Here is an 89,430-nt window from a genome sequence, read left to right on the forward strand (position 1 = left end):
CGACACCACGAGCACGGGGTTTGTTGTGCATATTTGGCATTGACTTTAAGCACGCTGTTGAGTTCTCAAGCTTCGGGCGCACACCACACGGACACTCACGTTTCCGTTTGGGGCAACTCGACTTACTTTAGTGAGGTCCGGATCCTCTTGTCAAAACGAGCTCTCCGAGTTTCACTGGCCTTGCTTTTGCTCTCCCGGTTGCTTTTCTTCGCTCCCCAGGCAGCCCGCGTAACCTTAGTGATCCTCAGACTGCGGTGTCAACTCGGCAGGTGAGCGTGGCGCCCGCGCTGCTCCGGTACCTGATCCGTCGCGTTCTCGGAGCCCGGTTCGCCCGTCCGTCAGGATGGTTCCATGACCGGAATCGTCGTGATGGCCGACTACCAGGCAGACCCCGTCTGGGCAGCTGACGAGCAGGGCCGGCCCGGGCCGATGCTCGACCTGGACGGACTGCCCGCCTCGGATCGGCTCAAGGCCGACCTGCGCGCCTGGGCCGCCCGGTACGACGGCCTCACGGCGACGGACTACGCCTGGCCCGACCCTGACCAGGAGCAGGCCTGGATCAGGGCCGGCCGCGGTCTGGCCGAGCGGCTCGCCCGGGAGTTAGGTCCGCAGTTCCGGGTGCACTATCGCGCCTGACCTCCTCCCCGGTACGGACTCGGCCAGCCCGAACCGGGCGTGGACCGGACGCAGGAACCGGGGCAGCCACCAGTTCGCGCGGCCGGCCAGCCGCATCGAGGCGGGCAGCAGGACCGCGCGGAGCAGGGTGGCGTCGACAATGATCGCGACCGCGGTGCCGACCCCGATCAACTGCAGGTAGCTCACCTCCGCGGTGGCGTAGAGCAGGAAGGTCAGGGCGAGGATCGCGGCGGCGGTACTGACCAGCGGACCGCTGCGCTGCAGGCCGACCAGGACGGATCGCCGGGTGTCCCCGGTGCGGTCGTACTCCTCCCGGATCCGGGCGATCAGGAACACCTCGTAGTCCATCGACAGCCCGTAGACGATGCAGAACATCAGGATCGGGAAGGTCAGGTTCACGTCGCCGGTCGGGGTGAAGCCGAGCAGCCCGGCCAGCGCGCCCTGTTGGAATCCGATCACGATCACGCCGGCCATCACAGCCAGGCTGAGCAGGTTGAGCACGGTCGCCTTGACCGGGATCAGCAGGCTGCCCGACATCAGGAACAAGATCACGAACGTGACGGCGACGATCAAACCGGCCAGCGGCGGCACCCACTGCGCCAGCACGCTCTCGAAGTCCGCGAGCTCGGCCGGGAAGCCGCCGACCAGCACCGGAGCCGGCGGCGGTACGTCCCGGACGGCCGCGACCAGGTCGGACGAGGAGTCCTCCAGCGCACGGTGCGCCGGGATCGCCGAGATCCAGGCCGAACCCGCGCCGGCATAGCGACGGGCGTCGGGGCCGGGACCGGCGATCTGCTCGCCGCCCGCGTAGCTCCCGGTGGCGGCGTTGACCCGGACGATGCCGTCGACCCGGGACAGGTCCCTGGCGTAGCCGTCGATCACCGCGGCCCGGCCCGGCCCCACGGCGAGCGTCGGCAGTACCACGGCCAGGGCGTCCTGCGGCTCGGCGTTGAACTCGGCCCGCAGCGTGTCGTACGCCGAGCGGGCCGACGAGACCTCGGCCGGCAGGATCCGGTCGTCCGGCGGGCCGGGCCGGAACCCGAGGGCTGGGGCCGCGAGCAGCCCGACCAGGGCCAGCGCCGCGAGACCGTACGGGATCGGGCGCCGCATCACCCGCTCCCCGGTCCGGTACCAGAAGCCGCGCTCGACCGGCCGGGCCCGGGTGCTCCGGCGGGCGAACCGCGGGCCGAAGACGATCATGGTCGCCGGGAGGATGACCAGGGTGCCGATCAGGGCGCTGGCCACCACCAGCACCCCGGCGTACCCGAACGAGCGCAGGAACGCGTACGGGAAGAGCATCAGCACCGCGACCGAGGCGGCCACGGTCAACCCGCTGAACAGCACGGTGCGGCCGGCCGACCGGACAGTGTCGATCACGGCAGTCCGGACCTCGGCTCCGCCGGCCAGCTCCTCACGGAACCGGGCGATCAGGAACAGGCTGTAGTCGACGCCGAGGGCCAGGCCCATCACCAGCGTGATGTTCGCCGCGAACGTGGAGACCTCGGTGATCATGGCCAGGCCACGCAGCGCGGCCAGCGTGCCGATGATCGAGAACAGGCCGACGGCCAGCGTCGCCACGGCCGGCACCACCCGGCGCAAGACGATGATCATCAGCACCAGCAGCAACGGCACGATGATCAACTCGGCGCGCAGGAAGTCCGCCCGCGCCTGATCGCCGATCTGGGCCGAGATCGCCTCGCCACCGGCGACCTCGACGCCGATCTCGGACCCCTGCCGGGTGAACCCGGGGATGATCACCTCGGTCAGTTGCTGCCGGGCCTCGGTCGGGTCGCCGTCCAGCCAGGCCAGGATCACGGCCCGGCCGCCGTCCTCGCTGCGCAGGGTCGGATCGCCTCCGGTGGACCAGTAGGACCAGACGTCCCGGATCCCCGGCACCGCGCCGAGCTCGGCGGCGACGTCACTCGCGGCGACGGCCACCCCAGGGTCGTCGATCGTGCCGTCGCGGGCGGTCACCAGCAGCACCAGGTTCGCGCTGTTGGTGGCGAACTCCCCGGTCAGGACCTCCTGGGCCCGCACCGCTTCGGTCCCCGGCGCCTCCCACAGGGACAGGGTCATCGCGCCGAGCGCCCCGGCGGCGGCCCAGCCGAGCAGCACCGTCGCCGCCAGCGCAGCGGCCAGGGTCAGCCGGGCTCGCCCGGCGACCAGGCCGGCCCAGCGCGCGAGGACTCCGGGCCCGGCGGCACCGGGCGGAGCGAGGGACGGGGGGATCGGCGTGGCCATGGTTCCTCCGCGGCATCGAGTCGTAACATGAGCAAGTGCTCGCATTGCAGAATACGAGCAACTACTCGCATTTTCTAGATGGAGGTCATGGCATGCCCGACGGCGCACGACCGGAGCGCCGGCGCCAGGAGCGCGGCGTGCGCCGGATTGAGCAACTGCTGGACGCCGCCGCGGGACTGTTCGCCGAGATCGGGTACGACAGTGCGACCACCAACAAGATCGCGGCGCGGGCCGGCGTCTCCCCCGGCACCCTCTATCAGTTCTTCTCCAGTAAGGAGGACATCGCGCAGGCGCTGGCCGACCGCTACGTACCGGAGCTGGAGCGGGCCCACCGCGACGCCACCGCGGGCGACCTCGATGCCCTCGGCCCGGCCGAACTGGTCGACCGGATCGTCGATCCGATCGTCGCGATGAACGTCGGCAACCCCGGCATGAAGGACCTGATCGGGCGGTCCGAGCTGCCGGAGCACATCATCGCCCCGGCCCGCCGGGTCCAGGCTGCCGTCGCCGGCCGGGTCGCCGACGTGATCGGCCGCCAGCGTCCCGAACTCGACGATGCGACCAGGCAGCGGTACGCGACGACCGTGCTCCGGCTCTTCGCCACCTTCGTGCCGCTCGCCGTGTCCGCCGACGCCGGCGACCGGGATCTGGTGATCGCGGAGTTCAAGACCGTGCTCCGCGGCTATCTGACCGAGGTGCTCACCGTCGCCGACTGATCGACGTATGGGCCATCACGATTCGTCGCGGGCCGATCCGGTCCGCTCCGGCCCGCCGCTCGGTACGTTCTCGAAGACGCTGCGGGCCGGCGGACCGGCTCGCCCGACCGGACGGAGACCCGATGGACGAGCTTCGCCCCGTGCCGCCGAACGCACCCGCGGGGCACTGGACCCATCCCGAGGACGCGCCGTTACCGGGCTGCTCACTCGCGGCCGCCGTGCGCAGGTTCTTCACCCGCTACGCGAGGTTCTCCGGGCGGGCCAGCCGCAGCGAGTACTGGTGGATCACGCTGATCCTCGTCGTGATCACGATCGCCGCCCAGCTGATCGCCGAACGCGGCAACGGGGACTCGATCCCCACCCGGGTCGCCCTCGGGGTCCTGCTCGAGTTGATCGCCCTCGGGGCCATCGTCGTGATGATCATGTGTGCGCAGCGCGGCCGGCGGGAGGGCGCTCGCTTCGACCGGCCGGCCACCCGTGGGTCGGGCGGCGTCTTCACGCCGCTGCCCGGACCCTGGCACCGCTGAAGTTGATCAAGCCCGGCGCCGGCGCGGTGTTTACCACCTCACGTCTCGGGTAAGGCAGTCCCGAGAGGTGAGAACATGGCGCAGCAGCAGTTTCCAGCACAGCAACAGGACCCGCCCGGGCTGACCGAAGCGATGGAGCCCCGGCCGGATCACGGCGAGGAGAGCTACGTCGGCCACGACCGGTTGGCCGGGTGCTCGGCGTTGATCACCGGCGGTGACTCCGGCATCGGCCGGGCGGTCGCGCTCGCGTACGCCCGGGAGGGCGCCGACGTCGCGTTCACCTATCTGCCCGAGGAGCAGACCGACGCCGAGGCGACCACCGAGTTGATCACGGCGGCCGGTCGGCGGGCCGTGCCGATCGCGGCCGACCTGCGTGACCGGACCACCTGCGACCACGTCGTCGGCGTCGCCGTGGAGCGGCTCGGCAAGCTGGACATCCTGGTCAACAACGCCGGGTTCCAGCAGGCCCGGGCCGGCGAAGGCATCGAGGCGGTCGACGACGAACGACTGGACCGGGTGATCAAGACCAACCTGTACGCACTGTTCTGGATCACCCGGGCTGCCGTACCGGAGCTCAGGCGACACCGCGGCTGCGTGATCAACAACTCCTCGATCCAGGCGTACGAGCCGTCGACGACACTGGTCGACTACGCGGCGACCAAGGCCGCGATCAACAACGCGACCGTCAATCTGGCCGCGGAACTCGGCCCGGACGGCATCCGGGTCAACGCGGTCGCCCCGGGCCCGATCTGGACCCCGCTGCAACCGGCCACCCAACTGCCCGAGAAGGTCGAGAACTTCGGCGCCGACACCCCGCTCGGCCGGGCCGGACAGCCTTCCGAGGTAGCGCCGGCCTTCGTCTTCCTGGCCTCGCCCAAGGACGCCGGCTACGTGTCGGGCACGGTCCTCGGCGTCACCGGCGGAAAGCCGGTGTTCTGATCATGGCCGAGGAGACCGTCGGCGACTTCCTGCTGGCCCGGCTGCGCGCCTGGGGCGTCGAGAAGGTGTTCGGCTATCCCGGCGACGGCATCAACGGGATCCTGGCCGCCTGGGGGCGGGCGGACAACCGGCCCCAGTTCGTGCAGTCCCGGCACGAGGAGATGAGTGCGTTCCAGGCCGTCGGCTACGCGAAGTTCACCGGCCGGGTGGGCGTCTGCACCGCGACCTCCGGGCCCGGCGCGATCCACCTGCTGAACGGGCTCTACGACGCCAAACTCGATCATGTCCCGGTGGTCGCGATCGTCGGCCAGACCGCCCGGTCGGCGATGGGCGGCTCGTACCAGCAGGAGACGGATCTGGTCAGCCTCTTCAAGGACGTGGCCGGCGACTACCTGCAGTTGATCATGGTCCCGGAGCAGTTGCCGAACGTGATCGACCGGGCGATCCGGGTCGCGCTGAGCCGGCGTGCCCCGACCGCGGTGATCATTCCGGGCGACGTCCAGGAGCTGGAGTACACCCCGCCCTCGCACGCGTTCAAGATGGTGCCGTCCAGCCTCGGCGTCGACTGGCCGGCGACCCAGCCCGACGACGCCGCGGTACGGCGAGCCGCCGACGTCCTGAACGCCGGCAGCCGGGTGGCGATCCTGGCCGGCAGTGGGGCCCGCGGGGCGCGGGCCGAACTCCGACAGGTCGCCGACGTGCTCGGAGCCGGAGTCGCGAAAGCCCTGCTGGGCAAGGACGTCCTGTCCGACGAGCTGCCGTACGTGACGGGCTCGATCGGGCTGCTGGGCACCCGGCCGAGCTACGACCTGATGCAGGACTGCGACACCCTGCTGACCGTCGGGTCGAGCTTCCCGTACAGCCAGTTCCTGCCCGAGTACGGGAAGGCGCGCGGCGTCCAGATCGACATCGATCCGGGCCTGATCGGGATGCGCTACCCGTACGAGGTGAACCTGGTCGGCGACGCCGCCGGCACCCTGCGCGCCCTGCTGCCCCTGCTGAAGGTCAAGACGGACCGGTCCTGGCGCGAGGAGATCGAGGCCGGCGTGAGCCGCTGGCAGGAGGTGCTGCGCGACGAGGCGATGGTGCCGGCCGAGCCGGTCAATCCGATGCGGCTGTTCACCGAACTCAACCCACGGCTGCCGGAGAACGTGATCATCACCGCCGACTCCGGCTCGGCGGCGAACTGGTACGCCCGCCACCTGCGCTTCACCGACAGCACCCGCGGTTCGCTGTCCGGGACGCTGGCGACGATGGGTCCCGGTGTCCCGTACGCGATCGGTGCGAAGTTCGGGCTGCCGGACCGGCCGGTGATCGCCTTCGTCGGTGACGGAGCGATGCAGATGAACGGGCTGGCCGAGCTGCTGACGATCAAGCACTACTGGGATCAGTGGCAGGATCCGCGCCTGGTGGTCGCCGTCCTGCACAACAACGACCTGAACCAGGTCACCTGGGAGTTGCGCGCGATGGGCGGCGCACCGAAGTTCGCCGCGTCGCAGACGCTGCCCGACTTCTCCTACGCAGGCTTCGCCGAGAGTCTGGGCTTCGAGGCGATCGCCGTCGACGACCCGGACACCCTCGGCACCGCCTGGGATCGGGTGCTGGCGGCCGACCGGCCGGCCCTGCTCGATGTCCGGGTCGATCCGGACATCCCGCCGATCCCGCCGCACACGACGCTGGACCAGGCCCTGCGGACGGCCGAGTCGCTGGTCAAGGGCGACGAGGATCGCTGGGGCATCCTGCGCAAGGGACTCCGGACCAAACTCCAGGAAGTCCTTCCCCACGGCGACTCCTGACGCCGCCGACTCTCCGGATCCGCCGAGCAAGCCCTACGATGTGGGAACGGTGTCAGATCCGGAGAGGGGTGGGGCATGGCCACGGAGGCTTCGGAAACCGAGCCGACGTCCGGCCGGACCGGCGGCCGCGGACGACGCGCGACGATCACCGACGTCGCCGCAGCCGCCGGGGCGTCGCGCTCCACCACGTCACGCGCGCTGTCCGGCCAGGGCTACGTCTCGCCCGAGGTCCGGGACCGGGTGCAGCGGGCGGCGCGCAGCCTCGGCTACGTCCCGGACGCCCTGGCCCGCGGACTGAAGCGGCGCAGCAGCACCTCGATCGGCGTCCTGGTGTCCGACCTGAGCAACGTCTTCTACGCCCAGCTGGCGGCCGGGGCCTCGCGGCGGGCCAAGGAACTGGGCTTCACCACGCTGCTGGCCGACACCCAGGTCCAGGCCAAGGAGGAACTGGCCGCCGCGCAGGCCTTCCTCGAGCTCCGGGTGGCCGGCGTGGTGGTCACCCCGGTGTCGGCGCGGATCAGCGGGTGGCTGGTCGATCATGAGATCCCGACGGTGGAACTGGACCGGTCGTTCGGCCGCGCCGGGGTGGACAGCGTGGCGGTGGACAACTTCCGGGCCTCCGAGGCCGCGACGGCGCACCTGGTCGGGCTCGGTCACCGGCGGATCGCCCTGTTGATCGACGAGACCGACTGGACCACCGGCCGCCGCCGCTACGAGGGGTACCGCAGCGCCCTGCAGGCGGCCGGGCTGAAGCCGAACGATGCCGACGTGGTCGCCTCGGGCTGGGACGCCACGGCCGCGAGCGAGGCGACCCGGGCCCTGCTCCGGCGCCGGCGGCCGCCGACCGCGATCTTCGCCGCGAACAACCTGCTCGCCGAGGGAGCCTGGCGGGCCGTCCACGAGGCCGGCCTGCGGGTGCCGCGCGACCTCTCCCTGATCGGCTTCGACGACGCGCCGTGGATGACCCTGGTCCAGCCGGCGGTGAGCACCGTGGCGCAGAACGCGATCGCGCTCGGCGAGGCCGCGGTGAGCCGGGTGGTGGACCGGATCGGCCGGCCCACCGAGCCGCGGCAGGAGGTCGTGCTCGGCGCCGAGCTACAGCTGCGCGGCAGCACCGCCCGGGCTCCTCGTTGATCATTCCTTGACACCGCCGGAAGGCCTCGGGTTGACTGGTCATTCCGTGGGAACGATCCCAGACGATCGTTCCGAGTCCGGTACGGATCGGCGAGCCCGGGGCCGCCGAGGAGGAGCCGACCCGCATGACCGAACGACCGCCGCTGTCCAACGCACCCTCCGGGGACCAGCCGCGGGACCGGCCGCCGACTCCGCAGCCGCTGGCCACGCCGGACCGGACGCTGCACCTGATCGGCAACTCCCATCTGGACCCGGTCTGGCTGTGGCCGTGGCAGGAGGGCTATCAGGAGGCCCGGGCCACGTTCTGGTCGGCGATCCACCGGATGGAGGAGTTCCCCGACTTCGTCTACACCTGTGATCAGATCGTGCTGCTGCACTGGGTCCGCGAGGTCGACCCGGTGCTGTTCGCCAAGATCACGGAGCGGGTCGCCGAGGGCCGCTGGGTCAATGTCGGCGGCTGGTGGGTCGAGCCGGACTGCAACATGCCGATGGGCGAGTCGTTCGTCCGCCAGGGCCTGTACGGGCAGCGCTTCCTGATCGAGCACTTCGGCCGGCCGGCCACGGTCGGGATGAACGTCGACCCGTTCGGCCACACCGCCTCGCTGCCAGCGATCCTGCGCGGCCAGGGGATGTCGGCGTACACCTTCCTGAGGCCGGGCCCGCACGAGGCGGACCTCTTCGACACCCCGTTCTGGTGGACCGCACCGGACGGCTCGACCGTGCTCGCCTGCCGGATCCCGTACGAGTACTGCTCGCCGCCCGGCGACGTGGCCGGCCAGGCGGAGAAGGCGCTCGGCCAGGTCGACCGCGGCTTCGACCCGCTGCTGGTCTTCTACGGCGTCGGCAACCACGGCGGCGGACCGACCCGGGCCAACATCTCCTCGATCGAGCGCTACCACCGGATGGGCACCTTCGGGAGGCTGGTGATGAGTTCCCCCGACCGTTACTTCGACGAGGTCCGGGCCCGGCTCGCGGCGGAGCCGGAGCTGGAACTTCCGGTCCGGCAGGGCGACCTGCAGCACCACGCGGCGGGCTGCTACTCCGCGCACAGCGGGATCAAGCAGTGGCAGCGACGGGCCCAGCACGCGGTGTTGACCGCGGAACGCTGGGCGATCGCCGGCGACCTGCTGGGCCGGTCCGGCAACCCCGCGCTGGCCGATCCCCGGGACGACCTGACCCGGGCCTGGCAGCAGGTGCTGTTCAACCAGTTCCACGACGTCCTGCCCGGGTCGGCGATCGAGTCGGCCTACGACGACGCCCGGGACCAGCTCGGCGAGGCCGTCGCGATCTCGAAGCGGATCATCACCCGGGTGCAGAACGCGCTGGCCCGCCAGGTCGACGTACCCCTGATCGAGGGCACCCAGCCGGTGTTGATCTTCAACCCGCACCCCTGGCCGGTGCGGACCCTGGTGGAGATCAACTACGGGGTTCAGCCGCTCGGCGTGCATGTCGTCGACGACGCGGACCGGACCGTACCGTCCCAGCGGGTGCAGTCGGTCTCCACCACCAGCGACCGGTCCCGCGGCGCCGTCGTGTTCCGTGCCGACCTGCCCGCCTTCGGGTACGCGCTGCACACGCTGCGGCCCGGGCCGGAGAATCCCGCCTTCGATCCCGTACGGCTTCGCGAGCCGGACGGCTCCACCGGCTGGGTGATCGAGAACGCCCGGCTCAGGGCCGAGGTCGACCCCGCGACGGGCTGGCTCAGTTCCCTGCTGGACAAGGAATCCGGGCTCGATCCGGTGGCCGGCGCGACCGGTCCGCACCTGCAGGTGTGCGAGGACCCGACCGACACCTGGGGCCACCGGGTGGTCTCCTACGCCTGGCCGGGCGCCGAGCCGGCGGTGACCGCGATCAGGGTCCGGGAGGACGGGCCGGTCCGGGCCCGGCTCCGGGTCGAGCGAGTGTTCGACCGGTCGGTGATCATCGAGGAGTTCGTGCTGGGTCACGACGATGACCAACTCCGGGTCGAGGTCGAGATCGACTGGCGCCAGCAGGCCCAGCTGATGAAGCTGCGGGTGCCGGTGGCCCTGACCGATCCGCGACCGCGCTACGAGATCCCGTTCGCCACCCTGGAACGGGAGCTGAACGCCGCTGAGGAACCGGCCCAGAGCTGGGTCGACCTGACCGGCCGGCTGGGCCGCGGCCGGAACGCCCAGGCGGCCGGCCTGACGGTGATCAACAACGCCAAGCACGGCTACGACGCCTCCCCCGCCGACGGCGAGATCTCCGCGAGCGTCGGCATCACCGCGGTCCGCAGCGCCGTCTTCTCCTGGCACGACCCGCGCCTGATCGGCGAGGACGAGATCCACCGCTACCAGGACCAGGGCGTGCAGCGGTTCAGCCTCACGCTGGTCCCGCATGCCGGCGACTGGCGTACGGTCGCGGCCACCCGCCGGGCGGCGGAACTCGGCCAGCCGGTCCGGGCCATGCTGGAGAGCTTCCACACCGGTCCCCTGCCGCGCCGGCTGAGCCTGGCCGACGACGCCGCCGGGCCGGTCATGATCACCGCGATCAAGGGCACCGAGGACGACGGCGAGGACGGCCCGGACCTGATCGTCCGGGCGGTGGAGACCACCGGCGAGCGGGCCGAGGCGACCCTGCGGCTGCCGGTCGCCGGCCGCGCGATCAAGGCCGCCTTCGCCCCGTACCAGCTGCGGACCTTCCGGGTGCCGCGGTCGACCCGGCGCCGGGTCACCGAGGTCGACCTGATCGAGCGACCGCTGGACGAACCCGGGCCGTTCGAGGCGTCCCGGCATCCCGCCCCGCCGGCGTTCACCGACGAGGGCCTGACCATGGCCCCGGACCGCGCCGGGACCGACGAGCGGCCGGCCGCCCAGGCGCAGGCACCCGGGATGATCAAACGCGCCACCTGAACCGGCGCGGCGCCGGCCTCAGTCGTTCGCGACGCGGTAGCGCAGGTGCAGCACGTCGGCGCCCTCCGTCGCCCGGACCAACTGCAGCCTGCGCAGCCGGTGCGGCTGATCGTCGAACAGCCGACGGCCGCGGCCCAGCACGATCGGGACCAGATGGATGGCCAGCTCGTCGATCAGGCCGGCGTCCAGCAGCGCCTGGGCGGCCGAGCCGCCGTGCACCATGACGTTGCGGTCGCCGGCGGCCTGCCGGGCCTGGCCGACCGCCGCCTCGAGGTCGGTGACGTAGCGGGCGTGGCCCGGCGCCGGCTGGTCGGGCAGCTTGCGGGTGAGGACGAAGACCGGCACGCCGTCGTGATGATCACCGCCCCAGCCACCGGCCAGGTCGAAGGTTCGCCGGCCGGTGATCACGGCTCCGGTCCGCATCATCTCGTCGAACACCTCGGCGTTCGCGCCGGCTCCCGGGCGGTGCGACCCCGGGCTGATCCCGCCCTCGCTGAGCCAGCCGTGTAACGGCGCGCCGTTGACGCCGAGTCCCTGGCCGGGACGGTCGTCGTGGCCGGAGATCAGGCCGTCCAACGACATGGACATGTACAGAACCACACTGCTCATCGGGACTCCTCGGGTCGGCTGTCGAGTCCGGACCTCTGCCGCACTCTTGCCTTCCGTACGGAGCCGTACCGGCCCTTTCGACACTTTCGCCAGAAGGTCCTCCGACCGCTGATGCCTTCCGTGCCCTGAGCCTGTCGAAGGGCCTTGGTGCGGGCACCCTTCGACCGGCTCAGGGATCGTTGCGCCTAGTCAGCGCTGCGGACGTCCTTCCCCTGCTCGGCGAACGCCTTGAAGTCCTCCATGTGCTGTTGCGACTGGCGGTGGAAGGAGCGAGGCATGAGGAGGCCCACCAGCCGCATCAGCAGGCCGCTGAACCGGAACTCGCTCTCGCTCCGCCAGAGCGTCGTCTCCGGGCCGGTCCAGGTGAGCGAGTCGCGCACGCCGTTCCACATACCGTCGCCGACGAGCTCCCGTTCGAAGCGGACGACGGTCCCGCGGGGGATCTCGGTCAGGTCCGCCGGCTCCCGGTGGGTGATCGTCTCGGTGCACTCCATGGTCCGCTGCCCCGCCTCCAGTACGACCCGCGACGTGGTGCCGAGCTGCCCGTGCTCACCCTGCAGCGGCTCGTGCAGGACCAGGCCCCGCAGCCAGCTCGGCAGGTGTTGCGGGTCGGCCAGCAGCTGCGCCACCCGCTGCTGGGGCAGGGCGATCTCGATCGAGTTCGTGTACTTCATCGGCCTTCCTTCCGGGTCAGGACAGGTAGAACGTGGTGGTGGCCGCCACCGCGGCCGCGACGTGGTCCGGTTCTCCGCCCGCGGCCAGGTGTGCCTCGCCCCAGGCCGCGGCGCTGCGCCGGACCACCTCGCGACCTTCCGGAGACCTGGCGATCTCTTCGTGGCCAGCGATCTCACCGCCGGCCAGCAGCCGAGCCAGGCCGAGCAGGGCCAGGTCCCAGCCGACGCCGCCGGCACCGGGCCCGTAGACCGGGAACAGCGGTTCCTCGAGAACGGCCGAGTGGACCAGCGTGAACTCGGTGTCGCCGGCCGGGCCCGGGACCAACCGCGCCTCGACCTCACTCGTACCGGGCCAGGCGTCGCCGTCCGGCCCGTAGAGCCAGGACACCGTGAGCAGCCGTGGCGGCTCGCAGCGGAGGATCTCGCCGTGCTCGCCGCTCTCCAGGGCGAACGCCCCGCCGAGCCGCAGCTCCCCCGTGACCGGTGTCAACCAGCGCTGCAGTCGCTCGGGGTTGGTGACGGCGTCCCAGACCTCCGCGGGCGATGCCTCGTAGCGGCGCCGGATCTCGATCGTGTACGCCTCGCCGGCCGGCACCCTGCCCTGGCCCAGGGCCCGGTGCGCGGCGGCCAGTTCGTCCAGGAGGTCCTTCACGTCAAGCTCCCTTCGCCGACCCGTCGGGCCGGTGTTCAGCGGCCGGGGTCCGAGCCGCCCGCCGACCCCGGGCCAGCTCGGTTCCCAGCGCGTCGAGGCGGTGTTCCCACAGCCGGCGGAACCGGCCCAACCAGGCGTCGACCTCGCTCAGCGGGGCAGGCTCGACGGCATAGAACCGGCGCGCGCCCTCGGCCCGCACCGAGGCGAACCCGCTGTCGCGCAGCACCCGCAGATGCTGGGAGACGGCCGGTTGGGAAAGCCTGAACTCGGCCCGGATCACCTCCGTGATCGCGCCGGAGGTCTGCTCGCCGTCGGCGAGCAGCTCCAGAATGCGCCGGCGCACCGGTTCACCGAGGATGTCGAACGCGTGCACGAAGCACATCGTACCAGCCTGGACTTATATAAGCCGAAGCTGGCATGCAGCGCGGTCCGGGCTCAGCCCTTCAGGCCGGTCGACGCGATGCCCTGGATGAAGTACTTCTGGGCGAACGCGAAGATGATCAAGAGCGGCAGCGTCACCACCAGCGAGGCGACCATGACGAACTGGTAGTCGCCGTGCCCGCCGGCGGTCGGCGAGTACTTCGTCATCGCGTACGCGATGCCCAGCGGCACGGTGAAGTCCTCGATCCGGCCGAAGTTGAGGTAGATCAACGGGCCGGTGAAGTTCTGCCAGGAGGCCTGGAACTCGAACAGGAAGACGATCAAGGCCGACGGCAGCGCCAGCGGGAACGCGATCCGGCGGAAGAGGCCGAAGTAGCTGCAGCCGTCCACCCGGGCCGCCTCGAACAGGTCCCGCGGCAACGACAGGTAGAACTGCCGCATCAGGAAGATGTAGAAGGCCGACCCGAACAGGGTCGCGCCCCACAGCGGAACGTTGCTGCCGAGGAAGCCCAGGTACTTCCAGATCAGGTAGTTCGGGATCAGGGTGACCGCGCCGGGCAGCATCATCGAGGCGAGCAGCAGCCGGAACAGGAAGGTCCGGCCCGGGAACCGGAAGTACGCGAACCCGAACGCGATCAAGGAACTGGACAGGGTGACCAGCGTCGCGGCCAGCCCAGCGATGATGATCGAGTTCAGCACCCAGTTGATCAGCGGCAGTTCCTGCCAGACCTGGACGTAGTTGCCCCACACCACCGTGTCCGGGATCAGCTTGTTGTCGAACACCTCGCCGCGCGGCTTCAGGCTGGCCGCGACCAGCCAGGCGAACGGGTAGAGGAACGCGCAGGCGAAGCCGATCATGAGCACCCAGCGGACGACCTGCCCGATCACCCGCCGCGGAGGCGCCGTCACCGCCGCTCACCGCCTTCGTAGTAGACCAGCTTGTCGCCGATCTTGATCTGCACCGCGGTGATCCCCAGGATGATCACGAACAGCAGCCAGGCCATCGCCGCCGCCAGCCCGAAGTTGAACTGCTGGAACGCCGCCTGGTAGAGATACACGCCGAAGAACAGGGCGGCGTCCGGGGCGTTGCTGTTGCCGTCGCGGTAGAACAGCAGATACGCCTGGTCGAAGATCTGCAACGAGGCGATCGTGTTGACGATCACCAGGAAGAACAGCGTCGGCGAGATCAACGGCAGCGTGATCCGCCAGAACTGGCTCCACTTCGAGGCGCCGTCCGTCTCGGCCGCCTCGTACAGCTCGCGCGGGACGTTCTGCAGCGCCGCGAGCAAGATCACCATCGAGCCGGCGACACTCCACAGGCCCATGATCACGATCGACGGCTTGACCCAGGCCGGGTCGACCAGCCACTGCGGGCCGGGGATCCCGAACAGGCCGAGGAACCAGTTGATCGCGCCGGTGTTGCCGTTGAGCAGCAGCAGGAAGACCGAGGCCGTCGCCACCGCCGGCGTCATCTTGGGCAGGTAGTAGATCACCCGGAAGAAGCCGGCGCCGCGGGTCGCGCCCTGCAGCAGCAGGGCCAGCACCAGGGCCAGCGCCAGCTCGAGCGGGACGGCGAGAATCGCGTACACGAAGGTGTTGGAGAGCGACGTCAGCACCTTCGGGTCGTCGACCAGCAACCGGTAGTTGTCGAGCCCGACCGGGATGATCACGTCGGTGGACAGGTCGTAGTCGGTGAACGACAGCCCGAAGCTGTACGTCATCGAGATCACCGTGAACAACCCGAACCCGACGATCCACGGCAGGATGAACAGATAACCGGCCAGGGCCTCCCGCTTGTTGTACGGCTCCTTCACCCGCGCTGCCATCGGTCCCCTTCCTCGGCGGCGGACGGCTACTTCGTGGCCTGTTCCCAGGCCCGCAGCGAGGATGCCTGTGCGTCGGCCAGGGCCTGTTCCGGAGCCTTCTCACCGGTCAGCGCAACGGTGACGGCGTTGGTGAGGTCCTGCTGCACGGTCTGCCCGACCGGCGACGAGCCGCTGGTCCGCGGGTTGGCCAGCACCGCGTAGTAGGTCTCGATGACCTGGTCGAACTCGGCGTTGCCGGTCGGCTTCACGTACTTGTCCTTGATCTGCTGATCGGCGACGGGCGAGCCGGTCATCAGCCCCGTGAACAGCTTCTTGTTCTTCTCGACGGTCTCGATCCGGGCGTCCGCGGCCGCCATCCAGGCCTCGCTCGAGGTCGCCTTGATCGCCCAGGCGCAGGCGGCCGACGGATTCTTGCCGGACTTCGGGATCGCGAACGAGGTGCCGCCGGCCATGGCGATCGGGGTAGCGCCGGCGTCCTTGATCGGTACGGCCTCCAGTGACACCTTGTCCTTGGTGTCGGCCAGCACGTTCGGGTACCACTGCGCCCAGGTCTGGACCGCCACCTGATCCTTCACGTACTGGTTGCCGGCGCCGAAGACGTCCATCGAATCCTTGAAGCTCTTCACCTTCGCGTAGCCGCCCTGGGCATCCATCAACTGCTTCATCCAGGTCAGCGCCTTGACGTTCTCCGGACGGTCCAGCGTCGGCTTGCCCTGCTCGTCGAAGGCGGCACCACCGAAGACCGTGAACCACATGGCCGAGGAGCCCGGCAGGTCGGCGTCGAAGCCGATCACGGTCGGCTTGCCGTCCTTCTCCTGGTACAGCTTCTTCGCGGTGGCGACGATCTCGTCGGGCTTGGACGTGTCCAGGCCGGCCGCGGCGACGCCGGCCTTGTCCAGCACCCGCTTGTTGGCCAGCAGGGCGTTGGCCTGGAAGAACTGCGGGACGCCGTAGATCTTGCCGTCATAGCTGACGTCGTCGATCACCGACGGGTAGTACTGCTCGCGCGGCTTGACGCCGAACGCCTCGTAACACTGGTCCAGCGGAATGATCAACTCCTTGCTGGCCAGGGTGGCGATGATCGCCCGGTCGGTCTGGATCAGGTCCGGCGTCTGTCCGGATGCGGCCTGGGCGGCGAACTTCTGCGGATCGAAATTGGTCTTGTCCATGGTGACCGTGACGCCGCTCAGCTGAGCCGCCGCGTAGTCGGCCCGCGACTGGCCCACCTCGTCGGCGGGATTGAATCCGCTGGTCCGCAGCGCGCCCGACACGTCCGTGCTGAACGGGTTGGCCGAGGCGCTGCCGGACGGCTCACGGGACCCGATGGACGGGCCGTTGCACGCAGCCACGCCCAGGGTCAGCACCGCCGCGGCGACGATCCACCGCACTCTTGTTCGGGTCATCTTCGACCTTCCTCCCCACGCGCCGGGATTCCGATCCCGACTTCGAGCAGATCTGCAACCGATCCCACATGACGGGTCGCCCGCCGGCTCCTGCACCGATCGGCGGTACGTCCTCGAATCCGCCGCATCCGTCGATCGTGAAGCGCCGCGCGGATCGCATGGTCCCGTGGCCAGTGAGCCTAAGACTCTGGGAACGATTTCACAATCCCCCACCGTGAACGGGCTCTCAAGCGTTACCCGGGTTGCCGGTTCGAGGCACTGGGTACTCCTCTGGGCATGACTTCAGCGCTGGCCCTCGTCTGCAGCCTCAAGCCGACGCCCGCCCCCTCGAGCAGCGACCTGATGGCAGGCCAGCTGTTGCAGCAACTGGCCGAGCACGGCGTCACCGGGGACCGGATCCGCGTCGTCGATCATGACGTTCGCCCCGGGGTCCGGCAGAACGAGGGTGACGGCGACGCCTGGCCGCGGATCCGCGCGTCGATCATCGCCACCGACATCCTGATCATCACGACCCCGACCTGGCTCGGCCATCCGTCCAGCGTCGCCCAGCGGGTGCTGGAGCGGCTCGACGCGGAACTCTCCGAGACCGACGCCGCCGGCCGGCCGTCCATGGTCGGCAAGGTCGCGCTGGTCGGCGCGGTCGGCAACGAGGACGGGGCGCACAAGATCATCGCGGACCTGTTCCAGGCGCTCAACGACATCGGCTTCACCGTCGCCGCACAGGGCAGCACCTACTGGAACGGCGAGGCGATGCAGACCGTGGACTACAACGATCTCGAAGCCACGCCGGAGGCGGTCGCCAGCACCACCGCGAACGCGGCCCGCAACGCTGCTCGGCTGGCCCGGCTGCTCGCCGATCACCCGTACCCGCCGTACCGGTGATCGGACAGCTCAGCGGCCGGCGCCGACCCGGTGCAGCCCCTCGGCGAACTCCTCGATGATCTTGCTGCAGAAGGCGGGCAGGTCGCCCGGGTCGCGACTGGTCACCAGGCCCCGGTCGGTGACCACCTCGCGATCGACCACCTCCGCGCCGGCGTTGCGCAGGTCGGTCCGGATGCTCGGGTAGCCGGTGACGGTCCGGCCGGCCAGCACGCCCGCCTCGACCAGCGTCCACGGTCCGTGACAGATCGCACCGATCGGCTTGCCGGCCTCGGCGAACTCCCGGACGAAGTCCACCGCGTGCGGATCGGTCCGCAGCCGGTCCGGGTTGATCGTCCCGCCGGGCAGGATCAGCGCATCGAAGTCCGCGGCAGCGACGTTGACCACCGCGGCCTCCACCGGGAACCGGTCGCCCTGGTCCAGGTCGCCGTGCACCGCCTGGATCTCGTCGTCCTTGATCGACACCAGGGTCGCGATCGCCCCGGCGTTCTCGACGGCCGTGCGGGGCTCCTCGTACTCGACCTGTTCCATCCCGTCGGTGGCCAGGATCGCGATCTTGCGGTCGCGCAGTTCGTCGGTCACGGTCTTCTCCTCCTTCGGCTCGGTCCCGGACAGGTACCCGGGGCGAGCGCCGGCCAATCGGCGTCGTTTGGGTCCCGGGCCCAGGGGGTACGGGACGTGGACAGTCGTGATCTTGGAGGAGTTCCGATGCTCGCTGTTCGAGAACTGATGACACCCGAGGCCCGCTGTGTCGGCGAGGCTGAACCGCTGGCGGAGGCCGCGCGGCTGATGCGCGACCTCGGCGTCGGTTCGCTGCCGATCTGCGGCACCGACAACCGCCTCAAGGGCATGGTGACGGACCGCGACATCGTGGTGCGCTGCGTGGCCGAGGGGACCGACCCGGCCGCGATGAAGGCCGGCGACCTGGCTCGCGGCGTACCGGTCACGGTGGATGCGGATGCACCGGCCGAGGAGGCCCTGCGTGCGATGGCGCAGCACCTGGTCCGCCGACTTCCGGTGCTCTCCGGCCATGACCTGGTCGGGATGGTGTCCCAGGCCGACGTCGCCCGGGCGCTGCCGCCCGAGTTGGTCGGGCGTTGCCTCGCGGACGTCTCCACCACGCGGGAACCTGACACGGCACAGGCCTGATCCTCGGGATCGCCTGGTGATCCGGGCCGGGATGCGGGAAGATGCCCACACCGCATCCGGTCCGGTGCTGCATGCCCGGAACCGTCCGCGGTCGACATACTCATCAAGGAGGGCAGGTTGGCCGACGGCGAGTTGCACCAGGCGCTGGATCATGAGGCGCTGGGCCTGCTGACGGGCATGCACGAGGCCGCGTCGGTCGAGGAGACCGTCGAGGCGGTCGCCGACTTCGCCAAGTACGCCCTCGGCGCCAGCACCGCGGCGATCCTGCTCGGCCAGAACGCGAAGCGGCTCGAGGTGGCGGCGGCCACCGAGGACAGCGAGGCGCTGGTCCGGCTGGCGGTCACCGACACCGGCCCGATCATCGACGCGTTCGAGTCGCCGGCCGCCGTCGTGGTCGGCGACATCACCGTCCAGCGCCGCTGGCCGGACTGGCCGCCCCAGTTCGATCATGGGCTGCGCAGCCTGCTGTTGGTCCGGCTCCGGATCGGTCAGCGGCCCGCCGGCATGCTGCTGGCCGGGCACCCCGAGCCCGGCGCCTTCGACACCGACGACGCGGCGGTCGCGCACATCGTGGCCCGGCACGCATCGATCGCGGTCGCGGGCAGCCGGCAGCAGGCGACGCTGGCCGAGGCGGTCGACGCCCGGAAGCTGGTCGGCCAGGCGATGGGCATCCTGATGGAGCGGTACGGCATCGACGCCGACCGGGCGTTCGCCGTGCTGCGCCGCTACTCGCAGGACTCCAACACCAAGCTCCGCCAGATCGCGATCCAGCTGATCGAGACGCGCGCGCTGCCCGGACTGGATCCGCCCGAGCATCGCTGACGGCCGCCGGGGGTCGGTTGCGACGGCTGTTGGCTCAACCGCCGCAACCTCGGCCGGCCGAAACACCCGGGGCTCCCGCCGGCCTACATCTCTGTTACCCACTCGGCGCCGCCGAACCCGTGCCGTACGGTCCTGGCTCGAGAACGATCTTGATACAGCCGTCGTCCTTCCGCTGGAACAGTTCGTAACCCGCCGGAGCCTCGTCGAGCGGCAGCCGGTGGGTGACCAGCGCGGAGAGGCTGAGCGGATCGGCCGGATCCTCGGCCAGCGGCATCAGCTCGTCGATCCAGCGCCGCACGTTGCACTGCCCCATCCGGACCTGGAGCTGCTTGTCGAACAGTTCCCGCATCGGCAACGGATCGATCTCGCCGCCGTAGACCCCGGCCAGCGAGAGCGTGCCGCCCCGGCGTACCGCGCGGACGGCGAGCCGGAGCGCGGCGGTGCGGTCCAGTCCCACCCGGTCCAGCAGCGGTTCCGCGAGCCGGCCCGGCAGCAGCCCGAGCGCGTCGTGCGCCGCCTTGACGACCGGAGAGCCGTGCGCCTCCATCCCGACGGCGTCGATCACCGCATCCGGCCCGCGGCCGTCGGTCCGGTCCCTCAGGTCGTCCAGCACGCCCTTGGTCAGGTCGAGGGTCGCCACGCCGTGCCGGTCGGCGACCACCCGCCGCTCCGGCACCGGGTCCACGCCGAACACCTCGAGCCCGCGATAACGGGCGATCCGGGTGATCAACTGGCCCACCGGGCCGAGCCCGAGCACCGCGACCGAACCGCCGCGGTCGACGCCGGCGTACTCCACGGCCTGCCAGGCGGTCGGCAGGATGTCGGAGAGGAACAGATAATGATCATCGGGTGCGCTGCCGTCGATCCGGATCGGCCCGTAGTCGGCGTACGGGACCCGCAGCCGTTCGGCCTGGCCGCCCGGCACGGAGCCGTACAGCTTCGAGTAGCCGAACAGGGCGGCGCCGCAGCCGTGCTCGCGGACCTGGGTGGTCTCGCACTGCGACTGCAGGCCCTGCCGGCACATCCAGCAGCTTCCGCAGGCGATCGTGAACGGCACCACGACCCGGTCCCCCACCTCGAGTTTCGTGACGGCCGTACCGACCTCCTCGACGACCCCCATCGGCTCGTGACCGAGGATGTCGCCGGGCGTCAGATACGGCCCGAGAACCTCGTACAGGTGCAGATCCGAGCCGCAGATGCCGGACGCCGTGACGGAGATGATCACGTCCCACGGATCCTTGAGTACGGGATCCGGCACCTCCTCGACTGTGATCGTCCGCCGGCCCTGCCAGGTCACGGCTCGCATGACGGCACTCCCTTTCCTCGTGGGTCGTCGACACCGGCGACGTACCCGATCGGGCCGCCGCCCAAGCGGTTTGACGAGGCGCGCCACCGGGTAGTGCAGGCGAGGAGGAGCGCTCAACGGAAGGAGCCACCATGGCCGTCTGCGACACCTGCGGCAACGACTACCCGTTCACCTTCACGGTGATCACCAGCGATTCCGGTACGCACACGTTCGACAGCTTCGAGTGCGCGATCGAACGGGTGGCGCCGCGCTGCGGGCACTGCGGCTGCCGGATCGTCGGGCACGGCATCCAGGCCGGCGGCACGATGTTCTGCTGCGCCCACTGCGCCAGGGAGTCCGGCGTCGCCGGGGTCAGCGACAACACCGAGGCTGCGCTGGCCTGACCCCGGTTTGGCCGGGCCTCCGTCGGGTACCTAGGGGCACCGGCTGGTCCGGCGCCGCATCGCCCGGGCGCCCGGACCACCCGTCCGCATTGCACGCGGTGTCCGCCTGCGCGGCCCGCCGCAAGGAGCCCGGCCCTCCAGCGACGTCGTTGGAGGGCCGGTCTTTGTCCGGTTTGTCGCCGGCGAGGGCGGGGTATTCCATGATCATGAACAGACCGAAGACCGAATCCGACGTGCCGCTGTCGCAGGACGCACAGCGGCGACGGAACAAGCCGCTGCGGCGTTGGGGCGCGGTGTACGTGTTGATCATCCTGTTCCTGGGCTCCTGGGTGGGCCAGTTCCTCATGCAGCTGAGCGAGTTCAGCAGCGTCCAGGCCCAGCACGGGCAGCCGTTCACGTGGGCCGAGTACTGGCCCAACTTCCTCGCCAGCACGTTCGAGAACTGGCAGAGCGAATGGCTGCAGCTGGTGTTCCAGGCGATCCTGCTGCTCGGCGCCAAGCATCTGATCTTCAAGGTCGACGCCGAGGACATGGAGCGGCTGGAGGCGAAGGTCGACCTGATCAACGACCGGCTGGAGAAGCACGGCCAGGACTGAGCAGGAACGGGTGGCCACGGACCGTGCCCGTGGCCACCCGCCCGCAGGGTGGGACTACCGATCGGTCATGCGATCTCTGGCCTTCTCGGCGGCATCCTTCAACTGCTCGCCGGCCTGTTGGGCCTTCGACTTGACCTGCTCGTCCCGGCCTTCGTTCTCGAGATCCCGATCGTCGGTTGCGTCCCCGGCCGCCTCCTTGATCTTGCCGGCGACCTCATCGGCCTTCTCTCTGGCCTTGTCCGCGAAGCTCATCGAACCCTCCTTCGTGTCGGTTCTCTTGAACTCCTCCCGTACCCGGTCCTGATCAGGACGAAACGGGCCGGTCGGGGTCCGGCCAGGCCGCCAGGTCCACCGCCAGGCCATAGTGGTCGCTGGCGGTGGTCGGGCCGCGGTCGAAGCAGCGGTCGGCGCGGTCTATGGCGAGAGTGGGCCCGTGCCGGTCGCAGCGGACCAGGACGTGGTCGATCCCGCGGAACGGCCAGTCCGGGTCGACCGACCACGGGTTCTCCGGCGGATAGGTCGCCAGGGGCTCGCCCGGCCGGTACGACTCCCAGGCACTGCGGTAGCAGACGCTGGTCCGGTCGATGACATGCCGGCCGGTCCAGAACCGGAGGCAGTCCGAGTCGGCGTCCCCGTCGAGATCGCCGGCGACCAGGACGTGCCCGGGCGCCTCGCGGACCAGCCGCTCCAACTCGCGGGCGACCAGCACCGTCTGCAGGGTGCGCTCGTACTCGTGGTCGAGCTGGTAGTCCGGGAAGTGATTGGCGACCCAGAGCCGGCCGATCGGCGGCGCGGCCAGGATCTCGGTGATCAGGCAGGTGCAGGCGAAGTCGTGGGTACGGTCGGTCAGGTGCAGGTCCAGCTCCAGCACCCGACCGACCGGCCACCGGCTCGCGGTGGTGATCCCCTGCCCGTCCGGTTCCCGCTCCCGCTGCTGGACGAGGTGATAGCCCGGCCCCAGCATCGCCGCCGCCTGGTCGACGTCCGGGCCGAGCATCGTCTCCTGGAGTGTGATCACATCCGGGTCGAGACCGGCGAAGCCGGACCGGAAGATCTCCAGCCGGCGCGGCCAGTCACCCCGGATGCCCCAGGTGTTCAGGGTGACCAGCCGCAGTCGTCCCGACTCGGTCCGGGTCGGCATCGGCTCAGCCGGCTTCGGCGGTCAGCGCCATGGCGGTGCTCCTAGGGCCTGGGCAGTTGTTCCTTCACTTCGTCCTTGCTCATCGAGCCCGCGCCCTCGACGCCGAGGTTCTGTGCCTTCTGGACCAGTTCCTCCCGGGTCTCCCCGCCCGGCTGGTCGCCGAGATGGGCGGCCCGGGCCTCGCTGAAGGCCTGGCCCAGTTCCGCGCGGCGGGCATCGGACAGTCGTTCCCGCATGCCCGGCAGCACCGTCGCCTCCTCTTCCTCGACGTGATGGGTGACGCCCTCGATCAACTCCTCCAGCTTCGCGTCGAACTCCGCGCCGGCGGGATCCAGCTCGGCCAGCTCGCCGAGCAGTGCATCGGCCTGCTCGTGTTCCTCCTGGCTGTGCGCGACCTCCTCGGTCTCCCCCGCCTCGTCGCGGGCCACCGGGTAGACCTCCGATTCCTCGGCCCGGCTGTGCGCGATCAGCAGCGACGCCAGTTGCGGCATCAACAGCGGCCGGTCCGCCGGCCGGGTCCGCAGTGCCTCGAAAAGACGCTCCACCTCGCGGTGGTCGTTCATGATCAACTCGACGACGTCCTCGTCCGGCATGACCGGCTCCTCTCGTGATGACTGGCCTCGCAGTACCCGGCCGGCGACCGCCCGAAACGCCGGCTCAGGTGCGGCTGACGTCCAGCAGCCGGTGCGCGAACCACTCGTTCAGACTGGGCCGGCGTCCCGCGAGCTCGACCGTGATCGCGCGCTCGCGGTCGGCGAGTTCGACCAGGCGCGGGTTGACGGCGGCGCAGCCGGACTCCGGCTGGTCGTAGAGCCGGGTGGCCAGGATCTGCTTCTCGATCCGGTTCAGTTCGAGCAGCAGCTCACGTACCGAGCACTTCCGTAGTTCTGTTCTCATGATCGACTCCCTACCGTGCGGCCTCGGACCTCCTGAGATACCCAGTCCCCGCGGTCGCCAGACAGGAATCCCCGCCGCGGATTGCCGGTACGTCTTCGTGGGTAGTTATCCGGCATGCCGGAACGGATCCTGGTGCTCGACGCGGAAGGCGAGATCGAGGCGAAGCACGATCTCGACGAACTCTCCACGGCCCTCGACAGGGCCAAGACGTGCAAGGGGTTCGCCTGGATCGATCTGACCGACCCGGACCGGGAGACGCTCGACCGGCTCCGTGAGCCGCTGCAGCTGCATCCGCTGGCCGTCCAGGACGCACTGTCGGGGCGGCAGCAGCCGAAGGTGCAGCGCTACGAGCACCACCTGTTCGTCGTCGTCTGGGATCTGGTGCCCGACCACGGGATGCTCGCGGTGAGCCAGGTTTTCCTGTTCCTCGCCGGGCACTGGCTGCTCACCGTCCAGCACACCAATGGGCACGACGCGGCGGACCTCGAGGCGGTTCTCGGTGACCGGCGGCACGACGTGGGCGCCGGGCCGGCTGCCGCGGCGTACACGATCATGGCCGACATCACCACTCGCTACACCCATGCCACCGCCGACATCGAGACCGCACTGGAACGGATCGAGGACGACGTCTTCGACGCCGACACCCGGGAGGACGTGCACGAGATCTACCGGGTCCGGCAGAACATCGGCCATGTCGACCGCGCGGTGTCCGGCCTCACCGCCGCACTGGAGGGCGGCCGGGATCACCTGTCCGACCTCGCGGTCGACCGGGAGCGGCTGGAGCCGTACCTGGAGCATCTGATCGACGGGCTGGCCGGCACCGCGGCGATGGCCGATGATCACTCGCGGTCCATCGATGCGGTGATCTCCAGCCACGAGAGCAACGTCGCCACCCGGCAGAACAAGGACATGCGCACCATCTCGGCGCTCGCCGCGCTGTTCGCGATCCCGACCCTGATCGCCGGCCTCTACGGGATGAACTTCCAGAACCTGCCGCTGGTCCAGTCGGACTTCGGCTGGGCCGTCATCGCCGTCGTGATCATCGTCGCCGACGTCAGCTGCTATCTGATCTTCAAGCGCCGCCGCTGGATCTGAGTACGGTTTGGCGGGCGCCGCGGCCGGATACCTGAGGGTTCTCGACCACCCGATGACCCGAGGAGGTCACCATGAGGTGCGGCTATTTCCTGTCCACCGAGGAGCACACCCCGGACCAGTTGATCGAGCAGGCCCGGCTCGCCGAGCAGGCCGGCTTCGACGGGCTCTGGATCAGTGATCATTTCCACCCCTGGAACGACGCCCAGGGGCAGAGCCCGTTCGTCTGGTCACTGATCGGCGCGATCAGCCAGGTCTGCGACCTCCCGGTGACGACGGCGGTCACCTGCCCGACGGTACGGATCCATCCGGTGATCATCGCGCAGGCCGCGGCGACCAGCGCGGTGATGCTGAACGGCCGGTTCCGGCTCGGCGTCGGGTCCGGCGAGGCGCTCAACGAGCACGTGCTCGGTGACGTCTGGCCCACCGTCGACGTACGGCTGGAGATGCTGGCCGAGGCGGTCCACGTGATCCGGCGGCTCTGGACCGAGGAGTTCGTCTCGCACCGGGGCCGTCACTACACCGTCGACACCGCCCGGATCTACACGCGTCCGGACCAGCCGCCGCCGATCTACGTGTCCGCGTTCGGGCCGGAGGCCACCGACGTCGCCGCCGAGATCGGCGACGGCTTCGCCACCACGTCACCGGACCGGGAACTGCTGGACCGCTTCAAGGAACGCAGCGGCGGCAAGCCCACCCAGGCGGGACTGAAGGTCTGCTTCGCCTCGACCGAGGACGAGGGCGCCGACATCGCCCACCGGCTCTGGGCGAACGCGGGCCTGCCCGGCGAACTGGCCCAGGTGCTGCCGTCGCCGCGGCATTTCGAGCAGGCGTCCACGCTGGTCACGAAGGAATCGACCCGGAGCTCGGTCCCCTGCGGCCCGGACCCGGCAGCACACCTGGCGGCGATCAAGGAATACCGGGAGGCCGGCGTCGACGAGCTGTACGTGTCGAACATGGGACCGCACTACCGGGCCATGATCGACTTCTATCGGGACGAGGTGCTGCCGCAGGTGCGCGCCGCCTGATCTGCCGCCGGCGTAATCGGCTCGGCCGCGGACGCGGCGTGGATTACCTTGCGGGGATGGACGAACTGAGCGGTGCCGAACTGACGGCGCAACTGCTGGAACTCGGCGTGCAGCCCGGCGGCGTACTGCTGGTGCACACCTCCTTCCGGGCGGTCCGGCCGGTGCAAGGTGGCCCGGCCGGGCTGATCGCCGCCCTGCGATCGGCTCTCGGACCGGAGGGCACGCTGGTGATGCCGTCCTGGACCGGCAGCGACGACGAACCGTTCGATCCGGCGTCGACGCCGGCCGATGCCGATCTCGGTGTGGTGGCCGAGACGTTCCGGCGCCAGCCCGGCGTGCGGCGCAGTGATCATCCGATGGCCTTCGCTGCGGCCGGGCCGGCGGCGGAGTTGATCACGGCCGATCCGCTGCCGTTGCCGCCGCACCTCCCGGCGAGCCCCGTCGGCCGGGTGTACGACCTCGACGGCCAGGTGCTGCTGCTGGGCGTCGACCACACGGCGAACACGACGCTCCACCTGGCCGAGTTGATCGCCGAGGTGCCGTACCGGCTGCCGAAGTCGTGCACCGTTCTCCGCGACGGCGTGCCGGTGCGCGTCCCGTACCTGGAGAATGATCATTGCTGCCAGCGGTTCGCGCTGGTCGCCGACTGGCTCGCCGGCCGCGCCGCCGTCGGCCCGGTCGGCCGGGCCCGGGCGACGCTGGTCCGCTCCCGGGACATCGTGGACGCTGTCGTACCTCGGCTGCGGGAGGATCCGCTGCTGTTCCTGCACGGGCCGGATGATCACTGCGCCGAGTGCGACGCCGCCCGGGCCAGCGCCGGGCCGGGGTGAGTCGGCGAAACTCCGTGGACGGGCCGACCCGCGGCGCCTACGGTGATCGGCCATGGGACTTCGCATCGGCGCAACGGTCATCGACGCTCACGACCCCGGACCGGTGGCCCGGTTCTGGGCCGAGGCACTCGGCTGGGTGATCAGCCACGACGAGGATCCGGAGTGGGTGGTCGAGCCGGCGGCCGGCACCCGGGAGGACTGTGTCGTCCCGGATCTGTTGATCATCAAGGTGCCTGAGCCGAAGACGATCAAGAACCGGCTCCATTTCGATCTTCGTCCTGAGGACCAGGCGGTCGAGGTCGCCCGGCTCGAGGCCCTGGGCGCGACGCGGGTCGACGTGGGCCAGGGTGATCAGCCGTGGGTGGTGATGGCCGATCCCGAGGGCAACGAGTTCTGCGTCCAGCCTGCGCATCCGCCGCAGCTCCGGACCGCCTGGCTGGCGGCCTACGAGGCGTACCAGCGGGTCGGGGCCGGACCCGCGTCGAACAGCTAGGCCTCCTGGTCGCCCTGCGACTTCCGGGCCGCGACCCGGCGCAGCGACGCGCTGGCCTCCGAGGTCGCCATGCTGCGGACCTTGGCTCTGATCGCCTCCCCGTTGCGCGCCGAGGTGGCCCGGACCGCGAACTTGCGGACGCCGGCCTGCGGATCGTCGAGCAGCCGGGCCAGGATGTCGTCGGCGTCCGGCACCGGCAGCGCGGCGGCGCAGGTCGCCGCGGCGACCCTGACCTCCATCCGCGGGCTCTCCGCGGCCGAAGCCACCGCCGCCCGGGCTGCACCGGACTCGATCCGGCTCAGCGCGTGCACGGCGCGCGCGGCCAGCCAGTCCTCCGGCTCCTCCTCGACCATCCGGGCCAGCGTGTCGACCTCGGCCGGGCCGATCCCCTCGTACATGCCTTCGCGGGCCTCGATCGAGCTGAGCTGCTCGCGCAGCTCGGCGAGTGACTTCGCCATCATGGCCTCCTTTCGCCGACCGTCAGCCGAACGGGATCGGGCGGGTGTAGTCGCTGGAGCGCATCGTGCTGCCCTCGCCGGACGAGACGTCCGGCGGCACGTTCGTCCAGCCAACGTTCGGCCACATCAGGTCGTCCGAACTGGCCGACGGCCCGCTGACGTGCCGGAGCCCGAGCACATGGCCGACCTCGTGGGCGGTGAGCCAGCGCGCGCTCACGTTGTCGACGATGGCCGCTCCCGGCTGGTCGTCGGGATGGGTGGCGCAGCCCAGCAGATTGCCGGAACCGCCCACCAGGGTGTCCACCACGTAGACCACCAGATCGGTGTCGCGGGCGTTGTTGCGGTGCGCGAAGAGATCGTCGTGCTCGTCCGTCGGCTGGCCGAGGAAGCACCCGCCCACGTCGAGCGCCAGCAGCGGGTCCAGGTCGTCGTCCCCGCTCAGGTCCTCGGTGGTGCCGCGCCGTACGTCGATCCGGGAGCGGGCGAACAGGCGCTGCATCTCCTCGAACTGGGTGTCGAGGTAGCTCCGCATCGTCGCGTCGACCGGCAACAGCGACTTGAAATGGACGACGGCGAGTTCACGATTCCAGCCCCACACCGACAGGGGACGCGGATAGCCCGGGTCGACGGTGCCGGGACCGACGTCACCGCGGGTCACCCGGATATAGCGATCGCCCTTGAAGAAGTAGCATTTCGACCCCGAGTACAGCGCGGCGTCGATGCCGTCCGCGCCGAAGCCGTCCGGCCAATTCCACCCGACGGAGATGCGGCGCGGGTAACCGGAGTCGACGGTCCCGGCGCCGACGTCGCCCCGGGTCACCCGGATATAGCGATCATCCTTGAAGAAATAGCACTTCGACCCCGAATACAGCGCGGCATCGATGCCGTCCGCACCGAATCCGCCCGGCCAGCCCCACGTCCCGATGCCACGCGGATAGCCGGGGTCGACGGTCCCGGGACCGACGTCGCCCCGGGTCACCCGGATATAGCGATCATCCTTGAAGAAGTAGCATTTCGACCCCGAATACAGCGCGGCGTCGATACCGTCCGCGCCGAAACCGCCCGGCCAGCCCCACCCCGTGGAAATACGGCGCGGATAACCGGAATCGACGACCCCCGGTCCGACGTCACCCCGCGTGACCCGGAGGTAGCGATCGTCCTTGAAGAAGTAACACTTGGACCCCGAGAACAATGCGGCGTCAATGGCCATCTCGATCCCCCCAGATCGGCTCCTGCACGATCGAAGAAGGGCGCACGTCTGCACCGGCTGCTCGATCGCGGCCGCACCTCGTCGTACGGCCAGGAAACGGATCCCACGACGCGTGTGAAGGCGCCGGAAGGGACGAAAGTCACCGGGGGCGATCGGACCCGGCCGGGCAGCCGTGCTCCCTCGGCCGGGTCGCTCGGATCACGGAGATCAGAGCCGATCGAGGAGGCCCTCCATCGTGGTGATCTCCTGCTGCTGGGTGCTGATGATCGTCTTCGCGAGCGCGATCGCCTCGGCGTTCTTGCCCTTCTCGACCTCGGCTTGCGCCATCGTGACGGCGCCCCGGTGATGTTTGATCATGGCCTCGAGGAACTGCCGCTGCGCCGGACCGGCCTCGGTCTCGTCGCGCAGCTCCCGCATCTCCTCCGGAGTCATCATGCCGCCGCCGTCGTCGCCGTGATCCATCTGGCTGTGATCGGGCGGGGTGCCCCAGTCCACCAGCCACCGCTTCATGGTGTCGATCTCCGGTTGCTGAGCAGCCCGGATCTGTTCGGCAAGGGCCTTCACCTCGGGATCGAGGCTCTGCTTGGCGAGCAGTGTGTCGCTCATCCAGACCGCCTGCTCGTGGTGCGGGATCATCATCGCCGCGAACGCCACGTCGTCCCGGTTGGCCGGCTTCTCGGCCGACGCCGAGGGCGAGCCGGAGGCGGCTGTCGGCGGCATCGAGTGGCCGGCCATCGGGTCCGTACCGCTGCTGCCGCAGGCGGTTCCGCCGATCACGATCATTCCTGCCGCGGCGGTGAGCCCGATCCGCCGCCAGGGCGCGCGGATGCTTCGAAAGTTGGGATTCATCGATCGTCCTGTTCAAGGGTGAGGCCGCGCGGCGCAGCCGTTCCAGCCGGCCACGCAGCAAGTCCGCTCCGGACGGTGACGGGCCGAGACAGCGTCCCCGACGGCTGGAGCGTTGGTGCCGGATCGGGTCGTCGAGGCTGACGGCCGGTCGCCGTCAGGTCCGGCTGATCGCGAGTTCGACGTGGGTCAACGCGGTACGGAAATCGCGCGTCAGGGGTTCCAGGAAGGGGGCGCGCCGCCAGTCGGGCGGCGGAGCGGGCCAGGAACTCCCGCGGGCCGGCCGGACGATCCCCCAGAGCAGCCCGAACACCATGACGAGCAGACAGGAGCCGAGCATCATGACCTGGTCGCCGCAGTCACCGCACCCGAACTCGTCCATCGTCGGTTGGGTCAGCGCCGACGTGGCCGGCTCATGCAGCGCGTGCGCCGCGGACGCCACCTCGCCGTGCCCGGACGGCTCCGGAGTGGCGAGCCGATGGTCCGCCGACAGCAGATGCATGCCGACCACACCGGCCACGACCAGGCCGAACAGCACAGCCAGCACCAGCCGCGTGCGGTACGCGAGCGGGCGGGTCCTCGGCTGGTCCGGCATCGGGACCCATCATGCCGCGTCGCCGCCGAACCGCGCAGCCGCACCCGTAGGGCGTTCACGGTCGCCGACGTTTGCACCAACCCGAGTCGACGGCGTCTCCGGGATGCAGGTCAGCCGGTCTCGGAGGTCCAGCGGAGCAGCGCCGCCGCCTCGTCGCCGTCGGCCAGGACCGACCGGAGGGCACCCGGCGGCAGCAGTACCACGTCGGCGTCGCTCAGCGCGGCAGCCCGCAGCAGGGCGCCGCGGGCCTCCGTCTCGCCCAGGACCCGGGCGCCGTAGGTCTCGCCGTTTGGTGGCGCAACCCAGGGCTCCGCGTCGAGCACCGCCAGGTGCTCCTCGGCCGGCTCGTCGGTCAGCACCACGACATCGGCCTGGGCCCGCTGCAGGGCCGCCGCGACCGGCCCGATCCCGGTGACGCCGCCCCGCCGCTGACGCCCTTCGGTCTCGCTCAACTGCTCCAGCACCGCCTGTTCGGCGCGGCCGTACAGTTCGGCGATCAGTTCGTCCAGCCTCTCCCGCAATGCCTCGTCGTCCTCACTACCGTCCGGAATGGTGTCGATCCGGGTGGCCAGGTCGGCCGCGGCGGGTGGCAGCTGGGTGATCAAGGACTGCGCCGCGTGCGCGTCGCCGATCACCGCGATCAGTCGGGCACCGTCGAGCCGGCGGGCCTCCTCGACGGCCTCGGCCAGCGCACCCGCGTTCCGGCGCCAGATCTCCTCCGTGCGGTGCTGGTAGTGGCCCTGCGACCGGCCGCCGCGCGGATTCTTGGTGAGGTTCTCCCGGGATCCGGTGACCGTGACCGGCTCCGGCCGCTGCCCGTGTGCGCTGTGCCGCCGTACCTCGCCGCCGTCGCGGCCCGCCAGCACGACCAGGTACGGGAAGCGATGTTGATCATGACGCAGCAGCGGCAGGACCTCGGGCACCGGGCCGACGGTCGCGAAGCCGGCTCCCGCCTCGCTGCCGACCAGCAGCTCGTCCAGGCGTACCTCGCCGGACTCGGCCAGCAGCAGCCGGGCCGCCGGGCCGCTCTCGCCGGCGGCCGGCCGGACGGCGTCGACGATCGCGGTCAGATCGGCCTCGTCGGCGCCCTGCCCGCGCAACGCGTCGGCAAGGTGGTCCGGGATGACGTCCTGGGCGTGCCGGCTGTCCACCGTGCCCGTACCGGCGTCGTAGTGGACCGAGCACCAGGGCCCGCTCCGGCGAAAGAGGTCGGCCCACAGCTGGGCCGGGTAGGCGGCAGGTGCCGTCACGATGATCCCTCCTCAGGTGGAGTGACGTCGCCGCAGGTTCATGATCACGTCCGGCCGACGACGCCTGGCGGTCGTGGACCCTGTCTGGTACCCGGAGCTTGGTCGGCTCAGACATCCGGCTCCGGCGTTTCAAGCCGCCGGGGCTCCGCGGGTGTTGTTGCCGCCGCCTCGGCGACGCTCGACCACCCTGGTGTCACCGTGCACGATCACCTTCGCCGGTTGGCATGCGGCAGCGCGGTCCATCGCCGCCTCGAGGGCAGGACGCTTGGTGTGGAACACCTCCAGCACCTCGCCGTCCCGCACGATCTCCCAGCGACCGGACCTGGGCACGACGTGAAACTCGGTCTGCGCCATCGCACACCTCGCCTTCGAAAGCCGAGTGGCTCCGACGCGTCCAGCAAGGCCACGGGGACGGGAACCTGGCCGTGAACGCGTCGAAGCACCCGACCGAGGAACGCCCTGCGTCCCTCGCCATGGACGTACCCGCCCGGGCGGTGCGGAAACACCCTCGGCGCGATCGCGGTGTTCGAGCTAGCCGCGGGGCGGGAACGGGTCGTCCTGATAGGTGAACTCGTCCTGGATCCGCCCGTCCTCGCCGTGCACGACCACCTGGGACGGCTTGGCCCGGCCGGCCGCCTCGCGAGCCAGCTCGATCGCCTTCTCCTTGGTGTCGCTGGTCGCGACCCCGACCTCGTCCTTCTCGACGTGCCAATGCCCGCGGCGCGGCACGACATGCAGCACTGTGCGCTCCATCATCGATCTACCTCCTCGATCAGAACTGTCGACGGTGACGTACCCACTTCGGAGCGGCCGAGATGATCATGGTCCGAGTCGGCCGGCTCGGGTTGATCACCGTCGGTGCCGGGTACGTACACCTCCTGGAACGAAAGACCGCAAGAGGGAGTGAGCATGGTGAACACCGAGAACTGGGAGGCCTGGAGCTTCCGGGCCATGGCCGGCGAGACCGGCCTGCAGGCCGAGAACCTGGTCGGCTTCGAGGTCGAGGCGACCGACGGCGGCATCGGGAAGATCGTCAACGGCGCGACCGACGAGGGCAGCAGCTGGATCGTGGTCGACACCGGACCGTGGATCTTCGGCCGCCAGGTCGTCCTGCCGGCCGGCACCATCGACCGGGTCGACGCCGACAACGAGAAGGTCTACCTCGACCTCACCAAGGACCAGGTCAAGGATTCCCCGCCGCCGAGCGAGGAGACCGCCACGCCGGATCACGAGTACCGCGGGATCCTCGGCACCTACTACGGCGGCATCTACGGCCCGCGCGGCCGCGGATTCTGAGACCTGGCACGACGACGAAAGGACGATGATCATGGCAACCGGCGAGACCGGCTTCGACGACGTCACGTTCGACCTGATCTCCGTGCAGTACCACGCCCTGAAGGCGGGGCACGACTACGGCCAGTACGTCCGCGACGCCAAGAACGCCGGCCAGGACGAGATCGCCGCGTTCTTCGAGCAGGTCATGGCCGAGGACTCCGCCCGGGCCCAGCGCTGCCACGAGTTCCTGGCCCGGTTCGGCGGCACCGACAACACCAAGCCGCGGCAGGACGATCCGGTCGCCCTGGCCGGCAACACCGCCGCCACCGAGTAGCCTCGCCGACCCGCCGGCCGCCTCTCCGGCGGCCGGCGCCAGGAGGGGCAGAAGTCGCCGCCGCAAGGGAGCGGCTCCTGCGACTACGAGGAAACCTCGGCCGGCTGTGCCGTCCTGCCCCGCGACGCCGCTCTCATGATCATCGCCCTGGTGGTCGGCGCGGTCGGTATCGTCCTGACGACCCTCGGTGCTGCGCTGCGACGGGATCGGCGTCCCGTACTGCCGGAAAGTTGATCTTCACGGCCGGCCGCAGCGAAGACCCGTCGGGTCGGCCGACGGATACCGGATCCTGCCGAGTCAGAGGTGCAGGCGTTTGACGAGCTCGTGACGAACCTCCGGACCGCTGACGATCTGCAGGGCCACCAGCGTGACGAGGCTGAGCGATCCGCAGATCGCCGACGGCACCGGGTTGTGCACCCATCCGAACGCGAGGAACCCGAGCGGAGCCAACCCGAGCAGCACCGTCAACCCGCTGTAGAGGATGTGGTCGCCGACCTCGATGCGCATCACCCGGACCGTGATCAGCAGGGCAACGACCGAGCAGGCGCACATGATCGGCACCGCGTACGTCAGCGACCACCCGTACCACCCGGTGAGATAGTCCCAGTACACGCAGGCCAGCCCGACCAGGGTGACCAGGTAGACGGTGCCCTTGGCGACGTTGCGGCGCTTCCGTACCGCCATCAACACCACCAGCCACATGGTGCTCACGCCCAGCCACACCGAGCGCAGGACCCCGAGGTCGCCGAACTCCCGATGGAACAGCAGCTGAGCGCCGAACGAGGCCGCGATCACCGCGATCGAGGTGAGGAACAGGGCCCGGAGCACCCGGCGGCGTGAGAACGTGAGCGGCACCGCCGGCAGCGGACTCCGTCCCGCCTTCCCGGCGACGGGGCCCGAGCACAGCGGGCAACGACTCCAGTCGCCTTCGATGTCCAGGGCGCAGCCCATGCACCGCCTCACCGTTGCGCCTCCGCGGATTCGACCTCGGCGAGCTCGGCCTCGGTCACGCGCGCCGCCGCGACGGTCACCTCGACCCCTACGGCGGTCAACCGACGGGCGAACGCCCGGACATGGCCGGTCTCGACGAACGGCGAGGTGAAGCTCACCGTGAGCAGACCGGCGTGGGAGACGACGCAGATCTGTGGGCGGACGGCGGACACGTGGAACAGCATCCGCCCGACGTGGGCACCCGCCGGCTCCGGCAGGCTGACCCGACCCAGATTCGAAACCGCGACGGTCAGGCCGCGATTGCTGCCCCGGTTGATCATTCCCAAGATCACGTCCTTGAGCGGACGCGGCACCACCCTCAGCACCGGCATCCGCTCGAACCGCAGGAACCGGCGCACCTTACGATCCAGCGACTCCGCCGTGACCTTCCGGCGGAACTGTTGATCAAGCTCGCGACAGACCGAGCCGAGATCAGCGGCGCCCTCGCCGTACGTGTGCTCCACCCGGACCGTCGCGAAGAAGTTCCGCGGCGACGCCGAGGGAAAGAACTGGCGCAGGTTCACCGGAACGGAGGCCGCCAGCGTGCGCGCACCCGATCCACCCGAGGCTGCGCGGACGGACTCGAAGAGCAAACCGGTCAGGTACATGGTGAGCGACACGCCCTCCAGCCGGGCCAGGTCCAGCACCTGCCGCGCCGGCATCGTGAGTTCCACCAGTCGCGGCCGACCGTCGGGCGTACGGGTTCCCCGGACCCGATGGACCCTCCGGCGCACGGGCCCGGTCGGGTCAGGTTCACCGCCGGGCACGGGCCGGGTCTTGTTCGCCGGCCGGCGACGGCGGAAGTAGTGACTGAAGCTGTCGGGAACCAGCGACCGCTGGCCGACGGTCGCGGAACCGGACACGACCGCGCCGAACTCGCTCGGTTCGCCAGGCCCGTCGGGGTCCTCGACCGACCGCTCGGCGGGGTACCGCAACCCGACGTAGGACGTGATCAGATCGGACAGGAACCAGAGCGCTCCGATGCCATCGGACAGCACATGGAACACCTCGAGGATGATCCGCTGATCATGGTGCAGCACGCGGAACAACAGGTTGCGCCGGTCCACTCGATAGATCGGCGCGCAGGTGTACTGGTGGTCGGCGGTGACCAACGGGCGCAGGTCGCTGTCCTGCAGGTAGTACCAGAACACGCCGGGTCGCAGCACGGCGTGGTAGAGCCGGTAGTGGTCGTACGTCGCATCGAGCGCCGCCTGCAACAGGCGCGGATCCACCACATGATCAAGTTCCGCGCTGAGCCGGAACACCTTCGGATCGGCATGGCTGCGAGCCGCGAGAAAGATGTTGGACGCATTGTCGAGCCGTACCCAAGCCCGGCGGCGGGGTACGAAGCCACCCGCCGCCCCCGAACCCTCGCCGAACGGCAGCACGGGAACCATCATGGCGCGAACTCCCACGTGGCTGCGGGCGCGCCCTCGCTCCGGGCAGGTCCACGATGATCAATCTCGTTGACAGACAGGGCGGGGCGACGCAGGCTGGCTGCTGTGCAGCCGAGCGAAGCCGCGCTGAACTGGAGCACTGAGGCCATCGGTCCCGGCGCGAGGATCCTCACCGTGCAAGGGATGCACGACGGCTTCGGGCCCTGGCTGCTTCGCGTCGAGTGCGACGGTACCGTGCACGAGGTCGTGCTCCGCGCCGTCCGGCAGCGCGGCTCGATCGGCCCGCAGCCGATCGCCACCGGGGCCGCTGCGTTGCGGCTCGCCGAGGAGGCAGGGCTCTCGGCGCCGCGTCTGATCGCCGCTGACCTGGGCGGCGCGGCGACCGGAGCGTCGGCCACCCTCGAGACGTGCCTGCCCGGCACGAGTCGGCTGCCCACGTCGGTCTCCCCGGCACAGCTTCGATCCCTCGGCGCGGCCGTCGCGAAGGTGCACGCGGTCCCGCTGACGCCCAGGCCTCCCGAGTTGCCGTACCGGCGCTGGACCATGTCGCCCAGCGATCCGGCAGGTGACCGTCGTTGGGCGGCGCTCTACGAGATCAGCGCGGACGACGACAAGGAAGCGGTGCTCCGCGCCTGGTGTGAGGCCACAGGTGGGTCGATCGAGCGAGCGAGGCGGGTGGTCCGGGCTCCACGTTCGACGCCACTCCTCCACCTCGCGGACGAGCGGATTCGTGATCATGGCGTCCCTGCCGAGCCAACGGTCTTCGTCCACGGTGATGTCTGGTGGGGCAACACGCGCTGGGACGGCGACCACTGCTTCGCGCTGATCGACTGGAAGGACGCGGGCGCCGGCAGTCCCGGTGTCGATCTTGGCAACCTGCGGCTGCAGATGGCGATCACCTTCGGCGTCGACACCATCGACCACGTCCTGGAAGGCTGGCAGCAGGAGGCCGGGCGGCCCGCGGTCAACCTTGCCTATTGGGACGCCATCGCCGCGCTCAGGACTCCCGCCGTGTTCGAGGGCTATCCCGGCTTCGAGGCGGGTGAACCCGTCGGGCCGTCGACCATCGCCGAACGTCGCGACACCTTTCTGCGAGGAGCCATCGACCGGCTTTGACGGGCGACCGGGCGTCAGGATCGGGTGGTACGGAGATGGATCCGCTCACCGTGGCGGCCGAAGAGGCTGAGCACCTCCACGTCGCCGCGGCCGGCCGCCCCGAACCAGTGCGGGACCTGGCAGTCGAACTCGGCCGCCTCCCCCGCTGCCATGATGAAGTCCTGATCATCGAGCCGCACCCGCAGTCGACCGCGCAGCACGTACAGCCACTCGTAGCCGGCATGGGTCCGCAGGTGCGGCTGTGCGTCGTGCGCCGGGATGATCATCTTGTACGCACGCGGCTCACCCTGCTGCCGGGACAACGGGACCAGCACCCGGCCGTCGCGGGTGGTCGGCTGTTGCGGCACCCGCGGATCGAGGATCCTGGGCGCCGCCACGATCTCGTCCAGCCGCACGCCCAGGGCGGCGGTGATCGGCAGCAGCAGTTCCAGGCTCGGTCTGCGCTGCGCTGACTCCAGCCGGGACAGGGTGCTGGTCGAGATCCCGGTGACACGCGCGAGATCGGCCAGGCTGAGACCCTTCCGCTGACGGGCTCGGCGCAGCCGGGGAGCGATCTGGGCGATCGCTCCGCTGACGCTTGGTTGGTCGTCCATCCGGCCAGTCAAATCAGGTCGTCCCGGGAACAGCAAGGTTTGTTGCTGAAACCGGCAGCGGGTGCGGACGCTGGGCCCATGGTCAACATCACGGCCGAGCAGTCTCGGCACACGTCCCAGCGGTTGCCCGCCGGCGTCTACCTGCTGGGGTTCAGCCTCTTCGCCATGGGCAGCGCGGAGTTCCTGCTGGCGGGAGTGCTGCCGCAGGTCGCCGCCGACCTCGACATCCCGCTGGCCTCGGCCGGCTTCCTGATCACCGCGTTCGCCCTCGGGGTCGTACTCGGCGGCCCGCCGTTCGCCGTGCTGAGCCTGCGCTGGCCTCGCCGAACCGCGCTGATCGCGACCCAGGCCGTCTTCGCGGCCAGCGTCGCCATCGGCCTGCTCGGTGACTTCCTGGTCCTGTTGATCATGAGGGCGGTGGCCGGGATCGCGTACGCGGGGTTCTTCGCGGTGGCGGCGGTGACCGCGATCAACCTGGCGCCGCCGGACCGGAACGCCCGCGCCTCCGGGGTGGTGGTCAGCGGACTCAGCCTGGCCATGGTGGCGGGCGGCCCGGCGGGCACGCTGCTCAGCCATTTCACCGAGTGGCGCGGCGGCTTCTGGGCCGTGGTGGTGCTCACGATCGTCGGCGCCGTCGGGTGCCTCGTCGGCATCCCGGCCGCCACCCGACGACCCGGCGGGACCGCGGTTCCGAGTGTGGCGCGGGAGCTGGCCACGCTACGCCGGCCGGCGCTCTGGGTGATCTTCGCGATCACGATCCTGACCACGGCGGCGTACATGATCAGCTTCAATTACCTCGCCGCGCTGCTGGCCGAGGTCACCGCACTGCCCGAGGTCTGGATCCCCGCGGTACTTGCGCTCTTCGGCATCGGCGCGTTCGTCGGCCTGTCGATCGGCGGCCGGGTCTCCGACCGCCGGCCGCACCTCGCCCTGCTGACCGGCACCGTGGCGATCATGGTCCTGTCGGTGGCGCTGGCGGTCACGATCCGGCAGGCGGCGGTGGTCGTGCCGGTGGTCTTCGTGATCGGCATCGCGGCGTTCGTGATCAACCCCGCGATCTACGGCCGGGTGTTCGCGATCGCGGCCGACGCCCCGACCCTCGCCGGGTCGACCACCGTTTCCGCCTTCCAGCTGGGGATCAGCCTGACCCCGGTTCTCGCCGCAGCAGCCCTGACCCGGGGCATCCCGCTGATCTCGGTGGCGATCATCGGGGCCGCCCTGGCCGCCGTCGCCGTACCGCTGATCATCATCGACCGGGCCCGGCTGCACGGTCACCGGCGTTGACGGCACCGCTCCCCCCGTCCAGGAAGGTGGCCATCGGTGCGCCCGTGTGCGGGGAGGTCTCGATGACGGCCTCGACCCCGTACACGGAGCGAACGAGCTCCGAGGTCAGCACTCCGGCGGGCCGGCCGGCCGCGGCGATCCGGGCGGCATTCACGATCACGACCTGATCGCAGTAGCGGGCGGCCAGGTTGAGATCGTGCAGAGCGGTCACGACGGTGAGGTCGAGCGAGTGAAGCAGAGCCAGTACGTCGAGCTGGTAGCGGATGTCCAGGTGATTGGTCGGTTCGTCCAACAAGATCACCTCCGGCTGCTGGGCCAGCGCGCGGGCGAGTTGGGCGCGCTGACGTTCGCCGCCGGAGAGCGTCAGCCAGGAACGCGACCGGTAGCGGCGCATCCCGGTCAGTTCGAGTGCACGCGCGATGGCCGCCTGATCTTGGTCGTCCAGCGTCGAGAAGGTACTGCGGTGCGGGGTGCGCCCCAGTGCCACGGTCTCGTCCACGGTGAGGTCGGCGTGCACCTCGGGTGACTGCTCGACGATCGCCAGCCGCCGGGCGACCGCGCGCCGACGCATCGTGTGGATCGGCTCGCCACCGAGCAGCACCGTACCGGTGTCCGGCCGCCGCAGTCCGGCGAGGATGCGCAACAGTGAGGTCTTGCCCGCGCCGTTCGGGCCGAGCACGCCGAGGACCTCCCCGGAATGCGCCTGCAGCGAGACGCCGTCGAGGATGCGCGTCCGGTCGACCGTCCACCCGATCCCCTGCGCCGCCAGGGTCGTCATGACCGGGCCGCCTTGCGCAGGACGATCGCGAACATCGGTGCGCCGAGCAGCGCCGTGATCACGCCGACCGGGATCTCGTGCGGCGCGAAGGCCGAGCGGGCGAAGGTGTCGACCCAGATCAGGAAGATCGCGCCGCCCAGGCCGGACAGGGGCAGGAGCAGGCGGTGCGCCGGCCCGGCCAGCAGGCGGACGATGTGGGGGACGAGCAGGCCGATGAAGCCGATCGCACCAGACGCGGCAACGGCCGCCGCGGTGATCAGCGCGGTGAGGATCATCAGGGTCACGCGAGCCCGGGTCACGTTGATGCCCAGCGAGGAGGCGGTGTCCCAGCCGAAGGTGAAGGCGTCCAGCGCCGCGGCGAAGAACAGGCAGCCGACGGCGCCCAGCAGAATGATCGCGGCGGCGACCAGCAACGGCGCCCACCGCGCTCCGCCGAGGGATCCGAGCAGCCAGTACGTGAACCCGCGGGTGGAGTCGGCATCGCCGTCGAGCATCAGGACCAGCGAGGTCACGGCGGAGAAGAACTGGGAGACGAGTACGCCGGTGAGGACCACGCGGGCCGGGTTCGAGACACGTCCCCCGCCGATCAGCGCGAGGACGATCACGAAGGCGAGCAGCGCGCCGGCGAAGGCTCCGGTCGAGAGGCTCACCGCTCCGGAGCCGAGCCCGGCGATCATGATCAACACTGCTCCGGTGGAGGCTCCGGACGACACGCCGAGCAGGTACGGCTCGGCGAGCGGGTTGCGGGTGATCGACTGCAGTACGGCCCCGGAGATCGAGAGGCCCAATCCGACGACAGCCGCCAGCAGGACCCGCGGGAGCCGGGACTCCCAGATCAGCGCATCGACCAGCACCGGTGCCGGCGGGACCGGAGCCAGGGAGCCCAGGCCGACGTGACGCAGGATGATCCCGAGGACGTCGAGGGGGCCGATGTCCGCCGTACCGATGAACGTCGCGACCATGATCGACAACCCGAGGCCGACGACGAAGACACCGACCAGCGCGGTGCGCAACCCGCGCGGCCGACGGACACCGGGCCGAACGTTGTCCGGTTCGGACCCGCGGGTCGCGAGGCCACCTGGTGGCGCCGGCCCGTCTGCGGGCGCCACGTCGCCCTCGGGATCGCTGAGCCTGATCACCATCGGGCGAACACGACGACGTCGTCGTAGTGACGCCAGACGACGCCGACTTCGGCGAACCCGGACGTTCGGAGTGCCTGCAGGTGGAACTCGAGCGGCGCATGCGGCGGCGGTGGCCGGTCGGCGAACCGCCGCTCGCGCTCGGCGTGGTGCCGGCCCAATGCCGGAACAGCGACCGCCTCCGCCCACCACTGCTCCCAGGTCCGCACCCCTCGCGCATGAGCCTCGCCCTGAGTACGCTCGTCGTCGGCCGCGGCCGCCCGGGTGAGGAACGGTTGCGCACGCGGGTCGTAGCGCAGATGATCGGCGTTCATGATCATGCCGCCGTCGGGCAGCAGGGCGCCGAGGGATCCGTACAGCTGGACGAGCTGCGCCGGCTCCAGCCAATGCAGGGCGGTCGAGGAGACGGCGACCTGCACCGGGCCGGCGGGCAGACCGGCGGCCCAGTCGGGCGCAGCGAGATCGGTATCGACAGCCGTGAAGCGTGAGCCGTGTTGATCACTCAGCCGAGCCTGGGCCAGCGCGAGCAGCAACGGGTCGTAGTCGATGCCGATCACCCGGGCCGCGGTGAACCGGTCGAGCACCCGCTGCGAGAGGCTGCCGGGACCGCAGCCCAGGTCGACCACGGTCAGGCCCGCGCCCTCCGCGTCGAGATCGGCCGACTCCTCGCACAACCGGGCGATCCCGTCGAGCATGATCGCGAACCGCTGCTCGCGCAGGGTGACATAGGCCGCTTGTTGATCTTCCCAGGAGTGGATCAGTCGTTCCAGCTCGCCGGTGTCGCTCGCGCTCATCGCAGGACTCCCAGATCGACCAGCCCCTGCGCAACGGTCGGAACCGCTTCCACGCTGCGGATCGAGGTGTCCATGTATTGGCCGGGCACGATGATGAACCGCTCGTGGACGACGGCGTCCATGGTCTTGGTCAAGGGATCGCTCTTGAGAAAGTCGATCTTCTCCTGCGCGGTGTCGCCCGGGTAGCCCCTGGTCAGATCGGCGATCACGATCACGTCGGGGTCGCGGGCGGCGATCTCGTCCCAGCTGACCTCTGGCCACTTGTTCGCCGCATCGCTGAACGCGTTCTTGGCACCGACCAGCTCGGTCACCGTCTGTGGCAGCCCGCCGGGCCCGGCCACCGAAGGTGTCGCCGCCGACGCCGCCGTCGAGTAGAACCAGACCAGGGTCGGGCTCCCCTGGTGCTGCTCGGCGATCTTGATGCCCCGGTCGACGACGGCCTGCTGCTCGGTGACCAGTCTCCGGCCGGCTCCGGGGACGTCGAAGATCTTCGCGATCGCTTCCATCTCGTCGAAGAGCATCTGGAACGTCGCGCCGCCCTTGACGGCCTCGTGGTACGTACAGTCGAACTCACTGAGGTAGGTCGGCACGCCGAGCCGGTGCAGCTCCGCCCGGTCGCCGGCGTTCTCGGTGGTGAGGAACGAAGCGAACGAGGAGTAGACGAAGTCGGGCTGGGCCGCCAGCAACGTCTCGTGCTTGAGGATCCCGTCCGTGAGCAACGGGATGCCGCGGTAGGTCTCGGCGATGTCGTCGGGCACCGGGTCCGTCTCGTACGAGGTCCCGGCCAGGCGATCGGCGAGGCCGAGGCCGATCATGATCTCCGTCGCCGACTGGTTCAGCGACACCGCGCGGCCCGGCGCACGTTCGATCGTCGCCTCGACCCCACAACTCTCCACGGTGAGTGGATACGTGGTCGCGCCCTCTCCCACGGCGGCCCCGCCGGCGCCGCCGCCACCCGAGGTCCCACCCGGAGCACACCCTGCCACGGTGGCTGCCAGCACCACCGCCATAATAACGACAACGGTTTTCATTTGCACTTGGCCGATGCTATCAGCCCGGTCACCCCCCGAACCTGGGCCCGGCGACTCACGAGACGCCGAGCACGAGCCGGTCAGGCGTTGAAGACGACGTCGGAGCGGTCGCGCTTCTCGTACAGCTCCCAATACAGCGGCGCGATCTGCTCCGCCGTGGCCGTCGGACTACCCTCCGGGCCACCCCCGCCGATCCAGACGTTGATCGCCACATGGGCGGCAAGGACGCCACTGCCGGCCAACTCCTTGTTCAAGTTGATCACCCAGTTGCGCAGCGCCGCCTGGGCCGCGTTGACGTTGCCGAACATCGGCAGCGGGTCCACGGCACCGCCACCGCCGGTGAAGAGCAGAGTCCCGGCGCCGGCCTCACGCATGGCGGGCAACACCGCCCGGGTCGCCGCGACCGCACCGTAGAAGCCGTACTCGATCATGGGCTGCAGGTTGTCGACCGTGACCTCGGACGGAGCGACCATGGTGAGGCCGGGCACCGGTGAGTGCGGGGCGGGCGAGTACTCCAGGACGTCGATGCCGCCGAAGCGAGCCTTCACCGTGTCCAGGGCATCGGCCAGCGAGGCGTGATCAAGGAGGTCGGCCGGGAACGCGGCAGCCGTGATCCCCTCCTGGCCGAGCTGATCACCCAGGGCCTCCAGCTTCTCCTTGGTGCGGGCGATCAGGGCGACGTCGAACCCGCGACGGCCGAACGTGCGGGCGATGGCCAGCCCCAGGCCGGGACCGGCCCCGACGATGGCGAGTGTGGGCATCGTGAACTCTCCTTCATGGTGACGAGGATCAATTCCTACTTTTTGTTCGTAGCACCATGATGAGTCAGTATTGAAGGCGTTACAAAAGGCACACGGATGTGCGCAACGGAGAGGAACGGGCGCCATGCAGGACAGCGCGAAGGTCGCAATGGCGGCCTCGATCGGGCCGTGCGCGAGCATCCCCGCCGACCAGATGGACTTCATCCGCCACGTGCTCGACCGGGTCGGCGACAAGTGGAGCATGTTGATCATCGCCGTCCTGGAGAGCGGCCCGCTCCGCTACACGGACCTGCAGCACCAGATCCCGGGCATCTCCCAACGCATGCTCACCCACACCCTCCGCCAGCTCGCCGACGACGGCTTGATCACCCGCACCGCCTACGCCGAGGTCCCACCCCGCGTCGAGTACGAGCTCGCCCCACTCGCCCGCGGCCTGATCGACATCGTCAAGCAATTGATCGGCTGGGCCGCCGACCACCACGACGAGATCCGCGCCAACCGCTCCGATCCGGGAACACGGCGTACTCGCTGATCACCGAGGAACTGCTTCCCTGGCCAGCCAAAAGTTCTCGACTGGGAACCCGACCGGAATTTTCCCGTATACTGTACAGAGTTAGCACCCGTAGGCGTGAGGACGAAGTCATGACCGGCGAGATCGCCATTCCCCTGCTGCCCTGCCGCTCCATCGACGAGGTCGAGGACTTCTACCGGATGCTCGGCTTCGAGCGCACCTACCGGCAGACCAAGCTCTACCCGTGTGTCGGCCTGCGGCGCGACGACCTCCAGCTGCAGTTCTTCGGGCTGGACGGCTTCGATCCGGAGACGTCGTACGGGTCGTGCGTCGTCCTGGTGGAAGACCCCAAGGCGCTGTACGAAGCCTTCGCTGCCGGCATGCGGGCGGTGCACGGCAAGGTCCTGGTCTCCGGACTCCCGCGGATGACCAGGCCACGTAAGCGGAAGAACGTCGGCAACACCACCGGCTTCTCCGTCGTCGACCCCGGCGGCAACTGGATCCGGTTCTTCCACAACACCGATGCCGCGGGCGACGCCACCGATCCACCGTCCAGCAAGCTCGCGAACTCCCTGCGGAACGCGGTGGTCCTGGGCGATTCCAAGGGCGACCTCCGGCAGGCCGCGCGGATCCTGGACACCGCACTGACCAAGCACCGCGAGTCGGCGCCGGCAACCGACCTCGTGGAGGCCCTGGTCTACGGTGCCGAGCTCGCCATCCGACTCGGTGACCAGAAAAGGGCCCGCGCGCTGCTGACGGAGGCCGCAGCCGCCGAACTCACGACCGAGCAGCGCGAGAGCCTGAGCGAGGCCCTGGCGAACGCGGCCGAACTGGAGCAGGCAACCCGGAAACCCTTACCCGCAAGGGAATCCACTGGTGGGGCGGGCGGGGCTTGAACCCGCGACCGGAGGATTATGAGTCCCCTGCTCTAACCGGCTGAGCTACCGCCCCTGGCGGGACGACTATAGCGGCGCGCCACCCCGGAGTCGGGGTCAGGAGCGGCGGGCGGCGAGGCTGTCGGCGAGGCGACCGAGCCATTCGGCGACGCCGTCTGGGCCGCTGACGATCAGGTCGGAGATCTCGGTCAGGGCGTCCTCCTCGTGGGAGGCGGAGCAGACCAGGAGGCCGGGGAAGCCTTCGGCGCGCAGGTGCTGCACCATCCGGAAGGCGGGCAGGTCGCCAAGATCATCTCCGGCGAAGATCACCTGGCGAACGCCGGTCTCCTCGATCAGCGACCGCAGCGCGACGCCCTTGTCCATGCCAGGGGCCCGGATCTCGATCACGTTCTTGCCCGGCTCGATGGCCCAGCGGTGCCGCTCGGCGAGGTCGTTCAGGCGGGGCAGCAGGGTCTCGAAGGCGCCGCGCGGGTCCGCCAGCTCGCGGGTGTGGACGCCGATCGCGCGGCCCTTGTGCTCCAGCCGGGCGTCGCTCAGGTCGAGGCCGGCCAGCAGCTGGTCCACCTCGGCGGTGAGTGCCTCGATCCCGTCGGGCTCCGGCGGGATGCTGAACTCCCCCGTCGCCGCGTCCCAGCGCTCGACGCCGTACTGGCCGAGAACGATCATGTTCCGCAGGCCGGGCACCGAGGTGAACCGGCCCAGCCGGACCACGGTCCGGGCCGGGCGGCCGGTGATCACGGCGATGGTCAGGCCCAGGCCGCCGAGCCGACCCAGGGCGGCGATCGCCCGTGGATCGCCGAAGGCGCGGTCGGGGTCGTCGACGATCGGCGCCAGGGTGCCGTCGAAGTCGACGGCGATCATGGTCTTGTCGGGCCATTGCATGATGGCCCGCATCGCGTCGATCCCAGGGTCGGGTACGGCTCCGGCAGCACTCACGCCGTCGACTCTGTCAGACCCGGGCGACTCGAGACAACGGGCGTCTTGCGGCACGGCGACCGGCCGTTGTCTGGACCGCCGAATCGAAGAGACGGCCGATCTTCGGATATGGTCGAACGGACGCCTTGGGAGGCTTGGCACTGTATGAGCAGCGACAAAGGAAAAAAGACGTCATCCACTCCGACCGCGTCCTTCGTGGTGGTCGCCAACCGGCTCGCCGTCGATCGGATCGAGAACGCAGACGGCAGTACGGGCTGGCGAACCTCACCCGGAGGCCTCGTCACCGCCCTCGAGCCGGTGATGCGCGCCAATGACGGCGCCTGGATCGGGTGGCACGGGGCACCCGAGAAGCTGGACCCGTTCTCGACGAACGGCATGCAACTCATCCCGGTCGAACTCAGCGAGACCGAGGTGGCCCAGTACTACGAGGGCCTCTCCAACGGCACCCTGTGGCCGCTCTACCACGACGCCATCGAGAACCCGCAGTTCCACCGGGAGTGGTGGGATTCCTACGTTGCGGTGAACGAGCGGTTCGCCGACCGGACGGCCGAGGTGGCCGAGCAGGGCGCCGTGGTCTGGGTGCAGGACTATCAGCTGCAACTGGTCCCGGCGATGCTGCGGCGGCGCCGGCCGGACCTGCGGATCGGCTTCTTCCTGCACATCCCGTTCCCGCCGCTCGAGCTGTTCCAGCAGCTCCCCTGGCGGAACCAGATCCTGGAAGGCATGCTCGGCGCCGACCTGGTCGGCTTCCAGCTGCCGGGCGGAGCCCAGAACTTCGTGCGCCTGGTACGGCAGCGGCTGCACCTGCAGACCCACCGCGACCGGGTCCGGACCGCCGACGGCCGGACCGTGCTGGCGCGGGCGTACCCGATCTCGATCGACGCCTCCGGCTTCAACGAACTGGCCGCCAGCCCGGCGGTCGAGCAGCGGGCCAAGCAGATCCGGCACGACCTCGGCGATCCGCGGACGATCTTCCTCGGCGTCGACCGGCTCGACTACACCAAGGGCCTGCGGCAGCGCATCCGGGCATTCGGCGAACTGGTCCGGGACGGCCGGCTCGATCCGGACGAGGCGGTGCTGGTGCAGGTGGCGGCGCCGTCCCGGGACCGGGTCGACCAGTACCGCCAACTGCGCGACGACATCGACATGCTGGTCGGACGGATCAACGGCGAGACCGGGCGGATCGGCCGGCCGCCGATCACGTACCTGCACGCGTCCTATCCGCGCGAGGAGATGGCCGCGCTCTACCGGGCTGCCGACATCATGGTGGTCACGCCCCTGCGCGACGGCATGAACCTGGTCGCCAAGGAGTTCATCGCCTGCCGGCAGGACGACAACGGCGCCCTGGTGCTGAGCGAGTTCGCCGGAGCCGCGAAGGAGCTGCGGCAGGCCTACCTGGTGAATCCGTACGACATCAACGGGCTCAAGGAGCGCTTGGTGGAGGCGATGAACGACTCGCCGCGGGTGCACGCCCGGCGGATGCGCTACCTGCGCAAGCAGGTGTTCGAGAACGACATCGACCGCTGGGCCTCGCTGTTCCTCGACGATCTGACCGGCCGGCACTCTTGATCGGGCCTTGATCCAATCCTTGGCCTGCTCATCACAATTAGGCTCAACCCGATCCAATCCTGTTGAGAAGGATGTCCGGCGGGCCTACTTTTGAAATGGCTGGGGCCATGAGCCCGGCTCCGTAGCTCCCTACCGCTCGGAGCCCCGCCCCCCCAGGCGACTCCTGGCCCCGGCCCACACTCTTCTGCTGCGGCTTTCGTGTTCACCGAATCTCCTTCGTGGGACCACTGTCGGTCTTGACTGATTGCACATTGCAATCAATGCTGGAGTCAGACCGCTGACGAAGGAGTGATCATGAGCGACCCCGAGCCGCGTTTCGACGGCAGCTTCAGTGAACCCGGTGCGACGGCGACGCCCTGGGCCGAGACCCACGCGATGCTCGAGTCGGCCCAGCTCGGCTGGCTCACGACGGTCCGCGCGGACGGCCGGCCGCATGTGACGCCGCTGGTCCCCGTCTGGCTGGACGACGCCCTGCACTTCTGCACCGGCTCGGCCGAGCAGAAGGCCCGCAATCTGGAGACCCACCCCGAGGTCGCGCTCTCGATCGGCGCCAGTTCGTGGTCGGGCGGGCTCGACGTGGTGGTCGAGGGTACGGCGCGGCGGGTGACCGACCGGGCCCTGCTGGAGCGCCTCGCCGCGGCCTGGGCGACGAAGTGGGACGGCGACTGGCAGTACCAGGTGACCGACGACGGCTTCGGCGGCGACGCCGGTGGGGCCTGGGTGTTCGCGGTCGCACCGACCAAGGTGCTCGCGTTCGGCAAGAAGCCGTACAGCCAGACTGGCTATCGGCTGTGATGGAGACGAAGCTCCCCCGGTTGGACTCGAACCAACAACCCTGCGATTAACAGTCGCATGCTCTGCCAATTGAGCTACAGGGGATCGCACCGCTCCCCAGCGAGGGGCGCGGGTACGTACGATAGCAGGCCGATCACCGAATGTCGTATTCGGTTCTCACCGCCTCCAGCGCACGGTCCGCGAGGTCGCGAATCCCCTCGGTCTGCCAGGTGACGCCGCGGGTCAGCGAGCTGTGCCAGGCGATCGGCGCGGCCGGGTCGGAGAGGTCCCGGCGACCGCTGATCGTCACCCCGCGATTGCCGTCGACCGGGATGAACTTCTCCACCACGAGGCTCGCCGCGACCCGCTCCCGGAACAGTTCCGGCAGCCGCCCGGGCTCGGCCAGATCGATCAAGCCGCGCCGCCCGTCATAGGCCCGGAAGCTGATCCGGCGGGTCTCGGAGTTCCAGCCGCCGTTCTCGATCTCGTGCCAGCCGACATGGGTCCACCCGTCCTCGCTCCCGTACGAGAGCACGGCGGGGAACCCGACACAGAAGCCGTCCCCCGTGATCGCCCAGGCCAGGATCCGTTCGACCGGGCGGTCCTCGGCGCGCAGCGATTCGACCAGCGAGGCATACGCCTCGGCGGGCAACCCGCGGGACTTGCTCCACCAGCGGCCGCGGGTCTTCAAGCTCATGCGGTCATTCTTCCAGCCCTCCTCGAACGGTCCGACCGCAGCCGGTCCAGCGCCCGGTGCTCGAGCCGCCGCACCCCGGACTCGGACTGGCCGAGCCGGCGGGCGATCGCGGCGTAGGACAGGCCGGAGTCGCCGTCGAGGCCGTACCGCAGGCGCAGCACGGTCTGCTCCGCCGGAGGCATTCCCCAGAGCAGTTCCTCGACCGACCGGTCCGGCCGCTCGGCGATCGCGTCCGGCGGCGGTCCCAGGTCGGCCGGGCTGCTCGGCTCACCGGCGGGCTGGTCCAGCGAGGCGACGTGCTGCCAGGCCAGCAGCCGCTCGTACCGGCGCGGGTCCAGCCCGGCCCGGGCCGCGATCTCGGCGGCCGTCACGTCCCGGCCCAGCGCCTGCACCAGCTCGTCCTCGGCGGCCCGGGCCGCCCGCAGTTGCTCGGCCCGCTGCGAGGGCAGCGGCAGGCCGCCACAGCGCCGCAGCACCGCGTCGCCGAGCCGGGCGCGGATCCAGTACAGGGCGTAGGTCGAGAACCGCATGCCGCGCCGGTGGTCGAACCGGGCCACCGCGATCAGCAGCCCGAGACAGCCTTCCTGGAACAGTTCGTCGCGCGGCAGCCCGGCCCGGCTCGCATAGCCGGGCACCAACCCCGCCACCAGCCCCAGATTGGCCCGGACGAACCGCTGCCGGGCCCGCTCGCCGGCCCGCTCCAGCGCCAGCAGTTCCTCCGTCGTCGCCCCGCTGCGCCGGACCGGCTCCTGCCGCTCCGCCCAGGCCAGGGCACCCGCCTCGATCCGGGCGGCCAACTCACTCTCCTCGGCCGGCGTCAGCAGCGCGTCGTCCGGCTCCGTCCATTCCCCCATGGCGGCACTCTGGCCCCCGGCACCGACAGTCCGCCACTGTTCGGGCCAGTTATCCACAGGCCAGTTCGCGGTGGCCTACTCCTGGGCGCCGATGCTGCGCTGGTGCAGCGCGTGCCGGCGCGCTTCGAGGACGACCAGTTCGGAGAACATCTGGTTGTACTTGACCGCCTGGTCGACCGGATTGGTCCGCTGCAGCTTCGACTTCAGCTCGGCGATCTGGCGCATCACGGTGAGCAGTTGCAGCCCGGAACTGTAGGCGGCCACCAGGCGTTCGGTCGGCTCGCCGGTGATCGGGAGCGGCTCGACGCCGAGGGACACGGTGAGCGACCGGAGCCGGTCGTCCTCGGCGGCCAGGCTGACCCGGTGGGCCCAGTCGCCCTCGACGCCGTCGGCGGCGGCCTTCTCGACGCAGGTGAAGACGGCCGCGTACGCGGGATGGGTGAAGTCGGCCGTGGTGATGCCGTCCCAGCCGGCCCCGAACCGCTGCGGCGCCTGGATGATCAACTTCAGCGTCTGCCGTTCGGTGGTCAGCAGCCGGTCGTTCGGGTCGGGCAGCTCCAGTCCCTTGCGCCGGTGCTGCGGCTCCGGTTCCTCGGGCGGCGGCTCGTCATGGACCCGGGAGCGGTCGCCCCGCTGGCCCGACCCGGACTGCGGTCGCGGCGCCCGGGCGGCCCGGGCCACCTCGCGCTGCACCTCCTCCGGCTCCATTCCGAGCAGGCCGGTGAGCTCGCGGACGTACCCGCTGACCAGGCCCCGGTCGCGGATGCTGCCGACCAGCGGCGCGGCGGCCCGCAGCGCGTTCAGCCGGCCGTCGACCCGGTCCAGGTCGTAGCGGCCGACGATGTTGCTCATCACGAACCGGTACAGCGGCACCCGCCGGGCGACCAGTTCCCGGACCGCGGCCTCGCCCTGCTGCAGCCGCAGGTCACACGGGTCCAGCCCGCTCGGCTCGACCGCGACGTACGTCTGCGCCAGGAAGTTCTGGTCACCGGAGAAGACCTTCAGCGCCGCGCTCTGGCCGGCCTCGTCGCCGTCGAAGGTGAAGATCACCTCGCCGCCGAACGCGTCATGATCACCCATCAGCCGGCGCAGCAGCCGAGCATGATCATCACCGAACGCGGTGCCGCAGGAGGCGATCGCGGTGTCCACCCCGGAGAGGTGCGCCGCCATCACGTCCGTGTAGCCCTCGACGACGACGGCCTGACTCTTCTTGGCGATCGCCTGGCGGGCCCGGTCGAGGCCGTACAGGACGTGGGATTTCTTGTACAGCGGGGTTTCCGGCGTGTTGATGTACTTGGCCGAGATCCGGTCGTCGTCGAAGATCCGCCGGCCGCCGAAGCCGAGCACCTGCCGGCCGGAGTCCCGGATCGGCCAGAGCAGCCGGCCCTGGAAGAAGTCGTAGCCGGACTCCCGGGCCAGCCCGCCGGCGACCAGGTCGGCATCGGCGAAGCCACGCCCGCGCAGATGTCGCAGCAGGGCCCGGCCGTCCCGCGGCGCGAAGCCGACGCCGAAGTCGAGCGCGGTGTCCCGGTCGAAGCCGCGCTCGGCCAGGAACTGCCGGGCCTGCAGGGCGTCCGGGGCGGCCAACTGCTCGGCGTAGAACTCCGCCGCCGCCTGGTGCGACTCCATCAGCCGCATCCGCAGGCCGGGCGGGGTCCGCGGGCCGCCGTCGTCGGAGTACCGGAGCTGGATGCCGACCCGGTCGGCCAGCCGCTCGATCGCCTCGACGAAGGTCAGGTTGTCGATCTTCTGGACGAAACTGATCACGTCGCCGCCCTCGGAGCAGGCGCCGAAGCAGTACCAGAGCCCGCGGGACGGGGTGACCTGGAAGCTCGGCGTCTTCTCCTCGTGGAACGGGCACAGGCCGACCATCGCACTGCCCGATCGGCGCAGCGTCACGTAGGAGCCGACGATCTCGTCGATCCGGGCGCGCTCGCGGACCGCCGCAATGTCCTCTTCGTTAATCCGGCCCGCCACAGGGCGAGTGTAGACCTCGCCGACCTGCTCCTAGAGTTGAGCCATGGACAGGATCGCGCCGGACCAGGGCCGCCGGGTGCCCTGGCTGATCTTCGACGGCGACTGCGCCTTCTGCACGACTGCGGTGACCTGGATCGCCGAGCGGCTCCGCCGTCCGGGACAGCTCGAGCCGAAGTACGTCCCGTGGCAGTTCACCGATCTCGACGCGGCGGGGACGACCGCCGAGCGGGCCCAGCGAGAGGTGCTCTGGCTGGACCTGCGCGGCCAGGTGGTCGGCGGCGCCGCTGCGGTCGCGGCCTGGCTGCGCTATGCCGGCGGGCCGTACCGGATCCTCGGCACGCTGCTCCGGCTGCCCGGGATCGCGCAGCTGGCCGACGTCGTCTACCGCCGGATCGCGGCCAACCGGCATCGGTTGCCCGGCGGATCGCCCGCCTGCGCCATGCCGCCCGCCGGGGTCGTCCCGAACTCCAACGTTCCCTGAGTCAGGGCTCGGGATCGTCGAGTACGGAGAGCTCGGCCCGCTCCAGGGTCAGCTCGCCGTCGACGACCTCGAGCGCCAGCCGCCGGCCCGGCCGCTCGTACAGCCGGGTGTTCAGCGCGACCCCCTCGACGTAGAGCGTCGCGATCGTGTCGTCGATCACCAGGTCGACCGTCAGGCTCTCCCCCGGCCGGGTCCGGAACGGGCGTTGCAGGCCCCGGTTGTCGAAGCGGTACCACGGATAGTTGGGCACCCGGTCGAAGTCGATCCGTCCCTCATGCGCCCGGAACGTGTACGCGTAGCCGTCGCCGGACGCCTCGTCCTCGAACAGCACGATCGCGAACGCGCGCAGCTCGGCCGGCGTCAGCCGGAGCGTGATCAACACCGGACGATCCTCGGGGAGCGAGCCGAGACCGATCCGGCGCCTGCCGTCCGCGGCCTTCACCGGGACCGGCTCGTCGATCAGCGAGGCCGGAGTCGGGAAGGCGGCCCGGACCGGCTCGGGAAGACGGACGCCGAGCGAGTGGTCCGGGCGTCGGTACACCTCGTGGACCACGAGGGTGCCGCCCCACTGCCAGGCGCCCAGGTCTTGCTCGCCCTCCTTCGTCGCCACCCAGCCGAACAGGTAGCGGCGTTCGCCGTCGGAGGCGGACCGGGCGGCGTAGTAGGAGCGACCGTCGAAGGCGTCGTCGGCCGGTGCCGTCCACGGTCCCCCGAGGCTCTCGCTCATCCGGTACACGGTGGTGCTGCGGTCGCTGTACTCGGTGGTCAGCAGATACCAGTGATCACCCAGCCGGAACAGGTCCGGCATCTCGTGCATCGTGTAGAGGTCAGGCGCCCAGAAGTCGCCCTGGAAGGTCCAGCGCGCCAGATCGGTCGAGGTGTACCAGACCGTCCGGCCGGTGGTCCGCAGCCGATCACCGTCCCGTCGGGCGCCCAAGATCATCACCCAGCGATCATGATCATCGTCCCGGAGTACGTACGGGTCCCGCCAGTTGTCCGGGTCGTGACCCGGCTCCGGTGCCACCAGTTCACCCTCGACCGTGGTCCAGTGCTCAAGATCATCACTGACCGCGTGCAGCAGCACCTGGGCCGGCTTCCCGGCGGCCGGAAAGTCCCGGTTGTAGCCGGTGTAGAAGGCGTGGAAGCGACCGCCGGCCTCGACCGTCGAGGTCGCCTCGATGACGCTGCCGGCGAAGATGAACTGGTCCTGGTCGGCGTCGCCGCCCCGGCGCAGCGCCTCGCCGCGGTCCTCGTACCGGACGAAGTCGGTGGTCCGGGCCAGCGCCCAGCCGAACGGCTCCCCGAACGGGCCGGGCCGCCGGGTGTCGCGCTGGTGGAACAGCTGGAACTCCCCGTCGGCGAAGATCGGCATGCAGTCGCCGAACCAGGTCCCGGGGTGCTGATAGTGGAGGCGATGCATGCGGTCCACCGTAGGACCACGAGGGCGTTCCCGCCGCCGTCGCTGATCATGAAACAGGACCCTCGGGGCCCGTCGGAGCCGCATTCGCCCTGATCATCGGGGCTGACATCGGTGTCATCATTGGGCACGGAAGGGAGGCCGGCATGGCGCAGCGCCCGACGATCCACGACGTGGCCCGCGAGGCCGGCGTCGCGGTCAAGACCGTGTCCCGGGTGATCAACGGCGAACGGGCCGTGAGCGATGCCATGCGGGCCCGGGTCCGGGCCGCGATCCGTACCCTCGACTACCGGCCGAACGCCGCCGCCCGGGTGCTGCGGCGCAAGGTGAGCCGCTCGATCGGGTACGTGTGCGAGGACATCGCCGAGCCGGTCCAGGCGCGCCTGGCCCGGGCCATCGCGACCGTGGCGAGTGATCATGACGCGGCGCTGACCGTGTCGCTGACCGGGCACGATCCGGACCGGGAACGGGCGGTGATCGAATCCCTGCTGGCCCGTCAGGTGGACGGCCTGGTGCTCTGGCCGACCGGCACCGGCAGCCGGTTCCTGCAGCGGCTCGCGGACTCGCTCCCGGTGGTCTGTGTGGACCGCCCGGTCGAGGACGTCGAGACCGACACGGTGCTCTGCGACAACCGCCGCGGCGCCGAGCAGGCCGTACGCCACCTGACCCGCCGCGGGCACACCCGGATCGCCTTCGTCGGCGACCCGCCCGAGCTGTTCACCCAGCGGGAGCGGCTGGCCGGCTACCAAGACGGCCTGGCGGCGGCGGGGATCGAGGCGGACTCCAAGATCATCTTCCAGCGGGTCCAGGAGGTCGGTCCGCTGCGCCGGCAGCTTGATCACTGGCGGGCCTCGCCGGTCCCGCCGACCGCGCTGCTGGCGGCCAGCTCGCTGTCGGCGATGGCCGCCGTCCGGGCCCTGCGTGCATCCGATCGGCTGGAGGTGGCCGGCTTCGACGACTTCCCGCTCGCCGACCTGGTCCGCGGCGGTCTGACCGTGGTCGGGCAGGACGTCGACGGGATGGGCCGGGCCGCCGCGGAGACCCTGTTCCAGAGGCTGGCCGGCAACGGGAGCGGCGGGCGGCTGCGGATCCGGGTCGCTCCGGAGCTGATCATCCGCGACTGACGAAAGTCCAGGATTTGTGCTGTGCTGTCCAGGTCACGGACCCGGCCGACTGTCAGGCTCGATCGTGAAAGCCTTACGGACAAGGAGTTGATCGACGATGACCGTCACTGACGTCCACGACCCACGGGTCCGCGAGCAGGGCTACCTGCTGGTCGAGGACCTGCTCTCCCCCGCCGAGTGCGACGAGATCGGCGAGCGCCTGCTCGCGTACGCCCGCCGGGACCGCGCGGTGCCGGACGGACTCTCGCTGCAGCAGGAGCCGGCGCTGGCCCGGTCCGGCCAGCAGGTCGAACCCGGCCAGGACATCCGCAAGATCAGCGGGCTCTGGGCCGACGACCTGGTCCGGGAGAAGATGATCACCCGGCCGGAGATCGTGGAACGGATCCAGGCCGTGCTCGGCGAGCAGCTCTGGCTGTTCCGGGCGGACGCGCTGATGAAGCCGGGCAAGGTCGGCTCGGAGAAGGGGTTCCACCAGGACTCGCCGTACTGGCCGATCCAGCCGATGTCACTGTGGTCCTGCTGGATGCCCCTGGACGACGCGACCCTGGACAACGGCTGCATGCTCGTCGTACCGGGCAGTCACACGCGCGGCGGGCTGCCGCACGAGCACACCCAGGACGACTATGTGATCCCGGCCGACCACTACGACCTGGACGCCGTCGTCCCGGTGCCGATGCGGCGCGGCTCGGGGCTGTTCTTCCACAGCCTGGTCGTGCACGGCACCGCGGCCAACACCTCGGGCCGGCCCCGTCGCGCGATCACGATGAGCTACTTCGGCGCCGAGCACGCCCATACCGGCGACACCCCGCGCCCGGACTATCCGGTCGTGGCCGGCTGAGGGAGGCTTCGTGGGGTCGGCCGACGACGGCAGCGGCATCTCGCTGATCGCCCATGCGGCGGCGTTCTTCGACTGCTCGCCGTCCTGGCGGCTGGCCCCTCGTTCCCTGCCGCACTACCAGCTCTGGGTGATCACCGGCGGGGCCTGCGAATTCCGGCTGGGCGGGCTCGACCCGGTCCGGGCCGGGCCCCGCTCGGTGATCATGATCCCGCCGCAGACCGCGCAACAGGCCTGGTACGGCGAGCCGCCGCTGCGCACCCACGTGGCCCACTTCATGGCGTACGACCGCGGCGAGCCTCGCCTCGACCTCCGGCCCCCGACACTCATGATCAACCTGCACGGCCGGGGCTGGGACCGGATCGTCGCCGGTGTGCGCGACGCGGCCGCCGAACTGGCCCGGCCGCGACCCGGCAGTTCCATGATCGCGAACGCCGCCCTGACCGACGCCGTCGGCCGGCTGTCCCGGAGCGAGGCCGACGCGGTGATCACCGACGCGTCGGGCGAGACCCATCCGCCCGAGGTGGCCGCGGCGATCGACCACCTGCGCCGGCATTACGACCAGGACCTCTCCACCCGGGACCTGGCCGCCGCTGCGCATGTCAGCCCGGAACTGCTGCGCCGCCTGTTCCGGCGGGCGACCGGCCAGTCCCCGTCCCGGTTCGTCCAGCGGTTCCGGATCGGCGTCGCCCGCCGCCTGCTCCAGGAGACCGACCTCCCCGTCTCCGTCGTCGCCCGCCGGGCCGGCTTCAGCGACGCCTTCTACTTCTCCCGCGTCTTCACCGCCGCCGAAGGCACCCCGCCCTCCCGCTACCGGGCCACCGCCCGGGCCGAGCTCTCCGCCGGCCCCTGAACTCAGCGGGGCCGGAGACCGTCGACCCTCGGATGGGCTCGGCGGATCGGGGTGTAGACGAGCAGTTCGCCGAGGCGTTCGTACCCGACGGTCGGATAGAGCAGGGCGCCGGCCTGGCTGGCGCTCAGCACCGAGCGGCGGAGGCCGCGGTCGCGGTCGTCCCTGAGCATTCGGGCCAGCAGGGCCCGGCCGATGCCGCGGCGGCGGTGGGTCGGGGCGACGAACATCTCCGAGCACCAGGCCGACGTGCCCGGCTCGGAGCCGCCGGCGGGCACTTCGATGCTGGCGACCCAGCCGACCGGCACGCCGTCCAGCACCGCCTGGTACTGCCGAAACGTCCCGTCCGCGGCAAAGGCTTGCGCGGGCAGCCGCGGCCCGCCGGCCGTCCGGAGCCGTTCGGCTTGGGCGCGAGTGCCGACCCGCTCGATCGGGATCGACGGGTCCGGGTCCGGCAGGTCGGCCAGCCGGTGTTGCAGGAACGGTTCGGCGCCGCCGAGCCGGAAGCCGAGGTCGCGGTAGGCGGATCTGATCGGCTCCGGGTCCTCGCCGTCGGCCCGGACCACGCACAGCGCGTACCGGCCGCGGGTGTGTGTCTCCGCCAGCTGGTACAGGGCCGCCGGCGCCAGCCCGTGCCCGACCCACTCCTCGCGGCGGTACTTCGCGGGATCCCGGCGCGGCTCGTCCCGCAGCACCCAGCCGCGCCCGACACGCTCGGCGGCGTAGGGATAGGTCCGGCTGCGGGCGAGGCCGAACCCGCGGACGAAGACCTCGATCGCCCGCTCCAGCTCACCGGATTCGTTCACCCGCACAGCATCGCGCAAGGACCGCGACCGCACGTGCGGTACCGCGGATCCGACGGCCCGTACGTCTCTATCCACAGCGGAACGGCAGCGAATCTCGTTGTCCACAGACTTTCTCGATGGGCGACGGAAACCTGCCGGCGGCTGCAGAGTCACCGGCATGGGAATCCGCTACTACGCCTACCCGGTGCCCTCAGAGCTCGTCGGTCAAGCTCTGCAGGACACGTGGGTGACATGACGCCCGTCTACGACGACCGGATCGCCTGGATCGCGTCGACCGGGCACGATGGTGGCATGGGACGACGGTTCACGGGCTGGCCGGCGGCCGCGTACGACGTCCTGCTGGAACTCGACGGCGACCCTCCCGCGGCGGTACGCGAGCGCTGCCGGCCGGCGCGGGAGCGGCTGGTCCGCCGGCCGATGATCGCGCTGCTGCAGGACCTGGCCGACGTCGACGAGGCCTGCGACGACTTCACCGTCGAGGGCTTCGTGTCGCCGCACTACGGGCGGTGGCAGCACCAGTTCGCGGCCGTCCGTTCGGCCGCAACGTCACCGTAGGGCTGCGGTTCGATCTGGACGGGCTGTGCCTGAGCGGGAACTGGTGGCCGGCGGAACCGGCTCACCTGCACCGCTACCGGGCGGCGGTAGCGGACGACGCCAGCGGCGCCGAACTCAGCGGCCTGCTGCACGAACTGCCCGAACCGGTCCGCTCGCTGATCGGCGGCCCGCTGAAGCGGTTGCCGCGCGGCTTCCCGGCCGATCACCCGCGGGCGGACCTGCTCCGGCACCGCTCGCTGTCCACGGACGTCCCGCTGGGCTCCGAAGACTGGCTGCACACCCCCGCGGCCCTCGATCAGGCCCGGGCCGCGGTGACCGTGCTGCGGCCCTTCACCACCTGGTTCGTCCGCCACGTCCTGCGGGCCTGAGGGGCGCTGCCCTATCGTCGGGCTGTGACGACCACCCCGGACCCGCTGCGGCTCGCGATCGCCGTGGTGATCTTGGTCGGGCTGGCGCTGGTGGCGGCGACGTTCGGCCGGCTGGCGGCGCGGGGACAACTGCCAGTTGCCGCGGGCCGGGCGGTGGTTCAGCTCGCGGTGGTCTCCTTGATCATCACGGCGGTGCTCAGCCACCTGGTCTGGTCATTGATCTTCGCGGTGGTGATGTTCGGGGTCGCGGTCGGTACGTCAGCACGGCGGATCGGCGCACCGCGGGCCTGGCCCTGGGCCGCCCTCGCGATCGCCAGCGGCGTGGTCCCGGTGCTGGTGGTGATCTTCCTGTCCGGCACGGTGCCGTGGAACGGGCCGTCGCTGGTGCCGCTGGCCGGGATCATCATCGGCGGAACCATGACCGCGCACAGCCTGCTCGGCCGGCGACTGTTCGGCGCGTTGCGGGATGATCATGGACTGTACGAGGCGGCGCTGTCGATCGGCCTGCCGCGGCCGGTGGCGATCGCGGAGGTCACCGAACGGCACCGGATCGAGGCGCTGGTCCCCGGGCTGGACCAGACGCGGACGGTCGGGCTGGTCACGCTGCCGGGCGCGTTCGTCGGCGTCCTGCTCGGCGGTGGCACGCCGCTCCAGGCCGGCGCGGCGCAGTTGATCGTGCTGGTCGGACTGCTCGCCGCGCAGACGATCTGCGTCGTCGTGGGCGACCGGCTGATCCGGGCCGGGCTGCTGTTGCCGAAGGACCTGCGGACCGCTCTCGTACCCTGAGCCGAGGTCAGCCGAGCAGATAGCGCCGGATGGCCAGCGCCGCTCCGCCGCGGGCCCAGTCGTAGAAGTCGAGCTCCTCCATGATCAGATCGTCCTCCTCGGCGAGGACGCTGCGATGATCACGCAGCCCGTTCCAGACCGCCTCTGCCCCGATCATGGCGAACTCGACCCCGTCCCCGCAGAGCACGATCCGCTCCGGCGCGACCAGATCGGCGATCCGGGCCACCAACAGCCCCAGTTGGTACGCGGAGGTGTCGAGCACCATGCCGACCGTCGGGTCGCCCTCCCGGGCCAGCCGGAGGAACTCGGCGAACGTGAACGTCGTGCCGGCGGCCTTCCCGGCCAACTGGGCCAGCGCCGAGGAGGTCAGCAGGACCGAGGCGCAGCCCCGATGGCCGAGCCCGCACTCCGGCCCGTCGGCGAGCAGTTGCCAGTGCCCGACCTCGCCGGAGATCCCGCGATCACCGTCGACCAGCGCGTCGTTGATCACCAGTCCGCAACCGAAACCGACGCCGACGGTGATCACGACCAGGGACCGGCAGCCGCGGCCGGCCCCGAACCAGTGCTGGGCCAGGGTCAGGGCCTTGACGTCGTTGTGCACGGTGACCGGCAGCCCGACCGCCGAAGACAGGATCGCGCCGACGTCGACCTCGCCCCAGCCGAGGAAGTGCGCGTGCTGCACGATGCTGCCGTCCAGCACCGGACCGCCGATACCGACACCGATGCCGGCGACCCGCGGATGATCGGCCCGGAACCCGGTGATCAACTCCGCGACCCGGCCGAGGAAGCTGCTCGGGACCCTGGCCCGGCTGCCGATCCGGCGTCGCTCCAGGACGGTGCCGCGCAGGTCCGTGACGACCCCGTACGCGGTGCCGGCGACGATCTTGATCCCGATGAACTGCGCCGCCTCGCCGTTGATCTCCAGTGGCAGCGACGGCCGGCCGGTCGCGGCGCGCTGCTCGGCCGGCCGCTCCCGGATCAGCCGGGCCTTGATCAACTCCTTGGTCAGCCGGGTCAGCGACGGGCTGGACAGGCCGAGCCGCCGGGCCAGTTCGGCGCGCGCGATCGGGCCGTGCCGGAGCACCGCCAGAGCGACGCTCTGCGCGGTCTTGTCCAGCCGCGGCGCAGCAGTCATCGGCGGCTCGTCAGCTCGCCTCGACGGCCTCGACGCGGACCAGGACGACGTGCTCCGGACGCAGGTCCGAGACCCGCAGCCCGGCGCCGATCAAGGCCGAACCGGGCACCGGCTCCGGGAGCGGCACGAACCAGGGATCGCGGGCGCGGCCGACCGCCGCCGGGTCGGCCATGACCGGCTCGACCCGATAGCGAAGATCGGGATCCAAGCCACGCAACGGAATCCGGCCGACCGACTCGACCTCCGACCGGCCGACCGCGGCCACCGCGAAGATCGCCGTCCGCCGGTCCGGCGCGACGACACCGTGCGCGTGGATCGACGCGTCCGGATAGTCGATCCGGACCAGGTCGCCGCCGAACAGCAGTCCGCGCTGGGCCTTGAAGAACTCGATCCAGCCGCCCAGCTCGGCGAGCTCGTCCTCGGTCGCCTCGGCCAGGTCCCACTCGATGCCGAGATGCCCGAACACGGCGGTGCCGGCCCGGAACGAGAGGTCGTGCCGGCGGCCGGTGGTGTGCGAGCGGCCCGAGGCGATGTGCGACCCCATCAGCTCCGGCGGGATCAACTGGGTCGTCCACCGGTTCATCTGCTGCCGGTCCAGCGGATCGATGCAGTCCGAGAGCCAGACCCGGTCGGTCCGCTCCAGGATGCCGAGATCGACCCGGGCCCCGCCGGACGAGCAGGACTCGATCTCCAGACCCGGATGGGCGGCCTTGAGTTCGTCGATCAGGCGATACACGGCCTCGGTCTGCGCATGCACGCCCGGCCGACCCTCCGGAGCCGTACCGGAATCGATCAGGTCGCGATTGTGGTCCCACTTGATGTAGCCGATCGGGTACTCGTCCAGCAGTGCGTTGATCGCGTCGCGCAGGTAGGCGTAGCACTCGGGGATGCCGAGATTGATCACCTGCTGGTGCCGGTGCTCGACCGGGAGGCGGTCGCCGGTCGCCATCACCCATTCCGGGTGGGCCCGGGCGACGTCGGAATCGAGATTGATCATCTCCGGTTCGAACCAGAGTCCGAACTCCATGCCGAGTTCGCGGACCCGGTTGATCAGCGGGTGCAGCCCGTCCGGCCAGACGTCGGCGGACACCGTCCAGTCACCGAGGCCGGCATGATCATTGCGACGCGCGCCGAACCAGCCGTCGTCGAGCACGTACCGCTCGACGCCGAGGGCCGCCGCCCGCTCGGCCAGGTCGATCAGCCGGTCGGTGTCATGATCGAAATAGACCGCCTCCCAGACGTTCAGCGTCACCGGGCGGTCCCGGTCGGGATGTTGATCACGGCTGCGCAGGTAGCGGTGGAACCGGCGCGCCACCTGGTCCAGACCGACGCCGTAGCTGCCGTACAGCCAGGGACTGGTGTACGACTCCCCCGCGGCGAGCCGGACCTCTCCGGGCAGCAGCAGCTCGCCGCCGCCGACCACCTGCTCGCCGTTCGCGAGCCGTTCCGCGTAGTGGGTGTGGTTGCCGCTCCAGCCGACGTGGACGGCCCAGAGCTCGCCGTCGGCGAAGCCGAAGCCCGGCGTCCCGACGTGCAGCACCGTGGCCGCGTCCGCCCCGGTCCGGCCGCGGCGGCCCTCGCGCAGATGTGTGCCCACCGTCAGCTCGCGCCGTTGCGGGGTGCGCTCCTTCGCCCAGCGCCCGGCGAAGTCGAGGATCTCCCGGCCCCGTTCGGGCACGGGGTAGGCCAGCACCAGATCGTCCAGCTGGTACGGCTCCGCGCCCGCGTTGATCACCTCGGCGCGGCTGCGCAGCAACCCGCCCGCGGTCAGCTCGACGGTGATCACCAGGTCCAGGCCGGCGGCCGGATCGACCGCCCGGAACTCGACGACGGCGGCTCCGCCGCTGATCACGGCGCCCTGTTCGCTCACCTCGCCGGCGACGCTGACCCCGGTCGTCGTGAACTTCGGCGACCAGTCCCGGCCGTTCCGCGAGCCGCTCAGCCCCGGCCGGCCGGTCCAGGTGGTCCACAGCTCCGGCAGCAGCGCCGGTCCGGTCGGGACGCCCTGATCGGCCAACGGTCCCGGCCGAGCGCCCGCGCCGACCACGGCCGTCACGTCGGCCGGAGTCAACTCACCCAGATCGGCGCCCCAGTAGGCGATGGCCGGCAGCCGGCCCGCCGAGCCGTCGATGATCACCGAGACCGCCTCGGTGCGCAGGTGGATCAGGCAATCGACTCGTTCCGGCACGGCTCTCCTCGGCTCGACCTCCGCGGCGGTACCCTCCGCCCAGGCCAAACCCTAGCGCCAAACCCTGCCCCGCTCGGGCATTTTCTTTCATCCCAAAACTTACCTCCGCGAGCCCCGTCAGTTTTTCACGTTAACGTGAAAAACTGGCACATTGCACGAGAAGCTTCTTGGGTAAAGCGCCAGGAAAGCTCGTGAGGTGGCTGGTGGGTCAGGCGTTGATCGCGTCGCGGAGGCGCTGGGAGACGTCGGCCAGCACCTCGTCCACCGGCTGTTCGGCCAGCGACTTCATGAACGGCTCCACCTTGACCGGGCCGGTGTAGCCGGCGGCCCGGACCGCGTTCATGAAGCCGGGCAGGTCGATCACGCCGGTCGCGGCGGGCAGCCGGCGGTCCAGGTCCATCTGCTCGTCGCGTTCCCGGTCGTCCCGGGCGTCGTTGATGTCGACCGAGACGATGTCGGCGTCGGTCAGCCCGGCCAGGTCGGCCGCGGTCTCGCCGGCCGTGTACCAGTGGTAGGTGTCCAGGATCAGGCCGATGTTGGGCCGGCCGACCTCGGCGATCAGCTCCCGCGCCTCACCGAGCGAGTGCAGGAACGGGAAGCGCTCGGTCGACCAGAACGTCTTCGGGCCGATGTACTCCAGGCCGAGCCGCAGGCCCGCGTCGGCCAGCAGCTCGCCGACCAGGTTGAGCCGGCTGACGTGCAGCACCCAGTTGCGCCGGTAGTTCAGGTCGTCGTGCATCGGTCGCAGCCAGGTGCCGACCGAGGTCACGCCGGCGGCGGTGAGCAGTTCGAGAGTGGCCGGCAGGTCGGCCAGCGCGGCCCGGAACTCCTCGGCCGGCGCGGTCAGCGGCACCGGCAGCCCGGTGATGCCCCACTGCAGGCCACGCTCCCGGACGGCCGCGGCATGTTCGGCGATCGCAGCCGTACCGTCGAGACTTCGCAGGAACCCGAGATCGGGATCGACACCACCGAAGCCGTGCTTCTCGGCGAGGTCGATGGCCGTGGGATGGTCGAGGGACAGTCCGAGAGCGCCCGCGCTCAGGTTCGAGAACATGATCATCATCGTAGGACGGACCAACGCCCGGCCGGCCGGCAGGGGCCCGAGGTTTTCAATCGGTGAACGTGATCACTCGCCGTGATCGATCCCCTGCGGCAGCCGCTCCGGATCCCAGCCGAGCTCGGCGACCGCCGTCGTGAACGCGTACCGGTCGGTCATCCCGGCCACGTACGTGACGGCCGCGCGGACCGCCGTCTCGGTGCCGGCGTCGTCGTCCGGCGGCTCCGGCATCGCGTCGGGATGGGCCGCGTAGTACTCGACCAGGGCGTGCAGCACCTCGATCACCGCACGGGACTGCTCCCGCGAGGCGGGCCGGACGTAGATCCGCTCGTAGTTGAAGGTACGCAGCTCGGCCAGCGCGGCCGCCTCGGCCGGTTCCATGCCGACCGTCCCGTACCGGTCGATCGTGTTGGCGACGGCCCGGATGAACGTCCCGAGTTGCTCGCGCCGGGTCCGGCCGGCGACCTCGGCCACCTGCTTCGGTACGTCGTCCAGGGTGACGATGCCGGCGTGGACGGCGTCCTCGAGATCGTGGGCGCAGTACGCGATCCGGTCGGCCCAGCTGACGATCTCTCCCTCGATCGTGCTCGGCGCCGGCCGCGACCAGGAGTGGTTGCGGATCCCGTCCAGCGTCTCGGCGCACAGGTTCAGCCCGGACAGCACGACGTCCGCGCCCCACGGGCCGTGGTCGTACCCCTCCGGGATGAAGGCGTCGAACGCGTCCTCACTGGCGTGGCCGCCGGGCCCGTGACCGCAGTCGTGACCGAGCGCGATCGCGTCGGCGAGGGTGACGTTGACGCCGGCCGAACGGGCGATCGACCTCGCCACCTGGGCCACCTCGATCGCATGGGTCAACCGGGTCCGCTGGTGGTCGGTGGGATGGACGACGACCTGGGTCTTGCCGGCCAGCCGGCGGAACGCGGCGGAGTGGACGATCCGGTCCCGGTCCCGCTCGAAACAGGTCCGTTCCGGGTCCGGCGCCTCCTGCCGCGCTCGGTGCCCGGCTCCCTGCGCGACGGTCGCGCCCGGCCGCAGCAGCAGCCGCTCCCGTTCCTCCCGCAGTTCCCGGTTCACCAGCGGCGCCGGCCGCACCCGCAGGGACGAGTCGCTGTGGGCCCGTACGACACCGTCATGATCATGACCGGCCATCGTCTCGGCCCACGCCCGGGCCCGGGCGGTGATCTCGGGATCGCTCACCCGCCGAGCGTAACCGTTCGGTTCGCGGCGAACGCACCGGCGCGGACCCCGGCCAGGGTGACCGCGACGGCCTGCTCGACGGCCGCCCGGTCCAGGCGTTGATCGGACAGCAGCAGGCGGTAGTACAGCGGGGCCGAGACGGCCATGATCACGGCGACCGGGTCGGTGCCGGGCGGCGCCTCGCCGCGGTCGATGGCCTCGACGACGCACGGTGCCCAGGTCCGCAGCCGGGTCCGGTAGAAGTCGTGCAGCGCCTGCGCGCACTCGGGGTCGGTCGCGGCGGCGGCGATCACGGCGCGGAAGATCGGGCCCTGCCGCCGGCTGTTCAGGGTGCGCTGGACCAGGCGGGCGTTGGCCAGCAGGTCCGTCTCGAGCCGGCCAGTCCGGGACCGGGGCTCGGACCGGTCCGCCATGTCGGCGAGGAGGTCGGCGATCAGGCCCGAGGCCGTACGCCAGCGTCGGTAGACGGTGGCCCGGCCGACCTCGGCCCGCCGCGCGATGTCGCCGAGCTCGATCCCGGCCGGCCCGTGCTCGACGATCACGTCCTCGGTCGCGACCATCACCGCGCGCCGGACTCGGGCGGTCCGCCCGCCCGGCCGTTCCATCGCGTTCACCATGCTTAATGAGACTCCCGGTTGTTCCGCGCGACGCTTCCGACGCATTCTTCTAACGAGATCAGCGTATCAATAGGAGGATGATCATGGAGTTCCGACAACTCGGTCGGTCCGGGCTCAGGGTGCCGGTGCTGAGCTTCGGTGCGGGGACGTTCGGCGGCCGCGGTCCGTTGTTCAGTGGCTGGGGCAGCACGCAGGTCGCCGAGGCCAGAGAGTTGATCAGCATCGCGGTCGACGCCGGCGCGATCATGATCGACACCGCCGACGTCTATTCCGACGGCGCGTCCGAGGAGATCCTCGGCGCCGCGATCCGCGGCCGCCGGGACCAGGTGCTGCTCTCGACCAAGGCCGGCCTGCCGACCGGCCCCGGCCCGTCCGAGGCCGGAACGTCGCGATCCCGGCTGATCGGTGCGGTCGAGGCGGCGCTGCGCCGGCTCGGCACCGATCATCTGGACCTGTTCCAGGTGCACGGCTTCGACGCCGGCACGCCGGTGGAGGAGGTGCTGAGCACGCTGCACCAGCTGGTCCAGGACGGCAAGATCCGCTATGTCGGCGCCTCGAACTTCGCCGGCTGGCAACTGATGAAGTCGCTGCAGGCCAGTGATGATCACGGCTGGTCCCGCTACGTCGCGCACCAGGTGTACTACTCCCTGGCCGGCCGCGACTACGAGGCCGAGCTGATGCCGCTCGGCCTTGATCAACAGGTCGGCGCGCTGGTCTGGAGCCCGCTCGCCTGGGGTCGGCTGACCGGCCGGATCCGCCGTGATCAACCACTGCCGGAGCGGAGCCGACTGCACACCACGGCCGACTTCGGCCCGCCGGTGGACGACGCGCTGCTGTACGACGTGGTGGACGTCCTGCTCGACCTTGCCGCCGAGACCGGGCGTTCGGTGCCCCAACTGGCCCTGAACTGGTTGATCAACCGGCCGACCGTCGCGTCGGTGATCATCGGTGCCAGGGACGCCGACCAGCTCCGGCACAACCTCGGCGCCACCGGCTGGCGACTGGATCCGGAGCACGTCGCCCGACTGGACGCGGTCAGCTACCGGCTGCCGCCCTATCCGCACTTCCCCTACCACCGCCAGGTCGGGTTCGCCCGGCTCGCGCCGCCGCTGTTCCCCGGTCCGGACCTCGCGGCCTGACCCAGGCCAGGGAGCTGGCGTCGAACGCGCACTGAGCCTGTCGCCGTGCCACACCGGATCCGACCTTGCCCTTCGACAGGCTCAGGGAACGTGTTCGACGCCACTCTTCTAGGATCGGCCGGTGACCTCTCCGTCGCGGGCCGAGCCGAAGCCCGGCCCGGCGTTCATGATCGCCCACACCCTGTTCAGGCTCGCCCAGGCCACGACGGTGGCGAGCATGATCAGCTTCCTGCTGGTGCTGGCGATCGGCCTGTTCCTCGAGGAGGGCCCCGAGGTTCTGCCGCCAGGCTGGCCGGTCCACCGGCTGGCACTCGAGGCCCTGGTGCCGACACTCGTCGGGTGGGGTCTCGGCCTGCTCCTGCTCGGTCCGGCCCGGACGGCCCAGCAGGTCACGCTGGCCGGGCTGCTGATCAGGGCTGCGGCAGAGCCCGGGTCCCGGCTCGTGGTGCCCGATCCGCGCGGGCCGGTCAGCCGGAGGCCGTACCTGATCTCGATGATCCCGGCCATCGGCGTGCTGCTCGTCTCGCCCGCACCCCTCGCGCTCTCGGATCAGCTCGGCTTGCGCACGGCATTGATCATCGCGGGCGGGATCCTGGTTCCCGGTCTGGTGGCGATCCCGTTCCTGGTACTCGCGGATCGCCGCTGGCGGGCCACCCGGCTACCGCTGCTGGATGATCAACTGACTCCCGAGCCGACGTCCCTGCGCCAGTCACTCGGCACCGGGCGGGAGCAGGGCCGGTTCCGTCCCGTGTCCTGGCTTTACGTGCTGGGCACCATCGCCCTGCTGGCCGCCCGGTGGCTCCGCTATCCGGACTCGGAGCGGGAGCGGTACGGGCCGGTGCTGGAGTCCGTGATCGTCTGGCTGGTGATCATCGGCGGCGCCATGATCGTCACAGCGGCGGTGGCCAATCTCCTGGTGCGGCTGATCCGGGCGGTCGCCGGGCTGATCACGCTGACCCGGCTGATCAACGCGCCGGTCGATCCCGGTCGCCCGCCCGATCCGGCGCCCGCGGCTGCCGATCCGGCCGGCCGGCTCTGCCTGGTGCTGGCCGGGTTCGGCGTCGTCTGCGGGGAGTGGCTGTTCGCGCTGAACCGGGTGAGTGCGACGCCGTACCCTTCGCTGGCCGAAGTCTCGGCGGCACTGCCGGTGATCAACATCGCCTGGGTCGGGTTCATGATCGCCGTCGCCGTGGCGACCGCCGGCGCGTGCCGGTTCGCCAGCCGGGCTCGCAATCGCCTCCGTAGAGCGGTCAGCGACGCTTAGCCCGGGCCCGCCGCAGCCGGCGCAGGCGGGCGCTCGGCCCCTTCGACGTGCGCGCCGTCGGGCGGTCCTTCCGGGTCAGCTGGGTCCAGCCCCAGGCGCCGGCCGCGCAGATCACGGCCGCGATCGGGACCGACACGTACATCGCCAGCGGGGAACGGTTGTAGACCGTACCCCGCGACGTCACCCAGACCGTCACCTGCGAGCCGGCGGCCGGCGGTTCGCAGGAGGTCATCTCGCCGGTGTGCTGCTGCTGGTCTCGGCCGGTCCAGGTGAGGTCGATCCGGTACGAGGTGCCGTGCCGGTGGGTCACGCCGTTGGCGTCCTTGCTCTCCGAGCAGTGGCCGTCCGCCGTTGCGGTCCCCGCGGTCGCAACGACCTTCTCGGTACGGAAGGTCGCCTGCTCGACGAAGTCGTCGGGGTCCTCGGCGTCGACGATCAGCGACAGTCCGAAGATGATCGCCCAGACCAGGGCACCGCCGAGTCCGACGCCGACGATGATCAGGATCCGCCGGACGAGCCGAGCCGTGCCATCAGCCACCCGAGACGCCGATCTCCGCGGCGGCCAGATCGAGATCGCGACCCGAGGCGTCGTCCAGCCACCCCTCCGGCAGCGCCACCCGGTCCCGCGGCGAACCCTGCCGCCCGCGCGGCAGCCCGAGCTCACCGACCGGGAACTCCTCGTCCGGGTCCAACTGGCCCAGCGCACGATCAAGATCATCGAAGCTGGTGATCAGGCCGAGCTGCCGCCGCACCTCGCTGCCGACCGGGAATCCCTTGAAATACCAGGCCATGTGCTTGCGCAGGTCGGTCAGCCCGTGCCGCTCGTTGCTCAACCCGGCCAGCAGTTCCGCATGCCGGCGGACCATGATCGCGACCTCGCCGAGCCGCGGCAGGGTCCGGGTCGGCCGGCCGGCGAAGGCATCGGCAAGATCACGGAACAACCACGGCCGGCCGAGGCAGCCGCGCCCGATCACCACGCCGTCGACGCCGGTCTGCTCGACCATCCGCAGTGCGTCGGCCGCCTCCCAGATGTCGCCGTTGCCGAGCACCGGGATGCTCACCGCCGCCTTGAGCTTCGCGATCGCCTCCCAGTCGGCCACGCCGGAATAGGCCTGCCGGGCCGTCCGGCCGTGCAGCGCGATCGCCGCACAGCCGGAGTCCTCCGCGATCCGGCCGGCGTCCAGGTAGGTGAGATGATCTTCGTCGATGCCCATCCGGGTCTTCATCGTCACCGGCACGCCGTAGCGCTCGCCGGCCGCGACGGTGGCCCGCAGGATGGCGGCCAGCCGGTCCCGCTTGTACGGCAGCGCCGCGCCCCCGCCCTTGCGGGTCACCTTCGGCACCGGGCAGCCGAAGTTCAGGTCCAGGTGGCCGACCCCGTACTCGTTGCAGAGGATCTCCGCCGCGTCGGCCATGATCGCGGGATCGACGCCGTACAGCTGGACCGAACGGATCCGCTCCCCCGGGTCGAACTGCAGCATCTGCACGGTCTTGCGGTCCCGCTCGACGATGCCGCGCGACGTGATCATCTCGCAGACGTACAGCCCGGCCCCCTGCTCCCGACACAGCTGACGGAACGCGGCGTTGGTGATCCCGGCCATCGGCGCGAGCACCACCGGCGTCTCGACCAGGTGCGGCCCGAGCCGAAGCCCGTTGCGTGTCTGGACCGCTTCCGTCATGACGGCGTGATCCCCACAACGCCCGGCAGATCTCCGAACCTTGCCTTCGCGTCCAGGGAGACGACTGTTCTCCCGGTCTCGGCGGCATGGGCTGCGATGATCATGTCGTGTGGCCCACGCGGCGAACCGGCGCGGCGGGTGTGGGCGATGAGTTGAGCATGGAACGTGGCCGTCCGGAAGGTGTAGTCCAGGACGTCGATCTCTGCGAGCAACACCTCCAGCCGCCGCGATCGAGCGGCAGCTCGGATTTGGTTGTCCGCCAGCTCGATTCCCACTCGGAACTCCGCGACGGTCACTGGTGCGACGGCAAGTTGGTCGCCGTCGAATATGGACCGATCGAGGGTGCCGCGCTCGTAGGCGACCAGAATCCCGGTATCGAGGATCAGGTTTCGGCCCACGGATCCCTCAAGTCTTCGGTCAGGATGGACAAACCGTCGGCAATGTCCGCCTCGAAGGAATCGTCGAAGGGCGGGGCATCAGCCTTCTCGAGCGCGAGCCGTAGATCCCGACCCGTCTTCCGCGGAGCCGGCGACACCGTCGCGACCGTGCGTCCGTGCCGCACGATGGTGATCGTCTCCCCGTGCTCGGCGCGGTCGAGCACCGCGGAGAAGTTCCGCGATGCTTCAGCAGCGGTCATGGTGGCCATGAATTCAGAATATCTGAATCCGATCGGGCGGCCAACTTCGCCACCGGCCCACCCTGGAATCCAGCCGCCAGTCAAGCACGCGAGCTCACGATCACGGCGTGTCGCCCCCGGCGCGCCGAGTCGCGGCTGAATTCCAGGGAGGCTACCGACGATGGCGCGCACCAGGGTCGCCGTGCGTGGCTCCGACCAGCCGAGGTGCCACGTCGCGAGCTCCTCGAGCGATCGCAAGCCGCGCCCCAGCTCGTCAGCAGGAAGATCGGGGTATCGGATCTCGACGTCGGCGCGCACTGTGGCGGCAAGGCGTGCCGCGTCGGTGAGACGGTCGCGAACCACTCGCTCCTGAACCAGTTCGGTGAAGCCGGCGGCCGTGGCCCAGTCCGTGATCATGACGATCTCCGGCAGTCGGGCCCGCTGGGCGGCGGCCATGGTCGGAAACAGCCGGTACGGCAGCGTTCGGCCGCGTCGGCCGGTGCGATGGTCTTGATCAACAGCGATCCGCCGGGCCGGAGCACGCGGTGCGCCTCGGTGATCGCGGGCCGGATCGGGCAGCCGGTGCAGCAGAAGAGACATGATCACCCAGTCCACGGAGCGTTCAGCGAGCGGCAGGTTCTGGGCGTCGGCGACCAGCCAGGTGACCGGCGACTCCTTCCCACGCGCAAAGTCGACGAAGTCCGGAACAAGATCACACGCGAACACCCGCGCACCCGTCCCCGCCATGCCGACCGCGAAGCCGCCGGTGCCACAGCCGACGTCGAGCACGAGGTCACCCGAGCCGATCGGCCCGAGCTCGGTGAACCGGGACACCCAGAAGTCGACGGAATTCCTGCCGTAGCGACGATCGAAGTCACGGGCCCGGGCCCGGCCCCCCAGCGCGCCAGCTGTCCGCCGCTGGTCATGATCTTCAGCGTAGCCCTCGAGCGTCGTCGGTTTCGTCCAAGACTCGACAGCGCTGCGGCCCTAGAGTCGGCTTGTCGGCAACACGATCAGGAGGTTTCGGTGGCACGTGAGTTGGTCTGGACGGGATTCATGTCGCTGGACGGCGTGATGGATTCGCCGGGCGGCGAGTCCGAAGGGCATCGCGGCGGCGGGTGGGTGTTCGACGTCGAGTTCTCGGAGGAGGCGTACTCGCTGAAGGGCGAGGAGCTCGAGGACACGACGGCCTTGATGTTCGGCCGGCGCAGCTATGAGGCGTTCGCGCCGATCTGGCCCGGCTCGGAGGATCACGCGGCGTACAAGGAGATTCCGAAGTACGTCGTCTCGTCGAGCCTGGCCGACGACGCGCTGGTCGACGGCTGGGGGGCGATCACGATCCTCCGGTCGACCGAGGACGTGGCCGCGTTGAAGCAGCAGGAGGGCGGTGCGATCTTCATCCACGGCAGCCCGACGCTCGCCCTGCGGCTGGCCGAGGCCGACCTGATCGACCGGTACAACCTGCTCGTCTTCCCGGTCCTGCTCGGCGCCGGCAAGAGTGTGTTCCCGCGATCCGACCGGGACCGGCAGAAGCTGCGCCTGCGCGAGGCGGACAGCTACGCCAACGGCGTGGCCAAGCTCGTCTACGACGTCGTGCGCTGACCGAGCTCGAGCGCGATGGCTCCGCCGGCGCCGGCCCGCAACTGACCGGCGGTCCGGCCCACGTAGCGGCGCAGCGCGCGAGCCAGGTGGGGCTCGTCGTAGTAGTCCAGCTTGGCGACGACGTCGGCGGCCGGCGCCCCGCCGCCGAGTAGGACGGCAGCGGTACGGGCCCGTTCGATCTGCCGGACGGCGCCCTGGCGCAACCCGGTCGCGGCCCGGAACCGCCGCTCCAGTGTCCGCTCGGTCACCGGGGGCCGGCCGCCGCGCAACACCTCGGCGACCAGCGGGTCCCGCTCGACGACACCCCGCCGGACCAGCCGATCCACCAACGCCTCGGCGTCGTCGGCGCCCGGGGTCGGCCACCGGGCCCCGTCCAGCCGGAAGGTCCGCCGGGTCGCGTCGGGGAGTTCGAGACCGCCGTCGAGCAGGGCCGGTCCGGGCGCGATCCGCAACGAGGTGCCGACCGCGAACTGGAGGCCGACGAACGTGGCGCCCTCGGGGACGGGCGCGGTCCCGGTCCGGCTCTCCGGCCCGCTGACGGCCGCGTACGCCCTGCCCTGCTGCTCCCAGAACACCAGGCCCCAGGTCTCGGAGGCGACCGAGGTCATCTCCGAGACCCGGTCGCTGCGGCAGGTCCAGACGGAGGCGATCCACGGCGAGTCGGACGCGCGCGAGCCGAACTGCAGGCGCATCGGACCTACCGCGGACCCATGATCAACAGCCGATCAGCCTGGTCGCCAGGTAGTCGGTGATCTTGTCCAGCGACACCCGCTCCTGCGCCATCGAATCCCGCTCGCGCACGGTCACGGCATGATCATCGAGGGTGTCGAAGTCGACCGTGATGCAATACGGCGTGCCGATCTCGTCCTGCCGGCGGTAGCGGCGGCCGATCGCCTGGGCGTCGTCGAAGTCGACGTTCCAGTTCTTCCGCAGCTCGGCGGCAAGATCACGAGCCTTCGGCGACAGGGCCTCGTTGCGGGACAGCGGCAGCACCGCGGCCTTCACCGGCGCCAGCCGATGATCAAGCTTCAGCACGGTCCGCTTGTCCACGCCACCCTTGGTGTTCGGCGCCTCGTCCTCGACATAGGAGTCGACAAGGAACGCCATCAGGGAACGGGTCAGGCCGGCCGCCGGCTCGATCACGTACGGCGTGTAGCGCTCGTTCTTGGCCTGGTCGAAGTACGACAGGTCCTGGCCGGAGTGCTTGCTGTGCGTGCTGAGATCGAAGTCGGTCCGGTTGGCGATGCCCTCAAGTTCGCCCCACTCGCTGCCGGCGAAGCCGAACCGGTACTCGATGTCGACGGTCCGGGTCGAGTAGTGCGACAGCTTCTCCTTGGGATGCTCGTAATGCCGCAGGTTGTCCCGGTCGATGCCGAGGTCGACGTACCAGTCGGTGCGGGCATCGATCCAGTACTGGTGCCACTTCTCGTCCGTGCCCGGCTCGACGAAGAACTCCATCTCCATCTGCTCGAACTCGCGGGTCCGGAAGATGAAGTTGCCCGGCGTGATCTCGTTCCGGAACGACTTGCCGACCTGGCCGATCCCGAACGGCGGCTTCTTCCGGGTGGTCTGCACCACGTTGGCGAAGTTGACGAAGATGCCCTGCGCGGTCTCCGGGCGCAGGTAGTGCAGGCCGGACTCGTCCTCGACCACGCCCAGGTAGGTCTTGAGCATCCCGTTGAAGTTGCGCGGCTCGGTGTACTGGCCGCGAGTGCCGCAGTGCGGGCACGGGACGTCGGTCAGCGGCACGTCGTCGGGGTTGGCGATCCCCTTGCGCTCCGCGTACTCCTCCTGCAGGTGATCGGCCCGGAACCGGCGATGGCAGCTGAGGCACTCGACCAGCGGGTCCGTGAAGACATCCAGATGGCCGGACGCGTGCCAGACCGGCGTCGGCAGGATCACCGACGAGTCCAGGCCGACGACGTCGTCCCGCGAGGTCACGACGGACCGCCACCACTGCTTCTTGATGTTCTCCTTCAGTTCGACACCGAGCGGGCCGTAGTCCCACGCGGAGCGCGTACCGCCGTAGATCTCACCGGCCGGAAAGACGAATCCGCGCCTCTTGCAGAGGCTGGTGACATTGTCCAGACGACTTGCGGCGGCCACGTGCTTGCTCCAATACGGTGATGAAGGATTTTCTTGCGGTACGGATTCGCACCGACGCCTCAGGATAACGGCCCCGACTCCGAACCCCGGGCCTGGTTTTCGCCGACCAGCTCCGCGTCGTCGTACGCGCTCGGCTCGTCGATCGCCGCCGAGAGCAGCGGCACCACGACCGACTTCGCCTCGAAGCCCTGCAGCGCCCGCCGGTAGGAGCCGACGCCGACCCACCGGGTGGTGATCGTCCACAACTCCGGATCGTCCAGGTTGCGGCCGAAATCGACGCTGCGGAAGCCCTTCGCGGCCTCCAGCACCCGGACCGCGGCGGCCGCCCGGTCGGCGAAGACGGCGGCCTCGGCCACCGGCACCCGGAAACGGCTGATCGCGATCACCGGACGAGGATAGAGCGTGCGGCGTCAGGGACCGCACTGGTGCCGCATCGCCGCGGTCGGCGGTTCGTCCTTGGCCAGCCCGTCGAAGCCGTGCCGGCGATGGACGGCGCAGATCTCGCTGGGTTTCCCGGCGGCCGGATAGTCGACCGCGAAGACCGCCTTGCCCCGCTCGACGAACACGTCCAGCTCGGCGCACTCGTCGAACTCCACGCACTCCTCCGGCAGCGCCCAGTCGAAGTGGTCGACCAACGGCACCGCCGTCCCGGGATCGTCGTGGCCGTTCTTCATCCCGACCGACAGTCCGCGGGCATGCGCCTGGGCGGCGACCTCGCGATACCAGGAGACCTGGTCGGCCTGCGCGATCGGGAAGCCCGGGTCGTTGCCGCGCGGATTGTTCTGGTCCGGTTCGATGCCGTCGCAGCCCATCCGCGCGGCAAGATCGAACCGGGCCCAGATGAGCTCCGCGAAGCGTTCCCGGGAGCCGGGCCGCAGATCCAGCCACCGTTCGCCGTCCCAGCCGGTGTCCCAGCCGATCACCGACCCGGGTCCGGGCCGGCGCGGCCGGTTCGGGATCTCCGCGACCCGCCGTGCATAGCCCGGGAAGCGGGCGGCGTCGGGCCGGTAGTGCTCGAAGGCGCCCGTGTCGACGTAACAGATGATCACCGGTCGCGGCGACCGTCCGTGCAGCTCGTCGATCGTGCCGGCCAGCGGCCCGGTCGGGACCTTGATCAGGTCGCCGTCCGGGTAGCGCAGTTCCGACCCGGCCGGCGCCAGGTCGAACAGGTCCAGGTCGTACATGGCCCGCGGCTCGGAGACGTCGTACGGCTCGCTGATCTGCCAGTCCCAGTCCGCGGCCTCGCCGGGCTTCGGCCGCCACCATCCAGGACCGTTCGGTGCCGGCTCCGGACCGGGCGAGCCGGCCGGCACCGCGCAGCCCGTGACCAACAGTGCCACGCCGAGCAGGGCGGCGACTGCGCACCGGCGGCCACGGAGGGTGATCATGAGGGATTCCTTCGGGTACGGGGAATCCGAGGTTAGCCGTACTGCCGGTCAGACGGAGGCGATCCAGTCGACCAGAACGGTGATCACCTCCGGGTCGACGTGACCGGGGAGCTGATACTCGGCGGGCGTCGACGGCCCGGTGCCGAGGATGAACTGATGGTTGACGCGCTCGAGGATCCGGATCGTCACGTCCTCCCGCTGGGCCAGCGCGTTCCGCCAGCCGGGCAGGTCGTCGGCCACCGTCACCTGGTAGTCCCGGCCGCCCTGCATGATCAAGATCGGCCGGTCCAGCGCCGCGGCAGTGGCCGCCGGATCGTAGGCTCGCTGGTCGAGCCAGAACTCCGCGGCCACGCCGAACGGGAGTTCCGCTGCCGGCGTCGCCGGCGACAGGTCGGGCTGGTCCACCGCCGCCGCCTGCCGGACGAACGCCGCCACCTGCTCGCCGGTGATCAACTCGGGAGCGATCTCCGCCAGGTGCCGCCCGACCCGGACCAGCGCATGGTGCATCGGCTGGGTGTCGCCGGCCAGCACGGCCACGCCGGCAACCGCCGGTTCGACGGTCGCCACCAGCGGGGCGATCTTCCCGCCCATGCTGTGCCCCGCGACGAAGACCCGGTCGACCCGGCTGCTGAGCTGCCGGACCGCCTCGACCGCGTGCGGTACGTACTCGCCGGTCATCGTGAAGCCGGGCTCGAGCATCGCCTCCGGCCGGACGAAGCTGAGCTTGTCGAACCGGAGCACCGCCAGCCCGCGAGCAGCCAGGCCCCAGGCGAGATCCTTCAGCGGCTTGTTCGGCCCGCTGGTCTCGTCCCGGTCCTGCGGCCCGCCGCCGGTCAGCAGCACGACCCCGTCGCCGGTTCTGCGCCGTCCGCGGGCAGCGTCAGGGTGCCGCCGACCGTGACGGAGTCGGCGGTCAGGTCGAGCTCCTGCTCGGTGAAGCCGGCCGGGTCCGCGTAGGCCGGAGGTGTCCAGGCGGGCGCGGCGGCGGGATCCTGCGCAACAGTCATCGTCCACTACCTTTCTCAATTTTTGCGAACGGTAGCACGATCTGAGATCGTTGGTCGATGGATCCGCTCGAACTGCTCGGCCATCCGGTCCGGCTCCGCGTCCTGCACGCCCTGCGCGGCGAACGCTCACTGACCACCGCCGACCTCGCGGAGCGGATCACCGACGTCTCCAAAGCGACGCTCTACCGGCACGTCGACCTGCTCGCCGACGGCGGCATCATCGAGATCGCCGAGGAGCGCCGGGTCCGCGGCGCCGTAGAGCGGCACTACCGGCTCCGGCAGAACCAGGCGACGATCACGCCGACGCAGTTCGAACAGCTGACCACCGACGACCTCCGCCGCGGCTTCACCGCCGCCCTCGCAGTGCTCGCGGCCGAGTTCAACGCCTATCTGGACCGCCCGGACGCCGATCCGATCACCGATCTGGTCGGCTTCCGCCAGCACGCGGTCTGGCTCAGCCCGGCGGAACTCCAGCAACTCATCGAGGGGCTCCGGGCCGCGATCCTGCCGGTGCTGGCCCACCAGGCCTCTCCTGAGCGGACCCGGTATCTGCTCAGCCCGATCCACTTCCCCGCCGAGTGACCCGCCGGCGCGGGCCGACTGGCGAGCCCGTGTCAGACTGGGCAGATGTCCGAGTCGACACAGCCCACGTTCCGCCAGTCGTTGGAGCGGGTGAGCCGGCCGGTCCTGGTCCGCCTGACGGCTCTGCCGCGCTTCCTCATCCCGGTGGCCACGCTGGCCCTGATCGCGGTCGGCGCCTTCGCGCCGCTGCCGGTGGCGATGACCGCCTTCGCCCTGGTGTTCCTGTTCCTCAGCTGGATCACGTACCTCTCCTGGCCGGCCGTCGCCACCGGCGGCAAGTTGCTCCGCGTCGCCATGCTTGCCCTGATCGTCATCCTGGCCGTCACCCGCCTCTGAGCCCACTCCGCACGGGGACGATGCGGCCACCGCTACACGGCCGCACCGTCCCCGCTTCCCTGCCTGCCTTGAAGATCACATCGCCAGCATTTGACTGACCCGAGTAACTTACTGAAAATGGTTTTCATGCATAGGTTCCCGCGCGCGCTCATCGGCCTGGTCACGTCGTCACTCCTCCTCCTTGCTGCGGCGTGCGGGTCGCCGACCGGAACCGGAGGGAGCGCGGCGCAGCCTGGTCAGCTGTCCGTGATCACCTCCATCTACCCGTTCCAGTTCGTCGCCGAGCGCGTCGCGGGGCCTCATGCGAAGGTCGAGAACCTGACTCAGCCGGGAGCCGAGCCGCACGACCTCGAACTGACCCCGCAGCAGGTGGCCGGGCTGGCCAAGGCCGATCTCGTCGTGTACGAGAAGACCCTGCAGCCCGCCGTCGACGCCGGTGTCGAGCAGAACGCCGGCGACAACGTGCTGGAGACGTCGACCGTGGTCCCGCTGCAGCCACTGGCCGCCGAGGAACATGATCACGAAGGCCACGAGGAGGGCGAGAGCACCGAGGAGGGCGACGAGCATGATCACGGCGGCCTCGACCCGCACGTCTGGCTCGACCCGAACAACATGGCCACGATCGCGAAGGCGCTCGCCGAGCGGCTCGCCTCGATCGATCCCGATCATGCCGCCGACTACACCGCCAACGCCGACGCGCTGACCAGGGAGCTGACCGACCTCGACCAGGCCTACACGACCGGCCTGAAGCAGTGCGAGCGTACGGAATTCATCACCAGCCATGCCGCCTTCGGCTACCTGGCCAAGCGGTACGGCCTGACCCAGCTGGGGATCAGCGGGATCAGCCCGGACGCCGAGCCGTCGCCGGCCCGGATCGCCGAGATCCACGAGGAGGCGACCGAGCACAAGATCACCACGATCTTCTACGAGACCCTGGTCTCGCCGGCCGTCGCCGAGGCGATCGCGGCCGACCTCAAGCTCAAGACCGATGTGCTCGACCCGATCGAGGGCATCACGCAGGATTCGCGCGGCACGGACTACCTTGAGATCATGCGTGCCAACCTCACGGCGCTGAAATCCGCCAACTCATGCAGCTGACCTCGGCCGAGACCGTTCTGGAGACCACCGATCTCTCCGTCGAGCTCGGTGGCCTGCCGATCCTGCGCGGCATCAGTCTCAGCGTCGGGGTCGGCGAGACGGTCGCCCTGCTCGGCGGCAACGGCTCCGGCAAGTCCACCCTGGTCCGCACCGTGGTCGGGCTGCTGCCGTACCAGCACGGCACGATCGCCCTGTTCGGCCGGCCGCTGCGACTGTTCCGGGCCTGGCGCCGGATCGGGTACGTGCCGCAGCGGACTCCGGTCGGCACCAGCGCGGCCACGGTCCGCGAGGTCGTCGGCGCCGGACTGCTGGCCCAACGGGCGCCGTTCCTGCCGGCCGGGAAGGCCCACCGGCGCGCGGTCGCCGAGGCCCTCGAGGTGGTCGGCATGGCCGGCCGGGCCGGCGACCGGGTCTCCTGGCTGTCCGGCGGCCAGCAGCAGCGGGTGCTGATCGCCCGCGCGCTGGTCGGGAAGCCGCAGTTGTTGATCTTGGACGAGCCGACCGCCGGCGTGGACCTGGAGCACCAGCAGGTGCTGGCCGGGGTGCTGGACCGGCTCACCGACAACGGCACCGCGATGCTCATCGTGCTGCACGAGATCGGCCCGTTGGCCGAACAGATCGACCGGGCCGTGATGCTGCGGGAGGGCCGGGTCGCCTACCAGGGCAGCCTGGCCGGGATCCCTGGCCTGCACGCCGGCGGGCACGAGTGCGAGGAGCCCGCCGCGCCGGACCCGATCGGCGGCGCGATGCTGCAGCAGACCGACCTGGTCCGGCCGAACGGCAGCCGGGAGAACGGCCGACCATGATCGAGATCCTGCAATACCCCTTCATGCAAAGGGCTCTGCTCGCCGCCCTGCTGACCGGGCTGATGGCGCCCGCGATCGGCAGCTATGTGGTGCAACGGCGGCTCAGCCTGCTCGGCGACGGCCTCGGCCACGTGGCGATCGCGGGCGTCGGGCTGGCCCTGCTCACCGGCCAGCAGCCGATCCCGGTCGCCGTCGTGGTCTGCGTCGTCGGCGCGGTGATCGTCGAGCTGCTCCGCCAGCAGGGCAAGGCCACCGGCGACGTGGGCCTGGCGATCTTGTTCTACGGCGGACTGGCCGCCGGCGTGCTGATGTCGGGCATCGCCGGTGCCGGCGCCGGCGCGTTGTCGCAATACCTGTTCGGCTCGCTGACCAGCGTCACGGACGGCGATCTGATCATGGTCGCCGTGCTCACCGTGGTGGTGCTGGTGCCGACGATCGGGTTGGCGCCGCAACTGTTCGCGGTCACTTCCGACGAGGACTTCGCCCGCGTACAGGGGCTCAAGGTGCGGCTCTACAACCTGATCATCGTCATCGTCGCCGCGATCACGGTGACGCTGGCGATGCGGACCGTCGGGCTGCTGCTGGTGAGCGCCCTGATGGTGATCCCGGTCGCCGCGGCGCAGAACCTCACCCGCGGCTTCGGCGCCGGCCTGGTCGGCGCGATCGTGATCGGCGTCGTCGTCGCGGTCGGCGGCGCGACGGCCTCCTTCTACGCCGATTCCCCGCCCGGGGCCATGATCGTCGTCCTCGCGATCGCCGTCTTCGCACTCAGTTGGCCGTTCTCGATTCTTGCGACCCGTCGTCGTAAAGTGCTCCCCGTGCTACCGGAACTGAGCGAGGACCTCGACCAGCCGACGCCGCACGAACCGGCGCCGGACCATCCGCACGAGCACAACGACGTCTGCGGGCACCAACCCGTGCGTCACGGGGACCACATCGACTACGTCCACGACGGCCACCGGCACGCCCCGCACGCGGGCCACTACGACGAGCACTGAGCTGTACGACATGCCCGAGACCAACGCGACCGCATCGCCGCAGCGCCGGACCCGGCAGCGGGCGGCGGTGCACGCCATCATGTCCGACCTGGACGAATTCCGTACCGCACAACAGATCCACGACGTGCTGCGCGGCAACGGCGACCGGATCGGGCTGACCACGGTCTACCGGACGCTGCAGTCGATGGCCGACGCCGGCGAGGTCGACGCGCTGCGGACCGGCGACGGCGAGATGGCGTACCGGCGGTGCTCGACCGGGCACCACCATCACCTGGTCTGCCGGGTCTGCGGCCGTACCGTCGAGGTGACCGGTCCGGCCGTCGAGCGCTGGGCGACCCGGGTCGCCGAGGAGAACGGCTTCCGCGAGGTCAGCCACGATCTGGAGATCTTCGGCACCTGCGCCGAACACTGACCCGGACGTTCAGAGTCGGGACAACCAGGGATGATCGGGCGTCCGGCGCTCGATCACCGGACGGAGCCAGCGTCGCTGTTCATCGTCGAGCACTCGGCCACGGCCGAGAAGTCGAGGTCATTCTTCGGCAGCCGATCCCGCGCAGAACGACCTCCGGCGCCTGGATCGGCAGCCCACGCCGGCCGTATCGGGTCATCGACCCGACCGGGCGGCGGATCCGGCCGGACCCGCGCGGGAAGATCCAGACGTCGCCCTAGAACCGGCCGACCAGGATCTGCAACCCTGGAAAGCCGTCCAGGACGATCGTGTCGGGCCCGGCCGTGAGCACGTCGCCGCGGTGCCAGTCGCGCCTGACCCGGCTGTGCGTATGCTCGATCACCGGTTCGTGGGCGCGCAGGTGATCCCAGAGCAGGTCTGCCTCGTCGTCCCGGACCAGGAGATCAACATCGCTGTGGCCCCGGATCGGAGCGGGACAGGCGAGGTCGATCGCCCACCGGTGACCCACCATGATCCCTGGAAGCCGTCCGTGATCGAGATCGCCCGCAGCAGGTCGTGTTCGTCCATCGGCCGCCCCTCTCGGTTGTCACGATCTCTCTTCACATCAGCCGGTAAAGCGCTTAATCCGCCCGACTCGTCTCATCCGCAGAGAAATCGCGACATCTCCCACTCCCAAGCCCCGACCACTCTCTCCTGTCCCAGCTTTCGTGCCCGGTCAGCGGCGGTTGGGGCGGGTCACGCCTTGCCGTAGCGGCGCTCCCGGTCGGCGTACAGCTCGATCGCGTGCCAGAGGTCGCGGCGGTCGAAGTCGGGCCAGAGCCGGTCCAGGAAGACCATCTCGGCGTAGGCGGACTGCCAGACCAGGAAGTTCGAGGTCCGCTGCTCGCCGGAGGACCGGACGAACAGGTCGACGTCGGGGATGTCCGGCTCGTCCAGGAACCGGCGGAACCGGTCCTCGGTCAGCCGGGAGGGGTCGAGCCGGCCGGCCGCGGCCTCCTCGGCGATCCGGCGGGCCGCGTCGACGATCTCCGCGCGGCCGCCGTAGTTGACGCAGAACTGCAGGGTGATCACGTCGTTGTCGACGGTCCGGGCCTCCGCGGCCTCCAACTCCGCGATCACGCTGCGCCACAGCCGGGGCCGGCGGCCCGCCCAGCGGATTCGTACCCCCATCGCGTCGAGCTCGTCGCGGCGGCGCCGGATCACGTCGCGGTTGAAGCCCATCAGCCAGCGCACCTCGTCCGGCGACCGGCGCCAGTTCTCGGTGGAGAACGCGTACGCCGACAGATACTTCACGCCGACCTCGATGGCGCCCTCGATCACGTCGAACAGCGAGGACTCCCCCGCCGAATGTCCATCGGTACGGGGCAGTCCGCGCGCCTTGGCCCAGCGGCCGTTGCCGTCCATCACCACCGCGACGTGGCGCGGCAGCCGACCGGCCGGGATCCGGGGCGGCCGAGCGCCACTGGGGTGCGGACGGGGCGGCGCGCTCTTCCGGGTTCTCCTTGCCACGTGGGGGACAATAGCCCGGTGCCGACCTACTCCGATGAGGCCGTCGTCCTCCGGACCCACAAGCTGGGCGAGGCCGATCGGATCATCACCGTCCTGAGCCGCCGGCACGGCAAGCTGCGCGCGGTCGCCAAGGGGATCCGGCGCACCTCCTCCAAGTTCGGGGCCCGGCTGGAGCCGTTCTCCCGGGTCGATCTCCAGTTCGCGGTCGGCCGGTCGCTGGACGTGATCACCCAGGCGGTCACCCTGGAGCCGAACAGCGACGAACTGGGCCAGGACTACCGCAAGTACACGGCCGGCCACGCGATGGTCGAGACCGCCGACCGGCTGGTCGCCGAGGAGCGGGAGCCGGCGACGCAGCACTACCTGCTGCTGGCCGGGGCGCTGCGGGTGCTGCAGGCCGGCACCCGGGACGGGCCACGGACGCCGTCGATGATCTTGGACTCCTACCTGCTCCGCGCGGTCGCGATCGCCGGTTACGCGCCGTCGTTCGTCGACTGTGCCCGCTGTGGACTGGCCGGCCCGCACGGGGCCTTCTCCCCCACCTCTGGCGGCGTGGTCTGCGAGCCGTGCCGGCCGCCCGGGTCGAGCCGGCCGTCGCCGGAGACGCTGGCGCTGCTCAGCGCCCTGTTGGAGGGCCGTTGGGAGGCGACCCGCAACCAGCCCGAGGCGGTCGTCGCCGAGGCCAGTTCGATCACCGGCGGCTACGTCGCCTGGCACCTCGATCGCAATCTTCGCTCACTGGCGCATGTCGAGCGTTGACCCCGGCTGGGGGCCGCCCGACCCGTCGGGCCGCTTCGGCGAGGCCCCGGTACGCCATCGCCCGCCCCGCGCCGCGTACGTGATCGCCGTGATCATGGCCGTGGTCGGGCTGCTGGCCCTCGCCGTACCGATCGGGCTCCCGTTCCTGGTCTCCCGGTGGACCCAGCAGCCGCCGGTGGTGGTCCCCGACCCGGAGGGCGGCCGGCCCGGCGTCGGCGACCCGTACTTCCCGGACTACGGCAGCAGCGGCTACGACGCGATCAAGTACACGATCTCGGTCGACTGGGATCCGGCAGCGAAGCGACTGACCGGGCGAACCATGATCACCGCCCGGGCCGCCCAGACCCTGCCGTCCTTCTATGTCGATCTTGCGCTGCCGGTCGACACGGTGCTGGTGGACGGCGTACCGGCCCAGCACGCCAAGTCCGGCTTCCAGGACGTCAAGATCACGCCGCAGCAGCCGGTCCGGGCCGGCCAGGACTTCAAGATCGAGATCGAGTACGCCGGCGACCCGGGAGCCGTGCAGCGCAACGAGACCCGGGCCTGGTACGCGACCGGGCAGGAATGGACCGCGGCCGGGGAACCGGAGAGCGCGGCCTGGTGGTACCCGTCCAATGATCACCCGTCGGACGTCGCCCTGATGGACGTCAGCGTCCGAGTCCCGGCCGGCTTCGAGGTGATCAGCGTCGGGCGGCTGGAATCGCGGGACACGGCCGACGAGGCCGACCACGACACCTGGCGCTGGATCGCCCGGCAGCCGATGGCCACCTATCTCAATTTCATCACGATCGGGCAGTACGAGATCAAGGAAGGTGTCGCGGCCGGGCGCCCGTACCTCTACGCCGTTTCCGAGCAGCTCCCGGAGCCGGAGCGCAAGATCGCGTTCACCCAGTTGGCGAAGTCGGAGTCCATGATCACGATCATGGAGGAGACGTTCGGGCCGTACCCGTTCAGCGAGTTCGGCGGCGTCGTCCCGGTGCACGACTTCTGGTTCGGCGGCCTGGAGACCCAGACCCGGCCGATCTACCAGCGGCAGTCGATCCTGAACGCCGACTACGCGCCGGAGTTGATCATGCACGAGCTCGCCCACATGTGGTACGGCGACCATGTCACGCTGGCCCAGTGGGACGACATCTTCATCAACGAGTCGTACGCCTCCTGGGCGCAGTGGCTCTACCGGGAGCGGTCCGGCGGGCCGACCGCCGCGGAGTCGTTCGAGGGCCTGTACGGACGGGTCAAGGACCGTCGCGAGTTCTGGCAGGTGAGCATGATCGACCCCGGGCCGGAGCAGTTGTTCAGCACCGTGTACGCCCGCGGGCCGATGACCCTGCAGGCGCTGCGTACCGTGCTCGGCGACGAGGCGTTCTTCGCTCTGGCCAGGGAGTGGGCCGCCGATCCGGGCCCGCGCAGCGTCGAGCAGTGGATGGCGGCGGCGCAGGCCAAGACGTCGACGGATCTCGGGCCGTTCTTCGACGCCTGGCTGCGGTCGACGTCCGCGCCCGATCCCACGGCGGCGAACGGCTTCGGCTGACGGTATTGTGCTGAGTCTGCGACCGGATCGGGAACGACCCCGAACCGGATCGGACACGAAGTCGTACTCGGGGGCATCGAGTAGGAGGAACGGGTGCGGAAGCGCCGGTCATCGTCGTCGAATTCGCCCAGGTCTGGGCGCGTCCTCGGCGTCGTCGGCATCGCCATGATCGCGATCGCCGTCCTGGGCGTGGTCCTCGTCGTGGTGAACCGGCCCAGCCCGGTGACCACGGCGGCCGAGCCTGCCAGCGCGCCCCCTCCGGCGACCTCCTTGGCCGAACTGCCGGCCAGCAAGGCGCAGTCCCCGATGGTGAACGAGCACTCGCACGCGTCCGACGAACCGCCGGAGGACGAGCCCGAGAAGAAGAGGGAGACGCCGTCCCGGGCACCTTCGCCGACGCCCACCGCCAAGATGTCGACCCAGTCGCGGCCGCCGGCGGAGAGCGCGCCGCCGCGGCCGGAGCAGCAACCACCGATCACCGAGGCCAACCTGCCCACTTCGGCAGACCTGGCCTGGCGCACCGCGGGCGAGTGGCAGGAGGAGCCGGCCAGCGACGCCACCGGCGACCGGCCGCCGTCGGTCTGCCTGCCGTCGATGACCGTGCTGGCCAATCCGAGCACCCTGCTCCGCCGCGACTACACCCTGACCGGGGTCGGCCGCAGTACGGCGATCGCGGTCGACTACCCGACCGAGGCGGAGGCCGAGACCGCGTACACCGAACTCGGCCGCAGCGTCCGCGAGTGCCCGGCCCTGCTGCGCCAGCAGGGGTACGTGCAGCCGAGCCCGGTCGCCGTCCGGCCGGTGCCGCTGCCGGAGGGCATCGTCTCGGAACACCTGCGCCTGGAGTACCAGTTCCGGAAGGCCAAGCCGACGACCGAGAGCATCGGTCTGCTCCGGGCCGGCAACCGGCTGCTGGTGATCTCCATGGTCACCCCGGCCTCCGACACCAGCTGGGCCGAGGATCCGTCCGGTCAGCCGCAGGACCATCCGATGCTGCGCACCCTGCCCGCCGCGGCCACCCGCCTCGTCCACTGACCCGTCCTGTGTCGACGATCACCTCGACACGCGAAGTTAGGGTACGCTAACTTGGCGCGGTGACTGTCGGGAGCGACCAGCGGACCGGTCGGCCGATCGTCGTCGACGCCAGCACCACTCCGCGCCGGCTGGTGCTGCGGACGGTCCTGGCCGGCCGCGGGTACGTCCTCGGCGCCGCCGTCCTCGCCGTCCTGCACCAACTCGGCGAAGGTCTGGTGCCGGTGATCATGGGCCTCGCGATCGATCGCGCGCTGACCACCAGCGATCTTGGTCAGCTGGTGTTCTGGATCGCCTTGCTGGCGGTCGATTTCGCCCTGTTGTCGTTCTCCTACCGGTTCGGCTCCCGGATCGGCGAGCTCGGCCTGCAGGTGGTCCAGCACCAGGTGCGCGGCCGGGTCACCGACCGGTTGCTCGACCCGGCCGGCGACGCGAGCGCCCGCGGCCGGCTGCCGGGCGAGGCGCTGACCGTCGCCACCTCCGACGTCAACCGGCTGTCCCTCGCGGTGCTGCTCGCGATCTATCCGGTGGGCGAGCTGGCGGCCGTGATCTTCGCCGGGGTGGTGCTGCTGGTGCTCTGCTGGCCGCTGGGCCTGGCCGTGCTGATCGGCGCCCCGTTGATGCTCCTGCTGCTCGACCGGGCGGGCGGGCCGTTGCGCCGCCGCAGCGAGAGCGAACAGGAGCTGGCCGCGGCCGCCTCCGGCCGGGCCGCCGACCTGGTCACCGGCTACCGGGTGCTGCGCGGGTTGCGGGCCGAGCGAACCGCCGCGGAGCGCTACCGGCGGGTCAGCCGGGAGGCCCTCGCTGGCACCCTGCACGCCCGGCGGGCGTTCGGCGGCTACCTCGGCGCCATGTCCGGGGTCAGTACGATCTTCGTCGCCGCGATCGCGGTCGCCGCCGGCCTGTTCGCGCTGGACGGCCGGCTCAGCGTCGGCGGCCTGATCACCGTGGTCGGGCTGACCCAGTTCATCATCGGGCCGTTGCGGATGTTCGCCGCCAACGTCGGCCCGATCTGGGCCTCGGCGCAGGCCTCGGCGGCCCGGGTGCTCGCCGTCCTGACCGCTCCCCCGGTGCCGCACGGGTCGCGTACCGTCGCCGCGGCGGGGACGCCCGGAGCGATCGTCTTCACCGGTACGGCCACCGGGGAGCTCGGTCCGGTCGACCTCCGGGTCGAGCCGGGCGCGTTCGTCGCGATCCGGTGTGACGGCGTTCAGGCGGCGGAGCTGGTCGACCTGCTGGGCGCCCGCCGAGCCCCGGAGACCGGTCGCCTGACCTATCACGGGGTCGATGTCGCCGACCACGACCCCGAAGCGATCCGAGCCGAGATCCTGCTCGCCCCGCACGCGGCGGATCTCTTCGAAGGAACGGTGCTGGACAACCTCGGTCTGGCCGAGCCCGCAGTCGACCAGGAGGCCCGGGCCGCCCGCGTGCTCGATCAGGCCGGCGCCGCCGACCTGGTCGACGTCCTGCCGGACGGCGTCCGGACCGCGGTCGGCGAGGCCGGCACCCGGCTCTCCGGCGGCCAGCGACAGCGGGTGGCGCTGGCCCGCGCACTGGCCGGGGACGTGCCGGTGCTGGTGCTGCACGACCCGACGACCGCGGTCGACTCGGTCACCGAGGCGGAGATCGCCCGGCGGGTCAGGGAGGCCCGGTCCGGCCGCACCACGATCGTGATCACCAGCTCCCCGGCCTGGCTCTCGGTCGCCGACCGGGTGGTCGATCTCGGAGCGGCACCGTGACCGCGACCATCAGTCCGACCGCCACCGATCGGCCGGAGCGGCTGCCGATCGCGGGCCGCCGCGAGGTGCTGGCGGAGGTGCGGCTCGCGCTGCACGGCCGTCGGCTCCACCTGGCGTTGCTGGTCGTGATCTTGGTTGCGGCGAACGCGGCGGGACTGGTGATGCCGGCCTCGCTCGGAGCGATCGTCGACGCGATCAACACCGGTGCCGGCGCGGAACGGATCTGGCAGCTCGGCGTGATCATGGCCGCCAGCGGAGTGGGCGGGGCGGCCCTGACCGGGGTCGGCGTGGTGCTGTCGGCCCGGCTGTTCGAGTCCGTCCTGGCCACGCTGCGCGAACGGATGGTGACCCGCGCCCTGCTGCTGCCCCAGCCCGTCGTCGAGCGGGCCGGCTCGGGCGACCTGATCAGCCGAGCGAGCGACGATGTGGCCCGGGTGGCGGAGGCCGTGCCGCGGGTGACGCCGGCGCTGACCGGCTCGCTGTTCACGATCGTGCTCACCTTCGCCGGTATGGCCGTGCTCGATCTCCGGTACGCCCTCGCGCTGCTGGTGATCATCCCGGTGCACGTGCTGGCGGTGCGCTGGTACCTCCGGGTCGCGCCGCCGGTCTACGCCGCGGAGCGGGCCGCGATGGCGGAGCGGGCGAACCATGTGCTGGCCGGCCTGCGCGGCCTGGACACCGTGCTGGCGTACCGGCTGAGCGGGCAGCACAGCCGCCGGATCGCGGCAGCCTCCTGGGACGTGGTCGGCTGGGCGCTGCGGGCCCGGGTGCTGCAGAACCGGTTCTTCGGCCGGCTCAACTTCGCCGAGTTCCTCGGCATGACGGCGATCCTGGTGGTCGGTTTCCTGCTGGTCCGCAGCGACCTCGGCACGATCGGCGCCGCGACCACGGCGATGCTGTTCTTCCTGCGCCTGTTCGATCCGATCAATCAGCTGCTGATCGTGGTGGACGACCTGCAGTCCGCCCTGGCCTCGCTCGGCCGCATCGTCGGCGTGATCAGGTACCGGTCCGCCGAGCCGGACCAGCCCGGGCCCGCGCCGAGTTCGGACGGCCCGGCGGTGCGGATCCGCGGCCTCGGCTTCGCGTACCACCAAGATCATCCGGTGCTCGCGGACATCGATCTCGATCTTGAGCGCGGCGAACGGGTGGCGCTGGTGGGCAGTTCCGGCGCCGGCAAGTCCACCCTGGCCGCCCTGATCGCCGGCGTCCATCAGCCGGTGGCCGGGACGATCGAGCGGCGGGCCGGCCCGATCGTGTTGATCACCCAGGAGGTCCACGTCTTCGCCGGCACCGTCCGGGACAACCTGACCCTGGCCGACGCCGGCGCCGACGACGACCGGCTCCGCCAAGCCTTGCGTACGGTCGGCGCCGAGGACCCGGTCGACCGGCTGCCGGACGGCCTGGACACCGAGGTCGGCGCCCACGGTCACCCGCTGACCGCGGCCGAGGTCCAGCACCTCGGCCTGGCCCGCCTGGCCCTGCTCGACCCGCCCGTCGCGATCCTGGACGAGGCCACCGCCGAGGCCGGCAGCACCAGCGCCGGCCTGCTGGACCGCGCCACCGACCGCGCGATCACCGGTCGAGCCGCCCTGATCGTCGCGCACCGGCTCAGCCAGGCCGCCGACGCCGACCGGGTGATCGTCCTGGAACACGGCCGGATCGCCGAACAGGGCAGCCATGATCAACTTCTGGCCGCCGGCGGCCGCTACGCCGAGCTGTGGAGCGTCTGGTCCCGGGACCGCTGAACGAACCGGCGGCGGCCCGGGCGCATGATCGGCCGACGGAGACAGGATGTTGCTCCATCTCTACGCAGGAAGTCTTGCCGGGACGAACGTGTTCTGAGATCTTCGACTGATCGCCGGACGGGCGGAAGGCGGATCCAATGCCGGAAATCCCAGATCGGCTTCGGATCAAGGCCTCGCAGAACGACGAGCGACGGTCCTGGCTGGCCGCCCTGCCGGGCCTGTGCCGACGCCTTGGCCAAGAGTGGAACCTACAGCTCGGGAAGCTGTTCGATGACGGCCACATCTCCTTCGTCACGCGCGCGACGCGCGGTTCATCGCAGGTCGTCCTGAAAGTACCTCTGCCGGACTCGATCGACCTCGGCACACTCCCAGCGAGCGCTCGGGTCAGCGAAGCCGCCGCACTGAGGCACTGGGCCGGCGACGGCGCGGCACGCCTGCTCGAGCATGATCACACGACCGGAGCACTGTTGCTCGAGCGGTGTGTGCCGGGGTCGACGCTGGACCTGCTCAGCCACCTTGATCAGGATCGGGTCGCGGCAACGCTGCTCGCGCGGCTGCATCAACGCCAACCGAGGTCGGTCGATTTCGTCCGGCTCGCCGATCGTGCCTCGTTCGTCCGCGAGACTCTGCCGGCACGATTCGAGCGCTGCGGATCGCCGTTCGACTCCCGGCTGCTGGACACTGCGGTGGAGATGCTTGCTGATCTTGCGCTCCCCACGGCCGCGGTACTCCTGCACGGGGACTTCCATCAACACAACATTCTTGCCGCCGACCGTCAGCCATGGTTGGCGATCGATCCGTTGCCCATGGTGGGTGATCCCAACTACGACGCTGTGCAGTACCTGTTGTTCCGCAAAGGTGATCTTGCTGACCCGGAGACGAACTGGGGAACCCAGATCCGGAGGTTCTGCGCGCTGCTCGGGTTCGACACCGAACGTACCAAGGCGTGGTTGTTCGCTCGGTTGATCTCGGACGCCCTGGCCGCGCTCACCGAGGAAGGAGCGACGGCAGCCGCTCTCGAGCAACGCCAGGGTGACCTGTGGTCGGCACGACTTGTCCTCCGCCTCTTGTCATGACGGACTGGTGGAGCGATCAGTCGTCGAGCGCCCACCCCGGCAGGTCACGCCGGAGAAGGTAGACCCTGCGGCGGTTACGGTGGGCGGGAAGCTCGGGCAACCAGGTTCGGGCGGGTACTGAACGAATGGTTCCGAGTGCCGGCGGTTCGCCGGCGTCAGGGGAGGAGTTGCGGATGAGTCGGGTTCTCTCGACCGAGGAAGCGAAGTCGGCGATCCGTCAGATTCAGGCGATCGTCACCGGTGGCCTGACGGATCAGATCTCGCAGTTGGACACGCAGGGGCAGAAGTTGTCCCAGCCGGACAACTGGGACGGGCCGCTGGCGGCGACGTTCCGGAGTTCGACGTGGCCGGAGACGAAGGCGGCGCTGGACAAGGCGAAGCAGGAGCTGGACGACCTGCGGGGGCAGTTGGAGAAGATCTCCACCAACATCTTCAGCGCCGGTGGCGGCAGCTGACCCACCCACCGAACGACGAGGGGCGGGGCCGGTGCGACGGCACCGGCCCC

100 protein-coding genes and 2 tRNA genes are annotated in these 89,430 nt (G+C 70.5%); 47 read left to right on the forward strand and 55 right to left on the reverse strand.

Features of this window, described 5'->3' with window-relative positions:
* Positions 1-351 precede the first annotated feature (351 nt).
* Positions 352-636, forward strand: coding sequence for an immunity protein CdiI family protein (locus tag AC6CCG_RS28575; RefSeq protein WP_496658175.1), 285 nt, complete (start codon positions 352-354; stop codon positions 634-636).
* Here the strand turns inward: AC6CCG_RS28575 and AC6CCG_RS28580 are convergent.
* Positions 601-2,877: an MMPL family transporter gene (locus AC6CCG_RS28580; protein WP_496658176.1), complete on the reverse strand. Its 2,277-nt coding sequence runs from the start codon at positions 2,875-2,877 to the stop codon at positions 601-603. The two genes, AC6CCG_RS28575 and AC6CCG_RS28580, sit on opposite strands and share 36 nt — an antisense overlap.
* A gap of 92 nt (positions 2,878-2,969) precedes the next feature.
* Between AC6CCG_RS28580 and AC6CCG_RS28585 the strand changes: the two genes are divergently transcribed.
* The 6 genes from AC6CCG_RS28585 to AC6CCG_RS28610 all read left to right on the forward strand — a co-directional run bounded on the left by AC6CCG_RS28585 (position 2,970) and on the right by AC6CCG_RS28610 (position 10,862).
* The gene (locus AC6CCG_RS28585; protein WP_496658177.1) at positions 2,970-3,593 is read left to right on the forward strand and encodes a TetR/AcrR family transcriptional regulator; all 624 of its coding nucleotides are present in this window, start codon (positions 2,970-2,972) and stop codon (positions 3,591-3,593) included.
* A 122-nt stretch (positions 3,594-3,715) separates the two neighbouring features.
* Positions 3,716-4,120, forward strand: a complete 405-nt coding sequence (locus AC6CCG_RS28590; protein ID WP_496658178.1) for a DUF805 domain-containing protein — start codon at positions 3,716-3,718, stop codon at positions 4,118-4,120.
* Positions 4,121-4,195: 75 nt separating this feature from the next.
* Positions 4,196-5,059 (forward strand): SDR family oxidoreductase, encoded by an 864-nt coding sequence (locus AC6CCG_RS28595; RefSeq protein ID WP_496658179.1) that lies wholly within the window; start codon positions 4,196-4,198, stop codon positions 5,057-5,059.
* 2 nt (positions 5,060-5,061) lie between these two features.
* Positions 5,062-6,855, forward strand: a complete 1,794-nt coding sequence (locus AC6CCG_RS28600) for a thiamine pyrophosphate-requiring protein (RefSeq protein WP_496658180.1) — start codon at positions 5,062-5,064, stop codon at positions 6,853-6,855.
* Positions 6,856-6,930: 75 nt separating this feature from the next.
* Positions 6,931-7,989: a LacI family DNA-binding transcriptional regulator gene (locus AC6CCG_RS28605; protein ID WP_496658181.1), complete on the forward strand. Its 1,059-nt coding sequence runs from the start codon at positions 6,931-6,933 to the stop codon at positions 7,987-7,989.
* 125 nt (positions 7,990-8,114) lie between these two features.
* Positions 8,115-10,862 (forward strand): alpha-mannosidase, encoded by a 2,748-nt coding sequence (locus tag AC6CCG_RS28610; protein ID WP_496658183.1) that lies wholly within the window; start codon positions 8,115-8,117, stop codon positions 10,860-10,862.
* Between the two features lie 18 nt (positions 10,863-10,880).
* Here AC6CCG_RS28610 and AC6CCG_RS28615 read toward each other — a convergent pair whose 3' ends face one another.
* The 7 genes from AC6CCG_RS28615 to AC6CCG_RS28645 all read right to left on the reverse strand — a co-directional run bounded on the left by AC6CCG_RS28615 (position 10,881) and on the right by AC6CCG_RS28645 (position 16,407).
* On the reverse strand, positions 10,881-11,471 hold the full coding sequence (locus AC6CCG_RS28615; RefSeq protein ID WP_496658184.1) for a dihydrofolate reductase family protein: 591 nt from the start codon (positions 11,469-11,471) through the stop codon (positions 10,881-10,883).
* 185 nt (positions 11,472-11,656) lie between these two features.
* Positions 11,657-12,145, reverse strand: a complete 489-nt coding sequence (locus tag AC6CCG_RS28620) for an SRPBCC family protein (protein ID WP_496658185.1) — start codon at positions 12,143-12,145, stop codon at positions 11,657-11,659.
* A gap of 16 nt (positions 12,146-12,161) precedes the next feature.
* Entirely contained in the window at positions 12,162-12,797 is a 636-nt protein-coding gene (locus AC6CCG_RS28625) for an SRPBCC domain-containing protein (RefSeq protein ID WP_496658186.1), read from the reverse strand.
* A gap of 1 nt (position 12,798) precedes the next feature.
* Positions 12,799-13,170 (reverse strand): ArsR/SmtB family transcription factor, encoded by a 372-nt coding sequence (locus AC6CCG_RS28630; protein ID WP_496658187.1) that lies wholly within the window; start codon positions 13,168-13,170, stop codon positions 12,799-12,801.
* Between the two features lie 62 nt (positions 13,171-13,232).
* On the reverse strand, positions 13,233-14,087 hold the full coding sequence (locus AC6CCG_RS28635) for a carbohydrate ABC transporter permease (RefSeq protein ID WP_496658188.1): 855 nt from the start codon (positions 14,085-14,087) through the stop codon (positions 13,233-13,235).
* The gene (locus tag AC6CCG_RS28640) at positions 14,084-15,004 is read right to left on the reverse strand and encodes a carbohydrate ABC transporter permease (RefSeq protein WP_496658189.1); all 921 of its coding nucleotides are present in this window, start codon (positions 15,002-15,004) and stop codon (positions 14,084-14,086) included. The genes AC6CCG_RS28635 and AC6CCG_RS28640 overlap by 4 nt, the downstream gene beginning before the upstream one ends.
* Before the next feature lie 26 nt (positions 15,005-15,030).
* Positions 15,031-16,407, reverse strand: a complete 1,377-nt coding sequence (locus AC6CCG_RS28645; protein ID WP_496658190.1) for an ABC transporter substrate-binding protein — start codon at positions 16,405-16,407, stop codon at positions 15,031-15,033.
* A 276-nt stretch (positions 16,408-16,683) separates the two neighbouring features.
* Here AC6CCG_RS28645 and AC6CCG_RS28650 point away from each other — a divergent pair, with 276 nt between their 5' ends.
* Entirely contained in the window at positions 16,684-17,289 is a 606-nt protein-coding gene (locus AC6CCG_RS28650) for a flavodoxin family protein (RefSeq protein WP_496658191.1), read from the forward strand.
* Positions 17,290-17,298: 9 nt separating this feature from the next.
* Here the strand turns inward: AC6CCG_RS28650 and AC6CCG_RS28655 are convergent, their stop codons facing one another.
* Positions 17,299-17,868, reverse strand: a complete 570-nt coding sequence (locus AC6CCG_RS28655) for a type 1 glutamine amidotransferase domain-containing protein (protein ID WP_496658193.1) — start codon at positions 17,866-17,868, stop codon at positions 17,299-17,301.
* 126 nt (positions 17,869-17,994) lie between these two features.
* Here AC6CCG_RS28655 and AC6CCG_RS28660 point away from each other — a divergent pair, with 126 nt between their 5' ends.
* Complete coding sequence (locus AC6CCG_RS28660) at positions 17,995-18,435, forward strand: CBS domain-containing protein (RefSeq protein WP_496658194.1); 441 nt, start codon at positions 17,995-17,997, stop codon at positions 18,433-18,435.
* 117 nt (positions 18,436-18,552) lie between these two features.
* Entirely contained in the window at positions 18,553-19,257 is a 705-nt protein-coding gene (locus AC6CCG_RS28665; protein ID WP_496658195.1) for a GAF and ANTAR domain-containing protein, read from the forward strand.
* A gap of 94 nt (positions 19,258-19,351) precedes the next feature.
* Here the strand turns inward: AC6CCG_RS28665 and AC6CCG_RS28670 are convergent, their stop codons facing one another.
* On the reverse strand, positions 19,352-20,563 hold the full coding sequence (locus tag AC6CCG_RS28670; protein ID WP_496658196.1) for an alcohol dehydrogenase catalytic domain-containing protein: 1,212 nt from the start codon (positions 20,561-20,563) through the stop codon (positions 19,352-19,354).
* Positions 20,564-20,694: 131 nt separating this feature from the next.
* Between AC6CCG_RS28670 and AC6CCG_RS28675 the strand changes: the two genes are divergently transcribed.
* Positions 20,695-20,946, forward strand: coding sequence for a metallothionein (locus tag AC6CCG_RS28675; protein WP_496658197.1), 252 nt, complete (start codon positions 20,695-20,697; stop codon positions 20,944-20,946).
* A gap of 200 nt (positions 20,947-21,146) precedes the next feature.
* Positions 21,147-21,542 carry a DUF6766 family protein gene (locus AC6CCG_RS28680; RefSeq protein WP_496658198.1) on the forward strand — a complete coding sequence of 132 codons (396 nt, stop codon included), beginning with the start codon at positions 21,147-21,149 and terminating at the stop codon, positions 21,540-21,542.
* Positions 21,543-21,596: 54 nt separating this feature from the next.
* Here the strand turns inward: AC6CCG_RS28680 and AC6CCG_RS28685 are convergent, their stop codons facing one another.
* The 4 genes from AC6CCG_RS28685 to AC6CCG_RS28700 form a co-directional block, all read right to left on the reverse strand.
* A complete protein-coding gene (locus tag AC6CCG_RS28685) occupies positions 21,597-21,794 on the reverse strand; it encodes a CsbD family protein (protein ID WP_496658199.1) in 198 nt (65 codons plus the stop codon).
* Positions 21,795-21,846: 52 nt separating this feature from the next.
* Complete coding sequence (locus AC6CCG_RS28690) at positions 21,847-22,683, reverse strand: endonuclease/exonuclease/phosphatase family protein (RefSeq protein ID WP_496658200.1); 837 nt, start codon at positions 22,681-22,683, stop codon at positions 21,847-21,849.
* A 41-nt stretch (positions 22,684-22,724) separates the two neighbouring features.
* Entirely contained in the window at positions 22,725-23,276 is a 552-nt protein-coding gene (locus AC6CCG_RS28695; protein WP_496658201.1) for a hemerythrin domain-containing protein, read from the reverse strand.
* A gap of 64 nt (positions 23,277-23,340) precedes the next feature.
* Complete coding sequence (locus tag AC6CCG_RS28700; protein ID WP_496658202.1) at positions 23,341-23,580, reverse strand: hypothetical protein; 240 nt, start codon at positions 23,578-23,580, stop codon at positions 23,341-23,343.
* Between the two features lie 114 nt (positions 23,581-23,694).
* On the opposite strand from AC6CCG_RS28700, the gene AC6CCG_RS28705 reads away from it, so the two are divergent.
* The 4 genes from AC6CCG_RS28705 (at position 23,695) to AC6CCG_RS28720 (ending at position 27,023) form a co-directional block, all read left to right on the forward strand.
* Entirely contained in the window at positions 23,695-24,675 is a 981-nt protein-coding gene (locus tag AC6CCG_RS28705) for a CorA family divalent cation transporter (RefSeq protein WP_496658204.1), read from the forward strand.
* Between the two features lie 71 nt (positions 24,676-24,746).
* On the forward strand, positions 24,747-25,700 hold the full coding sequence (locus AC6CCG_RS28710) for a TIGR03557 family F420-dependent LLM class oxidoreductase (RefSeq protein WP_496658206.1): 954 nt from the start codon (positions 24,747-24,749) through the stop codon (positions 25,698-25,700).
* A gap of 56 nt (positions 25,701-25,756) precedes the next feature.
* Positions 25,757-26,530 carry an AAC(3) family N-acetyltransferase gene (locus AC6CCG_RS28715; protein WP_496658207.1) on the forward strand — a complete coding sequence of 258 codons (774 nt, stop codon included), beginning with the start codon at positions 25,757-25,759 and terminating at the stop codon, positions 26,528-26,530.
* Between the two features lie 52 nt (positions 26,531-26,582).
* Complete coding sequence (locus AC6CCG_RS28720; RefSeq protein ID WP_496658208.1) at positions 26,583-27,023, forward strand: VOC family protein; 441 nt, start codon at positions 26,583-26,585, stop codon at positions 27,021-27,023.
* On the opposite strand, the gene AC6CCG_RS28725 is transcribed toward AC6CCG_RS28720, so the two are convergent.
* The 8 genes from AC6CCG_RS28725 to AC6CCG_RS28760 all read right to left on the reverse strand — a co-directional run bounded on the left by AC6CCG_RS28725 (position 27,020) and on the right by AC6CCG_RS28760 (position 32,293).
* Entirely contained in the window at positions 27,020-27,484 is a 465-nt protein-coding gene (locus tag AC6CCG_RS28725; protein WP_496658209.1) for a HEAT repeat domain-containing protein, read from the reverse strand. The genes AC6CCG_RS28720 and AC6CCG_RS28725 overlap by 4 nt on opposite strands.
* 19 nt (positions 27,485-27,503) lie before the next feature.
* A complete protein-coding gene (locus AC6CCG_RS28730; protein ID WP_496658210.1) occupies positions 27,504-28,745 on the reverse strand; it encodes a hemopexin repeat-containing protein in 1,242 nt (413 codons plus the stop codon).
* 153 nt (positions 28,746-28,898) lie between these two features.
* Positions 28,899-29,540: a DUF305 domain-containing protein gene (locus AC6CCG_RS28735; protein WP_496658211.1), complete on the reverse strand. Its 642-nt coding sequence runs from the start codon at positions 29,538-29,540 to the stop codon at positions 28,899-28,901.
* Positions 29,541-29,694: 154 nt separating this feature from the next.
* Positions 29,695-30,132: a hypothetical protein gene (locus tag AC6CCG_RS28740; RefSeq protein ID WP_496658212.1), complete on the reverse strand. Its 438-nt coding sequence runs from the start codon at positions 30,130-30,132 to the stop codon at positions 29,695-29,697.
* A gap of 110 nt (positions 30,133-30,242) precedes the next feature.
* On the reverse strand, positions 30,243-31,382 hold the full coding sequence (locus tag AC6CCG_RS28745) for a baeRF2 domain-containing protein (RefSeq protein ID WP_496658213.1): 1,140 nt from the start codon (positions 31,380-31,382) through the stop codon (positions 30,243-30,245).
* A 129-nt stretch (positions 31,383-31,511) separates the two neighbouring features.
* Positions 31,512-31,736, reverse strand: a complete 225-nt coding sequence (locus AC6CCG_RS28750) for a DUF2188 domain-containing protein (RefSeq protein ID WP_496658214.1) — start codon at positions 31,734-31,736, stop codon at positions 31,512-31,514.
* Between the two features lie 177 nt (positions 31,737-31,913).
* Positions 31,914-32,138, reverse strand: coding sequence for a DUF2188 domain-containing protein (locus AC6CCG_RS28755; RefSeq protein WP_496658215.1), 225 nt, complete (start codon positions 32,136-32,138; stop codon positions 31,914-31,916).
* Positions 32,135-32,293: a hypothetical protein gene (locus tag AC6CCG_RS28760; protein ID WP_496658216.1), complete on the reverse strand. Its 159-nt coding sequence runs from the start codon at positions 32,291-32,293 to the stop codon at positions 32,135-32,137. Before AC6CCG_RS28760 ends, AC6CCG_RS28755 begins: the two co-directional genes overlap by 4 nt.
* Between AC6CCG_RS28760 and AC6CCG_RS28765 the strand changes: the two genes are divergently transcribed.
* Positions 32,292-32,678, forward strand: a complete 387-nt coding sequence (locus AC6CCG_RS28765; RefSeq protein WP_496658217.1) for a PRC-barrel domain containing protein — start codon at positions 32,292-32,294, stop codon at positions 32,676-32,678. The genes AC6CCG_RS28760 and AC6CCG_RS28765 overlap by 2 nt on opposite strands.
* A gap of 25 nt (positions 32,679-32,703) precedes the next feature.
* On the forward strand, positions 32,704-32,991 hold the full coding sequence (locus AC6CCG_RS28770) for a hypothetical protein (RefSeq protein WP_496658218.1): 288 nt from the start codon (positions 32,704-32,706) through the stop codon (positions 32,989-32,991).
* Positions 32,992-33,288: 297 nt separating this feature from the next.
* On the opposite strand, the gene AC6CCG_RS28775 is transcribed toward AC6CCG_RS28770, so the two are convergent.
* Together AC6CCG_RS28775 and AC6CCG_RS28780 are read right to left on the reverse strand one after the other, a co-directional pair.
* The gene (locus AC6CCG_RS28775) at positions 33,289-33,846 is read right to left on the reverse strand and encodes a DUF6320 domain-containing protein (protein WP_496658219.1); all 558 of its coding nucleotides are present in this window, start codon (positions 33,844-33,846) and stop codon (positions 33,289-33,291) included.
* Between the two features lie 104 nt (positions 33,847-33,950).
* Positions 33,951-35,381 (reverse strand): alcohol acetyltransferase, encoded by a 1,431-nt coding sequence (locus AC6CCG_RS28780; protein ID WP_496658220.1) that lies wholly within the window; start codon positions 35,379-35,381, stop codon positions 33,951-33,953.
* A 102-nt stretch (positions 35,382-35,483) separates the two neighbouring features.
* On the opposite strand from AC6CCG_RS28780, the gene AC6CCG_RS28785 reads away from it, so the two are divergent.
* Positions 35,484-36,494, forward strand: a complete 1,011-nt coding sequence (locus AC6CCG_RS28785; protein ID WP_496658221.1) for an aminoglycoside phosphotransferase family protein — start codon at positions 35,484-35,486, stop codon at positions 36,492-36,494.
* Between the two features lie 14 nt (positions 36,495-36,508).
* On the opposite strand, the gene AC6CCG_RS28790 is transcribed toward AC6CCG_RS28785, so the two are convergent.
* Positions 36,509-37,087, reverse strand: coding sequence for a helix-turn-helix domain-containing protein (locus AC6CCG_RS28790; RefSeq protein ID WP_496658222.1), 579 nt, complete (start codon positions 37,085-37,087; stop codon positions 36,509-36,511).
* A gap of 78 nt (positions 37,088-37,165) precedes the next feature.
* On the opposite strand from AC6CCG_RS28790, the gene AC6CCG_RS28795 reads away from it, so the two are divergent.
* On the forward strand, positions 37,166-38,371 hold the full coding sequence (locus tag AC6CCG_RS28795; RefSeq protein WP_496658223.1) for an MFS transporter: 1,206 nt from the start codon (positions 37,166-37,168) through the stop codon (positions 38,369-38,371).
* Here the strand turns inward: AC6CCG_RS28795 and AC6CCG_RS28800 are convergent.
* From AC6CCG_RS28800 to AC6CCG_RS28820, 5 genes are all read right to left on the reverse strand, one after another.
* The gene (locus AC6CCG_RS28800) at positions 38,334-39,149 is read right to left on the reverse strand and encodes an ABC transporter ATP-binding protein (protein ID WP_496658225.1); all 816 of its coding nucleotides are present in this window, start codon (positions 39,147-39,149) and stop codon (positions 38,334-38,336) included. The two genes, AC6CCG_RS28795 and AC6CCG_RS28800, sit on opposite strands and share 38 nt — an antisense overlap.
* Positions 39,146-40,291, reverse strand: a complete 1,146-nt coding sequence (locus AC6CCG_RS28805; protein WP_496658226.1) for a FecCD family ABC transporter permease — start codon at positions 40,289-40,291, stop codon at positions 39,146-39,148. Before AC6CCG_RS28805 ends, AC6CCG_RS28800 begins: the two co-directional genes overlap by 4 nt.
* A complete protein-coding gene (locus AC6CCG_RS28810; protein WP_496658227.1) occupies positions 40,285-41,082 on the reverse strand; it encodes a class I SAM-dependent methyltransferase in 798 nt (265 codons plus the stop codon). The genes AC6CCG_RS28805 and AC6CCG_RS28810 overlap by 7 nt, the downstream gene beginning before the upstream one ends.
* Positions 41,079-42,113: an ABC transporter substrate-binding protein gene (locus AC6CCG_RS28815; protein WP_496658228.1), complete on the reverse strand. Its 1,035-nt coding sequence runs from the start codon at positions 42,111-42,113 to the stop codon at positions 41,079-41,081. Before AC6CCG_RS28815 ends, AC6CCG_RS28810 begins: the two co-directional genes overlap by 4 nt.
* 80 nt (positions 42,114-42,193) lie before the next feature.
* On the reverse strand, positions 42,194-42,874 hold the full coding sequence (locus AC6CCG_RS28820) for an SDR family NAD(P)-dependent oxidoreductase (protein WP_496658229.1): 681 nt from the start codon (positions 42,872-42,874) through the stop codon (positions 42,194-42,196).
* A 124-nt stretch (positions 42,875-42,998) separates the two neighbouring features.
* Here AC6CCG_RS28820 and AC6CCG_RS28825 point away from each other — a divergent pair, with 124 nt between their 5' ends.
* On the forward strand, positions 42,999-43,406 hold the full coding sequence (locus AC6CCG_RS28825; protein WP_496658230.1) for a winged helix-turn-helix transcriptional regulator: 408 nt from the start codon (positions 42,999-43,001) through the stop codon (positions 43,404-43,406).
* Between the two features lie 110 nt (positions 43,407-43,516).
* Positions 43,517-44,281, forward strand: coding sequence for a DUF8817 family protein (locus AC6CCG_RS28830; protein ID WP_496658231.1), 765 nt, complete (start codon positions 43,517-43,519; stop codon positions 44,279-44,281).
* On the opposite strand, the gene AC6CCG_RS28835 is transcribed toward AC6CCG_RS28830, so the two are convergent.
* Both AC6CCG_RS28835 and otsB read right to left on the reverse strand, forming a co-directional pair.
* Positions 44,260-44,336 (reverse strand) — tRNA-Ile (locus tag AC6CCG_RS28835). The genes AC6CCG_RS28830 and AC6CCG_RS28835 overlap by 22 nt on opposite strands.
* A 41-nt stretch (positions 44,337-44,377) precedes the next feature.
* Complete coding sequence (gene otsB, locus AC6CCG_RS28840; RefSeq protein WP_496658232.1) at positions 44,378-45,217, reverse strand: trehalose-phosphatase; 840 nt, start codon at positions 45,215-45,217, stop codon at positions 44,378-44,380.
* Positions 45,218-45,361: 144 nt separating this feature from the next.
* Between otsB and AC6CCG_RS28845 the strand changes: the two genes are divergently transcribed.
* Both AC6CCG_RS28845 and AC6CCG_RS28850 read left to right on the forward strand, forming a co-directional pair.
* Entirely contained in the window at positions 45,362-46,786 is a 1,425-nt protein-coding gene (locus AC6CCG_RS28845; RefSeq protein WP_496658233.1) for an alpha,alpha-trehalose-phosphate synthase (UDP-forming), read from the forward strand.
* 294 nt (positions 46,787-47,080) lie between these two features.
* A complete protein-coding gene (locus tag AC6CCG_RS28850) occupies positions 47,081-47,581 on the forward strand; it encodes a pyridoxamine 5'-phosphate oxidase family protein (RefSeq protein WP_496658234.1) in 501 nt (166 codons plus the stop codon).
* 11 nt (positions 47,582-47,592) lie between these two features.
* Here the strand turns inward: AC6CCG_RS28850 and AC6CCG_RS28855 are convergent.
* The 4 genes from AC6CCG_RS28855 to dnaG form a co-directional block, all read right to left on the reverse strand.
* Positions 47,593-47,665 (reverse strand) — tRNA-Asn (locus AC6CCG_RS28855).
* 49 nt (positions 47,666-47,714) lie between these two features.
* Positions 47,715-48,257 (reverse strand): hypothetical protein, encoded by a 543-nt coding sequence (locus AC6CCG_RS28860; RefSeq protein ID WP_496658235.1) that lies wholly within the window; start codon positions 48,255-48,257, stop codon positions 47,715-47,717.
* Positions 48,254-49,111, reverse strand: a complete 858-nt coding sequence (locus tag AC6CCG_RS28865) for a sigma-70 family RNA polymerase sigma factor (RefSeq protein WP_496658236.1) — start codon at positions 49,109-49,111, stop codon at positions 48,254-48,256. Before AC6CCG_RS28865 ends, AC6CCG_RS28860 begins: the two co-directional genes overlap by 4 nt.
* Positions 49,112-49,186: 75 nt before the next feature.
* On the reverse strand, positions 49,187-51,088 hold the full coding sequence (gene dnaG / locus AC6CCG_RS28870; RefSeq protein ID WP_496658237.1) for a DNA primase: 1,902 nt from the start codon (positions 51,086-51,088) through the stop codon (positions 49,187-49,189).
* Positions 51,089-51,131: 43 nt separating this feature from the next.
* On the opposite strand from dnaG, the gene AC6CCG_RS28875 reads away from it, so the two are divergent.
* Complete coding sequence (locus AC6CCG_RS28875; protein ID WP_496658238.1) at positions 51,132-51,569, forward strand: thiol-disulfide oxidoreductase DCC family protein; 438 nt, start codon at positions 51,132-51,134, stop codon at positions 51,567-51,569.
* Position 51,570: 1 nt separating this feature from the next.
* Here the strand turns inward: AC6CCG_RS28875 and AC6CCG_RS28880 are convergent, their stop codons facing one another.
* The gene (locus tag AC6CCG_RS28880) at positions 51,571-52,989 is read right to left on the reverse strand and encodes a glycosyl hydrolase family 32 (protein ID WP_496658239.1); all 1,419 of its coding nucleotides are present in this window, start codon (positions 52,987-52,989) and stop codon (positions 51,571-51,573) included.
* Between the two features lie 143 nt (positions 52,990-53,132).
* Between AC6CCG_RS28880 and AC6CCG_RS28885 the strand changes: the two genes are divergently transcribed.
* The 3 genes from AC6CCG_RS28885 (at position 53,133) to AC6CCG_RS28895 (ending at position 55,798) form a co-directional block, all read left to right on the forward strand.
* Positions 53,133-54,110, forward strand: a complete 978-nt coding sequence (locus AC6CCG_RS28885; protein ID WP_496658240.1) for a LacI family DNA-binding transcriptional regulator — start codon at positions 53,133-53,135, stop codon at positions 54,108-54,110.
* A 97-nt stretch (positions 54,111-54,207) separates the two neighbouring features.
* Complete coding sequence (locus AC6CCG_RS28890) at positions 54,208-54,948, forward strand: phytanoyl-CoA dioxygenase family protein (protein ID WP_496658242.1); 741 nt, start codon at positions 54,208-54,210, stop codon at positions 54,946-54,948.
* 10 nt (positions 54,949-54,958) lie between these two features.
* Positions 54,959-55,798, forward strand: coding sequence for a helix-turn-helix domain-containing protein (locus AC6CCG_RS28895; protein WP_496658243.1), 840 nt, complete (start codon positions 54,959-54,961; stop codon positions 55,796-55,798).
* A 2-nt stretch (positions 55,799-55,800) separates the two neighbouring features.
* Here the strand turns inward: AC6CCG_RS28895 and AC6CCG_RS28900 are convergent, their stop codons facing one another.
* Complete coding sequence (locus tag AC6CCG_RS28900; protein ID WP_496658244.1) at positions 55,801-56,601, reverse strand: GNAT family N-acetyltransferase; 801 nt, start codon at positions 56,599-56,601, stop codon at positions 55,801-55,803.
* Positions 56,602-56,832: 231 nt separating this feature from the next.
* On the opposite strand from AC6CCG_RS28900, the gene AC6CCG_RS28905 reads away from it, so the two are divergent.
* The 3 genes from AC6CCG_RS28905 to AC6CCG_RS28915 all read left to right on the forward strand — a co-directional run bounded on the left by AC6CCG_RS28905 (position 56,833) and on the right by AC6CCG_RS28915 (position 58,310).
* Positions 56,833-57,156 carry a hypothetical protein gene (locus AC6CCG_RS28905; RefSeq protein ID WP_496658245.1) on the forward strand — a complete coding sequence of 108 codons (324 nt, stop codon included), beginning with the start codon at positions 56,833-56,835 and terminating at the stop codon, positions 57,154-57,156.
* On the forward strand, positions 57,108-57,524 hold the full coding sequence (locus tag AC6CCG_RS28910) for a DUF2461 family protein (protein ID WP_496658246.1): 417 nt from the start codon (positions 57,108-57,110) through the stop codon (positions 57,522-57,524). Before AC6CCG_RS28905 ends, AC6CCG_RS28910 begins: the two co-directional genes overlap by 49 nt.
* Before the next feature lie 63 nt (positions 57,525-57,587).
* Positions 57,588-58,310 carry an ABC transporter permease gene (locus AC6CCG_RS28915; RefSeq protein WP_496658378.1) on the forward strand — a complete coding sequence of 241 codons (723 nt, stop codon included), beginning with the start codon at positions 57,588-57,590 and terminating at the stop codon, positions 58,308-58,310.
* Between the two features lie 7 nt (positions 58,311-58,317).
* Here AC6CCG_RS28915 and AC6CCG_RS28920 read toward each other — a convergent pair whose 3' ends face one another.
* From AC6CCG_RS28920 to AC6CCG_RS28940, 5 genes are all read right to left on the reverse strand, one after another.
* Positions 58,318-59,445, reverse strand: a complete 1,128-nt coding sequence (locus AC6CCG_RS28920; protein ID WP_496658247.1) for an ROK family protein — start codon at positions 59,443-59,445, stop codon at positions 58,318-58,320.
* A gap of 10 nt (positions 59,446-59,455) precedes the next feature.
* Complete coding sequence (locus AC6CCG_RS28925) at positions 59,456-61,633, reverse strand: alpha-galactosidase (RefSeq protein ID WP_496658248.1); 2,178 nt, start codon at positions 61,631-61,633, stop codon at positions 59,456-59,458.
* A 208-nt stretch (positions 61,634-61,841) separates the two neighbouring features.
* Positions 61,842-62,687, reverse strand: coding sequence for a sugar phosphate isomerase/epimerase family protein (locus AC6CCG_RS28930; RefSeq protein WP_496658249.1), 846 nt, complete (start codon positions 62,685-62,687; stop codon positions 61,842-61,844).
* 72 nt (positions 62,688-62,759) lie between these two features.
* Positions 62,760-63,839 carry an HD domain-containing protein gene (locus AC6CCG_RS28935; RefSeq protein WP_496658380.1) on the reverse strand — a complete coding sequence of 360 codons (1,080 nt, stop codon included), beginning with the start codon at positions 63,837-63,839 and terminating at the stop codon, positions 62,760-62,762.
* A gap of 44 nt (positions 63,840-63,883) precedes the next feature.
* Positions 63,884-64,504: a TetR/AcrR family transcriptional regulator gene (locus AC6CCG_RS28940; protein ID WP_496658250.1), complete on the reverse strand. Its 621-nt coding sequence runs from the start codon at positions 64,502-64,504 to the stop codon at positions 63,884-63,886.
* A 77-nt stretch (positions 64,505-64,581) separates the two neighbouring features.
* On the opposite strand from AC6CCG_RS28940, the gene AC6CCG_RS28945 reads away from it, so the two are divergent.
* Positions 64,582-65,643, forward strand: coding sequence for an aldo/keto reductase (locus AC6CCG_RS28945; protein ID WP_496658251.1), 1,062 nt, complete (start codon positions 64,582-64,584; stop codon positions 65,641-65,643).
* Positions 65,644-65,764: 121 nt separating this feature from the next.
* Entirely contained in the window at positions 65,765-66,907 is a 1,143-nt protein-coding gene (locus AC6CCG_RS28950; protein ID WP_496658252.1) for a hypothetical protein, read from the forward strand.
* Here AC6CCG_RS28950 and AC6CCG_RS28955 read toward each other — a convergent pair.
* Genes AC6CCG_RS28955 through AC6CCG_RS28970 form a run of 4 tightly spaced genes read right to left on the reverse strand, consistent with a single transcriptional unit; the run spans position 66,894 to position 70,036 of the window.
* The gene (locus AC6CCG_RS28955; RefSeq protein ID WP_496658253.1) at positions 66,894-67,445 is read right to left on the reverse strand and encodes a hypothetical protein; all 552 of its coding nucleotides are present in this window, start codon (positions 67,443-67,445) and stop codon (positions 66,894-66,896) included. The two genes, AC6CCG_RS28950 and AC6CCG_RS28955, sit on opposite strands and share 14 nt — an antisense overlap.
* Positions 67,438-68,586, reverse strand: a complete 1,149-nt coding sequence (gene dusB, locus AC6CCG_RS28960; protein ID WP_496658254.1) for a tRNA dihydrouridine synthase DusB — start codon at positions 68,584-68,586, stop codon at positions 67,438-67,440. Before dusB ends, AC6CCG_RS28955 begins: the two co-directional genes overlap by 8 nt.
* Positions 68,583-68,984 (reverse strand): PIN domain-containing protein, encoded by a 402-nt coding sequence (locus tag AC6CCG_RS28965; protein WP_496658255.1) that lies wholly within the window; start codon positions 68,982-68,984, stop codon positions 68,583-68,585. The genes dusB and AC6CCG_RS28965 overlap by 4 nt, the downstream gene beginning before the upstream one ends.
* Positions 68,969-70,036, reverse strand: a complete 1,068-nt coding sequence (locus AC6CCG_RS28970; protein WP_496658256.1) for a type II toxin-antitoxin system prevent-host-death family antitoxin — start codon at positions 70,034-70,036, stop codon at positions 68,969-68,971. The genes AC6CCG_RS28965 and AC6CCG_RS28970 overlap by 16 nt, the downstream gene beginning before the upstream one ends.
* A gap of 192 nt (positions 70,037-70,228) precedes the next feature.
* On the opposite strand from AC6CCG_RS28970, the gene AC6CCG_RS28975 reads away from it, so the two are divergent.
* Complete coding sequence (locus tag AC6CCG_RS28975; protein WP_496658257.1) at positions 70,229-70,804, forward strand: dihydrofolate reductase family protein; 576 nt, start codon at positions 70,229-70,231, stop codon at positions 70,802-70,804.
* Here AC6CCG_RS28975 and AC6CCG_RS28980 read toward each other — a convergent pair.
* Genes AC6CCG_RS28980 through AC6CCG_RS29005 form a run of 6 tightly spaced genes read right to left on the reverse strand, consistent with a single transcriptional unit; the run spans position 70,786 to position 75,305 of the window.
* The gene (locus AC6CCG_RS28980; RefSeq protein WP_496658258.1) at positions 70,786-71,496 is read right to left on the reverse strand and encodes a helix-turn-helix domain-containing protein; all 711 of its coding nucleotides are present in this window, start codon (positions 71,494-71,496) and stop codon (positions 70,786-70,788) included. The two genes, AC6CCG_RS28975 and AC6CCG_RS28980, sit on opposite strands and share 19 nt — an antisense overlap.
* 22 nt (positions 71,497-71,518) lie before the next feature.
* Complete coding sequence (locus AC6CCG_RS28985) at positions 71,519-72,910, reverse strand: glycine--tRNA ligase (RefSeq protein WP_496658260.1); 1,392 nt, start codon at positions 72,908-72,910, stop codon at positions 71,519-71,521.
* A 59-nt stretch (positions 72,911-72,969) separates the two neighbouring features.
* Positions 72,970-73,296: an antibiotic biosynthesis monooxygenase gene (locus AC6CCG_RS28990; RefSeq protein WP_496658261.1), complete on the reverse strand. Its 327-nt coding sequence runs from the start codon at positions 73,294-73,296 to the stop codon at positions 72,970-72,972.
* Between the two features lie 24 nt (positions 73,297-73,320).
* Positions 73,321-74,298 (reverse strand): endo alpha-1,4 polygalactosaminidase, encoded by a 978-nt coding sequence (locus AC6CCG_RS28995; protein ID WP_496658262.1) that lies wholly within the window; start codon positions 74,296-74,298, stop codon positions 73,321-73,323.
* A gap of 48 nt (positions 74,299-74,346) precedes the next feature.
* On the reverse strand, positions 74,347-75,141 hold the full coding sequence (locus AC6CCG_RS29000; protein WP_496658263.1) for an alpha/beta hydrolase family protein: 795 nt from the start codon (positions 75,139-75,141) through the stop codon (positions 74,347-74,349).
* Entirely contained in the window at positions 75,132-75,305 is a 174-nt protein-coding gene (locus AC6CCG_RS29005) for a hypothetical protein (RefSeq protein ID WP_496658264.1), read from the reverse strand. Before AC6CCG_RS29005 ends, AC6CCG_RS29000 begins: the two co-directional genes overlap by 10 nt.
* Before the next feature lie 57 nt (positions 75,306-75,362).
* On the opposite strand from AC6CCG_RS29005, the gene AC6CCG_RS29010 reads away from it, so the two are divergent.
* From AC6CCG_RS29010 to AC6CCG_RS29035, 6 genes are all read left to right on the forward strand, one after another.
* On the forward strand, positions 75,363-75,887 hold the full coding sequence (locus AC6CCG_RS29010) for a helix-turn-helix domain-containing protein (RefSeq protein WP_496658266.1): 525 nt from the start codon (positions 75,363-75,365) through the stop codon (positions 75,885-75,887).
* A gap of 45 nt (positions 75,888-75,932) precedes the next feature.
* Positions 75,933-76,223, forward strand: coding sequence for a DUF6703 family protein (locus AC6CCG_RS29015; protein WP_496658267.1), 291 nt, complete (start codon positions 75,933-75,935; stop codon positions 76,221-76,223).
* A 246-nt stretch (positions 76,224-76,469) separates the two neighbouring features.
* The gene (locus tag AC6CCG_RS29020; protein ID WP_496658268.1) at positions 76,470-77,321 is read left to right on the forward strand and encodes a metal ABC transporter substrate-binding protein; all 852 of its coding nucleotides are present in this window, start codon (positions 76,470-76,472) and stop codon (positions 77,319-77,321) included.
* Complete coding sequence (locus tag AC6CCG_RS29025; protein WP_496658269.1) at positions 77,312-78,127, forward strand: metal ABC transporter ATP-binding protein; 816 nt, start codon at positions 77,312-77,314, stop codon at positions 78,125-78,127. The genes AC6CCG_RS29020 and AC6CCG_RS29025 overlap by 10 nt, the downstream gene beginning before the upstream one ends.
* A complete protein-coding gene (locus AC6CCG_RS29030) occupies positions 78,127-79,125 on the forward strand; it encodes a metal ABC transporter permease (RefSeq protein ID WP_496658382.1) in 999 nt (332 codons plus the stop codon). The genes AC6CCG_RS29025 and AC6CCG_RS29030 overlap by 1 nt, the downstream gene beginning before the upstream one ends.
* A gap of 10 nt (positions 79,126-79,135) precedes the next feature.
* Complete coding sequence (locus tag AC6CCG_RS29035) at positions 79,136-79,537, forward strand: Fur family transcriptional regulator (protein ID WP_377500616.1); 402 nt, start codon at positions 79,136-79,138, stop codon at positions 79,535-79,537.
* 253 nt (positions 79,538-79,790) lie between these two features.
* Here the strand turns inward: AC6CCG_RS29035 and AC6CCG_RS29040 are convergent, their stop codons facing one another.
* Both AC6CCG_RS29040 and AC6CCG_RS29045 read right to left on the reverse strand, forming a co-directional pair.
* A complete protein-coding gene (locus tag AC6CCG_RS29040) occupies positions 79,791-80,045 on the reverse strand; it encodes a hypothetical protein (protein WP_496658270.1) in 255 nt (84 codons plus the stop codon).
* A 224-nt stretch (positions 80,046-80,269) separates the two neighbouring features.
* Positions 80,270-81,043, reverse strand: coding sequence for an isoprenyl transferase (locus AC6CCG_RS29045; RefSeq protein WP_496658272.1), 774 nt, complete (start codon positions 81,041-81,043; stop codon positions 80,270-80,272).
* A gap of 18 nt (positions 81,044-81,061) precedes the next feature.
* Here AC6CCG_RS29045 and recO point away from each other — a divergent pair, with 18 nt between their 5' ends.
* From recO to AC6CCG_RS29080, 7 genes are all read left to right on the forward strand, one after another.
* A complete protein-coding gene (gene recO, locus AC6CCG_RS29050; RefSeq protein WP_496658273.1) occupies positions 81,062-81,802 on the forward strand; it encodes a DNA repair protein RecO in 741 nt (246 codons plus the stop codon).
* Entirely contained in the window at positions 81,789-83,333 is a 1,545-nt protein-coding gene (locus tag AC6CCG_RS29055) for a M1 family metallopeptidase (RefSeq protein ID WP_496658274.1), read from the forward strand. The genes recO and AC6CCG_RS29055 overlap by 14 nt, the downstream gene beginning before the upstream one ends.
* A gap of 93 nt (positions 83,334-83,426) precedes the next feature.
* Positions 83,427-84,368, forward strand: coding sequence for a hypothetical protein (locus tag AC6CCG_RS29060; protein WP_496658275.1), 942 nt, complete (start codon positions 83,427-83,429; stop codon positions 84,366-84,368).
* Between the two features lie 59 nt (positions 84,369-84,427).
* Positions 84,428-86,104, forward strand: coding sequence for an ABC transporter ATP-binding protein (locus AC6CCG_RS29065; protein WP_496658276.1), 1,677 nt, complete (start codon positions 84,428-84,430; stop codon positions 86,102-86,104).
* Positions 86,101-87,849, forward strand: a complete 1,749-nt coding sequence (locus tag AC6CCG_RS29070) for an ABC transporter ATP-binding protein (RefSeq protein ID WP_496658277.1) — start codon at positions 86,101-86,103, stop codon at positions 87,847-87,849. Before AC6CCG_RS29065 ends, AC6CCG_RS29070 begins: the two co-directional genes overlap by 4 nt.
* A gap of 137 nt (positions 87,850-87,986) precedes the next feature.
* On the forward strand, positions 87,987-88,925 hold the full coding sequence (locus AC6CCG_RS29075) for an aminoglycoside phosphotransferase family protein (protein WP_496658279.1): 939 nt from the start codon (positions 87,987-87,989) through the stop codon (positions 88,923-88,925).
* Positions 88,926-89,098: 173 nt separating this feature from the next.
* Positions 89,099-89,380, forward strand: coding sequence for a pyrophosphorylase (locus AC6CCG_RS29080; RefSeq protein WP_179758303.1), 282 nt, complete (start codon positions 89,099-89,101; stop codon positions 89,378-89,380).
* Positions 89,381-89,430 lie beyond the last annotated feature (50 nt).

This window comes from Microlunatus sp. YIM B11417 (assembly GCF_059617205.1).

What these genes read in the sequence shown, in the direction of transcription:
- AC6CCG_RS28880 (WP_496658239.1), bottom strand. Translation starts at nt 52,989, where the DNA reads ATGCATCGCCTCCACTATCAGCACCCCGGGACCTGGTTCGGCGACTGC.
- AC6CCG_RS28685 (WP_496658199.1), bottom strand. Translation starts at nt 21,794, where the DNA reads ATGAGCTTCGCGGACAAGGCCAGAGAGAAGGCCGATGAGGTCGCCGGC.
- AC6CCG_RS29015 (WP_496658267.1), top strand. Translation starts at nt 75,933, where the DNA reads ATGTCCGAGTCGACACAGCCCACGTTCCGCCAGTCGTTGGAGCGGGTG.
- AC6CCG_RS28810 (WP_496658227.1), bottom strand. Translation starts at nt 41,082, where the DNA reads ATGAGCGCGAGCGACACCGGCGAGCTGGAACGACTGATCCACTCCTGG.
- AC6CCG_RS28650 (WP_496658191.1), top strand. Translation starts at nt 16,684, where the DNA reads ATGACTTCAGCGCTGGCCCTCGTCTGCAGCCTCAAGCCGACGCCCGCC.
- AC6CCG_RS28620 (WP_496658185.1), bottom strand. Translation starts at nt 12,145, where the DNA reads ATGAAGTACACGAACTCGATCGAGATCGCCCTGCCCCAGCAGCGGGTG.
- AC6CCG_RS28770 (WP_496658218.1), top strand. Translation starts at nt 32,704, where the DNA reads ATGATCATGGCAACCGGCGAGACCGGCTTCGACGACGTCACGTTCGAC.
- AC6CCG_RS28905 (WP_496658245.1), top strand. Translation starts at nt 56,833, where the DNA reads ATGACGCCCGTCTACGACGACCGGATCGCCTGGATCGCGTCGACCGGG.
- AC6CCG_RS28735 (WP_496658211.1), bottom strand. Translation starts at nt 29,540, where the DNA reads ATGAATCCCAACTTTCGAAGCATCCGCGCGCCCTGGCGGCGGATCGGG.
- AC6CCG_RS28720 (WP_496658208.1), top strand. Translation starts at nt 26,583, where the DNA reads ATGGGACTTCGCATCGGCGCAACGGTCATCGACGCTCACGACCCCGGA.
- AC6CCG_RS28980 (WP_496658258.1), bottom strand. Translation starts at nt 71,496, where the DNA reads ATGCGCCTGCAGTTCGGCTCGCGCGCGTCCGACTCGCCGTGGATCGCC.
- AC6CCG_RS28845 (WP_496658233.1), top strand. Translation starts at nt 45,362, where the DNA reads ATGAGCAGCGACAAAGGAAAAAAGACGTCATCCACTCCGACCGCGTCC.
- AC6CCG_RS28675 (WP_496658197.1), top strand. Translation starts at nt 20,695, where the DNA reads ATGGCCGTCTGCGACACCTGCGGCAACGACTACCCGTTCACCTTCACG.
- AC6CCG_RS29025 (WP_496658269.1), top strand. Translation starts at nt 77,312, where the DNA reads ATGCAGCTGACCTCGGCCGAGACCGTTCTGGAGACCACCGATCTCTCC.
- AC6CCG_RS28590 (WP_496658178.1), top strand. Translation starts at nt 3,716, where the DNA reads ATGGACGAGCTTCGCCCCGTGCCGCCGAACGCACCCGCGGGGCACTGG.
- AC6CCG_RS28610 (WP_496658183.1), top strand. Translation starts at nt 8,115, where the DNA reads ATGACCGAACGACCGCCGCTGTCCAACGCACCCTCCGGGGACCAGCCG.
- AC6CCG_RS28615 (WP_496658184.1), bottom strand. Translation starts at nt 11,471, where the DNA reads ATGAGCAGTGTGGTTCTGTACATGTCCATGTCGTTGGACGGCCTGATC.
- AC6CCG_RS28670 (WP_496658196.1), bottom strand. Translation starts at nt 20,563, where the DNA reads ATGCGAGCCGTGACCTGGCAGGGCCGGCGGACGATCACAGTCGAGGAG.
- AC6CCG_RS28680 (WP_496658198.1), top strand. Translation starts at nt 21,147, where the DNA reads ATGATCATGAACAGACCGAAGACCGAATCCGACGTGCCGCTGTCGCAG.
- AC6CCG_RS28765 (WP_496658217.1), top strand. Translation starts at nt 32,292, where the DNA reads ATGGTGAACACCGAGAACTGGGAGGCCTGGAGCTTCCGGGCCATGGCC.
- AC6CCG_RS28850 (WP_496658234.1), top strand. Translation starts at nt 47,081, where the DNA reads ATGAGCGACCCCGAGCCGCGTTTCGACGGCAGCTTCAGTGAACCCGGT.
- AC6CCG_RS29035 (WP_377500616.1), top strand. Translation starts at nt 79,136, where the DNA reads ATGCCCGAGACCAACGCGACCGCATCGCCGCAGCGCCGGACCCGGCAG.
- AC6CCG_RS28700 (WP_496658202.1), bottom strand. Translation starts at nt 23,580, where the DNA reads ATGAGAACAGAACTACGGAAGTGCTCGGTACGTGAGCTGCTGCTCGAA.
- AC6CCG_RS28760 (WP_496658216.1), bottom strand. Translation starts at nt 32,293, where the DNA reads ATGCTCACTCCCTCTTGCGGTCTTTCGTTCCAGGAGGTGTACGTACCC.
- AC6CCG_RS28660 (WP_496658194.1), top strand. Translation starts at nt 17,995, where the DNA reads ATGCTCGCTGTTCGAGAACTGATGACACCCGAGGCCCGCTGTGTCGGC.
- AC6CCG_RS28690 (WP_496658200.1), bottom strand. Translation starts at nt 22,683, where the DNA reads ATGCCGACCCGGACCGAGTCGGGACGACTGCGGCTGGTCACCCTGAAC.
- AC6CCG_RS28725 (WP_496658209.1), bottom strand. Translation starts at nt 27,484, where the DNA reads ATGATGGCGAAGTCACTCGCCGAGCTGCGCGAGCAGCTCAGCTCGATC.
- AC6CCG_RS28920 (WP_496658247.1), bottom strand. Translation starts at nt 59,445, where the DNA reads ATGACTGCTGCGCCGCGGCTGGACAAGACCGCGCAGAGCGTCGCTCTG.
- AC6CCG_RS28780 (WP_496658220.1), bottom strand. Translation starts at nt 35,381, where the DNA reads ATGATGGTTCCCGTGCTGCCGTTCGGCGAGGGTTCGGGGGCGGCGGGT.
- AC6CCG_RS28830 (WP_496658231.1), top strand. Translation starts at nt 43,517, where the DNA reads ATGACCGGCGAGATCGCCATTCCCCTGCTGCCCTGCCGCTCCATCGAC.
- AC6CCG_RS28865 (WP_496658236.1), bottom strand. Translation starts at nt 49,111, where the DNA reads ATGGGGGAATGGACGGAGCCGGACGACGCGCTGCTGACGCCGGCCGAG.
- AC6CCG_RS29080 (WP_179758303.1), top strand. Translation starts at nt 89,099, where the DNA reads ATGAGTCGGGTTCTCTCGACCGAGGAAGCGAAGTCGGCGATCCGTCAG.
- AC6CCG_RS28715 (WP_496658207.1), top strand. Translation starts at nt 25,757, where the DNA reads ATGGACGAACTGAGCGGTGCCGAACTGACGGCGCAACTGCTGGAACTC.
- AC6CCG_RS28825 (WP_496658230.1), top strand. Translation starts at nt 42,999, where the DNA reads ATGCAGGACAGCGCGAAGGTCGCAATGGCGGCCTCGATCGGGCCGTGC.
- dusB (WP_496658254.1), bottom strand. Translation starts at nt 68,586, where the DNA reads ATGACGGAAGCGGTCCAGACACGCAACGGGCTTCGGCTCGGGCCGCAC.
- AC6CCG_RS28575 (WP_496658175.1), top strand. Translation starts at nt 352, where the DNA reads ATGACCGGAATCGTCGTGATGGCCGACTACCAGGCAGACCCCGTCTGG.
- AC6CCG_RS29075 (WP_496658279.1), top strand. Translation starts at nt 87,987, where the DNA reads ATGCCGGAAATCCCAGATCGGCTTCGGATCAAGGCCTCGCAGAACGAC.
- AC6CCG_RS29040 (WP_496658270.1), bottom strand. Translation starts at nt 80,045, where the DNA reads ATGGTGGGTCACCGGTGGGCGATCGACCTCGCCTGTCCCGCTCCGATC.
- AC6CCG_RS28705 (WP_496658204.1), top strand. Translation starts at nt 23,695, where the DNA reads ATGCCGGAACGGATCCTGGTGCTCGACGCGGAAGGCGAGATCGAGGCG.
- AC6CCG_RS28710 (WP_496658206.1), top strand. Translation starts at nt 24,747, where the DNA reads ATGAGGTGCGGCTATTTCCTGTCCACCGAGGAGCACACCCCGGACCAG.
- AC6CCG_RS28800 (WP_496658225.1), bottom strand. Translation starts at nt 39,149, where the DNA reads ATGACGACCCTGGCGGCGCAGGGGATCGGGTGGACGGTCGACCGGACG.
- AC6CCG_RS28580 (WP_496658176.1), bottom strand. Translation starts at nt 2,877, where the DNA reads ATGGCCACGCCGATCCCCCCGTCCCTCGCTCCGCCCGGTGCCGCCGGG.
- AC6CCG_RS28935 (WP_496658380.1), bottom strand. Translation starts at nt 63,839, where the DNA reads ATGGCCGGTCATGATCATGACGGTGTCGTACGGGCCCACAGCGACTCG.
- AC6CCG_RS28790 (WP_496658222.1), bottom strand. Translation starts at nt 37,087, where the DNA reads ATGGACGACCAACCAAGCGTCAGCGGAGCGATCGCCCAGATCGCTCCC.
- AC6CCG_RS29055 (WP_496658274.1), top strand. Translation starts at nt 81,789, where the DNA reads ATGTCGAGCGTTGACCCCGGCTGGGGGCCGCCCGACCCGTCGGGCCGC.
- AC6CCG_RS28815 (WP_496658228.1), bottom strand. Translation starts at nt 42,113, where the DNA reads ATGAAAACCGTTGTCGTTATTATGGCGGTGGTGCTGGCAGCCACCGTG.
- AC6CCG_RS28930 (WP_496658249.1), bottom strand. Translation starts at nt 62,687, where the DNA reads ATGTTCTCGAACCTGAGCGCGGGCGCTCTCGGACTGTCCCTCGACCAT.
- AC6CCG_RS28755 (WP_496658215.1), bottom strand. Translation starts at nt 32,138, where the DNA reads ATGATGGAGCGCACAGTGCTGCATGTCGTGCCGCGCCGCGGGCATTGG.
- AC6CCG_RS28605 (WP_496658181.1), top strand. Translation starts at nt 6,931, where the DNA reads ATGGCCACGGAGGCTTCGGAAACCGAGCCGACGTCCGGCCGGACCGGC.
- AC6CCG_RS28885 (WP_496658240.1), top strand. Translation starts at nt 53,133, where the DNA reads ATGGCGCAGCGCCCGACGATCCACGACGTGGCCCGCGAGGCCGGCGTC.
- AC6CCG_RS28645 (WP_496658190.1), bottom strand. Translation starts at nt 16,407, where the DNA reads ATGACCCGAACAAGAGTGCGGTGGATCGTCGCCGCGGCGGTGCTGACC.
- AC6CCG_RS28945 (WP_496658251.1), top strand. Translation starts at nt 64,582, where the DNA reads ATGATCATGGAGTTCCGACAACTCGGTCGGTCCGGGCTCAGGGTGCCG.
- AC6CCG_RS28750 (WP_496658214.1), bottom strand. Translation starts at nt 31,736, where the DNA reads ATGGCGCAGACCGAGTTTCACGTCGTGCCCAGGTCCGGTCGCTGGGAG.
- AC6CCG_RS28640 (WP_496658189.1), bottom strand. Translation starts at nt 15,004, where the DNA reads ATGGCAGCGCGGGTGAAGGAGCCGTACAACAAGCGGGAGGCCCTGGCC.
- AC6CCG_RS28940 (WP_496658250.1), bottom strand. Translation starts at nt 64,504, where the DNA reads ATGGTGAACGCGATGGAACGGCCGGGCGGGCGGACCGCCCGAGTCCGG.
- AC6CCG_RS28995 (WP_496658262.1), bottom strand. Translation starts at nt 74,298, where the DNA reads ATGATCACCCTCCGTGGCCGCCGGTGCGCAGTCGCCGCCCTGCTCGGC.
- AC6CCG_RS28805 (WP_496658226.1), bottom strand. Translation starts at nt 40,291, where the DNA reads ATGGTGATCAGGCTCAGCGATCCCGAGGGCGACGTGGCGCCCGCAGAC.
- AC6CCG_RS28820 (WP_496658229.1), bottom strand. Translation starts at nt 42,874, where the DNA reads ATGCCCACACTCGCCATCGTCGGGGCCGGTCCCGGCCTGGGGCTGGCC.
- AC6CCG_RS28795 (WP_496658223.1), top strand. Translation starts at nt 37,166, where the DNA reads ATGGTCAACATCACGGCCGAGCAGTCTCGGCACACGTCCCAGCGGTTG.
- AC6CCG_RS28875 (WP_496658238.1), top strand. Translation starts at nt 51,132, where the DNA reads ATGGACAGGATCGCGCCGGACCAGGGCCGCCGGGTGCCCTGGCTGATC.
- AC6CCG_RS28695 (WP_496658201.1), bottom strand. Translation starts at nt 23,276, where the DNA reads ATGCCGGACGAGGACGTCGTCGAGTTGATCATGAACGACCACCGCGAG.
- AC6CCG_RS29010 (WP_496658266.1), top strand. Translation starts at nt 75,363, where the DNA reads ATGGATCCGCTCGAACTGCTCGGCCATCCGGTCCGGCTCCGCGTCCTG.
- AC6CCG_RS28740 (WP_496658212.1), bottom strand. Translation starts at nt 30,132, where the DNA reads ATGCCGGACCAGCCGAGGACCCGCCCGCTCGCGTACCGCACGCGGCTG.
- AC6CCG_RS28585 (WP_496658177.1), top strand. Translation starts at nt 2,970, where the DNA reads ATGCCCGACGGCGCACGACCGGAGCGCCGGCGCCAGGAGCGCGGCGTG.
- AC6CCG_RS28890 (WP_496658242.1), top strand. Translation starts at nt 54,208, where the DNA reads ATGACCGTCACTGACGTCCACGACCCACGGGTCCGCGAGCAGGGCTAC.
- AC6CCG_RS28860 (WP_496658235.1), bottom strand. Translation starts at nt 48,257, where the DNA reads ATGAGCTTGAAGACCCGCGGCCGCTGGTGGAGCAAGTCCCGCGGGTTG.
- AC6CCG_RS28595 (WP_496658179.1), top strand. Translation starts at nt 4,196, where the DNA reads ATGGCGCAGCAGCAGTTTCCAGCACAGCAACAGGACCCGCCCGGGCTG.
- AC6CCG_RS29005 (WP_496658264.1), bottom strand. Translation starts at nt 75,305, where the DNA reads ATGACTGTTGCGCAGGATCCCGCCGCCGCGCCCGCCTGGACACCTCCG.
- AC6CCG_RS28600 (WP_496658180.1), top strand. Translation starts at nt 5,062, where the DNA reads ATGGCCGAGGAGACCGTCGGCGACTTCCTGCTGGCCCGGCTGCGCGCC.